Source organism: Homoserinimonas sp. A447 (genome assembly GCF_054489325.1).
On the sequence record NZ_JBTMWW010000001.1, the window covers coordinates 3,154,087 to 3,247,727 of the forward strand.

The 93,641-nt window shown below is 65.0% G+C and carries 85 protein-coding genes, 1 tRNA gene and 1 riboswitch; of the genes, 64 read left to right on the forward strand and 22 right to left on the reverse strand.

Annotated elements, in window-relative coordinates:
* Positions 1-18 precede the first annotated feature (18 nt).
* From ACX3O0_RS15660 to ACX3O0_RS15670, 3 genes are all read left to right on the forward strand, one after another.
* Positions 19-993: a DUF4357 domain-containing protein gene (locus ACX3O0_RS15660; protein ID WP_459108353.1), complete on the forward strand. Its 975-nt coding sequence runs from the start codon at positions 19-21 to the stop codon at positions 991-993.
* A 64-nt stretch (positions 994-1,057) separates the two neighbouring features.
* A complete protein-coding gene (locus ACX3O0_RS15665) occupies positions 1,058-1,438 on the forward strand; it encodes a YchJ family protein (RefSeq protein WP_459108354.1) in 381 nt (126 codons plus the stop codon).
* A gap of 14 nt (positions 1,439-1,452) precedes the next feature.
* On the forward strand, positions 1,453-2,028 hold the full coding sequence (locus ACX3O0_RS15670; RefSeq protein ID WP_459108355.1) for a mismatch-specific DNA-glycosylase: 576 nt from the start codon (positions 1,453-1,455) through the stop codon (positions 2,026-2,028).
* A 7-nt stretch (positions 2,029-2,035) separates the two neighbouring features.
* On the opposite strand, the gene ACX3O0_RS15675 is transcribed toward ACX3O0_RS15670, so the two are convergent.
* Both ACX3O0_RS15675 and ACX3O0_RS15680 read right to left on the reverse strand, forming a co-directional pair.
* Complete coding sequence (locus tag ACX3O0_RS15675) at positions 2,036-2,494, reverse strand: hemerythrin domain-containing protein (protein ID WP_459092798.1); 459 nt, start codon at positions 2,492-2,494, stop codon at positions 2,036-2,038.
* Positions 2,495-2,546: 52 nt separating this feature from the next.
* Positions 2,547-3,707, reverse strand: coding sequence for a DUF1611 domain-containing protein (locus ACX3O0_RS15680; RefSeq protein WP_459092800.1), 1,161 nt, complete (start codon positions 3,705-3,707; stop codon positions 2,547-2,549).
* A 163-nt stretch (positions 3,708-3,870) separates the two neighbouring features.
* Between ACX3O0_RS15680 and ACX3O0_RS15685 the strand changes: the two genes are divergently transcribed.
* The gene (locus tag ACX3O0_RS15685) at positions 3,871-4,323 is read left to right on the forward strand and encodes a hypothetical protein (RefSeq protein ID WP_459092802.1); all 453 of its coding nucleotides are present in this window, start codon (positions 3,871-3,873) and stop codon (positions 4,321-4,323) included.
* Positions 4,324-4,328: 5 nt separating this feature from the next.
* On the opposite strand, the gene ACX3O0_RS15690 is transcribed toward ACX3O0_RS15685, so the two are convergent.
* Entirely contained in the window at positions 4,329-5,138 is an 810-nt protein-coding gene (locus tag ACX3O0_RS15690) for a DUF1206 domain-containing protein (RefSeq protein ID WP_459108356.1), read from the reverse strand.
* A gap of 99 nt (positions 5,139-5,237) precedes the next feature.
* Between ACX3O0_RS15690 and ACX3O0_RS15695 the strand changes: the two genes are divergently transcribed.
* Both ACX3O0_RS15695 and ACX3O0_RS15700 read left to right on the forward strand, forming a co-directional pair.
* Positions 5,238-5,951: a VIT1/CCC1 transporter family protein gene (locus ACX3O0_RS15695; RefSeq protein ID WP_459108357.1), complete on the forward strand. Its 714-nt coding sequence runs from the start codon at positions 5,238-5,240 to the stop codon at positions 5,949-5,951.
* Positions 5,952-6,077: 126 nt separating this feature from the next.
* Complete coding sequence (locus ACX3O0_RS15700) at positions 6,078-6,356, forward strand: hypothetical protein (RefSeq protein ID WP_459108358.1); 279 nt, start codon at positions 6,078-6,080, stop codon at positions 6,354-6,356.
* 7 nt (positions 6,357-6,363) lie between these two features.
* Here ACX3O0_RS15700 and ACX3O0_RS15705 read toward each other — a convergent pair whose 3' ends face one another.
* A complete protein-coding gene (locus tag ACX3O0_RS15705; protein ID WP_459108359.1) occupies positions 6,364-7,251 on the reverse strand; it encodes a DUF4349 domain-containing protein in 888 nt (295 codons plus the stop codon).
* Between the two features lie 97 nt (positions 7,252-7,348).
* Between ACX3O0_RS15705 and ACX3O0_RS15710 the strand changes: the two genes are divergently transcribed.
* The 3 genes from ACX3O0_RS15710 (at position 7,349) to ACX3O0_RS15720 (ending at position 10,137) form a co-directional block, all read left to right on the forward strand.
* Positions 7,349-8,161 (forward strand): alpha/beta fold hydrolase, encoded by an 813-nt coding sequence (locus ACX3O0_RS15710; RefSeq protein WP_459108360.1) that lies wholly within the window; start codon positions 7,349-7,351, stop codon positions 8,159-8,161.
* 9 nt (positions 8,162-8,170) lie between these two features.
* Positions 8,171-9,169, forward strand: coding sequence for an aldo/keto reductase (locus ACX3O0_RS15715; RefSeq protein WP_459108361.1), 999 nt, complete (start codon positions 8,171-8,173; stop codon positions 9,167-9,169).
* A 131-nt stretch (positions 9,170-9,300) separates the two neighbouring features.
* A complete protein-coding gene (locus ACX3O0_RS15720; protein ID WP_459108362.1) occupies positions 9,301-10,137 on the forward strand; it encodes a DNA-3-methyladenine glycosylase family protein in 837 nt (278 codons plus the stop codon).
* Between the two features lie 191 nt (positions 10,138-10,328).
* On the opposite strand, the gene ACX3O0_RS15725 is transcribed toward ACX3O0_RS15720, so the two are convergent.
* Complete coding sequence (locus ACX3O0_RS15725) at positions 10,329-11,534, reverse strand: MFS transporter (RefSeq protein WP_459092818.1); 1,206 nt, start codon at positions 11,532-11,534, stop codon at positions 10,329-10,331.
* A 364-nt stretch (positions 11,535-11,898) separates the two neighbouring features.
* Here ACX3O0_RS15725 and ACX3O0_RS15730 point away from each other — a divergent pair, with 364 nt between their 5' ends.
* From ACX3O0_RS15730 to ACX3O0_RS15755, 6 genes are all read left to right on the forward strand, one after another.
* Complete coding sequence (locus tag ACX3O0_RS15730) at positions 11,899-14,406, forward strand: ribonucleoside-diphosphate reductase subunit alpha (RefSeq protein ID WP_459108363.1); 2,508 nt, start codon at positions 11,899-11,901, stop codon at positions 14,404-14,406.
* A 208-nt stretch (positions 14,407-14,614) separates the two neighbouring features.
* Positions 14,615-15,610: a ribonucleotide-diphosphate reductase subunit beta gene (locus ACX3O0_RS15735; RefSeq protein ID WP_459092822.1), complete on the forward strand. Its 996-nt coding sequence runs from the start codon at positions 14,615-14,617 to the stop codon at positions 15,608-15,610.
* Between the two features lie 128 nt (positions 15,611-15,738).
* Positions 15,739-16,608 carry an ABC transporter substrate-binding protein gene (locus ACX3O0_RS15740; protein ID WP_459092824.1) on the forward strand — a complete coding sequence of 290 codons (870 nt, stop codon included), beginning with the start codon at positions 15,739-15,741 and terminating at the stop codon, positions 16,606-16,608.
* A 204-nt stretch (positions 16,609-16,812) separates the two neighbouring features.
* Entirely contained in the window at positions 16,813-17,697 is an 885-nt protein-coding gene (locus tag ACX3O0_RS15745; RefSeq protein WP_459108364.1) for an ABC transporter substrate-binding protein, read from the forward strand.
* An 11-nt stretch (positions 17,698-17,708) separates the two neighbouring features.
* A complete protein-coding gene (locus ACX3O0_RS15750; protein ID WP_459092828.1) occupies positions 17,709-18,758 on the forward strand; it encodes an amino acid ABC transporter permease in 1,050 nt (349 codons plus the stop codon).
* A complete protein-coding gene (locus tag ACX3O0_RS15755; protein ID WP_459092830.1) occupies positions 18,755-19,537 on the forward strand; it encodes an amino acid ABC transporter ATP-binding protein in 783 nt (260 codons plus the stop codon). Before ACX3O0_RS15750 ends, ACX3O0_RS15755 begins: the two co-directional genes overlap by 4 nt.
* Positions 19,538-19,544: 7 nt before the next feature.
* On the opposite strand, the gene ACX3O0_RS15760 is transcribed toward ACX3O0_RS15755, so the two are convergent.
* A complete protein-coding gene (locus ACX3O0_RS15760) occupies positions 19,545-20,825 on the reverse strand; it encodes an ArgE/DapE family deacylase (protein WP_459092832.1) in 1,281 nt (426 codons plus the stop codon).
* A 161-nt stretch (positions 20,826-20,986) separates the two neighbouring features.
* On the opposite strand from ACX3O0_RS15760, the gene ACX3O0_RS15765 reads away from it, so the two are divergent.
* From ACX3O0_RS15765 to ACX3O0_RS15775, 3 genes are read left to right on the forward strand one after another with little or no spacing between them, the layout of a single operon-like run.
* Positions 20,987-21,598 (forward strand): hypothetical protein, encoded by a 612-nt coding sequence (locus ACX3O0_RS15765; protein ID WP_459108365.1) that lies wholly within the window; start codon positions 20,987-20,989, stop codon positions 21,596-21,598.
* Between the two features lie 13 nt (positions 21,599-21,611).
* Positions 21,612-23,627, forward strand: a complete 2,016-nt coding sequence (locus tag ACX3O0_RS15770) for a sensor histidine kinase (protein ID WP_459108366.1) — start codon at positions 21,612-21,614, stop codon at positions 23,625-23,627.
* Positions 23,624-24,268: a response regulator transcription factor gene (locus ACX3O0_RS15775; protein WP_459108367.1), complete on the forward strand. Its 645-nt coding sequence runs from the start codon at positions 23,624-23,626 to the stop codon at positions 24,266-24,268. Before ACX3O0_RS15770 ends, ACX3O0_RS15775 begins: the two co-directional genes overlap by 4 nt.
* Here ACX3O0_RS15775 and hrpA read toward each other — a convergent pair.
* Positions 24,254-28,210, reverse strand: a complete 3,957-nt coding sequence (gene hrpA / locus ACX3O0_RS15780; RefSeq protein ID WP_459108368.1) for an ATP-dependent RNA helicase HrpA — start codon at positions 28,208-28,210, stop codon at positions 24,254-24,256. The genes ACX3O0_RS15775 and hrpA overlap by 15 nt on opposite strands.
* An 82-nt stretch (positions 28,211-28,292) precedes the next feature.
* On the opposite strand from hrpA, the gene ACX3O0_RS15785 reads away from it, so the two are divergent.
* The 4 genes from ACX3O0_RS15785 to ACX3O0_RS15800 all read left to right on the forward strand — a co-directional run bounded on the left by ACX3O0_RS15785 (position 28,293) and on the right by ACX3O0_RS15800 (position 30,950).
* A complete protein-coding gene (locus ACX3O0_RS15785) occupies positions 28,293-29,108 on the forward strand; it encodes a CPBP family intramembrane glutamic endopeptidase (RefSeq protein ID WP_459108369.1) in 816 nt (271 codons plus the stop codon).
* Between the two features lie 20 nt (positions 29,109-29,128).
* The gene (locus ACX3O0_RS15790; RefSeq protein ID WP_459108370.1) at positions 29,129-29,755 is read left to right on the forward strand and encodes a hypothetical protein; all 627 of its coding nucleotides are present in this window, start codon (positions 29,129-29,131) and stop codon (positions 29,753-29,755) included.
* A gap of 5 nt (positions 29,756-29,760) precedes the next feature.
* Positions 29,761-30,057, forward strand: a complete 297-nt coding sequence (locus ACX3O0_RS15795) for a transcriptional regulator (RefSeq protein ID WP_459108371.1) — start codon at positions 29,761-29,763, stop codon at positions 30,055-30,057.
* 119 nt (positions 30,058-30,176) lie between these two features.
* Positions 30,177-30,950, forward strand: a complete 774-nt coding sequence (locus tag ACX3O0_RS15800; protein ID WP_459108372.1) for a YggS family pyridoxal phosphate-dependent enzyme — start codon at positions 30,177-30,179, stop codon at positions 30,948-30,950.
* Positions 30,951-31,015: 65 nt separating this feature from the next.
* Here the strand turns inward: ACX3O0_RS15800 and ACX3O0_RS15805 are convergent, their stop codons facing one another.
* Positions 31,016-31,705: a winged helix-turn-helix transcriptional regulator gene (locus tag ACX3O0_RS15805; RefSeq protein ID WP_459108373.1), complete on the reverse strand. Its 690-nt coding sequence runs from the start codon at positions 31,703-31,705 to the stop codon at positions 31,016-31,018.
* Between the two features lie 5 nt (positions 31,706-31,710).
* On the reverse strand, positions 31,711-32,154 hold the full coding sequence (locus ACX3O0_RS15810) for a VOC family protein (protein WP_459108374.1): 444 nt from the start codon (positions 32,152-32,154) through the stop codon (positions 31,711-31,713).
* A 194-nt stretch (positions 32,155-32,348) separates the two neighbouring features.
* Between ACX3O0_RS15810 and ACX3O0_RS15815 the strand changes: the two genes are divergently transcribed.
* From ACX3O0_RS15815 to ACX3O0_RS15845, 7 genes are read left to right on the forward strand one after another with little or no spacing between them, the layout of a single operon-like run.
* Positions 32,349-33,005, forward strand: coding sequence for a GntR family transcriptional regulator (locus tag ACX3O0_RS15815; protein WP_459108493.1), 657 nt, complete (start codon positions 32,349-32,351; stop codon positions 33,003-33,005).
* A gap of 18 nt (positions 33,006-33,023) precedes the next feature.
* Complete coding sequence (locus ACX3O0_RS15820; RefSeq protein ID WP_459108375.1) at positions 33,024-34,559, forward strand: MmgE/PrpD family protein; 1,536 nt, start codon at positions 33,024-33,026, stop codon at positions 34,557-34,559.
* Entirely contained in the window at positions 34,559-35,458 is a 900-nt protein-coding gene (gene prpB, locus ACX3O0_RS15825; protein ID WP_459108376.1) for a methylisocitrate lyase, read from the forward strand. Before ACX3O0_RS15820 ends, prpB begins: the two co-directional genes overlap by 1 nt.
* A gap of 52 nt (positions 35,459-35,510) precedes the next feature.
* Positions 35,511-36,629 (forward strand): bifunctional 2-methylcitrate synthase/citrate synthase, encoded by a 1,119-nt coding sequence (locus ACX3O0_RS15830; RefSeq protein ID WP_459108377.1) that lies wholly within the window; start codon positions 35,511-35,513, stop codon positions 36,627-36,629.
* Between the two features lie 20 nt (positions 36,630-36,649).
* Complete coding sequence (locus ACX3O0_RS15835) at positions 36,650-37,477, forward strand: aldo/keto reductase (protein ID WP_459108378.1); 828 nt, start codon at positions 36,650-36,652, stop codon at positions 37,475-37,477.
* Entirely contained in the window at positions 37,477-38,256 is a 780-nt protein-coding gene (locus ACX3O0_RS15840; protein WP_459108379.1) for a sulfite exporter TauE/SafE family protein, read from the forward strand. Before ACX3O0_RS15835 ends, ACX3O0_RS15840 begins: the two co-directional genes overlap by 1 nt.
* A 24-nt stretch (positions 38,257-38,280) precedes the next feature.
* Positions 38,281-40,125: a thioredoxin domain-containing protein gene (locus tag ACX3O0_RS15845; protein ID WP_459108380.1), complete on the forward strand. Its 1,845-nt coding sequence runs from the start codon at positions 38,281-38,283 to the stop codon at positions 40,123-40,125.
* A 14-nt stretch (positions 40,126-40,139) separates the two neighbouring features.
* Here the strand turns inward: ACX3O0_RS15845 and ACX3O0_RS15850 are convergent, their stop codons facing one another.
* A complete protein-coding gene (locus ACX3O0_RS15850) occupies positions 40,140-41,657 on the reverse strand; it encodes a chitinase (RefSeq protein ID WP_459108381.1) in 1,518 nt (505 codons plus the stop codon).
* Positions 41,658-41,707: 50 nt separating this feature from the next.
* Positions 41,708-44,020: a glycosyltransferase family 2 protein gene (locus ACX3O0_RS15855; protein WP_459108382.1), complete on the reverse strand. Its 2,313-nt coding sequence runs from the start codon at positions 44,018-44,020 to the stop codon at positions 41,708-41,710.
* Between the two features lie 280 nt (positions 44,021-44,300).
* A riboswitch (guanidine-III (ykkC-III) riboswitch) is annotated at positions 44,301-44,368 on the forward strand.
* Positions 44,369-44,381: 13 nt separating this feature from the next.
* Here ACX3O0_RS15855 and ACX3O0_RS15860 point away from each other — a divergent pair.
* Positions 44,382-44,702 (forward strand): DMT family transporter, encoded by a 321-nt coding sequence (locus tag ACX3O0_RS15860; RefSeq protein ID WP_459092870.1) that lies wholly within the window; start codon positions 44,382-44,384, stop codon positions 44,700-44,702.
* Here ACX3O0_RS15860 and ACX3O0_RS15865 read toward each other — a convergent pair.
* Positions 44,699-46,276 (reverse strand): dolichyl-phosphate-mannose--protein mannosyltransferase, encoded by a 1,578-nt coding sequence (locus ACX3O0_RS15865; protein ID WP_459108383.1) that lies wholly within the window; start codon positions 46,274-46,276, stop codon positions 44,699-44,701. The genes ACX3O0_RS15860 and ACX3O0_RS15865 overlap by 4 nt on opposite strands.
* A gap of 140 nt (positions 46,277-46,416) precedes the next feature.
* Here ACX3O0_RS15865 and rsmI point away from each other — a divergent pair, with 140 nt between their 5' ends.
* From rsmI to ACX3O0_RS15945, 16 genes are all read left to right on the forward strand, one after another.
* The gene (gene rsmI, locus ACX3O0_RS15870) at positions 46,417-47,232 is read left to right on the forward strand and encodes a 16S rRNA (cytidine(1402)-2'-O)-methyltransferase (RefSeq protein WP_459108384.1); all 816 of its coding nucleotides are present in this window, start codon (positions 46,417-46,419) and stop codon (positions 47,230-47,232) included.
* Between the two features lie 122 nt (positions 47,233-47,354).
* The gene (gene metG, locus ACX3O0_RS15875; RefSeq protein WP_459108385.1) at positions 47,355-48,932 is read left to right on the forward strand and encodes a methionine--tRNA ligase; all 1,578 of its coding nucleotides are present in this window, start codon (positions 47,355-47,357) and stop codon (positions 48,930-48,932) included.
* Positions 48,929-49,816, forward strand: coding sequence for a TatD family hydrolase (locus ACX3O0_RS15880; RefSeq protein WP_459108386.1), 888 nt, complete (start codon positions 48,929-48,931; stop codon positions 49,814-49,816). Before metG ends, ACX3O0_RS15880 begins: the two co-directional genes overlap by 4 nt.
* Complete coding sequence (gene rsmA / locus ACX3O0_RS15885) at positions 49,813-50,649, forward strand: 16S rRNA (adenine(1518)-N(6)/adenine(1519)-N(6))-dimethyltransferase RsmA (protein WP_459108387.1); 837 nt, start codon at positions 49,813-49,815, stop codon at positions 50,647-50,649. Before ACX3O0_RS15880 ends, rsmA begins: the two co-directional genes overlap by 4 nt.
* A 20-nt stretch (positions 50,650-50,669) precedes the next feature.
* Positions 50,670-51,224: a hypothetical protein gene (locus ACX3O0_RS15890; RefSeq protein ID WP_459108388.1), complete on the forward strand. Its 555-nt coding sequence runs from the start codon at positions 50,670-50,672 to the stop codon at positions 51,222-51,224.
* 9 nt (positions 51,225-51,233) lie between these two features.
* Positions 51,234-52,169, forward strand: coding sequence for a 4-(cytidine 5'-diphospho)-2-C-methyl-D-erythritol kinase (locus ACX3O0_RS15895; RefSeq protein ID WP_459108389.1), 936 nt, complete (start codon positions 51,234-51,236; stop codon positions 52,167-52,169).
* A gap of 220 nt (positions 52,170-52,389) precedes the next feature.
* Positions 52,390-53,430, forward strand: a complete 1,041-nt coding sequence (locus tag ACX3O0_RS15900; RefSeq protein WP_459108390.1) for a hypothetical protein — start codon at positions 52,390-52,392, stop codon at positions 53,428-53,430.
* Positions 53,431-53,526: 96 nt separating this feature from the next.
* Entirely contained in the window at positions 53,527-54,177 is a 651-nt protein-coding gene (locus ACX3O0_RS15905) for a hypothetical protein (protein WP_459108391.1), read from the forward strand.
* A 38-nt stretch (positions 54,178-54,215) separates the two neighbouring features.
* The gene (locus ACX3O0_RS15910) at positions 54,216-56,006 is read left to right on the forward strand and encodes an ABC-F family ATP-binding cassette domain-containing protein (protein WP_459093621.1); all 1,791 of its coding nucleotides are present in this window, start codon (positions 54,216-54,218) and stop codon (positions 56,004-56,006) included.
* Positions 56,003-56,347, forward strand: coding sequence for a TraR/DksA family transcriptional regulator (locus ACX3O0_RS15915; protein ID WP_459093622.1), 345 nt, complete (start codon positions 56,003-56,005; stop codon positions 56,345-56,347). The genes ACX3O0_RS15910 and ACX3O0_RS15915 overlap by 4 nt, the downstream gene beginning before the upstream one ends.
* A 70-nt stretch (positions 56,348-56,417) precedes the next feature.
* Positions 56,418-57,542 carry a DUF4192 domain-containing protein gene (locus ACX3O0_RS15920; RefSeq protein WP_459093623.1) on the forward strand — a complete coding sequence of 375 codons (1,125 nt, stop codon included), beginning with the start codon at positions 56,418-56,420 and terminating at the stop codon, positions 57,540-57,542.
* Between the two features lie 36 nt (positions 57,543-57,578).
* On the forward strand, positions 57,579-57,788 hold the full coding sequence (locus ACX3O0_RS15925; protein ID WP_459093624.1) for a type II toxin-antitoxin system VapB family antitoxin: 210 nt from the start codon (positions 57,579-57,581) through the stop codon (positions 57,786-57,788).
* Positions 57,785-58,219 carry a PIN domain-containing protein gene (locus ACX3O0_RS15930; RefSeq protein WP_459093625.1) on the forward strand — a complete coding sequence of 145 codons (435 nt, stop codon included), beginning with the start codon at positions 57,785-57,787 and terminating at the stop codon, positions 58,217-58,219. Before ACX3O0_RS15925 ends, ACX3O0_RS15930 begins: the two co-directional genes overlap by 4 nt.
* A 163-nt stretch (positions 58,220-58,382) precedes the next feature.
* Positions 58,383-59,357: a MetQ/NlpA family ABC transporter substrate-binding protein gene (locus tag ACX3O0_RS15935; RefSeq protein ID WP_459108392.1), complete on the forward strand. Its 975-nt coding sequence runs from the start codon at positions 58,383-58,385 to the stop codon at positions 59,355-59,357.
* A 62-nt stretch (positions 59,358-59,419) separates the two neighbouring features.
* Positions 59,420-60,448, forward strand: coding sequence for a methionine ABC transporter ATP-binding protein (locus ACX3O0_RS15940; protein WP_459108393.1), 1,029 nt, complete (start codon positions 59,420-59,422; stop codon positions 60,446-60,448).
* Positions 60,448-61,107 carry a methionine ABC transporter permease gene (locus tag ACX3O0_RS15945; protein WP_459108394.1) on the forward strand — a complete coding sequence of 220 codons (660 nt, stop codon included), beginning with the start codon at positions 60,448-60,450 and terminating at the stop codon, positions 61,105-61,107. Before ACX3O0_RS15940 ends, ACX3O0_RS15945 begins: the two co-directional genes overlap by 1 nt.
* A gap of 91 nt (positions 61,108-61,198) precedes the next feature.
* Here the strand turns inward: ACX3O0_RS15945 and ACX3O0_RS15950 are convergent, their stop codons facing one another.
* A complete protein-coding gene (locus tag ACX3O0_RS15950; RefSeq protein WP_459093629.1) occupies positions 61,199-61,690 on the reverse strand; it encodes a MarR family winged helix-turn-helix transcriptional regulator in 492 nt (163 codons plus the stop codon).
* 166 nt (positions 61,691-61,856) lie between these two features.
* Here ACX3O0_RS15950 and ACX3O0_RS15955 point away from each other — a divergent pair.
* From ACX3O0_RS15955 to ACX3O0_RS15965, 3 genes are all read left to right on the forward strand, one after another.
* Positions 61,857-61,928, forward strand: a tRNA-Gln gene (locus ACX3O0_RS15955).
* Positions 61,929-62,042: 114 nt separating this feature from the next.
* Positions 62,043-63,482 carry a bifunctional UDP-N-acetylglucosamine diphosphorylase/glucosamine-1-phosphate N-acetyltransferase GlmU gene (gene glmU / locus ACX3O0_RS15960; RefSeq protein ID WP_459108395.1) on the forward strand — a complete coding sequence of 480 codons (1,440 nt, stop codon included), beginning with the start codon at positions 62,043-62,045 and terminating at the stop codon, positions 63,480-63,482.
* Positions 63,483-63,529: 47 nt separating this feature from the next.
* Positions 63,530-64,507: a ribose-phosphate diphosphokinase gene (locus tag ACX3O0_RS15965; protein ID WP_459093631.1), complete on the forward strand. Its 978-nt coding sequence runs from the start codon at positions 63,530-63,532 to the stop codon at positions 64,505-64,507.
* Here ACX3O0_RS15965 and ACX3O0_RS15970 read toward each other — a convergent pair.
* Complete coding sequence (locus ACX3O0_RS15970; protein WP_459108396.1) at positions 64,504-64,866, reverse strand: hypothetical protein; 363 nt, start codon at positions 64,864-64,866, stop codon at positions 64,504-64,506. The two genes, ACX3O0_RS15965 and ACX3O0_RS15970, sit on opposite strands and share 4 nt — an antisense overlap.
* Positions 64,867-65,090: 224 nt before the next feature.
* Here ACX3O0_RS15970 and ACX3O0_RS15975 point away from each other — a divergent pair, with 224 nt between their 5' ends.
* Positions 65,091-65,363, forward strand: a complete 273-nt coding sequence (locus ACX3O0_RS15975; RefSeq protein ID WP_459108397.1) for an AMP-binding enzyme — start codon at positions 65,091-65,093, stop codon at positions 65,361-65,363.
* A gap of 28 nt (positions 65,364-65,391) precedes the next feature.
* Here the strand turns inward: ACX3O0_RS15975 and ACX3O0_RS15980 are convergent, their stop codons facing one another.
* Both ACX3O0_RS15980 and ACX3O0_RS15985 read right to left on the reverse strand, forming a co-directional pair.
* On the reverse strand, positions 65,392-66,585 hold the full coding sequence (locus ACX3O0_RS15980; RefSeq protein WP_459108398.1) for an MFS transporter: 1,194 nt from the start codon (positions 66,583-66,585) through the stop codon (positions 65,392-65,394).
* 322 nt (positions 66,586-66,907) lie between these two features.
* Positions 66,908-69,085: a malate synthase G gene (locus tag ACX3O0_RS15985; protein WP_459108399.1), complete on the reverse strand. Its 2,178-nt coding sequence runs from the start codon at positions 69,083-69,085 to the stop codon at positions 66,908-66,910.
* 71 nt (positions 69,086-69,156) lie between these two features.
* On the opposite strand from ACX3O0_RS15985, the gene ACX3O0_RS15990 reads away from it, so the two are divergent.
* The 10 genes from ACX3O0_RS15990 to ACX3O0_RS16035 all read left to right on the forward strand — a co-directional run bounded on the left by ACX3O0_RS15990 (position 69,157) and on the right by ACX3O0_RS16035 (position 82,607).
* On the forward strand, positions 69,157-69,957 hold the full coding sequence (locus tag ACX3O0_RS15990; protein WP_459108400.1) for an IclR family transcriptional regulator: 801 nt from the start codon (positions 69,157-69,159) through the stop codon (positions 69,955-69,957).
* Positions 69,958-70,153: 196 nt separating this feature from the next.
* The gene (locus ACX3O0_RS15995) at positions 70,154-71,755 is read left to right on the forward strand and encodes an ABC transporter substrate-binding protein (RefSeq protein WP_459108401.1); all 1,602 of its coding nucleotides are present in this window, start codon (positions 70,154-70,156) and stop codon (positions 71,753-71,755) included.
* A gap of 196 nt (positions 71,756-71,951) precedes the next feature.
* Positions 71,952-72,857 (forward strand): ABC transporter permease, encoded by a 906-nt coding sequence (locus ACX3O0_RS16000; protein WP_459108494.1) that lies wholly within the window; start codon positions 71,952-71,954, stop codon positions 72,855-72,857.
* Between the two features lie 58 nt (positions 72,858-72,915).
* The gene (locus tag ACX3O0_RS16005) at positions 72,916-73,830 is read left to right on the forward strand and encodes an ABC transporter permease (RefSeq protein WP_459108402.1); all 915 of its coding nucleotides are present in this window, start codon (positions 72,916-72,918) and stop codon (positions 73,828-73,830) included.
* A complete protein-coding gene (locus tag ACX3O0_RS16010; RefSeq protein WP_459108403.1) occupies positions 73,827-74,903 on the forward strand; it encodes an ABC transporter ATP-binding protein in 1,077 nt (358 codons plus the stop codon). The genes ACX3O0_RS16005 and ACX3O0_RS16010 overlap by 4 nt, the downstream gene beginning before the upstream one ends.
* Entirely contained in the window at positions 74,896-75,999 is a 1,104-nt protein-coding gene (locus ACX3O0_RS16015; protein ID WP_459108404.1) for an ABC transporter ATP-binding protein, read from the forward strand. The genes ACX3O0_RS16010 and ACX3O0_RS16015 overlap by 8 nt, the downstream gene beginning before the upstream one ends.
* Entirely contained in the window at positions 75,996-77,096 is a 1,101-nt protein-coding gene (locus tag ACX3O0_RS16020) for a mandelate racemase/muconate lactonizing enzyme family protein (protein ID WP_459108405.1), read from the forward strand. Before ACX3O0_RS16015 ends, ACX3O0_RS16020 begins: the two co-directional genes overlap by 4 nt.
* Before the next feature lie 98 nt (positions 77,097-77,194).
* Positions 77,195-77,728 (forward strand): hypothetical protein, encoded by a 534-nt coding sequence (locus tag ACX3O0_RS16025; RefSeq protein ID WP_459108406.1) that lies wholly within the window; start codon positions 77,195-77,197, stop codon positions 77,726-77,728.
* Positions 77,729-78,104: 376 nt separating this feature from the next.
* Entirely contained in the window at positions 78,105-80,327 is a 2,223-nt protein-coding gene (locus ACX3O0_RS16030) for a beta-glucosidase family protein (RefSeq protein ID WP_459108407.1), read from the forward strand.
* 204 nt (positions 80,328-80,531) lie between these two features.
* Positions 80,532-82,607 carry a glycoside hydrolase family 3 protein gene (locus ACX3O0_RS16035; protein ID WP_459108408.1) on the forward strand — a complete coding sequence of 692 codons (2,076 nt, stop codon included), beginning with the start codon at positions 80,532-80,534 and terminating at the stop codon, positions 82,605-82,607.
* A gap of 73 nt (positions 82,608-82,680) precedes the next feature.
* Here the strand turns inward: ACX3O0_RS16035 and ACX3O0_RS16040 are convergent, their stop codons facing one another.
* The 6 genes from ACX3O0_RS16040 to ACX3O0_RS16065 all read right to left on the reverse strand — a co-directional run bounded on the left by ACX3O0_RS16040 (position 82,681) and on the right by ACX3O0_RS16065 (position 89,608).
* The gene (locus ACX3O0_RS16040) at positions 82,681-83,712 is read right to left on the reverse strand and encodes a Gfo/Idh/MocA family protein (protein ID WP_459108409.1); all 1,032 of its coding nucleotides are present in this window, start codon (positions 83,710-83,712) and stop codon (positions 82,681-82,683) included.
* 16 nt (positions 83,713-83,728) lie between these two features.
* On the reverse strand, positions 83,729-85,195 hold the full coding sequence (gndA, locus tag ACX3O0_RS16045; protein WP_459108410.1) for an NADP-dependent phosphogluconate dehydrogenase: 1,467 nt from the start codon (positions 85,193-85,195) through the stop codon (positions 83,729-83,731).
* Positions 85,196-85,273: 78 nt separating this feature from the next.
* Positions 85,274-86,584: a TRAP transporter large permease gene (locus tag ACX3O0_RS16050; RefSeq protein WP_459108411.1), complete on the reverse strand. Its 1,311-nt coding sequence runs from the start codon at positions 86,582-86,584 to the stop codon at positions 85,274-85,276.
* A gap of 1 nt (position 86,585) precedes the next feature.
* The gene (locus ACX3O0_RS16055) at positions 86,586-87,188 is read right to left on the reverse strand and encodes a TRAP transporter small permease (RefSeq protein ID WP_459108412.1); all 603 of its coding nucleotides are present in this window, start codon (positions 87,186-87,188) and stop codon (positions 86,586-86,588) included.
* A gap of 152 nt (positions 87,189-87,340) precedes the next feature.
* Positions 87,341-88,360, reverse strand: coding sequence for a TRAP transporter substrate-binding protein (locus ACX3O0_RS16060; RefSeq protein WP_459108413.1), 1,020 nt, complete (start codon positions 88,358-88,360; stop codon positions 87,341-87,343).
* A gap of 180 nt (positions 88,361-88,540) precedes the next feature.
* Positions 88,541-89,608 (reverse strand): LacI family DNA-binding transcriptional regulator, encoded by a 1,068-nt coding sequence (locus tag ACX3O0_RS16065; protein ID WP_459108414.1) that lies wholly within the window; start codon positions 89,606-89,608, stop codon positions 88,541-88,543.
* A gap of 182 nt (positions 89,609-89,790) precedes the next feature.
* Here ACX3O0_RS16065 and ACX3O0_RS16070 point away from each other — a divergent pair, with 182 nt between their 5' ends.
* The 4 genes from ACX3O0_RS16070 to ACX3O0_RS16085 form a co-directional block, all read left to right on the forward strand.
* The gene (locus ACX3O0_RS16070; protein ID WP_459108415.1) at positions 89,791-90,000 is read left to right on the forward strand and encodes a hypothetical protein; all 210 of its coding nucleotides are present in this window, start codon (positions 89,791-89,793) and stop codon (positions 89,998-90,000) included.
* Between the two features lie 76 nt (positions 90,001-90,076).
* Positions 90,077-91,483, forward strand: coding sequence for a glucuronate isomerase (uxaC, locus tag ACX3O0_RS16075; protein ID WP_459108416.1), 1,407 nt, complete (start codon positions 90,077-90,079; stop codon positions 91,481-91,483).
* A complete protein-coding gene (locus ACX3O0_RS16080) occupies positions 91,480-92,907 on the forward strand; it encodes a mannitol dehydrogenase family protein (protein ID WP_459108417.1) in 1,428 nt (475 codons plus the stop codon). Before uxaC ends, ACX3O0_RS16080 begins: the two co-directional genes overlap by 4 nt.
* 110 nt (positions 92,908-93,017) lie before the next feature.
* Positions 93,018-93,641, forward strand: a 624-nt coding sequence (locus ACX3O0_RS16085) for an enolase-like domain-containing protein (RefSeq protein WP_459108418.1), incomplete at its 3' end; no start/stop codon positions are given.

Here is a 93,641-nt window from a genome sequence, read left to right on the forward strand (position 1 = left end):
AAGCTGAGGGGGCTGGGCATGAGCATTGGCAAGCAGGTGCGGCTTTATCTGGTTGACGGTACGCCGGGTGGGCTGGTGACGGCGGAGATCATGAATTGGACGGGCCATGCCATCTCGTCGCCACGCTCGGAGATCGGCGAACTGCTCAGACGGCCTGAAGCACATCGAACTGGAATCTACATCCTGCTCGGTGACGCTCCCGACGCCAGAGGTGGCTTGGCCGTCTACCTCGGGGAAGGTGACGAGATTGCAACGCGTTTGCGCCAGCATGCTCGTGCCGAGGACCAGGGCGGCAAAGACTTTTGGGATCGCGTGGTGATTTTCACGTCCAAGGATGCCAACCTCACGAAAGCCCACGCTCGTTATCTAGAGTCGCGTTTCATCGCACTTGCGGCAGCAGCCGGGCGATCGCATCTCATCAACGGCACTGCACCAAGCGCTATTCAATTGCCTGAAGCAGATATCTCGGACATGGAATATTTCATCAGTCAAGCCGAGATCGTATTGCCAGTGCTCGGTGTGACGGTGCTCCGGTCTGCTCGCAAACCACTCCAGCAACCCATGGGTGAGGACGCACGGGACGTGCACCAGTCTCCCCTTTTTAAGCTCGAGGTGCCAAGGCACGGGGTAGTTGCAACGGCAAGGGAGGTTGACGGTGAATTCACTGTCATGCAGGGGTCGGGTGCGCGCGAGGCGTGGATTGGCACCCACCGGCATCCCGGGTACGAACAACTCCACCGCACGTTTGTTGCGGATGGGACATTGGAGTTGGTGTCCGACGGGCTTGCCCAATTCACGCGGGATGTGCCGTTCGCCTCGCCGTCAGCCGCTGGAGCGGTAGTCACCGGCCGCGCTTGCAACGGACGGACAGCCTGGATGGGTGTGGAGACGGGTCAGACTTTTGGTGAATGGCAGAGTCGTGGTGTGGCTGACTTGCAGCCCGTTCCCGGCGAAGGTGCCACTGCGGAGAAAGCGACTGCTGCGGCTCCTTGATGGATTCCGCGGTTCGAGGCAAGAACCCGAGCAGGCGGGTTTATGTCTCGTCAATAATGGAGCCATGACCACCAGCCGTTGCCCCTGCCTGAGCGGTTCGCCCTACGACGAATGCTGTGGTCCATTCCACGCCGGAGTCGCCGCCGCTCCCACTGCTGAACGCCTGATGCGGTCCCGCTACTCAGCGTATGCGGTCGGTGACGTGGCCTATTTGCTGCGAACCTGGCATCCGGCTACCCGTCCCAGCGAACTCACGCTGCTGGACCCGGAGCTGCGCTGGTACCGGCTGGACATCCTGTCCACGTCCGGCGGTGGGATGCTCGACACGGATGGCACGGTCGAGTTCCGCGCGCATTTCAAGGCAGCGGATGGCGCCGGCAGCCAGCACGAGACGAGCCGGTTCGCGCGACACGATGGCGGCTGGGTCTACGTCGACGCGGTCTGACCGGGGGAGGGCACATGAGGTTCACGAGGGCAGAGCTGGAGTCGTACCGCGACGCCAGCATCACGCCCCTGGTCGGGCCAGGGCTGAAGCTGCTGTTCGTCGGCATCAACCCCGGACTCTGGACCGCGGCCACCCAAACGCCGTTCGCCCACCCCGGCAACCGCTTCTACCCGGCGCTCGCCGCGGCGGGGATCATTCCGCGGATTCCGTCGTTCGCTGACGGGCTCAGCGACGACGAGAGGCACAACCTGATGGCTGCGGGCATCGGCATCAGCAACCTGGTGAACCGGGCGACGGTGCGGGCCGACGAGCTGACCAAAGAGGAACTGCGTGCCGGGGCGATGCACCTGACCGAGAACGTCGCGGCCTGGTCTCCGGCCGTGGTTGCGATCGTCGGGATCACCGCATACCGGCAAGCGTTCGTGAGGCCGCGCGCCACCGTCGGCCGCCAGCCGGAACGAATAGCGGATGCCGAACTCTGGGTCGTCCCGAACCCGAGCGGCCTCAACGCCCACGACACCATCGCCAGCCTCGCCGTCGCGTACGCTGCGCCGGCGCGCGCCGCCGGCCTACTGTCGAAGGTCGAGTGAGTCAGGCTCAGGCGCCCTCGCACACCCAGCCTCCGGGCAGGCGCCCCTCGTCGATGAATGCGCTGAGTTCAGCGGTCGCGGCAGGGGAGAGCACGGCATCCGCTCGGGCATAGAGGATCGGTTCCTCCTTCGTGTTGTGCTTGTCCAGCTGGGCCAGCAGTTCGCGGCAGGCGGTGAGCACGGTGGCGTGGGCGGCGTCATCCGCCAGGAGGCGGTCCAGGGCATCCATCGACCGCCACAACTCACCGTGCTCGCGCAGCATCACCATCACCGGCATCATCATGCCGGCATCGCGGAGCGGCGGGAACAGGAACCGCTCCTCAAGATAGATGTGCCTGCGCAGGCCGAACATCGACCACAGCAACGGTTCGTCGCTCGCCCCGTCGCCGGAGCTGTACTCCTCGATGCCGCCGTCGATCGCGCGGTGCTCGCGCTCCAACGCCGATTCCAGCGTGCCCTCTACCATGGCGTTCTCCTCGCTTTGAGGCTCACGCTACTCCTCGGCGGCCGGGCCTCGGCTAGCGAACGCCCGCGGTGAGGGATGCCGCGAGCTGGGGAAACGCGAACAACACCATGTCGACCAGGTCGTCCAGCGGCCGGGTGAGAGGGTCGGTAGCGGGAAGGCCGTTCTCCAGCTCAATCTCGAGGATCGCCGCAGTGACCTCGACATCGTCCAGGTGCTCGTGGTTGATGGCGACGCCGATCACCTTGGTGTCCGCGAACGCCTCGATCAGGGCGACCTCGCTGGCGACGGTCGGCATGGCGATCATCGGGTAGTCGCCGAGCGTGCCGCGCCCCGGGGCGTGCTGCACGATCACCCCTGCCGGTCGGCTGCCGCGCAGAATATACGCGGAGGTCAGGTAGGCAGGATGGCTGAGCGCACCCTGGCCTTCGACGATGATGACATCCGGATCCTCGTTCTCGAACGCGGCGACGACCTGCGCCTCCAGCTCTCCGGAGCAGAACTGCGGGGCGATCGCATCCATGGCAACGCCATACTTCCCGCCCTGGATCAACGATGTCTGGCCGGTGCCAACCATCACCGCGCGGATGCCCCTGGCGACCAGCGCCTGCACGAGCAGGGTCGAGGTGGTGCGCTTGCCGATCGCACCATCCGTGCCGAGCACGGCGATCCGTGGGCAGGTCACGTCGAAGATCCGGCCGGTGAAGACCTGCAGGTCCTTCTTGTCCTTGGGGCGGCGGATGTCGGTGATCGTCACGCCGGCGAGGATGCTCGCCGCCACGAACTCGGCATCCTCGTTCAGGAACTCGTGAAGGCCGTTGATCAGGTTCATGCCTCGGGCGATGCCGTCGAGCAGCACGATGCGTTGAGCTTCAGAAAGCATCCCGTCCGCCGGCGCGAGCCCGCAGATCAGGTAGGCGGGAACGAATCCGGCATGCGCGATCGCCTCGCCCAGGCTCGCCAGCACCGGGATTCCGTTGGGGACCCCGTCAAGGTGCATTCCGGCATCCGCCCCCGCCTGCCGGCTGTCGATCACGCTGAGGATGTCGAATTTCTCCGAATGGCGCACCAAACCGTTGGCGGTCTTGCCGTCCTGCTCGCCGAATTGGCCGTCGCAGTAGACGATCGCCGAATACTCGGAGAAGCCCGGCAGGATGTCGCGACCGGCGGCATCCGCGTCGGTATCGGCTTCGTGGCTGAAAATGGGCGTCGACATGCTGGCTCCTCGGAATACCCAGAGGAGGCGACCTGACCGTTGGCACAGGCTGTGGGCCCGAACGTGCAATGAAGCGGTCTTCCCTGACATCGGCAATGTACCGATGAGTGCAGGCTACCGCAGGCACCTGAACGTCGGCCTGCGCTTGGCTACGGTAGAGGGCATGCAACCTCGCTCGATCATCCCCGCCCTGCTCGTCGTCTTCGTGGGGCTGGTGATCGCAGCCTGGGTGTCCGTCGGCCGGCTGTTCTTCGGCATCGCCGGTGAGCTCACGCAGCTCTACACCTTCACGCTGGGCCTGATCATCGTCGTACTGCACGCCTTCATCACCGAAGCGCTGGCGCGCACCGCCCAGCTCGGGCACCGCACACGGCCGGCGACTGTCGCGATGCTGGTCGCCTCCTGGGCCTGCGGAATCCTCCTCGGGTTGATGATTCCGGATGTCACGGCGCTGGGTCTCCAAACGATTCTCACCGGCCCGGATGAGCCGGGTCTCAGCATCGCCATCGGTGTAGCCAACCCGCTGGGCATCATCATGCTGCTGACCGGGATCATCGCGCTGGTGCTCGCCCGCGGCGACGCCAAGGGAAAGGCTGTCATCGCCCGGGAGGACTGACCGGCTCAGCGCCGCATGAAGCGGGCGCGGGTCACCAGGTACAACCCGTGCACGATCAGGCCGCCGGCGATGAGGAACAGCGGCCACACGCCGGTCGGCAGGCTGGCCAGGAATCTCACAGCGCCGTCCAGTCCGGATGCCCAACTGGTGTCGGTGAACAGTGCGCTGCCGACGAACAATGCGCCGACGAGAATGAGCGCCAGCCCCTTGGTGGTGTGGCCGACGACACCGAGGGTGATGACAGCCAGCCCGGCCGCGCCGTCCGGGGGCGAGATGTCTTCCCGGAAGTTGCGGGACACACCGCGGAAGACGAACGCACCGCCGACGGCCCCGACGCCGATCCCAAGCGCGATGAGGATGAAAACGCCACCGGGGATGTCGAGGAGAATCGAACTGAGGGTCCTCGTGGCTTTTGCGGTGTCGGCGCGGCCGCCCACCGCGAAGACGACCGCAGCGAGCCCGACCACCAGGAAGCCGACCGCCTTGAACCGGTCACGGATGCGATTGGGCGCGACTCCTTCTGGCCGCCAGGCCATCGGCCCGGTCCACTGCCAGATCGCGAGGCCGATCAGGGCGATTGCGGCGATCCACAGCAGCACCACTCCGCCCGGCGTCTCGGCGACCGCCTTCAGTGCGCCGGACTGGTCCGCCCGCTGGTTCAGCCCATAAGTCACGCTGACGGCGATGGCACCGATCATCACGTGGATGAGCCCGCTGGCCACCAGGCCGCCGCGTGCCAGCACGCGCAACGGCCGGCTGTTGCTGGCCTGGCGCGCAGCAGCCTTGGCTCGACGGCGGCGTGATCCAAAGGGCATCCTCCGTTGATACCACGACTGCGTTCCGATCGCGCATCACACCGTGCATTGCCGTGGTGGGTTAACGTGGTGCGCACGGACCACAAGGAGCTTCCCCCCATGATCGACACCGCCCAGCACCCGGATGAACTTCACGGCCGGAGCGTCGGCACCCTGCTGAACATCCTGCGCGCCAGCGTCCTCGGCGGTCAGGACGGCATCATCTCCACGGCAGGAATCGTCGTGGGTGTTGCCGGTGCGAGCCTCGACAACACCGCGCTGCTGATCGCCGGGCTCGCCGGCCTGGTCAGCGGCGCACTGTCTATGGCCGGTGGGGAATATGTCTCGGTCAGCTCGCAACGTGACACCGAGAAGGCGCTGCTCGACAAGGAACGCTGGGAACTCGCGACCATGCCGGACGAGGAACTCGCCGAATTGGCCGGCCTCTACGAGGAGAAGGGACTGTCAGCCGAACTCGCCAGACAGGTGGCGGTGCAATTGCACGAGAAGGATGCCCTCGCCGCCCACGCGGAGATCGAACTGGGCATCGACCCCGACCAGTTCACCAACCCCTGGCACGCCGCCGTCAGCTCTGCGGCCTCGTTCGCGGTCGGCGCTGCACTACCGCTCCTGGCAATCACGCTTTCTCCGCCCGCTGTGCGCGTCTACCTCACCTTCACGGTGGTCATCCTCGCCCTCGTCGGCACCGGCCTGATCAGCGCTCAGGTGGGGGGCGCGCCGAAGGGCAGGGCGGTGCTGCGCAACGTGGTCGTCGGCGTCGTGACCATGGGAGTCACCTTCGGCATCGGGTCGATCGTGGGTGTCTGGATCTAGCGCTAATGGCACCGGCGCATCCGTCGTCCCCGTATTGGGGGGAACGCCGATATATCAATACGTTCGCATTATGTCGATACTGGGAACTGTTCACGGATGAACGGTTGAGATCGACAGGGATGACACATGGAGCACGACGGCTGGGCTGGTTCACACCGCCGAAATCTGGGCTTACTACTCGCGCTGGTGGCGTTGACGGCGGGGCCGCTCGCACTGCCGGCCACCGCGACCGCCACGCCGTCGTCGGCTGCAACGGGCATCACGGCGGACACTGCTGCGCCGGCCGCCGAATCGCCATCGGACACCGCGCTCCGCACCTCCAGCACACTGGCAGCCACGGTCATCGGCACGGTCGTGCTGGTCGGACTGTTCTGGTATCTGGTCGTACGGTCCCGCCGCAAATAACGGTTGCCTAGAGGCCCTCGACGGCGTCAGCCGGTGTGGTCTTCACCCTCCGCCTGGCCACCACGACGATCACGATCGTCGCCAGCCCGACCAGTGCAAGCCACGGCAACAACACACCGAACGCGACCAGCAGGAAGCCGAAGAACCCGACGAAGGCCTCCCAGCCGGCGGCCAGCCCGGACAGGAAGGTGTCCGGCTCGTCGACGGGCGCATCCTCTTCGGTGCCCAACTGGATCGTGTAGGTCGACAGCTCAACCAGGTCGTCCAGCGACCGCTTCTGCGATTCGAGCGACTCCAGGTTCGCCTGCCGCTCCGACAGGGCGGACTCGATGCTGATCAGGTCGGCGGTGGTATCGGCATCCGCCATCAACGCGATCAGGCGATCGACGGATGCGTGCAGCGCCTTGATCCGTGAGTCCAGATCGCGCACCTGGGCGGTGACGTTCTGTTTCTCCTGCTCCACCCGCTCGACAGTGCCGAGCTCCTTGAGGGAGGCGAGTGTCTGGGTGAGCCGGTCGGACGGGATTCGCACCGTCAACTCGGCCCGACCCTTGTCCTCGCCATCCGGAGCCGTCTCGCTGCGTGCGTCGACGCGGCCGCCGGCCCGCTCGACGATGGTGGCAACCTCGGCAGCCGCCTCCGCCGGACGCTCCACCGTCATCACGAGGTAGCCGGTGACGATCATCTTCTGATCGCCGTCGACCAGCCTGGCTGCCGAGTCCGCGCCCACCGCGCCGAGATCCTCGAACCCGACGACGGAGTCGGCGAACTCCGGACCGGACTGCGGTGCGACATCCGTCGATGACGCCCCGACCAGTGACGCACCGGATGCCGAGCATCCGGTCAGCACTAGTGCCGTCACAAGTACCGTGCCCCGCAGCAGTCTGAGTCTCATGCAAGAACGGTAGCCTTGCGCCGATCATGAGCGCTACCCAACGTTTTGCGCCTATCGTGCGTCAGCCCAGTCGGCGGCTCCTGCGATAATCGCGGGTATGGGTGTCGTCGAGCGGGTGCGATCCTGGTTCGGCGAATGGTGGGAGGCCGTGCTTCGCCGGCCGACGCTGCACATCGCCGAGGACCAGGGAAGCGGCCCGGTCGTCATCCTGGTGCACGGCATCGCGTCATCATCGGTGACCTTCCAGAACCTGGTGCCGCTGCTGGCCGAGCAGCATCGCGTGATCGCGATCGACATCCTCGGGCACGGCGGATCTCCCGTCCCACCGAAGGCCGAGTACACCATCGAGGAGCACGTGGCCTGGCTGGAGCGCACCATCCGGGGGCTCGGCCTCAGGGAACCGTTCGTCATCGTCGGCCACTCGCTGGGAGCCATGCTGGTCAGCCGGTATGCCAGGACGAACCCGGCGCGGGTGTGCAGGACAGTGCTGGTCAGCCCGCCGATCTATATCTCACCGGAACAGGTCGGCGACCGTTTCGAGCGAGCCGCTCTCGGCGCATACCTGAAGGGGTATGAGTACCTGCGGGTGAACAAGCAGTTCACGCTGCGCAACGCCGCCATCATTTCAAGGCTCATGCCGATCAAGAATGTCTTTGAGGTGACCGAAAGCAATTGGGAAGCCTTCGTGAAGTCCCTGCAGAACTGCATCGAGTCGCAGACCACCATCAGCGACATCGCCGGCATCGAGTCCCCGGTCGACGTGGTCTACGGAACGCTCGACCAGTTCATCGTGCCGGGCGGGCTGCGCATCGTCGAGAAACTGCGCCACGTCACCATGCACCAGGTGGAGGCGAACGACCACCTGATACGCAGGCGAATGGCCAAGGTGGTTGCGCAGGTCATCGGGTAGCGTCGACGCATGCACACTCGACTCCTCGGACGCACCGGCAGGGAAGTCTCGGCCATCGGCCTCGGGACCTGGCAGCTCGGCGCAGACTGGGGGGACGTCAGCGAGGCGGATGCCCACGCGGTGCTGGACGGATCCGTTCAGGGTGGGGTCACCTTCTTCGACACGGCGGATGTCTACGGCGACGGCCGCAGCGAACGCCTGATCGGCGACTACCTCGCGGCCAGCCCCGGTGTCGACGTGACAGTGGCAACCAAGATGGGCCGTCGTGAAGCCCAGGATCCGGCCAACTTCACCCTGGAGAAGTTCCGCGAGTGGACCGACCGCTCGCGCCGGAACCTGCGGATGGACACACTCCACCTGGTACAACTGCACTGCCCGCCCGCGCCGGTGTTCACCTCCGATGCCGTGTACGACGCGCTCGACACCCTGGTCGCCGATGGCGCCATCGCGAACTACGGGGTGAGCGTTGAGACGGCGGATGAGGCACTCGCCGCGATCGCGCGACCCGGCGTGGCAACCGTGCAGGTCATCCTGAACGCGTTCCGCCTGAAGCCGCTCGACGCCGTCCTGCCGGCCGCACGTCAGGCGGGGGTGGGGATCATCGCCAGGGTGCCACTGGCATCCGGCCTGCTCAGCGGCAAGTACACGGCGACCACCACGTTTGCGGAGAACGACCACCGCACCTTCAACCGGAACGGCGAGGCGTTCGACGTCGGCGAGACGTTCTCCGGGGTCGACTTCGAGTCCGGCGTCGCCGCAGCGCAGGAGTTCGCCGCGCTCATCGCCGCCGAGCCGGGAGCATCCGACTACTCGACCGCGCAGGTCGCCCTCGCCTGGGTGGCGCAGCTCGACGGCGTCAGCTCGGTCATCCCGGGCGCTCGCAACGTGCGCCAGGCCGCCTCGAACACGGCCGCCGGGGAGGTGCCGCAGCTCAGCGACGGCTTCACCGACGGCGTGCTCGAGCTGTACGACCGCTACTTCCGCGCTGCCGTGCACCCCCGCTGGTAATCGTGGAACACCCCGCGATAGTGCCCGTTCCGGATGAATGCACCCGTTCCGCGGGGCACATCTCTCCGGAACGGGCACTAGTGGGAGCTGTCGCCTCGCGAACGGCTCGTGCTCCGAGCAGGCGATCGCGGGTGGAGCTCGGGTTCATCCCGCCGTTCGACGCCGGTGCCGTGCTCGGCAACCTGCGGGCGCACCTCATCGCCGGCGCCGAGACGCTGGACGGCGACACCATCACCCGCATCGTGACCGCACCGTCCGGCCCGGTTGCCGTCGCGGTCACGGTGGCGACGGATGCCATCAGCGCCACCATCGGCAGCACCGACCTGGCGGATGTTGCGGCGGTCATCACGATCATCCGGCGCTGGTTCGACCTGGAGCTCGACCCGTCGCGTGTCGAAGCCGTGCTCGGCGGAGACCCCGTGATCGGGCCGCTGCTGCGTGCCAGACCGGGGCTCAGGGTGATCGGGTCTCCGAACGGGTTCGAGACGGCCGTGATGACGGTGCTCGGCCAGCAGGTGTCGCTGGCGCGGGCTCGCGCGCTCGGCGGGAAACTGGTCGAGGCCTTTGGCGAGCCGGGGCCGGCAGGGCTGCGTCTCTTCCCCTCGGCAGGAAGCATCGCGGGCCTCCCGCTGACCGAACTGCGGGCCGCTCTCGGCCTGACCGGGATGCGCGCGCTCGCCGTGCACAGCCTGGCAGCGGCCTGCGACGACGGACTGATCCTCAGCCCGGACGCTGACCCGATCGCGGTGCGCGCCGCGCTCCTCGCGCTCCCGGGAATCGGGCCGTGGACCGCCGACTACCTGGCCGTGCGAGCCCTCGGCGACCGAGATGCGTTCACGGCCGGCGACCTCGTGCTGCGACGGTCCCTGGGCGGCATCAGCGTCGCGGCGGCCGAAGCCGCGTCGCAGGCGTGGCGCCCCTACCGCGCCTACGCGCTGTTCCACCTCTGGACCGCCACCTCCTACTGAGCCGCGCCCGCACTGTTACCCTCACCCGCCACCCTCACCCGCTACCCGTCGCATTTGAGAGACCTTTTACGGCTTCAGCACCGAATGAGGGAAGTTTTTCGGCAGGATTCGCGAATACTCCTTCTTTCGTGCCGACGAGTCAGGCTCGGCTGGGACGCGACGGCGGATGACTGTCGCAAGCTGAGGGACACTCAGCGGATGGTGCTGATCGGCTCCGTGTCGGGAATGGGGCTCGAGTCGCGTCCGCGCAGGTCGGGGTGCGCCCGGCGGAAGATCACCGGAACCAGGAACCCGACGAACGCGAACACCCCAGCCACCCAGAAAGCGCCGACCGCGCCGTTGGCGTCGATGAGGAACCCGGCTGCCGCCGAACCGAGCGCGGCACCGATGAGCTGTCCGGTGCCGACCCACCCGTAGGCTTCGGCCGTGTCGCTGAACTTGACGCTCGATGAGACGATCGAGAACATCACGGCCAGCGCCGGGGCAATGCCGACACCCGCGATGAACAGCGTGATGGACAACCACCAGAAGTCGAGGAACAGCGCGGCGAGGGCCAGGCCGACGAAGACCAGGAACATCCGCCGTGCCAGCGCCCACGGCCCGATCTGCAGGTGGCCGAGCGCGAGTCCGCCGGCGAGGGAACCGACAGCGAAGATGGCCAGCACGATTCCGGCGTCGGCTGAGCCGTGGTCGAAGGTCGCGACAACACCCGCCTCAACGCTGGCGGCAGCCCCCACCAGCAGGAATCCGACGACCGTCGCGAGCATGACGGGCGGCCGGCCGAGCACGACACCGAGCTTGCGGCGACTGCGTGGGATGCGCACCTGGCCGAGCTCCGGCGACAGCACGAACCACACCCCTCCTCCGACGAAGAATGCCAACGCCAGCACGATGGCCTGCATCGTCCCGATCTGCGTAGCGACGAGCGTGGTGACGACCGGGCCGACGACCCAGATGATCTCCTGAGCGGATGCGTCGAGCGAGAAGAGCGGGGTGAGCTGCTTCGAGTTCACCATCTTCGGGTAAATGGTTCGGACGGCAGGCTGGATCGGCGGCCAGCTGAGGCCGGCAACGAAACCGATGACCATGTAGAGCGGAACCGGCAGCACCGTGAACGCGATGGTCCCGATAGCGGTGGCGCTGACGACCATCGTGATGATGATCACCTTGCGCATTCCCCAGACGCCCATCCACCGGCTGGTGAGCGGGCCGGCGATGGCCTGGCCGACGCTGGTGGCGGCCAGCACCAGGCCGGCGGCGCCGTAGGAGTCGTGCACCCGTTCGACGTGGAGCAGGAAGGCCAGCGACAGCATCCCCGACGGGAACCTGGCGACCAGTTGAGCACCCATGATCCGGCCGACGCCGCGCGTCTTCAAGAGTTCCAGGTAGCTGCTCACAAGGGCTCAAGTCTAGTGGGGGCGTCAGTCGGGGCCAGGGGCGCCACCAGGTTGAATGGATGTCGGTGGCGGCACCCAGAATTAGTGCACAGGGTGTGTAGAACTCGCACAAGTTATGCACATCTGTGGATGACACGCCCACTAGATATGGGATGTGGCAGGCCACAGACACCCGCTATATAGTGATGTGACGACCGGGAGGCATCTTTTGCGAGATGGTCTCGGTTCACAGAATTCGTGGAACGCTCGACGTGCTGTCAACGGCGAGAGCAGCGGTGTTTTGGGGTAATGAAGCGCTGGTCGGAGCGTTCTTTTCGGGAAATGAACAGACGGACGAAACGTCCGGGAATGGGTGGGTCAACCAGTGTCAATCACGGTAGTCAAGCGCAACGGCGAGCGGGAGCCTTACGACGCGAACAAGATCAACCTGGCGATCGAGGATGCCAGTGCGGGGCTCGATGAGAACATCACCTGGGTTACGCAGATCGCCAGCGAGCTGGAGCTCACCCTCTTCGACGGCATCACCACGCAGCAGCTGGACGAGGCTGTCATCCAGGTCGCCCTGCAGAACGTGAAGGACGACCCCGCATTCGACGTCGTCGCCGCGCGACTCCTGCTCAAGACGATCTACAAGCGGGTTCTCGGCGACTATGAGAGTGCTCACGAGCTCAAGCAGCTGCACGTCGAGCACTTCGGTATGAACATCCGCCGCGGTGTCGAGGAGGGCCTGCTCGACCCGCGGTTGACCGAACTCTTCGACCTCGACGTGCTGGCGGGCGCCCTGAAGCCGGCCCACGACGAACTGCTCAAGTACATCGGCGTCGTGACACTCAACAACCGGTACGGCATCAAGGGTCGCAACGGCGACGCCCTCGAGGTTCCGCAGTACTTCTGGATGCGCATCGCGATGGGCCTGTCGCTTAACGAGGCGAACCCGACCGAGCAGGCAATGAAGTTCTACGAGAAGATGTCGAAGCTCGAGTACCTCGCGGCCGGCTCGACACTGGTCAACGCCGGCACCATCTACCCGCAGCTGGCGAACTGCTTCGTCATGGAGATGCAGGACGACATGGAGCACATCGCGAAGACCACGCGCGACGTGATGTGGCTCACCAAGGGCACCGGCGGCATCGGCCTCTCGGTGACCAAGCTGCGCTCGCAGGGTTCCCCCATCCGCTCCAACAACACCACCTCGACCGGGCCGATCCCGTTCATGCACACGATCGACTCGATTCTTCGCGCGGTCAGCCGCGGCGGTAAGAAGTTCGGCGCGCTGTGCTTCTACATGGAGAACTGGCACCTCGACTTCCCCGAGTTCCTCGACCTCCGCCAGAACTCCGGCGACCCGTACCGCCGCACTCGCACCGCGAACACCGCCGTGTGGATCAGCGACGAGTTCATGAAGCGCGTGCAGAACGACGACGACTGGTACTTATTCGACCCGCTCGAGGTCGCCGACCTGAACGAGCTGTACGGCAAGGAATTCTCGGCCCGCTACACCGAGTACGCCGCCATGGCTGATGCCGGCCAGATGCGGATGCACAAGAAGATCAAGGCCCGCGAGCAGTTCAAGTCGATCTTGATCTCCCTCCAGACCAGCAGCCACCCGTGGCTGACCTGGAAGGACACGATCAACAACCGTGCACTGAACAACAACACCGGAACGATCCACCTGTCCAACCTGTGCACCGAGATCACGCTGCCGCAGGATGTCGACAACGTCTCGGTCTGCAACCTGGCCTCGATCAACCTGTCCCAGCACCTCCTCGGCTCGGCCGAGGCGGGGCTCAGCATCGACTTCGCCAAGGTGGAGGAGAGCGCCCGCATCGCGGTGCGCCAGCTCGACAACCTGATCGACATCACGCGGTCTTCGGTGAAGGAAGCCGACTTCTCGAACGAGCAGAACCGTGCGGTCGGCCTCGGCGTTATGGGCTTCACCGATATCGTCGAGAAGCTCGGCATCAGCTACGAGAGCGAGGAAGCGTACGACCTGATCGACGAGATCATGGAGCACGTCTCCTACGCGGCCATCGACGAGAGCGCCAACCTGGCGAAGGAGCGTGGCGCCTATGCGAACTTCGAAGGCTCCGGATGGTCGAAGGGCATGGTTCCCCTCGACAGCATCGCGACCACGGAGGCCGACCGCGGCATCCCGATCAAGGTCAACCGCAAGACCCGCCTCGACTGGGACGCCATGCGTGAAAAGGTCAAGGGCGGAATGCGCAACGCGACGCTGATGGCCATCGCGCCGACAGCATCCATCGGGCTGGTCGCCGGAACCACCCCGGGCCTGGACCCGCAGTTCTCGCAGATCTTCAGCCGCTCCACCTCGAACGGCAAGTTCCTGGAGGTCAACCGCAACCTCGTCGCCGACCTGCAGCGGCTCGGTATCTGGGGCACGACCCGTGAGTCGATCCTGCGCAGCCAGGGCGACATTCAGGGCATTGACGCGATTCCGGATGATGTGAAGGCCGTCTACAAGACCAGCTTCCAGCTGTCGCCGTACGCGTTCCTCGAGGTCGCGGCTCGCGCCCAGAAGTGGATCGACCAGGCCATCAGCCGCAACATGTACCTCGAGACGCGCGACCTCGGCGACATGATGGACATCTACTATGCGGCGTGGGAGCGCGGGGTCAAGACCACGTACTACCTGCACATGAAACCGCGCCACCAGGCCGAACAGTCCACCGTCAAGGTGAACAAGGCGGAGGAGATCAACGCCGGGGCCAAGCGCGGCTTCGGTGCGGCGTCCCCGGTGAGTCCGGCAGACGCATCCGCCGTCTCAGCGGTCCCGGCAGCCGAGCCCGCCGTCTCGGCGTCCGCCCGCAAGGGCTTCGGCTTCGGCGGACTGACCCAGAAGGCGGGTGAATGATGGACGACGAGTACTACGTACCGCTCGACCCGATGGACGAGCTGCAGTGCGATAGCTGCCAGTAGGTTTCGATGCGCGGCCTCGCTGCGCTTGGGCGCTACCCGACCACCATTGCTCTGACACGATCAGCGGTTCGAGCTCGTCGAGACCAGTCGAGCTTGTCGAGACACTCACGATCAACGAATACAGAAAGAAGATGACGTAACTGATGGGAATTCTCGGCACCGGTATCCAGGAGGGCCTGCTCCTCAAGCCGATCAGGTACCAATGGGCCATGGACCTCTACGACCAGGCGGTGGCAAACACCTGGTTCCCTAACGAGATCCAGCTCGGTGAGGACATCGCGGACTTCAAGCGGATGACCGACGAGGAACGCCACGCCGTCACCTTCCTGATGAGCTACTTCAACCCGAACGAGCTGCTGGTCAACAAGGCGCTCGCGTTCGGCGTGTACCCGTACCTGAACGCCGCAGAGGCGCACATGTACCTGGCGAAGCAGATGTGGGAGGAAGCCAACCACTCGATGTCATTCGAGTACGTGCTGGAGACCTTCCCCATCGATCGAGTGGCTGCCTACGCCGCGCACGTCGACATCCCGTCGATGGCGAAGAAGGAAGACTTCCAGGTCAAGTTCATCAAGCGGATGACCGAGGAGACCCTCGACATCACCACCACCGCCGGCAAGCAGGACTTCGTGCGCAACCTGGTCGCCTACAACGTGGTGCTGGAGGGAATCTGGTTCTACTCCGGGTTCATGGTTGCGCTGTCGTTCCGCCAGCGGAACCTGCTGCGCAACTTCGGCTCCCTCATGGACTGGGTGGTGCGCGACGAGAGCCTGCACCTCAAGTTCGGCATCAACCTGATCCTGACGGTGCTCGACGAGAACCCGGACCTGCAGACCCCGGAGTTCGCCGAGGAGATCCGCCAGATGATCCTCGACGCCGTGGAGATGGAGGAGGAGTACAACAGGGATCTCCTTCCTGGCGGCATTCTGGGTCTCAACGCCAACTACATCAACCAATACGTCAAGTACCTGGCTGACCGGCGCCTCGAGGAGCTGGGCTTCGAACCGCACTACAAGGTGTCGAACCCGGCCAAGTGGATGGCCACCGCCAACGACACCCTCGAGTTGGTGAACTTCTTCGAATCGACCAACACGTCCTATGAGGCGAACGCGAAGGCGACGGTTCGAGCGAAGGACTAGGCGAAAGTCGGGGTTCATCCAACTTGTACCCCGAACGGTCCCCCCAAAAGGCGTCACAACGGCCATTCCCGGGCATCCGCTGCCCTAGAATCCTGATAACCAGAGGGTAAGTGGTCGGGGGAAACCAAATGCACGTCAAACACGCAGCAGCTGCCATCGTCGTGGCTGCGGCCCTGCTTGTGACCGGATGCTCGGATCCGGAAACGCCTCACCTTGAGGAGAAGATCGTCGTCGAGCCGGACGCCGCTGCCGTCGCCCTCCTGCCGGATGGTGTCAGCGGAACGCTGGTCGTCGCGATCAACCCTGAATACCAGCCCAACGAGTACAAGGACGAGGCGGGTGAGCTGGTCGGCTGGACTGTCGACCTGGCCGACGCCGTCGCGCAAAAGCTCGACCTGACGTTCGAGTACAAAGAGGTCGGATTCGATTCGATCATTCCGGGCGTTGCCGACGGCACGTTCGACGTCGGCTTCTCCTCGTTCACCGTCAATGCGGAACGCCAGGAGCTGGTCAACTTCGTCAGCTACTACGACGCCGGCATTCAGTGGGCACAGGTGGTCGGTGGCAACGTGAACCCGGACGATGCTTGCGGACTGATCGTCGCGGTACAGGCGGGCACCTACCAGGAGACTGACGAGCTCCCGGCGAAGTCTGAAGCGTGCCTCGCCGCAGGCAAGGATGCCATCTCCATACTGCCGGTTGCCACCCAGACGGAGGCGACCACATCGCTCGTGCTGGGGAAGGCGGATGCCATGAGCGCCGACTCCCCGATCACCCTCAACGCGGTCTCGCTGATCAAGGACCAGATCGAGGTAGCCGGTGAAGCGTTCGACGTGGCACCGTACGGAATCGCGTTCGGTAAGGACTCCGGACTCGAGCAGGCATTCCAGGCGGCCATCAAGTCGTTGATCGCCGACGGCAACTACCTCACAGTGCTGGAAGGCTGGGGTGTTGAAGCGGGCAGCCGCGAAGACATCGCCATCAACGCCGGTACCTGACCAGCGGGCCGAATATCGGCCTGTACCCCGGTCGCGTCGTGTTGCGGATTACCGGCAATCGGATGCAGGCTGAGTGTTGCGGGAAACCCGCGATCGGAGAGCCCACGTGAACCTTTTCCGCTGTGCGGTGGTGAAACGTTGCGTGGAGGCTGCAGTAGGCTCCCAGTGCTGAAGCGACTGAGGTCGCATTTTTGAGGAGAAGTAATGCGTACGAAGTATGGAATTTCTGCGATCGCCCTGGTCGCAGCGCTTGCGCTCACCGGCTGCGTTGACAACACTGTCGAGCCGGAGGCCCCGGAGAGCAACACGGAAGTCGGAGTCGACGAAGCCGCAGTTGCGCTTCTCCCTGACGACATCAAGGAGGCCGGCGTGCTGATCGCCGGAATCGACCTCGCCTACGCCCCCAACGAGTTCAAGGCGGCCGACGGAAGCCCCGACGGCTGGTCCATCGACCTCGCTGATGCAATGGCCGCGAAGCTCGGACTCACGGTGGACTACCGCGCGTCGAGCTTCGACAAGATCATCCCCAGCGTCACCGGCGGCACCTTCGACATCGGCTACTCGTCGTTCACCGACAACGCAGAACGCCAGAAGTCGGTCGACTTCGTCAACTACTACAACGCGGGCATCCAGTGGGCGCAGCCCATCGGCTCGGATGTAGACCCGGACCACGCCTGTGGCCTCACCGTCTCGGTGCAGGCGACCACCTACGAAGAGACCGACGAGCTTCCCGCCAAGTCGGAGGAGTGCGTCGCCGACGGTGAAGAGCCCATCAACATCCTCAAGTTCGACTCGCAGGACGAAGCGACCAACGCTCTCGCACTCGGTCGTGCGGACGCTATGAGCGCCGACTCCCCGATCACGCTCTATGCGATCTCCCAGGTGAGCGACAAGATCGAGGCCGCCGGTGAGTCGTTCGACGTCGCGCCGTACGGAATCGCGATTGCCAAGGACGCCACCGACCTCGGCAAGGCCCTCCAGGCCGCACTGCAGTCGCTGATCGATGACGGCACCTACGGTGACATCCTCGACGAGTGGGGCGTGTCATCCGGTGGGATCGACAAGGTCACCATCAACGCCGGTTCCTAGGTAGCCAGCGCATGAGTTCAGCAGACGGCGGCCGCCCGGCGAAGCGTGATGCTTCGCCGGGCGGTGTCGCCCGCTCCCGGAACCGTTCCCACCTTCCGGCGACAAGCACCAACCCCGACGACCAGGCCGAGGCCATCCAGGCGATCAGGTTGCGGCACCCATGGCGCAACATCTTCGCGGGCATCCTTGTCGTCGCCCTCGCACTGTTCATCATCGACGCAGCGCAGCGTCCGGCCTACGGCTGGGAGAACTTCGCGAAGTACATCTTCGACCAGCGCATTTCCCAGGCAGCACTCAACACGGTGCTCCTCACCATCTACTCGATGGCCATCGCCATCGCGCTGGGCATCACGCTCGCTGTCATGCGGCTGTCGAACAATCCGGTCGTCCGAGGCGTCGCCTGGCTCTATTTGTGGATCTTCCGCGGAACTCCGGTGTACGTGCAACTGGTGTTCTGGGGCCTCGTCGCCACCATCTACTCGACGATCGACATCGGCATTCCTTTCATGGAGCCGTGGGTCAGCTGGCAGACGGATGACGTCATCGACGTGTTCTGGCTCGCCGTCATCGGGCTGGCACTGAACGAGTCGGCCTACATGGCCGAAATCGTCAGAGCGGGCATCCTTTCAGTCGACAAGGGCCAGGATGAAGCCGCCACGGCACTCGGCATGTCGTGGCTTCAGACCATGCGGCGCGTCGTGATCCCGCAGGCAATGCGCATCATCATCCCGCCGACCGGCAACGAGGTCATCTCGATGCTGAAGACCACCTCGCTGGTGACGGCCGTGCCGTACAGTTTCGACCTCTACGGCCGCTCCCGGGACATTTCTGCGGTCATCTTCGACCCGATCCCGTTGCTGCTGGTGGCATCCGCCTGGTACCTGCTGTTCACCTCGATCCTGATGGTGGGGCAGTACTTCCTGGAGAAGCGGTTCTCACGGGGGATCGGGCGCGCCGTCGAGAAGAAAGGCACCGAGACCGGTTCAACAGCGACCGTGACCGGAGCCGTCCAGACCCACACGGGGCCCATCGACTCCAAGGGTTCGGAGCACAACAAATGACCGACATCCCCATGGCCAATGTCCCAATGGTGCGTGCCGAGAAGGTCTCCAAGAGCTTCGGTTCCAACCAGGTTCTCAAGAGCATCACCCTTGAGGTGAAGCGCGGTGAAGTACTCTGCCTCGTCGGCCCCAGCGGCTCAGGCAAGTCGACCTTCCTGCGCTGCATCAACCACCTGGAGCGCGTCAACGCCGGCCGTCTCACCGTTGACGGCGTGCTCGTCGGGTACGAGGAGCGCGACGGGTTGCTCTACGAGCTGAAGCCGCACGTTGCTGCCAAACAGCGCCAGGACATCGGCATGGTGTTCCAGCGCTTCAACCTGTTCCCGCACATGACCGCGCTCGAGAACATCATGGAAGCACCCATGCTGGTGAAGAAGGTCTCCAAGACGAAAGCAACGGCTCGGGCGCGCGAACTGCTCGAGAGAGTCGGTCTTGGTGAGAAAGCGGATGCCTACCCCGCCCACCTGAGTGGCGGCCAGCAGCAGCGGGTTGCGATCGCGCGCGCGCTGGCGATGGACCCGAAGCTGATGCTGTTCGACGAGCCGACCTCCGCGCTCGACCCCGAACTGGTCGGTGAAGTGCTCGAGGTGATGAAGGACCTGGCCAAGTCGGGCATGACCATGATCGTGGTCACGCACGAGATGGGGTTCGCGCGGGAAGTCGCCGATTCGCTGGTGTTCATGGATGGCGGCGTGGTGGTGGAGTCCGGTGACCCGACCGAGGTGCTCAGCAACCCGCAGCACAAGCGGACTCAGGCGTTCCTCTCCAAAGTCCTGTAACGGATTCCTAGAGGTGTGCGCCGCAGCGGCGCACGGCGAGCAGTGCGAGCGAGCGGGTCACCGCGATGAGTTCGTCGAGGTTGACCTGCTCGCGCACGGCGTGCGCGAACTTCACATCGCCCGGGCCGAAGTGCAGTGTGGGGATCCCACCGATGCCGGCGTACAACCGCAGGTCGCTCCCGTAGGGGGCTGCGGCGCGCTCCGGGGCTGCGCCGGTGAGGTCGGAGATCGACGCTGACACCTCGTCGATGAATTCGTGCTGCGCGTCGATGCTGCCGCTGGCGAACTGGCCGCCCGGCCAGGTGACGATTGCCGGGTTGTCCGTCAACCAAGCGCTCTTCGCACACGCTACGGCGACGCGTTCTTCGAAGGCCGCGCGGGCATCCGCCGGGTCTTCACCGAGCAGAACGCCCATCCGCCCTTCGGCGACGAGACTCTCCGGCACGCTGGACGACCAGTTGCCTGCCTGCAGTTTGCCGATCGAGATGCCGAACGGCAGCTCGTAGTTGCGGAACAGCGGATCGGGGTTGGCGTTTCGCTCCGCCTCCAGCTGCTTGATCGCTGCGTCGATGCCGAGGAAGGAATCGAAGGCGCTCACACCGCTCATCCGGGTGCTGCCGTGAGCAGCCTTGCCGGCGACCTCGATGCGGAATGTCAGCGCGCCGGCGCAGGCCGTGACGATGCGCCCGGTCGTCGGCTCGGTCAGCACGGCGGCATCACCGCGGTGACCGCGGAGCATAGTGGCGAAGGCGCCGAGTCCGCCATCCTCTTCGCTCATCACCGAGTGCACGGCGAGCGGGCGCTCGAGGGTGACGCCGGCCGCTCGGAGCGCGCGGACGACCCCGAGGTTCGCCGCGACGCCGGCCTTCATATCGCAGGCGCCGCGTCCGTGCAGCACCCGTCCGACGATGTCGCCGGCAAACGGATCGCGGCCGTCCCACTTCTCCAGCTCGCCCTCCGGCACGACGTCGATGTGGCCCTGAAGCACGAGGGCCGGCGTGCCTTCACCGGTCACCCCGACGACCCCGTAGCCCTCGGTGCGATCGGTCTCCTCGCCCGGGTACTGAGGGTGGGAGCGCAGTGCGTCGAGGTCGAACTTCCAGCTGTCGACCGCCAGGCCGAGCTGGTCGAGTTCCCTGGCCTGGGAGTTCTGCAGGTCGGACTCGGCGTCGGTGCCCGTGGTGCTGGGAACACGAATGAGGTCGACCAGGGAGGTGACGAGGGTGTCTTCATCGATCGCGTCCAGGACGCGGAGTTCGACATCGGTGAGCCCGGCAGTGGCATGCATGACGACACTCTATTGCTGCGGGCGTGACCCGAGGGAACGCGCCGACAGACGCGCGCGGGCGTTCCCGGCGGAATCGGGATCACAGCCCCTGATGCTCGGGAATGCCCGCTGCCTAGCGTTAGGGCAGGCGGCCGACCTCCGGCCGGGATAAGAGGAACTTCATGAAATCACGCACTGCTGCCATGACAGCTGTCGGAGTGGTGATGCTCGCAAACGGACTGTTGATCGGAGCCCCTTGGCTCATCTCCGAATGGACCTCGCCCACCGAGGTCACCTTCCTGGACAGTGTCGCTGACTGGCGATACGTCGCGTTCAACTATCTCTACCTCGCCGCGTTGATCGTCTTCATCGCCGCAGCGCCCACGATGACCGGCTGGGTGGGGCGCGAAGGTCGTCGCCTTCCTCACTGGTTGGTGCCGGTGATGGCGGCTGCGGCAGCGCTCCAGGCCTGCACGCTGTTCTCCCAGGCCGTTGTCACGCCATTCCTGCTCGAGGTCGCGCCCGTCGCGCTAACCACCGAGGACGGCGGCGCTTTCGCCATCATCATGTCCGCCATCTGGGTCATCTGGATCGCGGCGCTCACCACATTCGCCATCATCGGCTGGCGTCGCAAGGTTATGCCTGTGCCGGCCGCCCTGCTCATGATCGTCGGGTCACTGGTCATTCCGATCTTCGGGGCGATCGGGAGCATCCTGGTCGGCGGTGCACTCGCCTGGACCGCATGGTCACGCCGGGTGAGCGTGGCGCGTGAGCCCGTCAGCGCACTCGCGTAGATAGGATGCCGGAATGAGCGGTGCTGCAGCCCACCCGATCGAGGCCATGCGCCGGGGTGGGCTCGCGGCACGGCTGCCGCTGTGGAGCCTGGTAGCCGGTCTCGTCATCTCCGTTCTCGCCGTCGGGCTGGCGATCGGCATCCCGCTCGGTGGTGACACGGTGCTCAGCCGCATCGCCGTTGTCTCGTTCGTGGTGGGAGCCACGGCGCTCGCCACCAGCGGGGTGGCACTCCTGCAGCAGGACGCCGCCCACCCGATGGGCTGGTGGCTGATCGCAGCCGGGCTCGCCAACCTGGTATCCAACCTGGTTCTCGGGGGCATCGTCGCGCTGGTGCAGCGTGGTGCCGAGCCCCCGATCGAGATGATCTGGGTGAGCAATTGGGTGTGGATTCCCGCACAGTTCGCGGTGCTGGAACTACTGTTGCGCTTCCCGACCGGTCGACTGCCGAACCGGTGGTGGCGTGCCGTCGAGGTGTTGCTCATCGGCTGGAGTGGGTGGGCGATGATCGTCACTGCGCTGCTCCCCGGTCCGCTGGGATCTGACCGTCTCGCGCACCTGGACAACCCGTTCGGCTGGGACGCGGCATCCGAGTTCCTGAACCTGGCACTGACGCCCACCTTCCTGGCCATTCCGGTGCTCACGGTGCTGTGTGCCAGCGCCATGCTCTGGCGGTGGTTTCGGAGCAGCGCGGTGGAGCGTCAGCAATTGAAGTGGATCCTGGCCGCAGCGCTGTTCCTCGCGATTGTGACCCCTTTCGCCAGTCTCGGCGAGGTGCCGCAGCTGGCGGAGGCCGCCGGATACCTGCTGCTGCCGGCGGCACTGGCCGTCGCCGTTCTGCAGGACAACCTGTGGGATCTCGGTCGCGTGGTTCGTCGATCCCTGGTGTACGCAGGCGCCACGGCAGTGCTTGCGGGCTGCTACCTCATCATCGTCCTGGTCATCGACGGTGCCACGACCCCGATCGTCGCCGCCGTCATCGTCGCAGCCCTGGCACTCCCGGTGAAGAACTTCTTTCAGTGGATGCTCGAACGCATCCTGTTCGGCCAGCGCGGCGACCCTGCACGAACTGTCACCCGGTTGTCGGAGTCGCTCCATCGCCAGTCGTCGTCGCTATCCCAGACAGTCGTCACCGAACTCGCCGATTCGCTCCGCCTTCCCTTCGTCGCTCTCGAGGATGCCGCCGGTGCACAGCGGGCGTTCGCCGGTACGCCTGGCGCGGAGGCGGCCAGGCTCCCGCTGATGGTGAACGGTGTCGAGACCGGCTGGCTGGTCGCGCACGAGCGGGCTTCGGGGGAGGGGCTTGATGCGAAGGACCATCGGCTGCTGGCGATGGTGGCGACGCAGGCCGGCCTGGCCGTTCGCACCGAGAGCCTGGCAACCGACCTCCGAAGCGCCTTCGCCCGTCTGGCGACGGTGCGAGAAGAGGAGCGGGCTCGGCTCCAGCGGGACCTGCATGACGAGTTGGGACCGAGCCTGGCCGGAATCGTCATGCAGTCGGAGGCGGCGCGCAACCTGGCATCGGCCGCCCCGGGCGCACGCAGCGCGCAGTTGGATGCGGTGCTGGAGAGTATCGGATCGAATGCGGAAACCCTTGTTCAGGATGTCCGGCACATCATCGAGGGGTTGCGCCCCGCCTCCATGGGGTCAGCGGGTCTGGGAGCGTCCGTCAAGGAGGCCGCCGGCCGAATCGCATCCGGGGTCCGTCTCGACCTGAACGTGCCCGATCAGCTGACTGGCCTGGCACCGGATGCCGAGGTGGCGATCTTCCGGGTCACCGTGGAAGCTGTATTGAACGCAACCAGGCATGCGGTGCCCACAGTCATCGCCGTGCGGATTGCTTACGAGGGGGATTCGGTCGTGGTTCGAGTGGATGATGACGGGCGCGGGATGGGCGGTGGCCGCCCAGGAGTCGGCATGCGGGCGATGCGGGAGCGGGTGGAACAATCGGGGGGCCGGCTTTCGGTGACTGGCGGGCCGGGCGGTCGTGGCACCACGGTGACGGCATGGATTCCGGTGGTGGACGCATGACGACCAGGGTGATCATGGCGGATGACCACCCGGTGTTCCTCGACGGGCTGAAGCTGCTGCTGGAGACCACCGACGGCATCGAGGCCGTCGGCACCGCAACGAACGGGCTTGCCCTTCTGGAGCTCGCCGAGAACACCCCATTCGACGTCGCCGTCGTCGACCTGGAAATGCCGGTACTCGACGGGATCGCCGCGACCGGGCGCCTGCTCGCCCGGTGGCCGGACGCGGCCATTCTCATCCTCACCATGCACGACGATGACGCGACACTGCTGCGTGCCCTCCGTTCCGGCGCCGCCGGGTACCTGCTCAAGGGTTCAGGGCATGGTGCGATCGTCCGGGCGATCCGGGGCGTGGCCGACGGCGACGCGGTATTCGCCGGACGCGCGGGCCGCGTAGTCCGTGAGGCGATCCGAAATCCGGAACGGTCGCCGATACACGGGCTCACGTCTCGCGAACTGGAGCTGCTGGCCGGCATCGCCTCCGGCGCAGACAACGCAGCCATCGCGTCGTCGTTGTTCCTCTCCACCAAGACCGTGCAGAACAACGTGAGCCTGCTGATGGGCAAGCTGGGGGCCGCGTCCCGCGCCCACCTCGTCGCCCTGGCCCGGGACCTCGGCGTTGACGGCTCAACTGCCGGCTGAGAGCACCTTCTGGATGCGCTGCAGGCTGACCGGCTCGGCCGTGCCGAGGTGCTGGGCGAAGAGGCTGAGGCGCAACTCCTCGATCAGCCAGCGGGCGCGCACCAGGTGCGGTGCGGCATCCGTTGGCAGCGGGATCGTGCCACCGGCAGAAACGAACTTCTCGGTGGCGGAGGCGACCTCGCCCATCCAGACTCGGTCGCGGCCGAGGTTCTCGGCCAGCTTGCCCACCCGGTGGCTGATACCGGCCAGGTACACCGGCAGTCTTCGCACGTGCGCCAGGCCGGTGGCCGAGACGAAGCCCGGGAAGACCAGGCCGTCATGCTGTTCGCGGGCATCCGCCAAAGGAGCCAGCAAAGCCAGACTGCTCGCTGAACTGATCGCCTTCTGGGCGTCCCGACTGGCCGCGAGGGCCTTCGCCACGAGCGAGACCGTCGAGAACAAGTCGTCCATGATGGTGGCGGACACCCGATCGCGAACCCGCTCGAACTCGGCACGCGTCCACACCTCCGTGTCGGTCAATGCTGCGTCGATGCATGCCATCAGGCAGTCCTCGAACAGCGCCTGGGTGCTCGGGTAGGGGCTCGCCCCGAGGCTCAATTTCTCGGCGGCGGTGAGGTGGTTCTGCACATAAGAGGTGGGGGAGGGGATGGCGAGCAGCAGCATCCGCCTGAGTCCCGACTTCATGGCACGGGCCTGATCAGCGGGTGTGCTCATCAATTGCAGAGAGACGGATGCGCCGCGATCGACGAGCGCCGGGTAGGCGCGAACCGTGTTGCCACCCTGCCTCGTGTCGATGAGCTTCGGCAGCGTATCGAAATCCCAGGTCGTCAAGCCATCGCGCTCGAGCGCGTTCGGAGTCTTGACGACGACCTTCGCGACGGACTCGCGCGCGCGAGCCTTCAGCTTGGACTGCAGGGCGGTGAGGTCTTTGGCCCGGGCGACAGTCGTGCCGTTCTCGTTGACCACCCCGAACGTGACCTTCAGGTGCGGCGGCACCCGGTCGAAGTCGAAATCGTCGGCGGCAACGGGGGTGTAGGTCTGCCGTTGGATCTGCGCCGCGAGGTATTCCGTCAGCGACAACTCCTCCATGGCGTCGACCGGCAGGTCCTGCAGCAGCCGTTTCGCCCAGTCCGCCGCCGGCACCACGTTGCGACGGATGGCCTTCGGCAGCGACTTGATCAGCGCGATCACCAGGTCGAGGCGCAAGCCGGGCACCTGCCAGTCGAACCCTTGCGGCGACAGGCGGGCAAGCAGCGCGATGGGCACGTGAACCGTGACACCGTCGTCCTCAGCGCCCGGCTCGAAGCGGTAAGTCAGCTTCAGCCGCTGGTCGCCCTGCTCCCAGTGCTTCGGATAGGACGACTCGACCAGCTCGACGACCGGGGCGGACGACTCGTCGTCCAGCAGGTCATCGGCGGTCATCGTCAGCAGGCCCGGCTGCTCTTTGCTGGTGGTCTTCCACCATTTCTCGAAGTCGCGCTGGGTGCATACCTCGGCGGGAATACGTCGGTCATAGAACTCGAAGACCGCTTCGTCGTCGAGCAGGATGTCCCGCCGCCTGGTGCGTTCCTCGACCTGGGCGAGCTCCTTGCGGAGCTTGCGGTTCGCCCGGTCGAAGGATGTCATTCGCTGATCAAGGGCGGCGTGGTCCCAATCGCCTTCCACCAGCGCATGGCGGATGAACAGCTCGCGCGCGTGCTCCGGGTCGATGCGGGAGAACTGCACCCTGCGGCGATCCACAATCGGAACGCCGTAGAGCGTCACTCGCTCGTAGGCGACGGCGGCCCCCTGCTTCTTCTCCCAATGCGGTTCACCGTAACTGCGCTTGACCAGGTCGCCGGCGATCGGCTCAGCCCAGGAGAGGTCGATGGACGCATTCATGCGGGCGAACAGACGACTGGTCTCAACCAGCTCGGCGCTCATCACCTCGGCGGGCTGCTTCCTGGCGAGGGCGGACCCGGGGAAAATGCTGAACCGGATCTGACGGGCGCCGATGTAGTCGCCCTGCTTGGTTTTCTGTTTCTTATCTGAGGCGGTGTCCTTGATGCCGAGCTGGCTCAGCAGGCCGGCAAGCAGGGAGCGGTGGATGCCGACCGGGTTCACGCTCGGCTGCCCGATGGTAAGGCCGAGTGGTTTGGCCGTCCGCTCCAGCTGCCGGTAGACATCCGCCCACTCCCGCACCCGGAGGAAGTTCAGGTACTCCGCTTTGCACAGCCGCCGGAATTGGTTGCCCGACAGCTCCTTCTCTTTCTCTTTCAGGTAGTTCCAGAGATTCAGCAGGGTGAGGAAGTCGCTGGTGGGATCAGTGAAGCGCGCGTGGGCTGTGTCGGCCTGCGGTCGCTTCTCGAGGGGGCGTTCGCGCGGGTCCTGGATGCTGAGGCCGGCCACGATTGCCATGACTTCGCGGGTCGTTTGGTACTTGGCCGATTCGACCACCATGCGGGCGAGGCGTGGATCGAGCGGCAGCTGTGACAGCTGCTTGCCGACCCTGGTGATGGTGGGCTCCCCGGCAGGGCCGGAGATCGCGCCGAGCTCTCTCAATAGGTCGAGGCCGTCCTTGATGCCCCGGGAGTCCGGCGGCTGCAGGAAAGGGAACTTGGCGATATCGCCCAGGCCGAGGGAAATCATCTGCAGGATGACGGCGGCGAGGTTGGTGCGCAGGATCTCCGGTTCGGTGTACTCCGGGCGGCGCAGGAAGTCGTCCTCGGAGTACAGGCGGATGGCGATGCCGTCGCTGGTGCGCCCGCTCCGCCCTGAGCGCTGGTTGGCGGATGCTTGCGAGATCGCCTCGATCGGCAGCCGCTGGATCTTCGCCCGAGCGCTGTAGCGGCTGATGCGGGCGGTGCCGGCATCGATCACATACTTGATGCCGGGCACGGTGAGGCTGGTCTCAGCCACGTTGGTGGCGAGCACGATGCGGCGTCGGACACCGGCCTGGGCGGAGGTGCGGAAAACCTTGTGCTGGTCGGCCGCACTGAGGCGACCGTACAGGGGGAGCACCTCGGTGCTAACCCCGCTGGTCGAGCTTGTCGAGACCCGAGCCCGGATCGCATCCTCCGCGTCACGGATCTCAGCCTCGCCGCTGAGGAACACGAGCACGTCGCCGTTGTCCTCCCGGGCGAGCTCGTCGAGGGCGGCGTTGATGCCGTCGAACAGGTCGATGGACTCGGCTCCGTCGGCCGCGGCCGCATCCTTCAACAGGTTGTTCTTGCCGCCGCGCCGCCCCCGGGCATCCGCCGCGCCGTGCCCACCGAATCCATCCTGTTGACGGGGCGGGGTGGAGGCTTCGGAGAACTCGTCATCGTCGTCGGGGTCGTCGGAGGCGGCATCCGGCGCCAGCGGCCGGTATCGGATCTCGACCGGGTAGGTGCGTCCGCTGACCTCGACGATCGGGGCAGGCGTGCCTGCGGCATCCGCGAAATGCTTCGCGAAGCTCTCCGGGTCGATGGTCGCCGAGGTGATGATCACCTTCAGCTCCGGCCGCTTCGGCAGCAGCTGCCCCAGATACCCGAGCAGGAAGTCGATGGTGAGGCTGCGTTCGTGCGCCTCGTCGATGATGATCGCGTCGTACTTGCGGAGCATCCGGTCGCGGTGGATCTCATTCAGCAGGATGCCGTCGGTCATCAGCTTGATGCGGGTCCCCTTGCCGACGCGGTCGGTGAAGCGCACCTGGTAGCCGACGAGCCCGCCGACCTCCTCGCCCAACTCTTCGGCAATGCGCTCGGCGATGGTCCGGGCGGCGATGCGGCGCGGCTGCGTGTGCCCAATGCTCTGGTACCCGAGCTCGAGCAGGATCTTGGGGAGTTGGGTGGTCTTCCCCGAGCCGGTTTCGCCGGCCACGATGATCACCTGATGGTCGCGGATGCTCGCCGCGATGTCTTCCCGCCGCTGGCTGACGGGCAGCTCCGGCGGGTAGTTGATGGTGGTGGTGGCGGGAATCATGAGCCTTCCATCCTACGTTCACCGCGCTATCAGCCTCACAGAAGAGTTGCGGCCACAGAGTAGTTTGTGATACAAAGTTCACATGCGTTCACCAGCAGCCGAAGCGGATGTCGGCACGCGCGCCGGGCATGCGACCACTGGCTGGCCGCCGGTCGGCTCCGTGCTCCCGCTCGCGTTCGCATTTCTGCGCGTCCCGCTGGTCGCCGCCGCCGCGTTGGTCACGATCGGGCTGCTGGCGGCATCCGGGATCGCTGCGGAGTTCCCGGTGAGTACCCTCTCCGCTCTCTACCTTGCCCCGGTGAACCTCGTCAGCCTGCTGCTGCTCCGCTGGGCGCTGCACCGCGAGGGCCGTCGTGTTCGCGACCTGATCGGCTTCGACCGCGCCCGCTTGGGCCGCGACACCCTCTGGGGACTGCTCTGGCTGATGGTGCTGTACCTGCCGTTCGCGGGCGCGATCATCGGCACCATGTTCCTTCTCTACGGAGGTGACGCGTTCACCAGTTTCGAGCCGGTGTTCGTGCCGGCGGATGGCTATCTCGTCATGCCGCAGGCGCTGGCCATTGTCTTCGCCGTGGTGGTCGTAGTGACCTTCGCGCCGCTGAATGCCCCTACCGAAGAGCTGGTCTATCGCGGTTACGCGCAGGGCGGCCTGCAGGCAACTCTGAAGTCCACGTGGCTCGCCGTGGTCATCCCCGCCTTCGGCTTCGGACTGCAGCACGTGTTCTTCGCGGCCACCGCGCCGGGGATGTTGGTGTTCGCCGTCGCCTTCTTCGTCTGGGGTCTCGGCGCAGGCGTCATCTACCTGAAGCAGGGCAGGCTCATGCCGCTCATCATCTGCCACCTGATCGTCAACCTGTTCACCAGCCTGCCGGCACTCATCGTGCCGTTCGTCGTCTGATGCTCGCTAGAGGAGAAGCCATGACCAATCCCGCCGATGAGAGCCTGCCGCCCGAAGAGATGCTGCGGCTACTCCGGCAGCAGCAAGACCGGGTGAGAAACGAGCTGTCCGCTCCGATCCCATGGCTGCTCGGCATCTGGGGTGTTGCCTGGCTGGTCGGGTTCCTGCTGCTGTGGAGCGCCTGGCCGGGCGGCAACCCCTGGTTCCAGGTGCCGATGACAATCGCCGGCACGACGTTCGCGGTGCTGATGATCGGCTCGATCGTGGCATCCGCCGTGCTGGGCGTCCGCATGGGGAGGGGCGTGCGCGGCGAGTCCGACTTCGCCGGCGCGGTCTACGGGCTGTCATGGTCGCTGTGTGGCGTGGCATTCGCGGCCGTCGGCGTGGGACTGATCTCCAACGGCTTGTCCACCGAACTGGCATCGATCTACTTCCCATCCGCCTACGCGCTGATGGTCGGAACCCTGTATCTCGGCGGCGCGGCACTGTGGCGCGACAAGGGCCAGCTGGTGCTCGGGATCGTGCTGCTGGTCATCGGATCCGTAGCGCCATTCTTCGGCGCCCCGACCAACAACCTCGTGATGGCGCTCGCCGGCGGTGGCGCTTTCCTGATCAGTGCGCTTCTCGCTGCCCGAGACCGGGGGTGACGGCAATGGATGAGCTCGATCCGGTCATCCACGCGGCCGCCCGGCTGCGCATCACGGCAACATTGGGCGCGTTGCCAGCAGGCGACCGGATGTCATTCCCTCGTCTGCAGGAGCTGCTCGACATGACCGCCGGCAACCTGTCGACCCATCTGCGCAAACTGGAAGATGCCAGCTACGTCGAAGTTGCGAAAACCCATCAGGGCCGCACGCCGATCACCTACCTGGCCTTGACCACGCGCGGCCGCCGCGCATTCGAGGACTACACCGAAGCGCTGAGAACACTTCTGGGAGAACCAACCTGACAACCTCGTCCACCTCGACGGCGTGAGTCGCCGGTACGGTGACGTCGTCGCCCTCGCCGGCAAGGTGGGGTCCGGCCCGGTGGCAGACTCGTAGGCAGACCAAGCCGAAGGAGGTTGCCGTGCCGGAGTTCGCAAGAGCCGAGCTGGTTCCGGAGCCGCACGCCGAAACCGTCGAACATTTCTCGCGAAACCTCGAGGCGGTGCGCAGGCGGATCGACGCGGCCCGCGAGCGTGCAGGGCGAGCGGATGCCGTGCGCCTGCTGCCGGTCAGTAAGTCGGTGCCGGCAGAACGCATCCGTTCAGCCATCGCAGCCGGATGCTCCCGACTGGGTGAGAACAAAGTGCAGGAGGCGCACCGCAAGTGGGGTGAGCTTCGCGACACCGGTGTCGAGTGGTCCGTGATCGGGCATCTGCAGACCAACAAGGCGAAGCTGGTCGCGGAGTTCGCAACTGAGTTCCAGGCGCTCGCCAGCACGCGCGTCGCTGAGGCTCTCGACCGCCGACTGCAGGCAGCAGCACGCAGTCTCGACGTTTTCGTTCAGGTCAACACCTCCGGCGAGGAGAGCAAGTTCGGTCTTCAGCCCGCCGACGTGCCGGCCTTCGTTCGCGAGTTGCCCGCCTACCAGTCGTTGCGGGTGCGCGGCCTGATGACTCTCGCCGTGTTCAGCGCGGACACGGAACGCGTGCGTGCATGTTTCCGGGTGCTGCGAGAGCTGCAGCAGCGGCTGCGAGACGAGGCCATTGATGGTGTCTCGTTCGACGAATTGTCGATGGGGATGTCGGGTGACTTCGAGGTCGCCATCGAGGAAGGTGCCACCGTGGTGCGCGTCGGCCAGGCGATCTTCGGTGCGCGCGCTCAGCCCGACTCCTACTACTGGCCGGCGAGCGGCTAGCCCGAAGCGGGTGTCGCGCAAGAAGTCCGTCGGTGGCGACAGGGAGTGGCGAGTTTGGGGCCGGGTCAGCGCGCGGGGAGGTGGAACGTTTCGGCGAACCGCTCGAGCAGGGCCGGCTCACCGGCGAGAACCTTCACCGTGCCGTCGTCGATCGCAGCGGCAGGCGTCAACTGGCCGGAGATCAGCAAGCGGATGCCCGGACCGGTCTCGAACGCGAGGTCCACGCCGCCCGCCAGCGGGTCGACCCCGGCGGGCGCAAGCGTGCCGGAGCTCCCGCGCAGCGGGGCGACGCTCAGCCCGCCGGGAGCGACGCGGAGGCCGAGGGCGATGTCGGCCAGGTGGATTTCGTAGGCCGTTGTCGGGAGGCTGGCGGCGACATCCGCCCGGAATGCCGTGCGTAACGCCATCGTCAGCGAGTCGGAGGTGACCACGTCGCCCTCAGCCGGTTCGCCCATTGAGGCGAACCCCCAGCGGCCGAGCGCGAGCACCACGTCTTCCAGGCCCCGCCCGTAGTCCGTCAGGTCGTAGGCGAGCCCGTGCGCCATCGGCAACCGCCGCACGACGCCGGCATCCTGCAGCTCTTTGAGCCGGGTGCTCAGGATGTTGGTGGGAATGCGGGGGAGGCCCTGCTTGAGGTCGGTATAGCGGCGCGGGCCGACGAGCAGGTCGCGAACGATGAGCAGGGCCCATCGTTCGCCGACCAGCTCGAGGGCCGTGGTGACGCCACAATATTGGCCGTAGTTGCGGGCGGCCATTCAGATCAGGCTGTCCCTCCCTGGGCAGCCATGAACGCCTCGGGTCCTTCCTCGGCGGCCTTCGGGTCCATCCACAGCACGCTGAACTCGTTGCCGTCCGGGTCCTCGAAATCACGCGAGTACATGAAGCCGTAGTCCTGCGCCTCCTTCGGTTCGGAGCCGCCGGCGGCCAGCGCCTTCTCCAGCATGACGTCCACGGCCTCCCGGCTCTCCGCGCTGAGCGCGGTCTGCACCATGGCGTTGGTGTGCGGGTCGGGGATCTGCTTCTGGGTGAAGGTGGCGAAGAAATCGCGGGTGAGCACCATCAGGTAGATGTGCTCGTCGATGACGACGCAGGCTGCGTTCTCATCGCTGAACAGCGGGTTGATGCTCCAGCCGAGGCCCTGGTAGAACTCCTTGGCGCGGGGCAGGTCGGTGGTCGTCAGGTTGACGAAGATCTCGGTCGACATGGTGGCTCCTCGTGGTGTTTTCAGGTGACGGGATCGGGGCCCGATTGTTGGTGAAAGACATACTTGCAAAAAACAAGTAAGCCGTCAATGGGTCTGACCTATGTATACAGAGTGGCGCCAGCAGTCGCATTTGTTGGCAAGTTTCGCTCGTTGAACTAGGCTGTGTATACACAACTCGGCAGGGAGGGCGGATGATGCGCGCCAGCGACCGTGCCTATCGAGCCCTGCGAAACGAGATCGTCAGCTGGGAGTTGCTCCCGGGCAGCGTACTCGGCGAGGTCGAGCAGTCCACGCGGCTCGGCGTGAGCCGCACGCCCATCCGCGAGGCGCTCTCCCGCCTCGCCGCGGACGGACTGGTCGAGCCGCAGGCCGGCCGCGGCCTGGTGGTCACCGCCATCTCGATCGAGAACATCACCGAGCTGTTCGAGGCGCGTCAGGCACTGGAGCAGCGCGCGGCGGCGCTGGCGGCAGAGCGTCGCGACCCGGCGGTCTTCACCCAGCTGCAGCAGGAGTTACGCGAAGCCGCCACGCTCGTCGACGACCCGCACGCCTACTACGACCTGGTCGCCCGCATCGATGCGGCAACGGATGACGCGAGCCGCAGCCCCTACCTGGTGGCCGCCCTTCGTGGCCTGCGCACCCACCTGGTGCGCATCCGCCGCCTCGCCCAGGACGACCGCGAGCGCCTGATCGCCGCAGCGGCCGAGCACCTGCTCATCGTCGACGCCATCGTCGCTGGGGACGCCGAGCTTGCCGCCCATGCCACCCACATCCACCTCTACCAAAGCCTGCAGAACACCCTGAAAGCCGCGAAAGCCGGCCGGTTCGCCGACCAGCTCGCCGCATCCTGACCCCTCGAAAGGACCACCATGAAGCTCCACCCCGTGCGCGTGCACCCCAGTTCGGACAACCTGGCGAAGCAGGACCAGCTCGCCTGGAAGATCGCCGAGGTCGCGTCAGAACCGGTAGCGGTGACGGATGATGTGGCCGACATGGTCATCAACCGCGTCATCGACAACGCTGCGGTCGCAACCGCGTCGCTCAGCCGCGAGCCGGTGGTGGCAGCACGGGCGCAGGCGTTGGCACATCCGGTCACTTCGACAAGCTCAGTTCAACGCTCGACAAGCTCGACCAGCAGAAATGGCTCAACCGTCTTCGGCGTCGCTGACCTGGTCAGCCCGGAGTGGTCCGCCTGGGCGAACGGTGTCGCCGTGCGTGAGCTCGACTTCCACGACACCTTCCTCGCCGCCGACTACTCGCACCCGGGGGACAACATCCCGGCGATCCTGGCCGTCGCCCAGCATGTCGGCCGAAATGGCTCAGACCTCTTGCGCGGCATCGTCACCGGCTACGAGATCCAGGTGAACCTGGTGAAGGCGATCAGCCTGCACAAGCACAAGATCGACCACGTCGCCCACCTCGGTCCGAGTGCGGCGGCCGGCATCGGCACGCTGCTGGGGCTCCCCTCCGAGACGATCTTCCAGGCGGTGGGGCAGGCGCTGCACACCACCACCGCCACGCGCCAGTCGCGCAAGGGCGAGATCTCCACCTGGAAGGCGCACGCCCCCGCGTTTGCCGGGAAGATGGCGGTCGAAGCCGTCGATCGGGCGATGCGCGGCCAGACCAGCCCGACCCCGATCTATGAGGGCGAGGACGGCGTCATCGCCTGGCTGCTCGATGGGCCGGACGCGCACTACGAGGTTCCGCTGCCCGAGCGCGGCGAGGCCCGTCGCGCCATCCTCGACACCTACACGAAGGAGCATTCGGCGGAGTACCAGGCGCAGGCACTCATCGACCTGGCCCGCAAGCTGCACCGCGAGCACCCGGGCCTGACCCCGGAAACGGTCAAGAGCATCGTCATCCACACCAGCCACCACACCCACTATGTGATCGGCTCCGGCGCGAACGACCCGCAGAAGTATGACCCGACGGCGAGCCGGGAGACCCTGGACCACTCGATCCCGTACATCTTCACCGTCGCCCTGCAGGACGGCAGCTGGCACCACGTCGACTCCTACGCGCCCGAGCGTGCCGGCCGGCCCGACACGGTTGCCCTCTGGAACAAGGTCACCACGCAGGAGGATGCGGAGTGGACCCGCCGCTACCACTCGATCGACTCCGCCGAGAAGGCGTTCGGCGGCCGGGTCGAGATCGAACTGGCCGACGGAACCCGCATTGTCGACGAGATCGCGGTGGCGGATGCGCATCCGCTCGGCGCCCGGCCGTTTGCACGGGCGCAGTACGTTGCCAAGTTCCGCACCCTCGCTGACGGTGTGCTGGAGCAGCGCGAGATCGATCGTTTCCTGGAGGTGGCCCAGCGCCTGCCCGAGTTGACCGCTGCCGAGCTGTCCGGGCTCAACGTCACCGCCGCCATCGAGACGAACACCGCGAAGGGGATCTTCTAATGCTCTACGCGAAGACCTCCCCAGCCGACAAGCGCGCCAAGCTGCGCGCGGCCCTGAAGACCGGCGAGCTGCTGCGTTTCCCGGGGGCCTTCAACCCGCTGAGCGCGAAACTCATCCAGGAGAAGGGCTTCGAGGGCGTCTACATCTCCGGAGCAGTGCTGAGCGCCGAGCTGGGCCTGCCCGACATCGGACTCACCACCCTCACCGAGGTTGCCCAGCGCGCCGGCCAGATCGCCCGGATGAGCGACCTGCCCGCCATCGTCGACGCCGACACCGGCTTCGGCGAGCCGATGAACGTCGCCCGCACGGTGCAGACCCTCGAGGATGCCGGAGTCGCCGGACTGCACATCGAAGACCAGGTCAACCCGAAGCGCTGCGGTCACCTCGACGGCAAGGCGGTCGTCGACTCTGACACCGCGATCAAGCGCATCCGGGCGGCAGCGGATGCGCGGCGCGACCAGAACCTCCTGATCATGGCGCGCACCGACATCCGCGCCGTGGATGGGTTACACGTGGCCATCGACCGTGCGAAGGAGCTGGTGGATGCCGGCGCTGACGCCATCTTCCCGGAGGCCATGCGCGACCTCGGCGAGTTCGAGGCGGTGCGGAAGGCGGTCGACGTGCCGATCCTCGCCAATATGACCGAGTTCGGCAAGAGCGAGTTGTTCACCACGGCCCAGCTCGCGGACATCGGAATCAACATCGTCATCTACCCGGTCACCCTGCTGCGCAGTGCGATGGGCGCCGCCGAGCGCACGCTGGACACGCTGCTGGCTGACGGAACGCAACAGGCGGCGGTCGGCGAGATGCAGACCAGGGCCCGCCTGTACGAGTTGCTCGACTATGAGGCGTACAACTCGTTCGACTCCTCCGTCTTCAACTTCACCCTCGGGCAGTGATTGAATCACTACTGTTCGAAGTACCGACGCACGAACGCAGCAAGGGAGCACAATGAGCGACGAAATCCGCAAGGGGCTCGACGGTGTCGTGGCAGACACGACCGCGATCTCGAAGGTCAATCCCGAAACGAACTCGTTGCTGTACCGGGGCTACCCGGTTCAGGAGCTGGCCGAGAAATGCACCTTCGAAGAGGTCGCCTACCTGCTCTGGCACGGTGAGCTTCCCACCGGGGTTCAGCTGGAGGAGTTCCAGCAGCTGGAGCGTTCCCTGCGCCCGCTCGATGCGCGCACCAAACGGGTTATCGACGAGCTGCCGCTCACCGCGCATCCGATGGACGTCGTCCGTACGGCGGTCAGCGTGATCGGCGCCACCGATCCGACGCTCACCGCAACGGATGGCCTCACCGACCGCAACCTCAACGAGGGCCGCGCGGTGTACCTGTTCGCACAGCTGCCGGCCATCGTCGCCTACGACCAGCGCCGCCGCCGCGACCTGGAGCTGGTCGAGCCACGCGACGACCTGTCGTACAGCGCCAACTTCCTGCACATGACCTTCGGCGAGGTTCCCGACCTCACCGTCGTGAGCGCATTCGACGTGTCGATGATCCTGTACGCCGAGCACTCGTTCAACGCCTCAACCTTCACCGCCCGCGTCATCACCAGCACCCTGAGCGATTTGTACAGTGCTGTCACCGGCGCGATCGGGGCGCTCAAGGGCGCGCTGCACGGTGGCGCGAATGAGGCGGTCATGCACGTGTTCGAGGAGATCGGTACGGCGGACATGGCGGAGGAGTGGCTGAACACCGCGCTCACCGAGAAGCGCAAGATCATGGGTTTCGGCCACCGGGTCTACAAGAAGGGCGACTCACGCGTGCCCACCATGAAGGCGGCGCTCGACACACTCATCGCCGAGTACGACCGGCCGGACCTCGCCGAACTGTACGCCAACCTGGAGGCGGCGATGGATGCTCGTAAGGGCATCAAACCGAACCTCGACTACCCGAGCGGGCCGGCCTACCACCTGATGGGTTTCGACACCGAGATGTTCACGCCGCTCTTCGTGGCCGCCCGCATCACCGGCTGGACGGCCCACGTGATGGAGCAGCTCGAGGCCAACTCGCTCATCCGCCCGCTGAGCGCCTACAACGGTCCGGACGAGCGCCACCTGTAGCCGCGCATACGATTGACGGCATGACTGTCCCCACCATTACGCTCAATTCCGGCCACAACATTCCCCAACTCGGCTTTGGTGTTTTCAAGGTCGACCCGGTCGAGACCGAGCGCATCGTCAGCGACGCCCTTGAGGTCGGCTTCCGGCACATCGACACCGCTGCCATCTACGGGAATGAGGAGGGTGTCGGCAGGGCGATCGCCGCATCCGGCATCCCGCGGGACGAGCTGTTCATCACCACCAAGCAGTGGCACACCAACCAGGCGACGGATGCCGCGAACGCCGCGATCGAGGAAAGCCTCACCAAGCTGGGCCTCGACTACGTCGACCTGTACCTGATCCACTGGCCGGCTGCGGCTCATGACCGCTACGTGGAGAGCTGGCTCGCGCTGGAGCGTTTCCAGGCGGAGGGCAAGACTCGCTCGATCGGCGTCTCGAACTTCCTCGTCCCGCACCTGGAGCGGCTGCTCGCCGAGGGCACGATCGTTCCGGCGGTTGACCAACTCGAACTGCACCCGGCGTATCAACAGGGTGAGACGACATCGTTCGCACGCTCGAAGGGCATCCAGATCGAGTCCTGGGGCCCGCTCGGCCAGGGCAAGTACGACCTGTTCGGCGAGCGCGCGGTGGCGGATGCTGCCGAGGCTCACGGCAAGTCGCCCGCCCAGGTGGTCATCCGCTGGCACCTGCAGACCGGCAACATCGTCTTCCCCAAGTCGAATCGTCGCGAGCGGATGGTGGAGAACTTCGAGGTGTTCGACTTCGAACTCACCGAGGCGCAGGTCGCCGCGATCACCGCGCTGGAGCGGGGCGGTCGCGTGAGCAGCCACCCCGACGACGTCAGCTAGTGGGGCTGCCTCGCCGGCGGCTGCTGGGCCTCGGAGCCATCGGCCTGCTTGTCGGGTTCTTCTCCGGACTGTTCGGCGTCGGCGGCGGAATCATCCTGGTGCCGCTCCTGGTGCTGGCCCTCGGATTCTCGCAACGGCTTGCCTCCGGCACCTCCCTCGCCGCCGTGCTGCCGACGGCGATCGCCGGCCTGGTGGGCTACGCAGCAATCGGCAACGTCGACTGGGTGGCCGGTGGCGTGCTCGCGGTTGGCGCCATCGGCGGTTCCCTGCTCGGCACCTGGCTGATGCACCGGATGCCCCAGCGCCTGTTGCGCTGGATTTTCGTCGCTTTCCTCGCCCTGGTCGCGGCGCGGATGTTCTTCCTCGTTCCGGATCGTTCGGCCGACCTCGAATTCGGGGTGGCCACTATCGCCGGGTTGCTCGCCCTGGGCCTGGTCGTCGGCATCGTCTCCGGGTTGCTGGGCATCGGCGGCGGCGTCATCATCGTTCCTGCGCTGATGCTGCTTTTCGGCGTGGGCGACCTGGTGGCGAAGGGCACGTCCCTGCTCATGATGATCCCCACAGCTGTGACCGGAACGCTCGCCAACTCGAGGCGCCGGAACGTCGACCTGCGAGCATCCGCCGTTATCGGCCTGCTCGCGATTCCCGCATCGTTCGGCGGCGTCGCCGTGTCGGTGCTGATGCCGCCGGCGCTGGGCAGCATGCTGTTCGCGCTGCTGCTGGTCTTCTGCGCCCTGCAGCTCGCCTGGAACGCGTGGCGCCTCCGCCGAGCATCCTGAACTCCCAGGGCGTAGCGTGGTGGCATGGCCACTCGCTTGGCGGATGCCGTCAGCCCCTACCTGAGAAGCCACGCCGACAACCCGGTCGAGTGGTGGCAGTGGGGAGCCGAGCCGTTCGCCGAAGCCGAGCGCCGCGGCGTGCCTGTGCTGGTGTCGATCGGCTACGCCACCTGCCATTGGTGCCACGTCATGGCGCGGGAATCGTTCAGTGACGCTGCCCTCGCCGAGTACCTGAACGAGCACTACGTTGCCATCAAGGTGGATCGCGAAGAGCATCCGGATGTCGACGCCAGCTACCTGGCCGCGGCCAGCGCTTTCACCGAGAACCTGGGCTGGCCGCTGAACGTGTTCCTGACACCGGAGGGCAAGGCGTTCTATGCCGGAACGTACTTTCCGCCGGTCGCGTTGGCCGGGCATCCGTCGTTACGCCAAGTGCTGGAAGCCATCAACGGTGCCTGGACCGACCATCGGGATGAGGTGGAGAACACGGCGTCGGCCGTCGTCGCTGCCCTCGCTGAGCAGTCGTTGCCTGCCGCCGGCGAACTGCCGGCCGAGTTCGCAGGTGCGGTGCAGCAGCTGGAGGCATACGAGGATGCCGAGTACGGCGGCTTCGGTGGCGCACCGAAGTTCCCGGTCGCACCGGTGCTGCTCTTCCTGCTGTCCGAACCTGCCGGGGACAGCGGAAACGCGCTCGCGCTGCGTACGCTTGAGCGGCTGGCTGCGTCTGGGCTGCGCGACCCGATCGAGGGCGGATTCTTCCGTTATGCAACCATGCGGGACTGGACCGAGCCCCACTACGAGCGGATGCTGTACGACAACGCGCTCCTCCTCGACGCGTACACGCAGGCATGGAAGCTGACCGGTGCCGACTGGGCGGCGATCTCCGCGGATGGCGCTGCCGACTTTCTGGAGGATGTCTTGCAGCTGCCGGCCGGCGGCTTCGCTTCCGCCCAGGACAGCGAGAGCATCGTCGATGGGGAGCTGACCGAGGGGGACTACTACGCTCTGTCGCCGGCCGGGCGTTCCAGGCAAACACCTCCGAAGCGCGACGAGAAGGTGCTCGCCGGCTGGAACGGGTTGGCGATCGGCGCCCTCGCTCGCGCCGGCTTCGCGTTCGACCGGCCAGACTGGCTGGACTCGGCCCGGCGGGCAGCCGACTACCTGCTGGCTCACCACCTTCTGGCCGATGGTCGGCTGGTTCGAGCGTCCATTGCCGGGCGCACCTCGACGGCCACGGCGACGCTGGAGGACTACGGGATGCTCGCCCAGGGTCTGCTCGAACTGGCGCTGGCGACCGGGCAAGCCGACTACGCCGTGGCCGGCCGGAAGCTCGTCGACTCCACGCTCCCGGCGGTTCCGAGCGCCGGGAATCCCTTCACGGTTCCGGGCGGGGCCGACCCGGTGCTGGTCGCGCACGGGACCGCGCTGGCCGCCGACCCGTCAGAAGGGGCCTACCCGTCCGGTTTGACGGCCACGGCTTCGGCCGTCCACACGCTGTACCTGCTCACCGCGGATCGTCGCTACCTGGATGCCGCCCGCCACGCCATGGCCATGGTTGCGGCACCCGCCGTCGCCCGCCCGATCGGCTTCGGGGCGGCGCTCCGGCTGATGGCGGAGCTTGCCTCCGAGCCGGTGCAACTCGTCATCGTCTCGCCCACGGATGCTGCGTCACCAGGAGTGGCCACCGCGGCCCGCACCCACCCGGCGACCCTCGTCGCCTCGGTGACCGAGCCGCAGGCATCCGCCCTCGCCGAAGCAGGCTTCGAGCTGTTCGAGGGCCGCACGGCGCCGAGCGGCGAGCCCACCGCCTACCTGTGCCGCAAGTTCGTCTGCCGGCTGCCGACAACGGATGCCCGCGAGCTGGGCTGAGCCGTGGCGCGGGCTCAGTCGTCGAGACTCTCCTCCACCTCGCGGATCTCATCGACCGTCAGAGGGGCCCACGGCGAGCTGTCGGGGTTGGACGAGTACGCCTCCGGGCTCTCACCCTGATTCCACCACTTCGCTTCGTACGGAACATCGTCGAACAGCACGCGGTCACCCTTGTCGTAGATGGCTGTGCCCGCCCAATCGGGGTAAGTGCCGGAGGGGAGCGACGGCATCTTGATCGGCTTCTCCCCGGGCAGCACGGGGCCGATCAGGGTCCACGGAGTTTCCCAGCTGTTCAGCACGGGGTTGTCTGGCAGGTCGCCCTTCGTCCACCACTTGGCCAGGTAGACGTTTCGGTGCCACACCACTTTGGTGCCCTCGAGATACGAGGAGGTCTCCGCCCAGATCGGGTAAGGGCTGCTCTTCGGGTCGTCGACCAGGTCGGCCGCGTCGAGCGGTTCTGGCGTGGTGACATGGTCGGCGGCGTGCACCGCGCGGCCCTCGAAGCCTTGCGCCAGCAGGTCCGAGAAACGCAGGTCACCCTGTGAGACGCCGCTGCAGGCATCCGAAACCCTGGTGACGTCTGCGTAGTTGGGGCCGCAGGTGGTGTCGCGGTTCAGTGACCACATGGACATGCGCCCCAGCCCCTGCGCCTGGCCGAACGTGTTGAGCGCCCGAGCGTCATCCAGCGTGAAGACCTCATTGACCAGGTCGTTCTGGCCGATCATCGGCGTCGCCCCCAGCTTGGTCCAGAGGGTGCCAGGGGTGAGCTCGATGCCTGCGTTGCTGTAGATGAAGTCGAGTTGCCGATGAGTCTCGGTCAGGGCGCGGATGCTGGCTTCGGCCGAATTCTCGTCGGAGGCGAGGCTCTGGCCGAAGTTCATCGTCATGGCGTTGACCCCGGCGAGGTCCACGCCCGCCTCAAGAAACTGCTCTACCGCGGTTGCACCTTCCTCGGTGAGGCCGTAGGTGGCTGCCGGCAGCGTGAGCCAGATGGCGAGATCGTCCCCCGCGGCGCGCTCCCCGGCCTGCACCTCGGCGAGCACCTCAGCCCGGCGTTCCCCGGCTTCAGCGTCGGAGAGGTCGTCGCCCTCGATATCGAGGTCGATGGTCGATACGTTGTAGCGGTCGATGACGCTGCGGTACGCCTCGGCAAGCTTGGCCCGATCGTCGCAACTGGTGCTCAGCTCGTCATTGTTGAGCCCGCCGAACGATACGGCGATTCCACCGCCTTGCTGCTCGAGCCTGGCCAACCGCCGGTCGAGGTCGAGCTTCTCCGCCGCCTCGTCCAGCGTGTACGCGGTTCCCCAGGTCGGCTCACAGCCGTCGGTGGCCGACGCCACGATGAATGAGAGCATGACGTCCCTCGCGGAGTCGGTTGCCGGGGACTCGAACTCGAAGGTCGGCGTGGCAGTCACGTCCACGTAGGCGGCGAACCACGGTTCGACCGGTGCCTGCACCTGTGCGGATGCCCACCACTGGTAGGCGAAGAAGCCTCCGCTCGCCAGCACGGCAGTCAGGATGAGTGCGAGCACGACCCGCAGAGGAGCCAGCCGCCGCCCTTCAGAACGCCCCCCGGTCGACCTCATGAGGAACGCAGCTCCGTGATTCCGTGATCCTGCAGCTCGGTGACCAGGATCGACTCGCGGTCGGGTGGCGCCGATTGCACCGTGTCGCCGTAGTACAGGATCGCCCTCCAATCGATGGGTTGGTCGGCGGTGACCGGCTGTGGGCGGCTGCGGTTGTCCCGGGGTTTTCTCTCGACGTAGAGCCATTTGGTCAGGCCGATCCAGATGTCGACGAGTGAGTGTCCGATGCCGATGTAGGCGACGATCGCCATACTGGCGAGCACGGCGTTGAATGCCGCGAACGCAGCGTTGCCCCAGTTCTGCGCCTGAAAGTCCCGCAGGAAGGTGAGCACGGAGAACGCCACGATCAGGTAGGGCACCACCACGTAGATGAGAGGAGCGGCCGTTCGGTTGCGCACCTTGGGGGTGCGGGCGAAGGGGATCTTCTTGCTGGTGATGGCCTGCTGGATGGACTTGCAGACGCCGGCGAGGTTCACCGGCAGCAGGATCAGGTTGAAGCCGTAGATGCGGAAGACGTCGCTCGCCTTGTACCCGCAGTACCGCAGGTCAACCGCCATGGCGATGAAGTACGGGAGGGCTGCGAGAAGTACGACCGGGCTGAGCAGGCGACCGTCGTATGGGTAGGCGAGCAGGAAGATGAGCCCGAAACTGGCCCAGGCGATGGATGACATGTAGTTCACGCGCAACGCCAGTTCCGACCAGCTCACGCGTTCTCCGTGCGATCTGCGTTCCCGTACCTGTCTCACCAGTTTCGGCATGATGAGCAGTCCGCCGTTGGCCCAGCGGCGACGTTGAACCACCAGGGACCCGAAGTCGGGCGGGGTCGCGCTGTAGCTCAGCCGCTCCGGATAGTTCACCAACGACCATCCGTGGGTCCCTAGGTCGATGCTCGACTCGGTGTCTTCGATGACCGTGCGATCCTGCACATAGCGACGCACGGTGAACCCACCGACGGTCTCCGTCTCGACGATGTCCTCCAGCGCCTTCTTGCGGATGACCGCGTTCGCCCCCACCCAGAACGTCGCGTTGTGGAAGGTCTTGCCCTGGTGCAGGATGTGCTGGAGGTCCGTGGTGGCACCGGCCAGCCGCTCGATCCTGGTGCGAGCACCGCGGAACGACGAATACGGCGTCTGCGTCACGGCAACTCGCTGGTTGTCCGGCTGCTCGAGGAAGTAGACCAGGCGCAGGCAGTAGTCCCGAAGCAGCAGTGAGTCGGCGTCGAGGGTAAGCAGGTACTCCGAATCCGGAACGGCGAGATCGCCCGGTTCCGCGCTCTCCACCGCACGCAGCACGGTTCCGTACGGGGTCTCCTCCGGCCGGTAGATGCCGCCCATGAGCCCGATGTAGGCGTTCAGGTTCATCGCCTTGTTGGCTTCGTGGGACACGGATGCGTACAGCTTGCGCTCGAACGTGGCCAGTTCGGCGGAGAAGATCCACGCCAGGCGGCGGTACAGTTCGAGCATCCGTGAGGCGGATGGCGCCATGTGCTCTCGCTGGGCCGCCTCGAGCGCGGCCACCGTGATTCGCAGTTCCCCGGCCAGGCCGCGCAACACCTGGTCGACGAAGAACACGTCGACGTGGTCTTCGACCTTCCCACTGCGCGCGCGACGCTCCAGCCAGTCGGCAGCCCAGCGGTAGTGCTCGGCCAGCGTCGTCAACGATGTCTCGTCTATGGCGTCGACCTGGCTGTCGAACTCGAACTGGAACAATGCCGCGTTCATGCGGGCAGCCGGCGCGGCCAGGGCTTCCTGGATCTCCGTGGTGATGCTTCTCGTCTGTTCCAGGCGGCCGATCTCGGCAGGATGGGTCGGGAACGGCGGGTCGTCCAGCAGCAGCACGACACGCATCGATGGGTATTCCTGCAGGCAGGCCGACCAGAGCGTCGCGCGCACGACATCCGGTTCCTCGCTGTAGGAGGGAACCAGCACCGTCATGGCGCCGTGCCCCTGCCCGAAGTGGTGATCGAGCTCAGCCCGCGGCACCCGAACGTGGTGGCGGAAGCGCTGGAGCGCACCGTGCCTGGCCATCAGGTACATGAGGGCCGAGAACGTCAGGAAGGTGACGACAACCAGGTAGGAGATCGCTTCGGTGGTGAACCGGAAGCTCTCGGTGCCGTTGTTCAGGAATTGGGCCATGATCGTGTAGATCAGATAGCCGAGCCAGAACAGCACGGTGGCGACGATGGCCAGGCGGCTGTAGGTGATCGCCCGATCGCTGGGCCGCGGGTGTACTGAAGGCAGGGGTTCGGTGCTCTTCTCGGCTCCCCATTGGTGGCGCTGGGAACGCGAGGTCGGGTTGGGGGCGCTCATGCTGATCCTCAAGAGGAAGGCCCAATGCTGTTCGGGTAAGCAAAGCCGGGGGCCTTGGGTCAGCTACGCTACCCTGAGATATATTGGACTGCTACCGCGAACTGGGGGACGTTTGTCCGCCATTTGGGGGACAATTCGTCGATCAAACGGCGTGTCGATTCACATCTTGGGCGATTCATTCGGTATATGCGAACCCTGCTCGCGTTTGTGCGGGTCGCTACTCAGCCAGCACCCTTCCGCGCACTGCACAGCGGATGATCACGCTGCGGTGGTTGAATGGAGGCAGGCCGCAGCGTGTCGGTCTCCGGACGAGGGAGCAGTACCCGGCGAGCGACAAGACTGACCAGGAAAGGTCGTTGTCATGTTCGCGTGGATCATTCTGGTCGTGTCCGGAGTTCTTGAGGCCGTCTGGGCGACTGCCCTCGGCAGATCCGAGGGCTTCACCAAGCTGTGGCCATCCGTCACCTTCTTCATCGCCCTCGCCTTCAGCATGGCCGGCCTCGCCTGGGCGATGCGAGACATCCCGACCGGCACCGCCTACGCCGTCTGGGTCGGCATCGGTGCGGCCCTGACCGTCGCCTACGCGATGATCTTCGGTGGCGAGACCGCGTCCATCCTCAAGGTACTGCTGGTCCTGGGCATCGTCGGATGCGTGATCGGGCTGAAAGTCCTCGACGGCTAGCGCCAGCCCGGCAGCCAGAAGTGTGAGCGCACGAACAGTTCAGGCATCGGAATCCCCGCCCACACCGGGTAGAAGAATGCGCTCACCAGCGCCGCCGCAATGAGGAAGACGGCGACCAGGCGGATGCCGCTGGGCCTTCGCCAGGTCGGGTCGGTGCGGCGGCCGAGGATGATCCCGAGCACCATCGTCAGCCCGAGGATCAGGAACGGCTCGAACGAGATCGCATAGAACTGGAACATGGTGCGGCTCGGATAGAGCAGCCAGGGCAGGTAGCCGGCGGCCGCCCCGGTGAGGATCAGGCCGACACGCCACTCCCGGTAGCGGATGAGCCGGTAGACGAGGTAGACCAGGGCGGCTCCGGCTGCCCACCAGATAAGCGGGTTCGCCAGTGAGGTGATCAGTGACGCGGTGCCGTCGACTTCCGAATAGTGGAAACTGGTCGGCCGGGTCAGGAACAGCCAGGTCCAGGCATCCGCCGAATAACTGTGCGGGGTGCTCAGGCCGACATGGAAGTTGTAGGCCGACACCTGGTAGTGCCAGAAGCTCTGCACATCGGCGGGAACCCAGGCGAGCGGCCCCTGCCAGGCGTTGCCGGCCTCCTGGGCCCACTGGCGGTAGTAGCCGCCGCTGGTCACGAACCAGCCGGTCCAGCTCGCCAGGTGTGCGGCCGCCGCGATCGGCACCGTCAGCACGAAGCTCACCGGTGCCTGCTTCAGGATGGTGCCGGAAACCCAGAACATGATGCCGGCACGGCGGCGGGCGACGGCATCCACTACCAGCGTGTAGATGGCGAAGACGGCGAGGAAGTACAGGCCGCTCCACTTGACGGCGGATGCCAGCCCGAACAGCAGCCCGGCGGTGATCAGCCAGGGCCGCCACCACAGGGCCGGGCCGAGGTCTTTCGAACGCCCACGGCGGGCGGCCAGCCACGCCTCAAGGCGGCCACGGCTGTGCCAGCGGTCGAGCAGCACCGCGATGAAACCGAGGAGGGCGAACAGCATCAGGAAGTTGTCGAGAAGCGCCACCCGGGACAGCACAATCGCGTGCCCGTCGATCGCCATGAGACCCCCGGCGATCGTGGCCAGGGCGGTCGAACGGAGCAGCAGCCACGCGGCCAGGCACACCAGCGCAACGGCCAGAATGCCGGCTACAGCCGTGCTGATGCGCCAGCCCACGCTGTCCTCGGCCCGGAAGACGGCCAGGCCGAGGGCGATCAGCCACTTTCCGAGCGGCGGATGCACGACGAAGGCCGGGTCGGTGAGAAAGCCGTCGACGTGGCCTGCCTCGAAGTCAGGGTTCGGCTCCTGGGGCCAGGCGGACTCGTAGCCGAGGTGCAGCAGCGTCCACGAGTCCTTCACGTAGTAGGTCTCATCGAAGACCAGCGAGTGCGGGTTGCCGAGGTTCCAGAGGCGCAGCACGGCCGCCAGCAGGGTGACGGCGATCGGGCCGCCCCACTGCCAGAGCCGCTGCCGGAAAGGCGACCGCAGCATCCGCCCCCACCACTCGTCCGTGCGCGTGGAGTACGTGCGGCTGGCGACCGGTGCGTCGCCGGTGCGCACGGGTCCGCTGCTCATCCCGCCATGCTAGCGAACCGACACTCAGGGTTGAGGCGGAAGATTCCGGGGGTGAGTGTGCCCGCCGACCCTCGGAATCTTCCGACTGGGCGGCGGGGGGAGGGCTTCGGGGCGCAGCGGTCCAATGGGAAGATGGGGCGATGATCATCCTCGCCGCCACCCCGATCGGCAACCTCGGCGACGCCTCGCCGCGACTGGTCGAGGCGCTCAGCACAGCGACCGTCATCGCGGCGGAGGACACCCGCGTCACGGTGCACCTGATGCGGGCGCTCGGCATCGAGAATCGTCCGCGGCTGATCCCGTTGCACGAGCACAACGAACTCGACAAGGCTGCCGAGATCATCGAGCTGGCGCGGGAGGCGGATGTCCTGGTGCTCTCCGACGCCGGAATGCCCGCCATCAGCGACCCCGGCTTCGCGCTCGTGTCGGCGGCGGCCGCGGCTGGTGTGACCGTGACCGCGATCCCCGGGCCATCCGCTGTGCTGACGGCGCTGGCCCTCAGCGGACTTCCGACCGACCGGTTCTGCTTCGAGGGGTTCCTGCCGCGCAAGGGCGGCGACCGGCGCCGAGTGCTCACGGCCCTCGCTCGCGAGCCGCGCACCATGGTTTTCTTCGAGTCGCCGAACCGGCTGGCGGAGTCGCTGGCGGATGTCGCATCCGTTCTCGGAGCCGAACGCCGGGTCGCCGTTGTGCGTGAACTGACGAAGATGTTCGAAGAAGTGAAGCGGGGTGCCGCCGCAGAACTGGCCGAGTGGGCATCCGACGGGGTGAAGGGCGAAATCTGCATCGTCATCGAGGGTGCCGCTGCCCTCACCATCGACCTGCCGACCGGTATCGCGCAGGTGCAGGCTCTCGTGGCATCCGGGTCGCGGCTGAAGGATGCTGCCTCCGAGGTGGCCGAGGCAACCGGCCTCAGCAAGCGCGAGCTGTACGAGGGCGCCCTCGCCGCCCGCTGAGTCTGCCCCAACCGCCAGACGGTTTGTTGACCACACGCGGCCTCGGGGGTCGTCACTGTCAACAAACCGGCTCGCGGTTGGAGGCGCGTAACCGCATCCGCGCCCCGTTTAGGATGGAACGCATGGCCGCCGGTGACTCCTTCTACATTGCGACGCCCATCTTCTATGTCAACGACGTGCCCCACATCGGCCACGCGTACACCGAGGTTGCGGCCGACGTGCTCGCGCGCTGGCACCGTCAGAGCGGCGACGACACCTGGCTGTTGACCGGAACGGATGAACACGGCCAGAAGATCCTGCGCACCGCCGTCGCGAACGGGGTGAACCCGAAGGAGTGGGCCGACCGCCTCGTCGACACCGCGTGGAAGCCGCTGCTCGAGACGATCAACATCGCCAACGACGACTTCATCCGCACGACCGATGAGCGGCACGAGACCGGCGTGAAGCTGTTCCTGCAGAAGCTCTACGACGACGGGTTCATCTACCAGGGCGAGTTCGAGGGCCACTACTGTGTCGGCTGCGAGGAGTACAAGCAGCCGGGCGACCTGATCCCGGGAACCGGCGAGTTCGAGGGCCAGCAGGTGTGCGCCATCCACTCCAAGCCGGTTGAAGTGCTCAAGGAGACCAACTACTTCTTCCGGATGAGCGACTTCGAGCAGCCGCTGCTCGACCTCTACGAGTCGAACCCCGACTTCGTGCAACCGGACAGCGTGCGCCACGAGGTCATCCAGTTCGTCAAGCAGGGGCTGCGCGACCTCTCGATCAGCCGCTCTAGCTTCGACTGGGGCATCCAGATCCCCTGGGACGACAAGCATGTCGTCTACGTCTGGTTCGAGGCGCTGCTCAACTACGTGACCGCGATCGGCTACGGCGTCGACCAGGAGCAGTTCGACCGCCGCTGGCCGGCCACCCAGCTGGTCGGCAAGGACATCGCCCGTTTCCACGCCGTGATCTGGCCGGCCATGCTGATGGCGGCAGGGCTGCCCATTCCGACCAAGGTCTTCGGTCACGGCTGGCTGCTGGTCGGCGGCGAGAAGATGTCCAAGTCGAAGCTGACCGGTATCGCCCCATCCGACATCACCGACACGTTCGGCGTGGATGCGTTCCGCTACTACTTCATGAGCGCCATCCACTTCGGCCAGGACGGTTCGTTCAGCTGGGAAGACCTGGCTGCCCGCTACCAGGCGGAGTTGGCGAACGGTTTCGGCAACCTGGCCTCCCGCGTCATCGCCATGGTGAACCGCTACTACGACGGCGTGCTGCCAGCGCCCGGCGACTACACCGAGGCCGACTTCGGCATCCAGAGGACGGTGGCGGATGCTGTCACGGGCGCAGACGCTGCGATGCAGAAGCTGGCGATTCACGACGCTCATGCCGCCATCTGGGCCATCGTCGATGAGCTGAACGGCTACATCACCATCCAGGAACCGTGGGTGCTGGCCAAGAACGATGACACTCGCGAGCGCCTCGGAACGGTTCTCTATACAGCGGCTGACGGGTTGCGCGCCCTCGCCGTGTTGTTGTCACCGTTCATTCCCGATGCGACCGCGAAGCTGTGGGAAGCGCTTGGGCAGGAGTCAGAGGTGCAGGCCCAACTCATCCCGGATGCCGGCACCTGGGGCCAACTGGACCCCGGCACCAAGGTGGGCACCCTCACAGCGTTGTTCCCCCGCATCGAGCAGGTGGAGGCAGCGGTTTGAGTTACCCCCCGCTGCCAGAACCGCTGGTGGTGCCGGTCTACGACAACCACACCCACCTCGAGATGGGGCTCGGCGACGACGCCCCTGACTACCGCGACCAACTGGACAGCGCGAGCAGCGTGGGCGTGCGCGGTGTCGTGCAGGTGGGAACGGACCTCGAATCCTCCCGCTGGTCGGCGGAGATTGCCGCCAGGGAGCCGCGGATCCTCGCCGCGGTCGCCATCCACCCGAACGAGGCGCCGAGGCTAGGGGACGAGCTTGATGCGGCCCTGGCGGAGATCGACGTGCTGGCTGGACTTCCCCGCGTGCGCGCCGTCGGTGAGACCGGCCTCGACTTCTTCCGAACCGGGGGGGATGGCCGCGCCGCGCAGTTCCGCTCGTTCGAAGCGCACATCGAGATTGCCAGGAAGCATGACCTCGCCCTGCAGATCCACGACCGGGACGCCCACGCCGAGGTGATCGCCACCCTGCGCCGGGTGGGTGCACCCGAGCGCACCGTTTTCCACTGCTTCTCCGGCGACGCCGAGATGGCGAGGCTCTGCGCGGACAACGGCTGGTACCTGTCCTTCGCCGGGACGGTGACCTTCAAGAACGCCACTAATCTCCGTAGTGCGCTTGAGGTAGTCCCGCGCAGCCAGATCCTGATCGAGACGGATGCGCCCTACCTAACGCCCATGCCGTTCCGTGGGCGACCGAACTCCTCCTACCTGATCCCGCACACCCTCCGCTTCATGGCCGACCACCTGGGCACCGAAGCGTCCATGCTGGCCGCCCAGATCTCGTCGAACACCGAACTGGTCTACGGCAGCTGGGACGCCGAGCCGGTGACCCAGGACGGCGCTTCGCCGTTCGACCCGGCCATCGAACCGCACGAGCTCGCGTGACGCAGACACTGTTGGGACCGGCCGAGATCAGGGACCTCGCCGACCTGCTCGGCATCCAGCCGACCAAGAAGCTGGGCCAGAACTTCCTTCTCGACGCGAACACCGTGCGCCGCATCGTCAAGGTAGCCGGAGTGCAGCCCGGGGAGACCGTTGTCGAGGTCGGGCCTGGACTCGGGTCGCTCACCCTGGGGCTGACCGAGGTGGGCGCATCCGTCATCGCCGTCGAAATTGACGTGCGGTTGGCGGCCCAGCTTCCGCTCACCGTCGCCCAGTTGCAACCGGATGCTGACCTCACCGTGATCACGCACGACGCCATGACCATCACCGAGTTGCCAGGCAACCCGACCACCCTGGTCGCCAACCTGCCGTACAACGTTTCGGTGCCGGTACTGCTGCATTTCCTCGAGCATTTTCGCGGAATCAGCTCCGGCCTGGTGATGGTGCAGGCCGAGGTCGGGCAGCGCATCGCCGCCGACCCGGGGTCGAAGGTGTACGGCAGCCCGAGCGTCAAGGCGGCCTGGTACGGGCACTGGAAGACATCGGGCATGGTCAGTCGGCAGGTTTTCTGGCCGGTGCCGAACGTCGACTCGATCCTGGTCGGGTTCCGCGTGCGCGATGAGCCGATCGGCACCGAAGAGGAGCGACTGGCGACGTTCCGGCTGGTGGATGCCGCCTTCGGCCAGCGGCGCAAGATGCTGCGACAGGCACTGGCCGAATCCTTCGGGAGTTCGGCCCAGGCATCCGCCACCCTCGAAAAGGCGGGCATCCCGCCGACCCAACGCGGTGAGCAGCTCACGGTGCACGACTTCTTGAGTATCGCCCGGGCGATCTAGTGCCGGGTAGCCTGTCAGGCATGGCAGGCGTATCCGAGCAGAACATCTCAGCCGAAAAGCTGCTGGCGGCGACCGGTCGGTCGCGGGACCAGTGGCACGAACTCCTCGACGAGCACAACGCGAGCACCTGGACGCACACGCAGATCGCCACCTGGCTGCGCGAGACCCACGGCGTTGATGGCTGGTGGGCGCAAGGCGTGACCGTCGGCTACGAGCAGGCGAAAGGGATGCGGGTCCCCGGGCAGCAGCCAGACGGCACCTTTTCGACGAGCGCCAGCAAGACGGTGGAGCGGCCCCAGTCCGACGCGCTGGAGCTGGCAATCGACGCCTACGGTGCCGCGGCCGGCAGCGAGCCGGTCAGTGTGAGCCCTAACGCGAAGCATCCGACCGCCCGCTGGAAACTCGCCGACGGCACGACGGCCCTGGCGACGGTCAGCCCTGGCGGCGGAGGCAAGTCCCGCATCGTGCTCACCCACTCGAAGCTTGCGCACGCGGAGCGCCTGGGCGAGGCGAAAGCGGAGCTGGCCGCGGTTCTCGACGCACTCGCGTCCAGAGTGGACAGATCAGTCGACTAGGTTTAACGCATGACCACCGGGGCTGCATCGAAGGTGGTGCACGCACGGGCACCGGGCAAAATCAACGTGTACCTGAAGGTCGGCGCCCTGCTCGAAGACGGCTACCACGATGTCGCCACCGCGTACCAGGCTGTCTCGCTCTACGAAGATGTCTGGGCCAGCCACGCCGACGATTTTTCGGTCAGCTTCAGTGGTCCGATCGACTGCTCCGAGTTGGTGACGGATGGCTCCAACCTGGCGCTGAAGGCGGCCGGCCTGCTCGCACGCAAGACCGGATACCGGCGCGGCGTGCGGCTCGAGATCGAGAAACACGTCCCGATTGCGGGCGGCATGGGTGGGGGGTCAGCGGATGCCGCGGCCACCCTTCTCGCCTGCGACGCGTTGTGGGGAACCGGGCTGACCCGGGAAGAACTGCTCGACCTCGCCTCCCAGCTCGGTGCGGACGTTCCGTTCGCGTTCACCGGTGGCACGGCGATCGGTACCGGGAACGGCGACCAGTTGAGCCCCGCGTTGGCCAAGGGGACGTTCCAGTGGGTTTTGGCGCTCGCCGACTACGGCCTCAGCACCCCCGAGGTCTACGACGAACTCGATCGTCACCGCGACCGCCACGCCCAGGACATCTTCCCGGTGCAGGCGCAACCGCACGTCGACGCCAACGTGCTTCAGGCGTTGCGGGCCGGCGATCCGCTGATGCTGGCCGAAGTGCTGCACAACGACCTGCAGGCCCCGGCGCTGCACCTCGAGCAGGGCCTGTCCCGCATCATCGAGTTGGGCGAGGCGAACGGGGCGCTCGCCGGCATCATCTCGGGATCGGGCCCCACTGTCGCGTTCCTTGCCGCAGACCTCGACAATGCGCTGGAACTGCAGATCGCATTGAGCGCCGCGCGGCTGACCGTGGTGCGCGCGACCGGCCCCGTGCACGGCGCGCGGCTGGTCGCCGAGTAGCCCGCCTTATGACCCACGCTATTAGCGTGTCTCCTCGTCACGTGCTTCCATTCTCCGGTTCTCCGGGTCCCTTCCCTCGCCCACTTCAGGTGAAAAGGCAAAAAGTCGCCGAAAACTCGCTCGTTGGGTGACTTTTCGTCTTCTCGTGAATCATTGAGTATTCGCCGCTCTCAACCCATTCCGCGAAAAGGCGAAAAGTCACCGAAAAACCGATTCTTAGGTGACGTTTTACCTTCTCATGCATTGGGGAGCATGGCACGGTGGACAACTTCGGCGACGAATGCTCGCCATCGGGCACCATGGGCGGATGCCGCGCAAGGTTCCCCTTCACCCCGCCTTGAACGCCTCGGGCTTCACGGTTGCCCGAGCCAGGGAGCTCGGGCTCGGCAAGCACCGCCTTTTCGGCTCCGACCTCGCGCGGCCGTTTCATGGCATCCGCTCGAAACGCCTGGACGAAACCAGAGTTCTCGGCTTGTGTCTGGCGTACCGTCCACGGCTGCGGCCAGACCACTTCTTCAGCCATGCGACGGCGGCGCTCATTCACGGGATGCCCGTGCCGCTCTCCGTCGAGGCAGACCTTCGTCTCCACGTCACCGCGATCGCGCCGAGCAGCGTTCCTCGGACGGTGGGTGTTGTCGGGCACTCGGTCCAGCGGGGCCGGGAGCGCGTCATGAGTCGGAACGGCTATCCGGTCGGGTCCGCCCTGCAGACCTGGTGCGAACTGGCTGGAGTTCTGGATCGGGACGACCTCGTGGCAGTGGCCGACTATATGGTCGGCGGGGACCGGCCGCTCACCTCACTCGGGGAGCTCGCGCACGCGGCGAAAATGTGGGGGCGACAGCGCGGCGGAAGGCGTCTGCGCGAGGCGGCAGGCCGCGCCAGCATTGGAGCGCAGTCCCGGATGGAGTCCCTCGCACGCATGCTGGTGATCGACGCAGGTTTCCCTGAGCCGGTTGTCAATGGAATCGTGCGCGACGATGCCGGGCGCTGGGTGGCTGAGTCCGATCTGGTCTTCGCCGAGTTCAAGCTCGTGCTGGAGTACGACGGGGACGGGCATCGCACCGACCGCGTCCGTTTTCTCAACGACATCGACCGCAGGCAGCGCATCGAGGAGGCCGGCTGGACGGTCATCCAACTCACGCCGCGACACATCTTCGAACGGCGGGAGCACACGATCGCCCTCATCGCTTCCCACTTGAGTGCCCACGGATGGGCGGGAAACGTCGTCTCGTCGCCACCCGTGCGTGCGAGAAGGCGATAAGTCGCCCAACGCCGCGATTTTCGGTGACTTTTCGCATTCTCGTCGGAAGCATGGAGCGCTTCCCGGCACGGGCAGTGACTCCTTAGGCTAGGTGGCATGAGTGAGTCGAACCCGTACGCTCCACCGCCCGTCCCTCAACAGTCGTACCAGGCGGTCGCAAAGAAGCCGCCGCTGTCCCCGGAACTGAAGAAATCGGCATCCGTCGCCGGTGCGGTCAGTTTCACCGTGATGTCGATCGGCTGGGGGCTGTTCTCCACGGCCGCCGGCATCGGACTCTTTGCCGGTTTCTTCGCCTGGATGCTCGGAGTGGTCGGGGCATCAGGTAACGGTGCCGACGCCGACTACTTCCGCTTACAGGAGTTCATCGAGAGCATCAACCCGGGTGCCTGGATCATCCCACTGGTCATCGCCGGCCTCGTCGGCATCGGCGTGTGGGTATGGTCCCTGTTCATCAGCCGGGGCATGCTGGCGAGGGCACATCACCCGTCGCCGTGGGGTGTCACGTGGGCCGGTGCGGGCGTCGCGATTGCCGCGAGCTGGTTCGTGTCGTGGATTGCCTGGCTTCCGCTGCAATTTGTGGGAGTCATCGCACCGGATGCATACAACTCGTTCGAGAGCGGCGTCACGATCACCATCATCCTCGCCATCGTGTCGTTCATGCTGAACCTCGCGATCTCTGCGGTGATCGGCTGGCTCTCCTGGTGGTGGATGGCCCACGCGATGCGGCCCGGGCCCCAGCACGCGTGAGGATTCAAGTCACAGGCTGACCGGCTACAGTCAGTCCAGTGGCACATCTTCTCGGGGCCGAGTCCCTGCACCTCGAATACCCGACCCGCGTCATCTTCGACAAAGTCACCATCGGCATCAACGAGGGTGAACGGATCGGCGTCGTCGGCCGCAACGGCGACGGCAAGTCGACTTTGCTGCGCCTGCTCGCCGGGCGCATAGAACCGGATTCCGGACGCGTCACGCGGCGCGGCGGGGTCACTATTGGCATGCTCGACCAGGGCGACGAGCTCGACGACACCCTGGTCGTCAGTCACTGCATCGTGGGCGACCGCGAAGAGTACGAGTGGGCTTCGGATGCCCGCATCCGCGACGTCATCGACGGACTCCTGGTCGACATTCCGTGGGATGCCACCCTCGGCCAGCTCTCCGGTGGTCAACGCCGTCGCGTCGGCCTGGCCAAATTGCTGGTCGGCGACTGGGACGTCATCTTCCTCGATGAGCCGACCAACCACCTCGACGTCGAGGGCATTGCCTGGCTCGCCGGGCACCTGAAGAAGCGCTGGCCGGCCACCCAGGGTGGACTCGTGGTCGTCACCCACGACCGGTGGTTCCTCGACGAGGTCTGCACCGACACCTGGGAGGTGCACGATCAGCTCATCGAGCCGTTCGAGGGGGGCTATGCCGCGTACATCCTGCAGCGGGTGGAACGCGACCGGATGTCATCCGTCACCGAGGCGAAGCGCCAGAACCTGATGAAGAAGGAGCTGGCCTGGCTGCGCCGGGGAGCACCCGCACGTACCGCGAAGCCGAAGTTCCGGATGGATGCCGCGTACGAGCTGATCGCGAACGAGCCGCCGCCGCGCGACACTGTTGCGCTGAGCCAGCTGGCCACCTCACGGCTGGGTAAGGATGTCGTCGACCTGCTCGATGTCGGCGTCAGCTTTGGCGACCGCGAAGTGTTGAAGGACATCGAGTGGCGCATCGCACCGGGCGAGCGCACCGGAATTCTCGGCGTCAACGGAGCGGGAAAGTCGACACTGCTGTCGCTGATCGCGGGCACGCTGCAACCGACCACGGGCCGGGTGAAGCGCGGCAAGACCGTGAAGGTCGCCATCCTGAGCCAGCAGCTGGACGAGCTCGCCGACATCCAGGAGGACAGGGTGATGGATGTCATCGCCCGCCAGAAGAGCTCCTACGTCACCGGCGGCAAGGAGCTGACCCCCGGCCAGCTGCTCGAGCGCATGGGCTTCATGAGTGCCCAGCTGAGCACCCGCGTCAAAGAGCTGAGTGGCGGCCAGCGTCGCCGGCTGCAGCTGCTCCTCATCCTGCTCGGCGAACCGAACGTGCTCATCCTGGACGAGCCCACCAACGACCTGGACACCGACATCCTGGCCGCCATCGAAGACCTGCTCGACTCCTGGCCGGGCACCCTCATCGTCGTCAGTCACGACAGGTACCTACTCGAGCGAGTGACCGACAACCAGTACGGCATCCTGGACGGGCGGATGCGGCACCTCCCCGGCGGGGTCGACCAGTACCTGAAGATCCGCTCCGGTGCGACGACGACCGGCGGGGTTCCGGCGGGCAGCAACACGGCGAAGACGCCTGGCACCTCCAGGCTGGCCGGCGCTGAGCTGCGCAACGCCGAGAAGGAGCTGGCCTCGGTCAGCCGCAAGCTGGAGAAGGTCACCGGAAAAATCTCGGAGATCCACGACCGGATGGCTGCGCACGACCAGAACGACTACACCGGCCTGGGCGCCCTCTCTACCGAGATTTCGTCGCTGGAGACCTCGATGGAAGAACTCGAACTGCGGTGGCTGGAGCTGACCGAGGCGCTCGGCAAATGAACACCGACAAGTTCCGCGCACTGCTGATCGCCGAGCAGAACGAGACCGTGCAGCTCATGTCGACCCTCGGCGCGGACATCAGCGCCCTGGTTGCCGCCCGCCAGGATTCCAACAACGACGATGAGCACGACCCGGAGGGCTCGACGCTGGCGTTCGAGCGGTCACAGACGGATGCCCTGCTCGCCCAGTCCACGCAGCGCCTCCGCGACATCGGCGCGGCTCTGGAGCGACTGGATGCCGGAACTTACGGCGTCTGCGAGACCTGCGGCAAGCCGATCGCGTCTGCTCGCCTTGAGGCGAGACCCTATGCGAGAACGTGCATATCCTGCGCAACACGGTAACCGGGGCAGTTCTCCACAGCTTTGCGACTTCCTGGATCTGACAGGTCAAGAGCCCTCAATACTGATGTGCATGTCGGTGATAGTTAAAGCACAGGGCCCCGCTGATCTGCTCGCGATGATGCCATCGCTCATAGGGTTCACTCCTCAGCGAAGCTTCGTGTTGCTAGCCTTCCGGGGCAAACGCACCTGTGGCGCAATCCGCTTCAACTTGCCGAGTTCGACAACTGAAGCCGTACTCAAACGCATCGCGACTAATGCGGTGGGCACCCTGTGCAAGATCTCGGGCGTCGACAGCGTAGTCGTGGCAATCTTCACGGACGAGGCCATTGGAACGGGCGGGATGCCCCACAGCGATTTTGCGGATGTTCTGGGTCGTCGACTTCGGTTCTCCGGGTTCGGACTGCGCGAGTCGTTGTGCCAGGCGAGCGATGGGTGGGGGTCCTACTGTGACGCTGACACCCCCGACGGCGGGCATCCGCTCAGCGACATTGCCAACTCTCCCGTCGTCGCGAACCTCCCGCCGGAGGCGCTGCCCGACGATGCCGATACCCCGGCGCGTGTCCCCGACGCCCCGGCGGCCGACAAGAAGCGGGTGAGCAACGCGCTCGCGCGTTATCGGCGACTCGCCGTGATCGAGAGGAAGGGCGACCTCGATAGCCTTCCAGCCGAATTGGACGCGCTGGGGGATCTGACAGGGTTCGTAGAGAAAGCCCTCGATTGGGATGAGTCGGCCATCAGAGACAACGATGCGCTCCTCCTCTTCGTGCTCCAGGGCCCTCCGATGCGAGACACGACCATGCTCCAGTGGGCATCGAGCCTGGCCATTGGTGACGTCATGATGGACGAAGCGGAGCGCTGGAACCGTGGTGGGCGCGACCTCAGCATGGCCGACGTGGTGACATCCCCGAACCTTATGTTCGGAAGAGGGCCGAGACCTGATCCTGAACGAATTGAACGCGGAATTCAGCTGCTCCTGACGGTTGTGTCACGGGCTGAGGACGCGGAGCGGCTCTCTCCGCTCTGCATGCTCGCCTGGCTGAATTGGGCTCTCGGTCGCGGAAGTCGGGCCGGTCGCTACATCGACGAGGCGCGGGCGATTGATCCGAACTACGGGATGGCGGAGTTGCTCGACACCATGCTGAGCAACGGCATGCTGCCGGAGTGGGCGTTCGCCGTACCCACGGATTCGATCTGATCCCAAAAGTGTTGCTGCAGGCATATAATTGGATATATGAAGACCATGATCGACGTTGACGATGAAGCCCTGATGGCGGCCGCCCGAGAACTGGGAACGGCAACCAAGAAGGACACCGTGAACGCCGCGCTCACGTTTGCCGCGACACGTCATGCTCGGGTGTCGGCGCTGCTCGACGACCCGCACAGTTACGGCATTGGAGCTGACATCGGTGATGCCGAAGTGATGTCCGCAGCGCGTCGATGAGTCCTGCTGCAGCCACAGGAGCGCTGTATCTCATCGACACGTCGGCATTCGCCAGAGTTGGCGTGCCCTCAGTGAGGACTGTCATCGCCGGTCTCATTGCGGAAGGAGTCGCCGCAACCTGCGTCACAGTCGACTTGGAAGCGGGATACTCCGGTCGAACCGCAGACGATGTTCGAACCATCGCAGAGAACCGCCGGACCCTGTATCGGAACCTGCCGATCACCGAGCCGATTGCCGAGTATGCGAGACAGGTCCAACTCAGGATGGCGGTCCGTGGGCAACATCGTGCCGCCGGAATTGTGGACGTGCTGACCGCCGCAGTCGCCGAACACTATGGAGCGATCATCCTGCACTACGACTCTGATTTTGAACACATCGCTGCGGTGACGGGTCAACAGCAGCTATGGGTAGCACCCAGGGGAACCCTCTAGCAACGTTGCTAGAAAGGCGGCGCCGGCAAGACCGTGCGGGGTGGCGCGGACCGCAGGTTACGCCGCGTGACGTCACACAATGTCACGCAATTTCGAACTGGCGGCGTGCTCGCTGAAGCTGGATAGACAACTTCCCCCAGCATCCGTTTCGAAAGGCTCCACCATGTCTGACCAGCCAGAACTCATCGCCGCGCCGAAGTCCCGCGGCAGGCTTTACGCCATCATCGCCGCGGCGCTCGTCATTGTGATCGCCATCGTCGTCGGCATCGTCATCGCCACCAACAGCTCGAACGCTGCGCCGACGGATGCCGTCGGCAACGCGATCACCGAGGGCAAGGGTTCTGCGTCCGATCCGGTGAAGATTGGTGTCGTCGGGGCGTCCGACCCGTACTGGGCAGACTACGTCGATGCTGCCGCAGCCGAGGGCATCAGCGTCGAGCTGGTCGACTTCGGCAGCTACGAACTGCCCAACCCGGCGCTCACCGAGGGGGAGCTCGACCTGAACCAGTTCCAGCACATCGTCTACCTGGCGCAGTACAACGAGGCGTCCGGCGAGGATCTCACCCCGGTCGGTGCGACCGCTATCTACCCGCTTGCGCTCTACTCCACCCAGTACGACTCGGTGAAGGACATCCCCGCAGGCTCCACCGTTGCCGTTCCCAACGACGCCAGCAACCTGGCGCGCTCGCTCCTCGTTCTTCAGTCCGCGGGACTCATCGAGCTCAAGGGTGGCGGGTCGATCTTCGCAACGCTTGACGACATCGACACTGCCAAGTCGAAGGTCACCGTCACCGCGCTCGAGGCCGCCCTGGCACCGACTTCGCTGCCCGACGTTGCCGCTGCCATCATCAACAACGACTTCGTTGCGGATGCCGGACTCAGCTTCTCCGACGCCATCGCCACCGACGACCCCGCCGACCCGAACGCCCTGCCGTACGTCAACATCTTCGCGGCGCAGGCCGGTGACGCGGACAACGCGCTGTTCCAGAAGCTGGTCGAGATCTACCAGACCACCAAGGTGGTTCAGGATGGTGTGCTCGAGGTCTCCGGTGGAACGGGAGTGCTGCTGCAGACGCCGGTCGCTGACCTGGTCGGATCCCTCGAGAAGGTTCAGGCGGACATCCGCGCTCAGGGCTGAGAAAGACACCGGGAGGGCGCGGAGGAACTCCGCGCCCTTCTCCCATGGAGAAAGCACCACGAATGCCAGTCATCCAATTGAGCAAGGTCTCCAAGACCTTCCCGCCCCGCGCGCGCGGTGAGGCGCCGCTCGTCGCCCTCGACAACGTCAGCCTCGAGATCGGGAAGGGCGACATCTACGGGATCATCGGCTACTCCGGCGCCGGGAAGTCGACGCTGGTGAGGCTGATCAACGCCCTCGAGCGCACCAGCAGCGGCAGCATCGTCGTCGACGGCGAGGAGCTCAGCACCCTCAAGGAGCGGGAACTCCGCCGCATCCGCCTGGGCATCGGGATGGTGTTCCAGCAGTTCAACCTATTCACCTCCCGCACGGTGTGGGGCAATGTGGCGTACCCGCTGACCGTCGCCGGCGTGCCCAAGGACCAGCACCAGAAGCGCATCTCCGAGCTGCTGCACTTCGTCGGGCTGGCCGATAAGGCGCACAGCTACCCTGACCAGCTGTCCGGCGGGCAGAAGCAACGGGTCGGCATCGCGCGGGCGCTGGCCACCAGCCCGAGCATCCTGCTGGCGGATGAGGCGACCAGCGCACTCGACCCGGAGACCACTCGCGAAGTGCTCGAACTACTGAAGCGGGTCAACGAGGAGTTCGGCGTGACCATCGTCGTCATCACGCACGAGATGGAGGTCATCCGCTCGATCGCGCACAAGGTCGCCGTGATGGACTCCGGTCGCATCATCGAGCGCGGCGAGGTGTTCGACGTGTTCTCCAACCCCCAGGCGGATGCTACGAAGAAGTTCGTCTCCACCGTGGTGCAGGCGGTGCCGGAGCCTGCCGAACTGGCCGCCCTGCGACTGCGGCATCCGGGGCGCATCGTCACCCTCTCGTTCAGCGACAGGGACGTGTCCCAATCGTCGGTGTTCCTCGAATTGGCGTCGGGCGGCGTTGGGTTCGAGCTGATCTACGGCGGCATCAATGACATCCAGGGGCGGACGTTCGGTCACCTAACCCTGAGTCTTACCGGGGACCCGAGCTCAATAGAGGCCGCCCTGGTTCGCGTACGCGACCTCGTCACCGTGGTGGAGGTGGCCTGATGGACGACCTCATCGACTTGCTTCCACTGCTCTGGCAGTCGACCTACGAGACGCTGTGGATCGTCGGCGTCTCCCTCTTCTTCGGCGGCGTCGGCGGACTCATCCTCGGGCTCGGCCTGTACACGACCCGGCGGGGCAGCTTCCTCGCCAACACGGCGGTCTTCACCGTGCTGAACGTGTTGGTGAACATCTTCCGGCCGATCCCGTTCATCATCTTCCTCGCCGCCGCGCAGCCGCTGGCTCGTGCTGTGGTGGGAACGGGAATCGGCAACACCGCCATCATCTTCACCCTGTCGCTGGCCGCGGCGTTCGGCATCAGCCGCATCGTCGAGCAGAACCTGCTCACGGTGCAGCCTGGCGTGATCGAGGCGGCGCGGTCGGTGGGCGCTGGGCCGTTGAGGATCATCTTCACGCTGCTCATCCCGGAGGCGCTCGGCCCGCTCATCCTCGGCTACACCTTCATCTTCGTTGCGCTCGTCGACATGTCGGCGGTGGCCGGCTATGTCGGCGGCGGTGGCCTCGGCAACTTCGCGATCCAGTACGGCTATCGCCTGTTCAACCCGACCGTCACCTGGGCTGCGGTGCTGATCATCATCGTGCTGGTGCAGCTCGTGCAGTGGCTGGGCAACACGCTTTCGCGGAAGGCCCTGCGCCGCTGAAGCAGGTGCGGGCGGTTGCCCCTTCGGCAAGCTCAGGGGATTTCGACGAGCTCAATCCGCTTAAGCGGGTCGAGCTTGTCGAGACTCGGAGTCAGTCGAAGTCGAGGCTGAGCTTGCGCAGCAGCCCGGCCAGCCGGGTGCGGTCGGCGGGGGAGAGCCGTTCCAGCAGCTCCGCCTCGGCGGTGAGCAGCTGGCTGATCGACCCGTCGACCCGCTCCTGTCCTTCCGTGGTCATCATCACCAGCACCCCGCGGCCGTCGCGCGGGTCGGTTCGCCGCTCGACGAGGCGGCGGGTCACCAGTCGGTCGATCCGGTTCGTCATGGTGCCGGATGACACCAGCGTCTGTTGCAGCAGGGACTTCGGGCTCAGCTGGTAGGGCGCTCCGGCGCGGCGCAGCGCCGATAGCACGTCGAACTCCCACGATTCGAGGTCGGATGCCGCGAACGCGCTGCGTCGGGCGCGGTCCAGGTGGCGGGCGAGCCGGCCGACGCGGCTCAGCACCTGCAGCGGCTCGAAGTCGAGGTCCGGTCGCTCCCGCTCCCACGCCTCGACGATGCGGTCGACTTCGTCGTGTGCGGGCATCCCCCCATTATCGTGCCTAACCGAAAATGAAGGAGTTGCGGGCCCGAAGACGCGAATCAGCGTCATCGAGCGCGCGGTGCCCCGATCTCCTTCGTTCTTGACGCTGTGCGCGGGCAACCCGGCGCGTCTGGCAGAATTGGACGGCGCCGTTTTCATGATGGTGCATTCCGCCTTGGTGTAATGGCAGCACTGCAGTCTTTGGAACTGTCAGGTCCAGGTTCGAGTCCTGGGGGCGGAGCAATGAAAAACGCGGCAGCGTTTTTCATTGCTCCGTGCGCGGAGCGCGTTCTTGGCCCTGACACGAGGCCAGGTAGTCCCCGGCGCACACCCAAAGATCCCACAAGGAGTCCCCATGTCAGCGTCAGGTCTCGCCGTCATCATCCTGGCCGCTGGGCAGGGCACCCGCATGAAGTCGGCGAAGGCGAAGGTGCTCCATTCGATTGCCGGCGTTCCCCTGGTCGGTCACGTGCTGGCCACGGCGGAAGAGCTGGGGGCGGCGCACATTCTGGTGGTCGTCCGCCATGAGCGGGATGCGGTCGCTGCGGCCGTTGCCGAGCAGTCGCCACACGCGATCATCATCGACCAGGACGAGATTCCCGGCACCGGCCGTGCGGTCGAGGTCGCGTTGAGTGGCCTCCCGGACGACTTCGACGGACCGGTCGTGGTGCTCAGCGCGGATGTCCCGCTGCTGGATGCGGCCACCCTCCGGGCGCTGGTCTCAGCCCACCGGCACGAGAACAATTCGCTGACCATTCTCAGCGCCAAACTGGACAATCCGTCTGGTTTTGGCCGCATCATCCGCTCGGCTGACGGCCACTTCGAGGGCATCGTGGAGCACAAGGACGCCACCAGCGACCAGCTGCGGGTCGTGGAGGTCAACGCCGGCGTCTACGTTTTCGAGCCGAGAAGCCTGCGTTCGGCCCTGTCCGGAATTGGCACCGACAATGCCCAGCGCGAGATGTACTTGACGGATGCTGCAGCCAACATCCGGGCAACCGGTGGCCGTATCGAGGCGGTTCCCGTCTCCGACCACTGGCTGGTCGCCGGCATCAACGACCGGGTGCAGCTGGGTGCTGCCGCCCGCGAGCTGAACGCCCGCATCGTGCGTGGCTGGCAACTTGCCGGGGTGACCATCCACGACCCGGCCAGCACCTGGATCGACCTGAAGGCGCAGCTCGCCGAAGACGTCGAACTGCTTCCGGGCACCCAGATCAAGGGGGCAACCGTGATCGCCCGCGGGGCGACCATCGGCCCGGACACCACCCTCGTCGATTGCGAGATCGGTGAGGATGCCACCGTCAAGCGCACCGACGCGACCCTCGCCGTGATCGGTGCCGGCGCATCCGTCGGCCCGTTCGCCTATCTCCGCCCCGGAACCTACCTCGGGGCCGACGGGAAGATCGGCACCTTCGTCGAGACCAAGAACGCGCGTATCGGTGTCGGCAGCAAAGTTCCGCACCTCAGCTACATCGGCGACACCGAGGTTGGCGAGCACTCGAACGTCGGCGCCGGCACGATCACCGCGAACTACGACGGCGTGAACAAGCACAAGACCATGGTCGGGTCGCACGCCAGGACGGGCGCGCACAACGTCTTCGTCGCGCCGGTTAGAATTGGGGACGGAGCCTATACGGGCGCCGGTACGGTCGTCCGCAAGGACGTGCCAGCCGGGTCGCTCGCAATCAACGTGGCTCCGCAACGCAATATGGCAGGGTGGGTCGAGGCCAACCGTGCGGGCACTGAGGCGGCGAAAGCTGCTGCGGCATCCGACGGCGATTCGAGCGCGTCCTAGCCCCCGCAAGTCCCAGCCACTGGGCGCCGGCAGAGAGCGAGCACTTCTTGTCCGAAATCACCGTCAACGGACAGAAGCGCCTTGTGCTGGTCACCGGCCGTGCGCACCCCCAACTTGCCGCAGACGTTGCGGCGGCGCTGGAGACCGAGATCGTGACGACGGATGCGCGCACTTTCGCAAATGGCGAGATCTATGCGCGTTACGACGAGAGCGTGCGCGGCTGTGACGCATTCGTGCTGCAGTCGCACACCACGCCGATCAACGAGTGGCTCATGGAGCAGCTCATCATGGTGGACGCGCTGAAGCGCGCATCCGCCAAGCGCATCACCGTTGTCGCCCCGTTCTACCCGTACGCCAGGCAGGACAAGAAGGGTCGCGGCCGGGAGCCGATCTCGGCCAGACTGGTCGCCGACCTGTTCAAGGCTGCGGGTGCCGACCGCATCATGAGCGTCGACCTGCATGCTGCCCAGATCCAGGGTTTCTTCGACGGCCCGGTCGACCACCTGTTCGCCATGCCGGTGCTGCTGAAGTACTTCCAGGAGAAGCTCGACTCCAACACGCTGACCATCGTCTCGCCCGACATGGGCCGGGTGCGGGTGGCTGACATGTGGAGCGACCGGATGGGGGCGCCGTTGGCGATCATCCACAAGCGTCGCGACCCGAAGGTGGCCAACCAGGTCTCGGTGCACGAGATCGTCGGTGAGGTGAAGGGGCGCACCTGCCTGCTGGTGGACGACATGATCGACACCGGCCGTACCATCGCGAAGGCCGCTGAGGCGCTCAAGAAGGCCGGCGCGACGAACGTGGTGGTTGCCGCGACGCACGCGGTGTTCTCCGACCCGGCGTCCACGGTGCTGAACAGCGACTTCATCGACGAGGTCGTGGTCACCGATACTCTGCCGATCCCCGAGGAGAAGCGTTTCCCGACGCTGACGATCCTGCCGATCGCCCCGCTGATCGCCGGAGCCATCCACCAGGTCTTCACCGACGGTTCAGTCACGAGCATGTTCGACGGTGCCGCTTAGACCTGCTTCGGCTCTATCCCCATTACCCGGGGCGCAACCGGGATGAGCCCCATCGAGTCGATGTGGTGTTCTGTCCCAGTCCGGTCGAGCGCGTAGCACTCCCAGCCGAGCCCACCAGGACCGAGTAGCTCGAAACGTGGTGTCGCCCTCAGCGAGGCGTCCACCATCGTCGAGCGGTAGGTGCAGGCCTGCCAGGCGTTGCTGGTGCCGACCGAGACTGTAGTGAAGACGCCCGGCAGCACGAGGGCCAGCACCGCGAGCAGAACCACCAGTCGCAGCATCCAGGTCTTGCGTGCGCTGCGGATCGGTCTCTCTTCGTACGGTTCGTAGCCGCTCAGTTCGGGGTGCTCGTCGCTCACCGCTCAAGTCTGACACGACGCTCAGGCGAGGTTGCCGTGAGTCCCTGCAAACGCGGCGTTTCGCAGTAGGGCGCGCATCTGGTCCCGCTCGTCGAGGGACAGCTGCGGTGTGCTTTCGGCCTCGGCGGCGCGGGTAGCTTTCGAGGCTTCTGCGAAGAGCGCTTCGCCGTCAATGGCTGCAGCCCGCTGCAGGCCAGCGCAAGTACTTCCGTGGCTGCTGGCAAGTGGCATCCTCGGTGCGGTTTTCGTGCCGCTCAACACTCGTCTGGCCGCCCCGGAGGTGTAGGGCTGTCCTCACCCTCGGCGATGGCGGCACCTTCGATGAACAAGCCCTGCGTGCCCATCTCAAGGACAACATCGCGCACTATAAGATCCCGAAGCGTTTCATCGTCGTCGACGGGCTGCCAAGCACGGAGTCAGGCAAGATTCGTAAGGCGGAGCTTCGCCTGAAGTACCACGCCGAGGCGGAGGCAGCTGGGCGTCCGGCCGACACCTGAGCTGCTTTCGTGGTTCTGCGGAGGTTGCTCAAGCCGGCCGGTAGCGGCGGAATCCGTGGGCAAAGTGGTAAAGCACAGCGGTGGCCACGACGAGTCCGGCGAGCGTGGCGTACATCCCCTGGAACCCGACAAGGGCGGCGATCGTGCCCGTGGCCATGGGTCCGATCCCTGTTCCCGCATCGAGCGCGATGAAAAATGTCGACACAGCAACGCCAATGCGGTCATTCGGCACGACTGTCACTGCGATCGCCTGTGCGCACGGCATCAGTGCCCCGAACCCCAGCGCCAGGAAGACGGCCGCCACAAGAAGGAAGAGCCCATTCGACGCGAAAGCCAGCAGGGCAAGGCCGATCGCAAAGGATGCGAACGTTGGATAGATCACCGCGTTGTCGCCATGCCGGTCCTGCATCCGGCCGATAAAGAGTCGACCAATTAGCCCGACGCTCGCATAGACGATAAAGAAGAGCGCCGCGGCTTCCCCCACGCCCAACGACTCGGCGTAGGAACTCAGAAAAACCATGACGCCGGAAAACGCGACTCCGGCGAGAAACATAGTTGCTGAAATACCGATCGCCGCCGGGTCGATGATGTCGGGGAGGCGATAACGCCACTTGGCCTGCTTCGCCTCAACAGAAACCACCACTTCAGGTGGCCGAAGGAAAAGTGCCACGATCAGGGCGCCGATGGCGCACGCGCTCGCGAAAAAGAACAGTGCGTTGTATGAGACGTAGCCCACAAAGTACACGCCCAGGAGCGGGCCCAGCGCTGTGCTCAACGAGTTGGCGACACCGTAATAACCCGTACCCTCGCCACGACGGCGTACCGGGATCAGTGCCATAACAGACGCGGTAATGGCTGTATGCGCGATACCGAATGCGGCTCCATGAGCGAGCCGAATGAGGATGAGAAGAGCGAGACTGTCAGCGGCAAGATACAAGACCGTCGTGACTACGAAAATGGCCAGTCCGATCAGGAACATCCGCCGACGTCCGATGTGATCAAGGAATTTGCCGACCAGGACCCGCGAAGCAAGTGCTCCGAGCACAAAGGCGCCCGCGGCAAACCCGGCTATTCCCTCTGAGACCTGAAACCGCTCGATGGCATACAGTGCAATGGTCGTGACGAACGCGAAGAAGATCAGCCCAACGAGGAAGTTGATCAGAATTGCGAGGACGAACCCGTGAGACCACAAAGCCTCGATGCTTACCCGATTAGCAGGCACGGGGATGTCCTCTCCAGCGGTAATGCTCGGCGTCTAATGAAAGTGGGCTCGTCAGTCGCAAGGACTGACAGGTCCAGTTGCTCCACCAGACACTGGCTCGCGCCTGCGTCGGTGTCAGAGGAACCGGGATTCGTGTTCGTCGATGAGCGCAACAATCTGACTCGTCGAAGAGCTACCGCGAACGCCTCAGGCATGATGGCAAGCGGAACGTTCTGCAGTGCAAGGTTGAGCAGGCTCGTCCAGGTGTAGGTGAAAACTTTGGCACCACCCCCACTCCCACGACACCGTGGCCAGAGGCCAATCCGAGTCAAAGCCTACGTATCTACACGTCTTGACGCTGCAATGCTTTCTTGGCCCGACGCGCCCGATGCAGGATCGGTTCGGTGTAGCCGTTCGGTTGGCTCGCTCCGAGAAGAACCAGGTCCCGGGCGGCGTTGAACGCCAGCCCTGGACCATCATCGCCGACCAGTCGTTCATAGAGCGGGTCGCCAGCGTTCTGCTTGTCGACGACGGAAGCGATGCGATGCAAACTCTCCATCACATCAACTTCAGTGATGACCCCGTGTTCGAGCCAGTTCGCCAGCAGCTGGCTGGAGATCCTTAGCGTTGCGCGGTCCTCCATCAGCCCTACGTCATTGATGTCTGGCACAGTCGAGCAGCCAATGCCTTGGTCTACCCAGCGCACGACGTAACCGAGGATGGACTGCACGTTGTTGTCTGTCTCCGCCAGCCGGTCTTCACGCGACCAGGTTGCATCGACGGCGAGAGGGATCTCCAGAATGGGATCGATTCCAGCGGTCGGCCTGCGCTTGAGCTTCTCCTGCACGGCGACGACGTTCACCTCGTGGTAGTGCAATGCATGCAGGGCGGCTGCCGTCGGGGAAGGAACCCAGGCGGTGGTTGCGCCTGCCCTCGGGTGGACTGATTTCTGCTCGAGCATCGCGGCCATGAGGTTGGGCATGGCCCACATCCCCTTGCCAATCTGAGCCCTGCCCTGGAAGCCGGCAGCTAAACCGGTGTCCACGTTGAAGTCCTCATAGGCATGGATGAAGCGCTGCGCCTTGAGGTCCGCTTTACGCACCACCGGCCCAGCCAGCATTGACGTGTGGATCTCGTCACCCGTGCGGTCCAGGAAGCCGGTGTTAATGAACACGACGCGGTCCTTAGCGGCCTGGAGGCACGCCTTCAGGTTCACGGTGGTGCGGCGCTCTTCGTCCATGATGCCCAGCTTGAGGGTCAGCGGCGCGAGGCCGAGCAACTCTTCCACCCGACGGAACAGCTCGACTGTCAGGGCCACCTCGTCTGGGCCATGCATCTTCGGCTTGACGATATACATCGATCCGCTACGAGAGTTGCTGAGGCGACTATGCCCGTTGACATCATGGACGGAACCGAGCGCGGTCATGATCGCATCCAGAATGCCTTCGGGAGTCTCGTTTCCTTCACTGTCAAGCACGGCATCCGTTGTCATGAGGTGGCCGACATGACGGATGAACATCAGGGCACGTCCGCGCAGCGTCACCGTGCCGCCATCCAGAGCTGAGAATGTCTTGTCGCTGTTCATGCTGCGGGTGAAACTCTCACCTGGTTTCGTCACCATGGCCGTCAGGGTCCCTTGGTTCAGGTGCAGCCAATTGCGGTAACCCAAGGCCTTGTCGTCGGCGTCTACTGCTGCAACAGAGTCCTCCAGATCCATGATGGAGGTCAACGCGGACTCGATCACGATGTCTTTCACTCCGGCGCTGTCGAGGCGCCCGATGGGGTCGGCGCGATCGATTTGTACTTCGATGTGTAGCCCGTTATTGACCACCACCACGCTGGATGGCGCGTCCGCAGGCCCGGAATAGCCGACGAATTGCGCGGGATCGGCGAGGGTCGTGGTCTGCCCGTCGCCCTGGCCAACGGCCAGTCCCTCCGCGGTCACGGTGTACGAGCGGGCATCCGTGTGCGAACCGGATGCAAGGGGAGCCGCATTGTCCAGGAGCGCCCGACTCCGGCGAACAACCTCGGCACCGCGCGCGGGGTTGTACTTGGCGCCACGCGCCAGGGGGCCTTCGTCAGCAATCGCGTCCGTGCCGTAGAACGCGTCGTAGAGCGACGCCCAGCGGGCGTTGGCCGCGTTGGTTGAGAACCTGGCATTCAACAACGGCACCACCAGCTGTGGCCCGGCCTGGGAGACGACCTCAGAGTCCACTCCGGAGGTGGTGATGGTGAAATCTGCCGGCTCGTCGACGATGTAACCGATCTCGGTGAGAAATCTGCGGTAGGCGGCAGGTTCTGGCTGGCCCGGGTTTGCGCGGTGGTAGTCATCGATCTTCAATTGGATCTCATCGCGCACGGCAAGCAACTGGCGATTACGGGGGGCCAGGTCCCGAATGATTGCCGCGGCGCCTTCCCAGAAGCTGTCCGCGTCGATGCCGGTGCCCAGGAGAGCCTCCGCCACAAACTGAACGACGGGCGTGGCTACACTGAGCTGACCTATTTGGACACGGTCCGACATCGACATACCTTTCGTTTTTCGTATTGTGGATATAAAAGTCCACGGAGTGAAGTTATCACAAGAGGAGCCTTATGCAGAAGAAGAGTGACAGCACATCGAGTCCCACTCCCTCCGGGGTGCAATCCGTGCATCGCGTCCTCGACCTCTTCGAGGTGGTCGCCGCAGGCGGCGGACACATGGCGATTGGTGAGATCGCTTCCCAGACGAGCCTGCCGCTGCCAACCATTCATCGCCTGCTGAAGACGCTCGTGGAGCGCGGATACATGCGGCAACTTCCGAACCGCCGCTACGCGCTCGGGTTTCGATTGGTGCCACTGGGAGTCTCCGCCAACGCATTGCTCGGTGGTGATGCGACGGGGGCGCTAGCGCGAATCGTGTCCGAGCTTGGGGAGACCGCGAATATTGCGATCCTTGCCCAGGACCACGCTGAGTACGTCGCCCAGGTGCCGTCTCCCCACCAGATGCGGATGTTCACCGAGGTAGGGCGGCGCGTTGAGTTGCACTGTACCGGTGTGGGCAAGGCCCTCATGGCTGAACTCGACCCGGGTGAGGTGAGCGTTATCGTGCGCCGCATGGGGCTGTCGCCGCAAACGAAATACACCTTGACTACGGAGAACGCTCTGCAAAGGGAGCTGGAATTGATCCGGGAGAGGGGCTACGCCCTCGACGAGGAGGAGCAGGAACTGGGCGTACGCTGCGTTGCTGTGTCAGTACCGGGACGACTGCTCACGCCCATGGCCCTGTCGGTTTCCGGTCCGCTCACGCGGGTCAATGACGACTTCATCGAGCGTGCGGTCCCGCTGCTGAAGAGCGTGGCGGAGCAGATCGGTGAGCAGATCAATGCCACGACCTCCCTGGCCGCGCCAGCTTGACACGCGCTCTCGGCATCGACTAGTTTTTCGGATATTGTTTTCCTCATGGCGAAAACATAGATTGCCCCGGCTCCCTGATCGCTGGGGCAAGGCGGCAAGCCGGGCCACTCTGGACGGCATCCTCTTGCAGGTCACACAGTCGCACCACTTTTCAACGTCGAGAAAACCAACACTAAGCACGAGGAGGTGTGTAGTCGTGGTCAATAGTTCAGACCTGTCTTCACATAAGAAAAAATCGCATTTCTCCCGCTCGACCTGGCTTCGGGGGGTACGGGCGGTAGGAGCCATTTCACTCAGCACCGCTTTCCTGGTGGGATGCGTTTCCGCGCCCGGTGGAGGCGAAGCCGCCGGTGATGCGGATGCCACGCTAACCCTCGCCGTGCCCAGCGAGCCGGGGGCGATGGATACCTGCGACATGGTCGCGGGAAGAACGTCGCGAATAATCACCCACAATGTTGGGGAGGGTCTCACTATTGCGGATCCCACCACGCGCGAGCTGTCTCCGCTGCTGGCCACGGAATGGGAGCAGATCGAACCTAATATCTGGGAATTCACGCTACGTGAAGACGTCACCTTTCATGATGGATCCCCGTTCAACGCCGCGGCCGTTGTGAAGAGCTTTACCCGTTCGTTGGACCCGGACCTGGCCTGCTTTACCTACACGCAGACGTTCGCCGGGATGGAGATTGCGGCAGAGGAGGTGGATGAGTTCACCGTCCGCTTTGTGACTGGGGAGCCGGACCCAATTCTTCCTTTGCGCCTGACCATGGTTAGTTTCTCGGGACCAGAAACGGATACCGAAAAGAAGGTAACCACTCCTGTCAGCACCGGTCCCTATCAGGTGATCTCGTGGGACGGGCCGACTATTGAACTCGAACGGTACGACGACTACTGGGGAGAGTCCGCACGATATTCTGAGGTGACTTACTTGGCACGCACCGAACCGAGTGTTCGTGCTGGGATGCTGACGACCGGGGAGGCGGACATCGCCTTCGATATCGGATACGAGTACCTGGACCAGGAGATCGCTCGGCACGTCAAGTACTGGCAGGCGTGGAATGTCGCCCTGGACGCTCAAAGTGAGCCGTTCACAGACGTAAGGGTTCGCGAAGCGGTTGCCCACGCAATTGATCGCGAGGGTCTGCTTCAAGCGATTTGGCGAGGCGCAGGCGAGGCGGCCAATGTGCCGACGGCCACTCCTGTGATCAATGGATATGACGACGGCATCAAGGCTCGGAAATTTGACATGGATCGCGCGAAGGAGCTGGTCAGCCAGGCCAAAGCCGACGGTGTGGCAACCGATCGGGAGATTACGTTCTTCACCCGGCCGGCCGGCACCATTGCCGCAGAAGTGCCACTAGCAGAGGCGATCAGCGCCGCCCTGAACGAAATCGGACTCAACGCACACATTGAGTCGATGGATTCGACACCCTATACAGAGCTACTGGTCACCGCCAGCACTGACCGGGCTGGCATGTTTGCCTCTACTGGCGACAACCGGATGGGAGATGCCTCACTCTCCGTGAACACCCGGTACCCCTCGTGGGTGGCGCGGTCAAGGGTTCCCGTGGCCGCGCAGAGCGAGGTCGATGACCTGATCATGCGTGCTGGCGTTGCGACGGATAACGAGCGTACCGAGCTCTACCAGGAGCTCTACGCTTTGCTGCACGACCTCGCGATCGAGATTCCGATCGTGTACTCGGACATCATCATGGGCGTTGCTCCAGGCGTTGAATACACGCCTACTCCACATTCAGCGGAGATCATCGACCTCAATGACGTCGTAAAGACGTCATAGAGGATTGAGAGCTGTGCGTGGGCTGTCGCAGGTCTTGGACAGCCCACGCAAACGCGTCCAGGCAACGAGTCATGATTTCGACGTCGTGGTATTCAGCAGAGAAACAAATGGAGTAGAACCGCGTGATTCTGAGAGACATGGCTGAGCTGATGGGTACGACAGTCAGCCCGAATGAAGGGACTGATCCGTGTTGATCATGCTGCGGAAGCGGGTTATCCAAAGCCTGTTCTCGCTCGTCTGCCTGGTGGTGATGGTGTTCCTCGTCTCCCGCATGACGGGCGATCCCACAGACCTGTATCTGCCGCTCGAGGCCACCGACGAGCAGCGGGCCGAGTTTCGACGAATTCAAGGCTTTGACCAGCCCGTGCTTGTGCAGTTCGTGAGCTATGTAGCCGGAATGCTTCGACTCGATTTCGGAACGTCACTCTATAACGCGAAGCCTGCTCTGGAAATGGTGATGGCTGCCTACCCATGGACCCTTCAGTTGGCGGCCCTGACAATTGGAATCGCCGTAGCGGTTGGCGTCCCCCTGGGATCGTTGGCGGCAAGCAAACCTGGTTCTCTGGCCGACCGATTGGTCACGATGATCAGCGTGGGCGGCGCGAGCATCCCCGACTTCTGGTTGGCGCTGATGGGGATCCTGGTACTGGCAATTACGTTCGGATGGCTCCCAACGTCCGGGAACACAACAGCAGCACACTGGGTGATGCCGGTAGCCGTACTTGCTCTCGGTCCGGCCGGGGGACTTGCCCAGGTCGTGCGTGGCTCAATGATCGCCACCCTATCGGCTCCGTATATCAAAGCGGCTCGAGGGCGAGGTGTGCCCTCCGAGCGCATCGTATTCCAGCACGCGCTCCGAAACGGAGCGCTGCCGGTGATCACAGTGCTCGGCATCCAGCTGACCGGAGTCCTGAATGGCGCCGTCGTGATCGAGACCATTTTTGGATTTCCCGGAATTGGACGCCTCATGATCACATCAATTCTTTCGCGTGACTTCTCAGTGCTCTTGGCTGCGGTTGTGATCACTGCGGTAGCAATCCTCATCCTCAATATCGTCATAGATATTGTCTATGGCTTGGTCGACCCCAGGGTTCGAGCATGAAGCGGTCCGGGCGAGGTTGCAAACAAGCGGTATCTACACAGGCAAGAGCAGGGGTGTCATGCGTTATCTGAAGCTTCTGACCCGGGACAAGCCGGCGCTCCTCGGCGCCCTATTCCTGCTGGTTGCGATCTCTGGCTGTGTCCTCGGCGCTGCTCTACTGGGAGAAGAAGCGCGAGCCCAGAGGCTGACCGAGGGCTTCCACCCACCCTTCGATGTCACCCGTGGACTTGCCGACATGCTCGGTACAGATCAGTTGGGCAGAAGCACGCTGTACCGCATTCTGATGGCCGGCGCCACTAGCTTTGGGATAGCAGTACCAGCGGCACTGCTCGCGGCAACCATCGGGACCGTCATTGGTGTGATCGCGGGTTATCGTGGCGGTTTCCTGGGATCCCTCATCATGAGGCTGACAGATGTGATCATCAGCTTTCCCGGATTGCTCCTGGCGATCCTGTTCCTCTATATTCTGGAGCCCGGAGCCGGCACCATTATCTTGTTGTTGGTCGTAGCCCGGGTGCCGCTGTACATTCGTGTTGCCCGCGCCGAAACGCTGGAGATCAGGCAACGGCTGTTCGTCGATGCATCCAGGAGCCTCGGCGCATCCCCATGGCGGATCGGACGGCAAGACATCGTCCCCATCATGCTGCCGACGATCGTGACCCTGGTGGCCCTGGACGTTGGAATTCTCATGCTGATGGAATCAGCGTTGAGCTTCTTGGGGGTAGGGCTGCAGTCCCCATCCATCTCCTGGGGAACTTTGGTTGCCGAGGGGCGTCAATTCATGATGTCCGCGTGGTGGCTCACCTTCTTCCCCGGACTGCTGATCACCCTCACCGCCGTCAGTTGCAACTTCCTCTCCAACTGGTTGCGAATTGCTGGAGACCCTGCCGAGCGCTGGCGGTTGGAATTGCCACGTCGTCAACGGCAGGACAAGGCTTCTGTCGACATCCCGAAGACTGTGAGGGGCATATGAACGACATCCCGGCGACCCTGGACAGCATCCAAGGCGTATCCGCTTCCAGTACGAGAGGGGCCAGCGAAGCTGGGGTCAGTTCGGTCAGGTCAGATATTCCTGTACTTGAAGTAGACGATCTCCACGTTGAATTTCATACCCTGAAGGGCACAGCACGTGCTGTCCGCGGTATGACATTGTCGCTGGCGCCGGGTGAAACGTTGGCGGTAATAGGCGAGAGTGGCTCGGGCAAGTCGGTTACCGCGGAAGTCATCTTGGGTATCCTCCAAAGCCCACCAGGGCGGGTCACACAAGGCACGGTGCGCTACGCCGGGCGAGACTTGCTTGCCATGAACCCGGGTGAGCGAAAAACCATCCAGGGCAAGCGGATCTCGATGATCTACCAGAATGCCTTGGCCGCGCTGAACCCGGTCTTCACGGTGGGCTGGCAGATCGCTGAGATTTTCAAGGTGCATGAGGGCCTGCCGATGCGCCAGGGTAAAGCCCGTGCGGTGGACCTACTGAGACGCGTGGGTATTGCCGATCCAGAAGCCCGGGTGAATGAGTATCCTCATCAGTTCTCCGGAGGAATGCGACAGCGGGTGATGATCGCCATGGCGATCGCGCTCAACCCCGACCTTCTCATCGCAGACGAGGCGACTACGGCCTTGGATGTGACTGTTCAAGCTCAGATCATGAACCTCTTGGGTGACCTCCAGAGGGACAGCGGAATGTCGCTCGTATTCATTACGCACGACATAGCGATCGCATCCGAGATCGCAGACAAAGTTGCCGTGATGTATGGCGGACGGGTCGTTGAGATTGGTCCGATTGGAGCCGTTCTCGCCAAGCCGAGCCATCCGTACACCAAAGCCCTGGTCGCGTTGGCTCAACACGATGCGAAGAGAAGTGGCGCCTCGAGTTCCATCAAGGGAACGCCGCCCGACCTCACCGCACTTCCGGTCGGATGCGCCTTTGCCCCGCGATGCAAATTCGCTCAGGCAATCTGCAGCGAAACCGATCCCGAACTAAGAGCAGTATCCAGCGACCAAGACGCTGCTTGCCATTTTGCAGAAGAGGTCCGGCATGGATGAATCAATCACTCAGACAGTAACCAGGCCGCTGTTGGATGCGGTGGATATCGTCAAGCACTACCCGATCACCAAGGGCGCGGTCCGCAAACGTGTCGTTGGCGCGGTCAAGGCGGTCGATGGCGTGAGCCTGACGGTAGAACGCGGTGAGACTCTCGGTCTTGTGGGGGAGTCCGGCAGCGGCAAGTCTTCGCTTGCACGCCTACTGGTCCGGTTGGAAGAGATTCAGTCTGGTCACGTCCTGTTCGGCGATGTCGATATCGCCTCGCTGAACGCGAAGGAGATGCACAAGTACAGGCGGCGTATCCAAATGGTCTTCCAGGACCCCTACTCGTCGCTGAACCCCCGGATCACCGTCGGGCAATCAATCATGCGCGCTTGGCAGATTCATAAGGACGTCGTGCCGCAATCTGAATGGCGGAATCGATGTGTCGAGCTGCTGTCATTGGTGGGGTTAGGCGCCGATCGGATCGATGCGTATCCCCATCAGCTTTCGGGTGGTCAGCGTCAACGCGTGGCCGTTGCCCGTGCTGTTGCTCTTGAGCCAGACCTCATCGTCTGTGATGAGGCAGTCTCAGCGCTCGACGTTTCGGTGCAGGCGCAAGTACTCGAAATGCTCGCCGAGCTACAAACACGGCTTGGCGTGTCGTACGTGTTCATCTCCCATGATCTCGGAGTCGTCCGGGACATAGCCCACCGGGTCGCAGTCATGTACCTGGGTCGGATAGTAGAGGTTGGAACGGTGGAGTCCGTTTACGAGAGGCCGGCGCATCCATACACGCAAGCTCTCTTGGCGGCCATGCCCCAAATCAGCCTCGGGACTCGCAAAACTGCGAACAGACCCTTGCTCATGGGAGAACCTCCGAGTCCTGCCAATATCCCTTCAGGCTGCCGGTTTCGTACCCGCTGCCCGATAGCCCAACCGATCTGTGCCGAAGTCGACCCCATGCTCGCGCCGGTTGAGGCTGCGGGAGGCCACAACGCTGCATGCCACTTTCCCAGCGTGGACGGCATCGCATCAGCACGACAACCGATCGAGATAGCAGCTCATCCGCACACTGCTGGTCGACCAAGCCGGCCGAGAAAGGCAACACCATGACTGACATCACCATCCTGTCCGCAACGGCCTCCGACTACGAATGGGTTCTTGAGAAACCCATCTCTAATGGACTCCATACATACTCGAAATCCGATATCTCCATCGTCAAGATCGAGACGGACGCTGGAATCACCGGCTACGGCATCGGACGACCCCGTCCGGGGGAGCGCGAGTTGCGCGCAAGCTTCCTCGAAACCCTCGTCGGCAAGGATCCGACGCGGACAGAGGCGATCTGGTCGAACCTGTGGAGCCCGAAGATGTCGGGGCGACGTGGCTACGAGACCCGGGCGCTGTCGTCGATCGACATCGCCCTGTGGGACATCAAGGCGAAGATGGCGGGCCTTCCATTGCACAGGCTGCTCGGCGGCTATCGGGATTCAGTGCCGGTCTACATCGCTGGTGGTTATTACACGGAGGGCAAAGGCTTCGGCCAGCTACAGGATGAGCTGAGATCATACGTTGAGCTCGGCGCGCGGGCAGTCAAGATCAAGGTGGGCGCCGTGTCGATTGCGGAGGACGTCGTCCGGGTCAGGGCCGCCCGGGAGGCCATCGGCGACGACATCGCGTTGATGCTCGATGCGAACTGCGCCTACCGCTACTACGAGGCTATTCAGTTCGCGAAGCGCGTCGAAGAGTTCGACCCTGCCTGGTTCGAGGAACCGGTGCAGCCCGACGACTATGAGGGTTTCGCGAAGATCGCCGCAGCGACCACCATACCGATCGCGACTGGCGAGAACGAATACACCAAGCACGGGTTCAGGGACTTGATCGCCACTCAAGCGGTCCCGATCCTCAACCCCGACGCCCGCTACATGGGTGGGGTCACCGAGTTCATGAAAGTCGCGGCGATGGCGCAAGCCCACGGAATCGATATCGCGCCCCACGGTCTCCAGCAGCTGCATCTCCCGTTGCTTGCCGCGATCCCGAACGGCCGCATCCTTGAGTTCTATCCTGGCAAGGGCAATGGAATGTCGGGTCGCATCTACCGCGGTGAGGTGCCCTCGATCAATGCCGACGGCACAGTGACCGCGCCCAACGTGCCGGGTGCCGGTCTTGAGCCGGACGAGGAAGCCATGGCTCCTTACCGCATCGGATGATGGCGTAACGACCCTCTCTGTGCCGGATATCGCCCGTGTCAACCTCCGGCTGCACTCGGGGCGTCGAAGGAGAAACGGATGCAACGGAAGGCGCGATCATGGGTTTCTTTGACGGTTTGAAGAAGGCGTTCGACACCGGTGGCATCGGGCTGAGGCTGGAGTTGCCGAAGGCGTTCCGCTGGTCTGATGGAACCCTGCCGATCACGGTGACCCTGACCGGTCACAAGGAGGAGCCGCGTACCGTGACGGAGTTCGAAGTGTGGTTGCGTGAGGACGATGACGACTCGCAATCGCGCATGCGCGGCAAACGGGAAGGGGTGCGGATGACCGTGCACGGGCCGTTCGAGCTGGCGCCGCTCGAGGAGCGGTCCGTCGAGGTGCCTTTCGCCCTGACGGCGGCGGCCGGGGTGGCGAATGTCTCCGGAGGGGAGGCGCCCGCCTGGCTGAAGGCGGTCAGCGGTGCAGCCACGGCGCTCACGGAGGCGACGCGGGATACTCCGTGGTACCGGTTATCCGTGGAGGCCAGCGTCGAGGGCGCCAGGGCGAAGAAGATGGTCTCGCGCCGGATCAAGAACAATCGCCTCGGCGAGTGGGGCAATGGCCAGTTCGGCGGCAGCGTCAGCATCGGCTGAGCGCCGACTCCGAACGACTGGAGCGGGAGTCGAGCGGATGACTCCCCTCGTCGATGGGATCATCCTCGCCACATCACGCATGTCGGAAACAGCGATTCGGATGGTCGCGAAGCAGCGCTCCACTGTGGTGCTCAGTCGCGTCGTTTCTCGAACATCGCACTACTGCGGCAGTCGCCTCCCTCGCAACCACCTCACCAGCAGCACCGCCGCCCGTCATGTACTGAGCACGGTCATCGCCCCCATCCGAGGGCCACAGCAACAAGCGGCAACCGCTTGATCGGTCGGCCCCGTGACGGCTCAATGGAACCCACGGCTGGGCACGAATCGTGTACCGCCGTCGCATTGAGCCGGAAATCCAGTCAAAGGAGAATGGATAGTGACCACACATAGGTTGAACCCTCACCGGGCGCTGACGCTCGGGGTGGCTGCGATTCTCGCGGCCAGCCTCGCCGTCCCGGCCGCTGCGAACGCCGAAGACCTGCCATGGATGAACTCGGCGCTCCCCGCGGCGGAACGCTCCGATCTGCTCATAGCGGCCATGACGCTGGACGAGAAGATTCAGCAAATCGCGATGAACCCCGTCGAGAATACGAACATTCCCGGTTGCGAGTTTTCGCGTCAGGGGCGCCACGTCGAAGGAATTCCGCACCTGGCCATCCCCACCCTCAGAATGACCAACGGTCCATTCGGCAACGGTGACTGCCTGGTGGCACCCATCTCCACCGGTTTGACGAGTGCACTGACCGTCGCCTCGTCGTTCGATACCGCAGTGTCGGCCGAATGGGGATCCATTCTCGGGGAAGAAACCAAGGCCAGCGCGCACAACGTCTTGCTGACCCCGGGCATCAACCTTGGCCGGGTCGCAAACGCCGGCCGCAATTTCGAGTACTTCGGCGAGGACCCGTATCTCGCCGGCGCCATGGCGGTCGCTCAGGTGAACGCCGTGCAGGAGTTCGGTGTCCAATCCGTGGCCAAGCATTACGCAGCCAACGAGCAGGAGACCGCGCGCAACTCAATGGACACCCTGGTCAGCGACCAGGTGATGCACGAGCTGTACCTGCTGCCATTCGAGATGGCGATCCAGGAGGCCAACCTCGCGTCGGTCATGTGCTCCTATCCGCGACTGAACGGCACATTCGCCTGCGAAAATGATCAACTCCTGAATGACTGGTTGCGCGATGACCTCGGCTTCGATGGCTATGTGATGTCGGATCGCGGCGCGACGCACAGCACAGCGCCGGCCATCAACGCCGGTCTTGACCTGGAGTTTGCCAGCCCGCGGTGGTTCACACCCACGCTCATCAACGAGGCGCTTGCGGCTGGCACGATCGTGATCGACGACATCGATCAGATGTTGGAACGGCGCTTCACCGTGATGTTCGAACTCGGTCAATTCGATGACCCGATCAACTCACTGACACCCATTGATTTCGATACCAACGGGCAGCGGGTGCAGGACATCGGCGAGCAGGGCAGCGTCCTGCTGAAGAACGATGGTGACGCCCTGCCGCTCAATGCGGCCGAGCTTGAGTCGATTGCATTGATTGGGACGCCGACCTTCGCCGGCCAGGCGAAGTTCAACTCGCAAGGCCCGTCAAACGCCATTGTCGTCACCGCCCCGTACACGGTGACCCCGGAGCAGGGCCTGAACAACGCGCTGGACGCGCTGGACTCCGACGCCACGGTGACCTACAACAATGCGAGTGACATCGCGGAGGCCGCGGCGTTGGCAGCAGCATCGGATGTCGCAGTCGTCATGGTCGGCGACATCTCCCGCGAGGGCATCGACCGCGCGACGCTCGCCCTGCCGGTAACCGACGACGTCGATCAGGACGCCCTGGTCGCTGCCGTGGTTGCCGCCAACCCGAACACCGTTGTGGTGTTGAAGAACGGTGGCCCGGTGCTGCTGCCGTGGCTCAGCCAGGTGCCAGCGGTGCTGGAGGCCTGGTATCCGGCGCAGGAGGACGGCAACATCGTCGCCAACCTGCTGTTCGGCATCAACAACCCGTCAGGCAAGTTGCCGATCACGTTCCCCACCCAGGAGCGCGAGGCGGCGTTCGCGACTCCTGAGCAGTTCCCCGGTGTCGACCCGGATGGTGCCGGGCCGTTGCCGCGCACGGCGACGTATAGCGAGGGCCTGGAAATGGGCTACCGCTGGTACGACGCCAATGAGGTGCAACCAACGTTCGCGTTCGGGCACGGCCTGTCGTACACCGACTTCGAGCTCTCCAAGCTCGTCGTCACACCGGAGACGACGGACGGCACGAAGGCAATCAAGGTGTCGTTCTTCGTCGAGAACACCGGGGATGTCGCGGGCGCCGAAGTTGGCCAGGTCTACCTGGGGCTCCCGGCCGAAGCCGGCCAGCCGCCGAAGCGCCTCGTCGGATTCGACAAGGTGATGCTGAACCCGGGCGAGAAGCAGCGGGTCACCGTCACCATCGATCCGGCCGCGTCGAACCATCCGCTGTCCTACTGGAACACCGAGGCAGACGGCTGGAGCACAGCGTCCGGGGAGTACACCGTGTACGTCGGCAACTCATCCGACAACGTTCCGCTGAGCGCGACGATCAGCATTCGCACGCCGGAAGGACAACGCTGACGTCGATTGGGGCAGGGGTGGCGTCCGTCGGGGCGCCATCCCTGCTTGTTTTTGGCGGGCGCTCAGACACCCCCGTCCGGGGGGCGCGGCAACAGGCGGCAACCGGTTGACGGCGGGAAGCGTTCCGGGCTCAATTGACCCATGGCGGAGCGCGACGACGCGCTATTCCCGGTCGCCGCATGTTCGATTCGAAGGAGAATAGAAATGCGAAAAGCGCTGAACCATTCGCAGAGACGCCGGGTCGGTGTTCTCGGCGCCGCCGTAGTTGCCGTTCCGCTCTCGATCATCGTCGCGGCGACCACTGCCGTCGCCGCTCCTCCTCGGGTTGACGCCGGCGACCGGGCAAACGCGTCGTCCCGCTCCAGCGGCTCGAACAATGCCTCGACGATCGAGTCCCGGGTGAAGCCGATCATCACGGTGAACGGCAAAAAGTTCCGCGACCTCAACGCCAGCGGCGCACTCGACCCTTACGAAGACTGGCGTCTCTCCGGCGCTGATCGCGCTGCCGACCTTGTCTCCAGGATGACCATGGAAGAGAAGGCGGGGATCATGCAGATCACCTCGCTCCGGGCGGACGCGACCGACCTCATCCAGGACCGCAATATCCACCACCTGATCCTCCGCGACAATCTCACCGCCTTTGAAATCGCGGACCGGGCGAATGGGTTGCAGGAAGTGTCGGAGGGCACACGCCTCGGGATCCCGCTCGTTTTCACGTCGAACCCGCGCAACCATGTCAACCCTGATCTCGAGTTCGGGATCAGTGAGGCGGCCGGGCAATTCTCGACCTGGCCGGGCACCTTGGGCCTGGCGGCAACCGACGATGTGGAATTGATCGAAGAATTCGCGGAAATCGCCGCCGCAGAGTGGCGGGCTGCCGGAATCCACAAGCTCTACGGGTACCAGATCGAGACCGCCACCGAACCACGCTGGCGCCGTATCAACGGCACCTTTGGTGAGAGCCCAGACCTCAACGCCGCCATCGCGACGGCACTGGTGCGTGGGTTCCAGGGTGAAGAACTGAGCAACGAGTCCGTTGCCCAGACCGTCAAGCATTTCCCGGGTGATGGTGCAGTGCTGCGTGGACTCGACCCGCACAACGAGGCTGGTCAGTGGGCGGTGTATCCGACTCCGGGCAGCCTTGAGTCGTACCAGTTGCCACCGTTCCAGGCGGCCATCGACGCGGGCGCCAGTTCGGTCATGTCTTATTACAACGTTCCGAGCAACGCGTTGAGCGCCGACCAACTCTCGGCCGACGATTGGTACACGCCCGACCAGCAGTTCGAAGAGGTCGCCGCAGCCTACAACGAAGCGATCATCACCGATCTGCTTCGCGAAGAGATGGGGTTCACCGGCTATGTCAACAGTGACAGCGGCATCCTCACCAACCGCGCCTGGGGTGTCGCCGACCTGACCACTCCTGAACGGTTCGCCAAAGCAATCGAGGCAGGCACCAGCCTCTTCTCCGACAACAACGACCCGAGTGGCCTCATTGAAGCCGTCAACACCGGTCTTCTTCAGGAAGAGCAACTCGATCCGTCGGTGACAATGCTGGTCACGGAGATGTTCGCTCTCGGACTGTTCGAAGACCCGTACGTTGATCCGGCTGCCGCACAGCGGGTCGCCGACTCCGTAAAGTCGCAGCTGGCCGCAGACAAGGCCCATCGCGAGTCGATCGTGCTGATGCGCAACGATCAGGAGTTGTTGCCACTCACGAACTCCGAACTGAAGGAAACGAAACTGTTCGTCGAGGTGATCACCGGAGAGGATGCCGCCGAACAGACGACAGCGTTGAAGGCGATGATCTCCGAGGAAGACCCAGCCGTCACAGTCGTGAACACCCCTGAAGAGGCCACCGCGGCCTTTGTCTGGGTACGGCCGAGCGTCTATGAGTACCCCGACGATTCCACCGTCGAAATCCAGCTTGGTGAACTCACCGAGGTCGACGTTGAGAGGGTGAAACTGATCGAGGCAACGGTGCCGACCGTGTTGGCCGTCAATTTCGGCAACCCGTGGGTGATCAACGAAATCGAACCGGGCGCGGCCGCGGTGGTCGGAACCTTCAATGTGAAGGCCGAGGCTCTGCTGGATGTCATCCGAGGTCGGTTCAATCCAACCGGCAAGCTGCCGATGAGCATCCCGGCCAGTCAGGCCGCCGTCGAGCAGAATGCGTCGGATGTGCCCGGATATGCGGAGTCGTTCGACTACACCTACACCAACGCGGTGGGCGACGACTACGGCTTCGGCTTCGGCCTGTCGTACAAGAAGAGCAGCCGCTAAGCCGGAGTGCCAAGAACTCGGGTGTGCCGCCACTGGCGGAACACCCGAGTTCAGGCGATGACGGAGGCGATCGCTACTGCAGGCGGTGTGCTTCCTCAATAATCCGCACGACATCGATCGCGTCGTGCGGGTCAACGGGGGCGGGGCCATCGCCGCGCACGGCGGCCGCCACGCCTTCGTAAAACGTCGGGTAGGCGCCGCGCTCCGTGGCAACCGTTACCAGCGGCTGCCCGGCCAGCTGGAGTGTGCCCCACGCTTCGGGCGGCGTTACCCCGTATCCGGGATCGGTGGGCAGGATGCCGCTGTCCAGCGCCGATTCCTGGCCATCGAGCCCGTAGGCCGCGTAGGCGCCCTCAGTTCCCAGCGCTCGGAAGCGTGGGCCGCTGAGCGCGGCCACCCGACTCATCGTCAGGTGGGAACGCACGCCGGTGTCATGCAGCAGGGAGATGAAGGCGTCGTCTTCATTCAGGGCTCCGTCTCGCACCCGGGAGAACTCGGCCGAGGCCATGGTGGCAGGGCCGAACAGCTGCAGGGCCTGGTCGACCAGGTGGCTGCCCAGGTCGAACGCGATCCCGCCGCCCTGCTCCGGCGTGAGGGCTTCCTGCCAGCGGCCGTGTCGCTGTGGGCTGAACCTCTCGAAGGTCGACTCGAACCGGTGGATGCGACCCAGCGTCCCATCGGCGATGAGCTTCTTCACGGTGAGGAAGTCGCCATCCCAGCGGCGGTTCTGGAAGACGATCAGCGGGCGGCGCGCGCGCTCCGCTGCGTCACGGAGCTGTTGCCCCGCCGCGACGGTCGGCACGAACGGTTTGTCGACAACAATGGCAGCACCCGCGGCGAACGCCGCGAGCCCCTGCGCGAGGTGGGCGTGTGCGGGCGACGCCAGCACCACGAGGTCCAGTTGCGCTGCGCGCTCCAGCAGTTGATCCGGAGTGTCGACAACCGTGGCCCCGGAATACAGCGATTCAGCGTGCGCCCGTCGCTCGGGGTCGGACGTCGCGATCAGGTCGAGCGAGAACTTCGGGTTGGACGCGATGAACGGAGAATGGAACACGCGGCCGGAGAGCCCGAATCCGATCACTCCGGTTCTGATAACTCCCGACACGGATGCCTCGCCTCAGCTAGTGGGTGTCGACCGCTTCGATCTCACTGCGGTCACCCGACCACAGCGTGTGGAAGGTGCCGTCGGCATCCACCCGCTTGTAGGTGTGTGCTCCGAAGAAGTCGCGTTGGCCCTGCACCAGCGCGGCGGGCAGGCGGTCGGCCCGCAACCCGTCGTAGTACGCCAGCGATGACGAGAATGCGGGGGAGGGGATGCCGGCCTGGGCCGCCGCGACCACCACTCGTCGCCAGGAGGCCTGCGCCCCGGCGACGACCTCGGTGAAGAACGGCGCCGTCACCAGCGCGACCAGCGCCGGGTCTTCGGCGTACGCCTCGGTGATCCGGTTCAGGAAGCGCGCGCGGATGATGCAGCCGGCGCGCCAGATCTTGGCGATCTCGCCCTTCTTGATGTCCCAGTCATACTCTTCGGCACCGGCGACGATCTCGTCGAAGCCCTGCGAGTAGGCGATGATCTTGGAGGCGTAGAGGGCCTGGCGCACGTCCTCGACGAACGCTTCCGGGTCGGCAACAGTCCACGCCTCCGCAGGCCCCGGCAAGTCGGCCGCGGCTGCCCGCTGGGCGGGCTTGGACGACAGTGAGCGGGCGAACACTGCTTCCGCGATGCCCGACACCGGAACGCCCAGGTCGAGGGCGCTCTTCACGGTCCACGCTCCGGTACCCTTGGCCCCGGCCTGGTCGAGGATGACATCGACGAGCGGTTTGCCGGTCTTGGCGTCGACCTGGCGAAGGACCTCTGCGGTGATCTCGATCAGGTAGCTCTCGAGTTCGCCCTTGTTCCACTCGGCGAACACGTCAGCTATTTCCGCCGGCGACTTGCCGGTACCGCGGCGGATCAGGTCGTAGGCCTCGGCGATGAGCTGCATGTCGGCGTACTCGATGCCGTTGTGGATCATCTTCACGAAGTGGCCGGCACCATCGGTGCCGACATGCGTCACGCAGGGCTCGCCCTCGGCGACCGCGGCGATCGAGCGAAGGATGGGCCCGAGCGTCTTCCACGCCTCAGCAGAGCCGCCCGGCATGATCGACGGGCCGAGCAGTGCGCCCTCTTCGCCGCCGGAGATGCCCGCCCCGACGAAGTTGATGCCGGTCTCGCGCACCGCCTTCTCGCGGCGGATGGTGTCAGTGAACAGGGCGTTTCCGCCGTCGACGATGATGTCGCCCGGCTCGAACACGGCGGTCAGGGCGTCGATGACGGCATCCGTCGGCTTCCCGGCCTTCACCATGATGATGGCCGTCCGGGGCGTCGACAGGGATGCCGCGAACTCCTCGTACGAGGGTGCAGGCACGAATCCGGCTTCCGGATGCTCGGAGATCAGCACCTCGGTCTTCTCGTAGCTGCGGTTGTACACCGCGACCGTGTTGCCTTCACGGCTGGCCAGGTTGCGCGCGAGGTTCGAGCCCATCACCGCCAGGCCGATGACTCCGATGTTTGCGTTTGCCTTCGCCTGGTTGTCGTTCGCGGACACATTGCTCCTTACGGATCGAGTTCAGGATGCTGCGGTGATGGCGCTGAGGAAGCCGAACCGCCCCTCCAGCTTAGGCACTCAGTAACCGAACACGCTCGGCAGCCAGAGCGACAGTGGCGACCAGAAGGTGACAATGAGCAGGCCGCCACACAGCGCCCAGAAGTATGGCCAGATGCGCCCCATCACTGCTTCGATTCTCACGTTGGCCACTCGCGCTGCGACGAAGAGGTTATTGCCGATCGGCGGGGATATGTTGCCGAGACACATGTTGAAGACCATCATCGCGCCGAAATGGATGGGGTCGACACCGAGCGAGGTGACAACCGGCAGGAAGATCGGGGTGAAGATGAGGATGGCCGGGGTCGGGTCCATTACGGTGCCGGCGAGCAACAGCACGATCATGATGATGAACAGGATGATCACGACGTTGTCGGTGAGCCCGAGCAGGCTGGTCGCGACCAGTTGCGGGATCTGGGCGAACGCGAGCACATAGCCGAGGATGCCGGACACCCCGATGAGCAGCATGATGATGCCGGTGACCTTGGCCGCCTCGAGCACGATACCGGGGAGTGCTTTGAGGGGCAGCGTGCGCTGCGCAAACCCCAGGACGAGCGAGTAGAGCACCGCGATGACGGCGGACTCGGTCGCCGTGAAGATGCCGCTGAGAATGCCGCCGATCACGATGACGATCATGAGCAACGCCGGGATCGCCCGCAGCAGCACGACGAGTGCTTGCCTGATGGTCGGACGCTCCTGAGTGAGCACGCGCAGCTCTGGGCGCTTCCGTGCGTAGATTGCGACGACGACGACGCACACAAGCGCCCACAACAGCCCCGGGCCGACCCCGGCGATGAACAGGGCGCCGATTGAGGTCTGTGACACGAGTGAGTAGACGATGAACGTGTTGCTCGGCGGCAGCAGCATCCCAGTGGGCGACGAGGCTGCGTTTACTGTCGCCGCGAACGCGGGGTCGTAGCCCTCCTTCTTCATGCGTGGGGCCAGCACCGAGCCGACGGCGGCGGCGGAGGCGACCGAGGCGCCTGAAACGGTGCCGAACATGGCATTCGCGACCACCGTGGTCTGAGCGAGAGAGGCGGGAAGTCGGCCCGCGACCACGAGCGCGAGGTCGATGAGCCGGGTTGCAATGCCCCCGGTGTTCATGAGACCGCCCGCGAGGATGAAGAACGGTATGGCAAGGAGCGCGAAATTGTTGCTCCCACCGAAGATCTTCTGTGCCGAGGTGAGCGCTGCACCGCTCCAGTCGAGCAGGATGACGATCGCGAGGAGCGAGGGCAGGCCCATCGAGACCGCAACAGGCAGGCCCATGGCGATTCCGAGGGCGATGCCGCCGATGAGCACGATGCTGGCGAGCAGGATGTCCGTATCCATGTCAGACCTCCGCGTTCTCGTCGAGTACCGGCACGGGCTTCTCTGCTCTGGCGAGGATGCCGATGATGTGGGTGATGCTGTAAAAGACGGTGAGGATGCCGGCGATCGGCAGGATCAGATAAACCTGCCCGATCGTGAGTGGCGGCAGCGTCGAGATGCTCTGGCCCCAGGCGTTCTCGGAGACTCGGAAGCCACCCCAGATGAACGCGAGTGACATGAAGAGGATCACGATGAGCTCGAGCCCGACCGCCCAGTAGCGCTGCAGGTGATCGGGAAACTTCTCGACGAGGATCGACACCGCGATGTGCCCGCGCTCGGAAAAGACGTAGGCGGTGGCCACGGCGGTGAGTATGACGAAGGTGTACTGCGCGGCCTCCTGGGTCCACGGTGCTGAATTGAGGATGACCTCACGCGTGAAGACCTGCCACGAAACGACTGCGACCAGGAGTACGAAAGCGGCGATGCACAAGCCGGCGAGGGTGCGGTCGATTACCTTGCGGACGGCTGCCAACACCCTGAGGAGTGGGCGCCAGCGCACCTCGGCAACCGGCACGGAGATGTCGGCCTCGTCGGGGAGTTCGGGCTCCGTTGGATTCGAATTCACGTCGTCCTCCGTTGGGTTCCCCGTGACTGGGGACGCGGCCCCGTGGGCGGCCGCTCGCGTTGAGTCGATGGACACTGGTGTTGGTAGAACACAGTGCAAGGGCGCCGGTGGTCAACCGACCGCCGGCGCCCTTGCCGGTGATGCGTCAGAGCCTACTGCGCCGCGCGAATCGCGTCGAAGAGGGATTTCTGGGTATCCGTGATGATGAATTCATCGAGCAGCGGCAGGAGCGCGTCGACAAACGCCTCGCTGTCGACCTCGGTGAAGGTCGCGCCGGCGGCCTCGGCGTCAGCGATCGCCGTCTCCGTGTCTGCGAGCCACAGCTCGGTGTGCTGCTTCCACGCCTGCTCCCAGCCCTCGTCGAACGCGGCACGGTCTTCATCTGACATCTCGTTCAAGGTGTTGGTGTTGCTGATGAGGAAGTCGGCACCGATGAGGTGACGCGTGTAGGAGAAGTAGGGCGCAACCTCGTGGTGCTTGTTGGCGAAGTACGAGATCTCGTTGTTCTCGGCACCGTCCACGACACCCGACTGGATTCCGGTGTAGACGTCACCGAACGGCATCGGTGTCGGCGAACCGCCGAATGCCTTGATCATGCCGAGGAACACCGGGCTCTCCTGCACGCGGAGCTTCTTGCCCTCGAGGTCGTCCGGGGTCTCTGCCGGAGCATCCTTCAGGTAGACGCTGCGTGCACCCTGGGTGAAGCCGCCGACGACCGAGATGTTGTTGCTCTCCTCGAGCGACGTATAGATGTCGCCGACGACTGAGTCATCCGCCAGTACTTCCATCTGGCTTTCGATCGAGTCGAATACCGTCGGGAGGCTGAACAGCACGAAGTCGTCGTTCAGGTTCTCAAGCTGCGGCGCCGAGACGATGGCGAGGTCGATGACGCCGTCGCTCACCTGCTGCAGGTACTCCTGCTGGTCGCCGAGCGTGGAGTTCGGGTAGACCTCGATGTCCCAGCGTCCTTCTGTCGCTTCGCTGAGGCTCTCGCCGAACGCCTGAAGGGCGATGAACGACGGGTGAGTCTCGGGCTGGTTGAGGCCGAGTTTCATCGTGCGAGGCTCGACGCTGTCCCCGGTGGTCTCGGAGCCGGTGCCGGAGCAGCCGGCGAGCGTGAGGGCCGCTATCGCGGCGGTTGAAATGAGTGCGAGTCGGGATCTGGTCCGCATGGTGTTCTCTCCTTCGAGCGCAGTTTGGTGGCGGTGTCGCCGTCTTGGTGTCGGTGTGGGTGTTCGGTCGAGAAGGGGCGATTCATTCCTTCGCGACCTTTATTGACTCACCGGGTGGGGGGAATGGCAACCAGTTGCCATAGGTTGTCGCGCACCCGTCGTGATCGCCCGAGGTGCCGGCTAACCGCGCTCCGTCCAGTGGGAAAGCGGGCTCGCCGGGCCTGTGGACATACGCTCGACGAGCTGCGCGGGGAGCAGTGCTGTCTTCAACGGGGCGCCTGGCGCGCCCCTTTTGCCGCCAGCCTGGCCGCGTAACTCGTTCAGGAGCGTCTGCACGGCGACGGCTCCGAGCTGGCGTAGTGGAGCGGCGACGGTGGTCAGCTGCGGCGTGCAGAAATCCGCGCCGAAAATGTTGTCGAATCCGACCACTGACACGTCGTCTGGTACCCGGATGCCCAGGTTGACGAGACCGCGCATGAGGCCGATTGCGATCAGGTCGTTGTAGGCGATGGCAGCGGTACCGGGCGAATCTGCGAGGGCACGCGCGGCAGAGAGGCCGCCCGCCTGAGTGGGAGGGAATGGGCCGAACTGCCTGGATCGGAGGCCGAGTTCATGGGTCGCTTCGCGGACTGCCTGCCAGCGCACACCGTTCGCCCACGAGGCATCCGGCCCTGCGAGGTAGGTGATTGTGGTGTGCCCGAGATTTGCGAGGTGCTCCACCGCGCGCTTCATGCCGCGGGAGTTGTCGGTCACGACGCTCGCGACGTCGCTCATCGAGCGGTTGAGCACCACGGTCGGCCGCTGTTTCGCCGCCGCCCTGATGGATGAGTCCGACATTCGTGAGGTGGCGAGAACGAGGCCTTCCACCATCGGCAGCGTACGATCCAGCGCCTGTCGCTCAGTCTCCACTGACTCTTGCACGTCCGCGACGAGCAGGGTGTAACCAGCTTTGGTCGCAGTCTCCTCGGCGCCGCGGAGAATCTCGAAGAAGAACGGATTGGTCACGTCGGCGACGATGACGGCCAGCAACGACGTGCGCCCCGTGGGGAGCGCGCGGGCGATCGGATTGGTGCGGTAGCCGATGTCGGCTGCAACCTGGCGGATCCTCGCCGCAGTCTCGGCGTTGACGCGGCCGGGCCTGGAGAACGCACGGGAGACCGTCGAGGGTGCGACGCCGCACGCTGCGGCCACATCGTAGATGGTCGGCCGGGCGTTGCCTTGTCTCGTGCCCTCAAGCGGGTCTGCCATGTCACGAATGCTAGGCGAGGCAACCTGCCGCTACAACTCAGGAATATGCCTCGGAAGGCATTGGCAGGCAATTGGTGGCAACCGCTTGCGATCGTGGGTGCGCCCGGCGTGCAATGAGGCGAACCATGCCGCACGCTCGACTCGTCCGGCGCTCGAGCGAGGACCAGCGTGAGGATGCCGAGATGCTCATCGAAACTGAGATGGCAGAGGCCGAACTGCGCCGCCTCGGGCTGGGACACGTGCGCGTGCGTGCCGCCGACGGTGTTGCGTGCCTCGACCTGCCGTTCGACGACGTCGCCGTAATCGTCTGCGATCCGCTGCGCAGCGAGGTGCTCCGAGCCGTGCGCGCTGCCGGCTTCGCCCGCGTTGCCGTGCACATCGACGGTACCTGAGGGCAGCCCGCCTCCGGCCATGGCCACAATTGGCAACCGGTTGACACTGTTCGGGCGCGATCCGCATCATGGGACGATGCCTGCGACTCTTGAACTCGATGACGACCGATTGCTCCCGATCGATCCCCGTACCCGTGCGATCGCCCGGGAGTTGTACCAGGCAGTTGCAACCCTGCCGATCATCTCTCCCCACGGTCACGTCGATCCAGGGCTGCTCCTCGACAATGCACCGTTTTCGGACCCTGCGGAGTTATTCATCACCCGCGACCACTACGTCACGCGTCTCCTTCACGCTGCCGGCGTCAATCTCGCCGATCTCGGCGCGGGCACCTCGGAGGCGCCCGATCCGCGTGCGGTCTGGCGCTTATTGGCCGAGAACTGGCACCTGTTCGCCGGCACCTCCTCGGGCTACTGGCTCACTCATGAACTCGTCACGCTCTTCGGCATCGATGTCGAGCCATCCTCCGAGACTGCCGACGCAACTTATGACGCCATCGCGTTGCGCTTGAACGATGCCGCGTACCGTCCTCGCGCCCTGTTCGAGCAGTTCCGCATCGAAGTGCTGGCGACGACGGATGACCCGTTGGATGACCTTGCCGCGCATGCTGCGCTGGCCCGCGATGCATCCTTCACCGGACGCGTGCTGCCGACCTTCAGGCCGGATGCCTACCTCGACCCCAGGTCGCCCGGATTCGTGCAGCGGATCGAGCGTCTCACGGCCTCCAACGGGACCTCTCCAGATGACTTCCCGGGATACCTGGCGGCGCTCGAAGCCCGTCGCGCCCACTTCATCGCACACGGCGCGGTCTCTGCCGACCATGGGGTGCGCGAGCCGTTCACCGTCGACCTGACCGACGACGAGGCCTCCGCGCTGTTTGTGCGTGCGGTCTCGGGTGAACTGGACGCCGCGGGCTCCCGTGCGTTCACCGGCAACATGCTTCTGCGGATGGCGGGGATGAGCGCGAGGGACGGGCTCGTCATGACGATCCATCCGGGCGTGCATCGCAACCACTCGAGCGCGACGCTCGATCGCTTCGGCGCCGACACCGGCCACGACATCCCGGTGACGACCACGTACACCGAGAACCTCCGCCCGCTGCTGGAGCGCCACGGACTGGCGCCCGGCCTGCACCTCGTGTTGTTCACCGTGGACGAGACCGTGTACTCGCGTGAGATCGCTCCCCTCGCCGGCTTCTATCCGAGCGTGTTCATCGGCGCACCCTGGTGGTTCCTGGATGCACCGGATGCTGTGCTGCGGTATCGCGCTTCCGTCACCGAGACGGCCGGCTTCTACCGAGGTTCCGGCTTCATCGACGACACCCGGGCGTTCCTGTCCATCCCGGCCCGCCACGACATGGCGCGGCGCCTGGACTCCGCGTTCCTTGCACGGCTCGTGGGCGAGGGACGCGTGTCGCTGCCACAGGCCGAACGCATCGCGGTGGACCTCGTCGACAGCATCCCTCGCCGGGCATTCAAGCTGTGAGTCCGGAGACCGCGGCAGTCGCCCTGAACCGCCTGACCGCCGCCGGTCGCACCGGCGGGTCGTTCGACCCCGCCCCCGCGCGCATCGCCCACCTCGGCCTCGGAGCATTCCATCGTGCACACCAGGCCTGGTACACCGATGTCTCGGATGACGACAACGAATGGGGCATCCGGGCGTTCACCGGCCGCAGGCCTCAGGCATCCGACGAGCTCGCTGCGCAGGATGGCCTCTACTCCCTGATCGAGAGGTCTGCGGACGGTGACACCGTCACCCTGGTCGACTCAATCGTCGATGCAGTCGACGGCGCTCGCGTCGACCGACTCGCGGAAACCCTTGCGGATCCTGCCACGTCGCTCGTCACGATGACCATCACCGAAGCCGGCTACGCGCTGGACGCCCGAAACCAACCCGACCTGACGCAGGCCGCCGTCGCCAGCGATGTGGCATGGCTGCGTTCCCACCTCGAATCCGCAGAGTTCGACCTCTCCGCGGCGCCGCGCACGGCGCTGGCTCGGCTGCTGGTGGGCCTGGAAGTTCGCCGCCGCGCCGATGCCGGAGCGCTGTCAATCGTCTCCTGCGACAACCTCCCATTCAATGGGGAACTGACGCGGACAGCGTTGCGCTCGCTTGCCGAGATGGCATCCGCCCCCAAGATGCTCGCCTTCCTCGACGAGCACGTTTCGTTCGTCACGACCTCTGTGGATCGGATCACGCCCAGGACCACGCCTGACGATGTCGCCGTTGTCTACGCGGCGACCGGGTGGCACGACCGCGCTCCGGTGGTCACCGAGCCGTTTCACGACTGGGTGCTGAGCGGCGACTTCCCCGCCGGCAGGCCGGCCTGGGAGCGCGCCGGTGCGAGGTTCGTTGACGACATCGAGCCGTTCGAGCGCCGCAAGCTCTGGCTGCTCAACGGAGCCCACTCGCTCCTCGCCTACGCCGGGCTCGCTCGCGGCCATGCGACAGTCGCCGCGGCGATGGCCGACACCGCCATCCACTCGCGGGTGGAGCAGTTCTGGACCGAGGCGGCGCGTCACCTTCCCGGGGAAGGCCTCGACCTCGACCGCTATCGCGCCGCATTGCTTGAGCGCTTCGGCAACGGCCGGATCCAGCACCTGCTGGCACAGGTCGGTCAGGACGGCACGGCAAAGCTGCGGGTGAGGGTGGCGCCGGTGCTGCTGGCCGAGCGCGCTGCGGGCCGCAGTGCCGGCGCAGCTGTATTCGCGCTGGGCGCCTGGGTGGCGCTCGCGCGCGCCAGTCGCCTTCCTGCCGATCGGGCGGGCGCGGCATTGCAGGAGGCCGCGTCGCTGTCCGGCGAGGCGGCGGTCGTCGCGCTGTTGCGTCTCGTTGATCCCCTCCTGGTGGAGGATCCGGCTGTCGTCGCGGCTGTCGCGCGGGCCGTTCCTGACGTCACGATCGACTGACTTCACGGCCGGCCCTGCACCGGAAGCGACGGCAGGAAAGCAACATTTGGCAATCGGTTGCCACCCCGTCTGTGACTTGGTTGGCTAGAGCTGGCAAATGGAGGAACCCCATGATCATTACCAAGGCTGAAGTTATTGTCACCAGTCCGGATCGCAACTTCGTGACGTTGAAGTTGACGACGGATGACGGCATCACTGGGCTGGGGGATGGCACCCTGAATGGCCGGGAGCTGGCGGTGGTGTCGTATTTGAAGGATCACGTCGCTCCGCTGCTGGTGGGGCGTGACGCGCACAACATTGAGGACATCTGGCAGTTCCTGTATCGCAGCGCGTATTGGCGTCGGGGCCCGGTGACGATGGCGGCGATCGCCGCGGTGGATGTCGCCCTGTGGGACATCAAGGCGAAGGCGGCCGGGATGCCGTTGTACCAGTTGCTGGGTGGGGCCAGCCGTACCGGTTTGCTGGCGTACGGCCACGCATCCGGGAAGTCGCTCGATGAGCTGTTCGACAGTGTGCGCTCCCACCAAGAGCAGGGCTACAAGGCGATCCGGATCCAGACCGGGGTGCCGGGGTTGAAGTCGATCTACGGGATCGCCTCCAACGCCACGTTCGAGGCCAATGAGGGTGTCCGGTATGACCATGAGCCGGCGCAGCGGGGTGCGTTCCCGGCCGAGGAGGACTGGGACACCCGGTCCTACCTGCGGCATGTGCCGACGGTGTTCGAGGCGGTCCGG

What these genes read in the sequence shown, in the direction of transcription:
- ACX3O0_RS15700 (WP_459108358.1), top strand. Translation starts at nt 6,078, where the DNA reads ATGGAGCACGACGGCTGGGCTGGTTCACACCGCCGAAATCTGGGCTTA.
- metG (WP_459108385.1), top strand. Translation starts at nt 47,355, where the DNA reads ATGGCCGCCGGTGACTCCTTCTACATTGCGACGCCCATCTTCTATGTC.
- ACX3O0_RS15810 (WP_459108374.1), bottom strand. Translation starts at nt 32,154, where the DNA reads ATGTCGACCGAGATCTTCGTCAACCTGACGACCACCGACCTGCCCCGC.
- ACX3O0_RS15855 (WP_459108382.1), bottom strand. Translation starts at nt 44,020, where the DNA reads ATGAGCGCCCCCAACCCGACCTCGCGTTCCCAGCGCCACCAATGGGGA.
- glmU (WP_459108395.1), top strand. Translation starts at nt 62,043, where the DNA reads ATGTCAGCGTCAGGTCTCGCCGTCATCATCCTGGCCGCTGGGCAGGGC.
- ACX3O0_RS15865 (WP_459108383.1), bottom strand. Translation starts at nt 46,276, where the DNA reads ATGAGCAGCGGACCCGTGCGCACCGGCGACGCACCGGTCGCCAGCCGC.
- ACX3O0_RS15765 (WP_459108365.1), top strand. Translation starts at nt 20,987, where the DNA reads ATGAAATCACGCACTGCTGCCATGACAGCTGTCGGAGTGGTGATGCTC.
- ACX3O0_RS15915 (WP_459093622.1), top strand. Translation starts at nt 56,003, where the DNA reads ATGAACACCGACAAGTTCCGCGCACTGCTGATCGCCGAGCAGAACGAG.
- ACX3O0_RS15745 (WP_459108364.1), top strand. Translation starts at nt 16,813, where the DNA reads ATGCGTACGAAGTATGGAATTTCTGCGATCGCCCTGGTCGCAGCGCTT.
- ACX3O0_RS15690 (WP_459108356.1), bottom strand. Translation starts at nt 5,138, where the DNA reads ATGCCCTTTGGATCACGCCGCCGTCGAGCCAAGGCTGCTGCGCGCCAG.
- ACX3O0_RS15940 (WP_459108393.1), top strand. Translation starts at nt 59,420, where the DNA reads ATGCCAGTCATCCAATTGAGCAAGGTCTCCAAGACCTTCCCGCCCCGC.
- ACX3O0_RS15685 (WP_459092802.1), top strand. Translation starts at nt 3,871, where the DNA reads ATGCAACCTCGCTCGATCATCCCCGCCCTGCTCGTCGTCTTCGTGGGG.
- ACX3O0_RS15710 (WP_459108360.1), top strand. Translation starts at nt 7,349, where the DNA reads ATGGGTGTCGTCGAGCGGGTGCGATCCTGGTTCGGCGAATGGTGGGAG.
- ACX3O0_RS15920 (WP_459093623.1), top strand. Translation starts at nt 56,418, where the DNA reads ATGTCGGTGATAGTTAAAGCACAGGGCCCCGCTGATCTGCTCGCGATG.
- ACX3O0_RS15795 (WP_459108371.1), top strand. Translation starts at nt 29,761, where the DNA reads ATGGATGAGCTCGATCCGGTCATCCACGCGGCCGCCCGGCTGCGCATC.
- ACX3O0_RS15665 (WP_459108354.1), top strand. Translation starts at nt 1,058, where the DNA reads ATGACCACCAGCCGTTGCCCCTGCCTGAGCGGTTCGCCCTACGACGAA.
- ACX3O0_RS16050 (WP_459108411.1), bottom strand. Translation starts at nt 86,584, where the DNA reads ATGGATACGGACATCCTGCTCGCCAGCATCGTGCTCATCGGCGGCATC.
- ACX3O0_RS16005 (WP_459108402.1), top strand. Translation starts at nt 72,916, where the DNA reads ATGCGTTATCTGAAGCTTCTGACCCGGGACAAGCCGGCGCTCCTCGGC.
- ACX3O0_RS15835 (WP_459108378.1), top strand. Translation starts at nt 36,650, where the DNA reads ATGACTGTCCCCACCATTACGCTCAATTCCGGCCACAACATTCCCCAA.
- ACX3O0_RS15815 (WP_459108493.1), top strand. Translation starts at nt 32,349, where the DNA reads ATGCGCGCCAGCGACCGTGCCTATCGAGCCCTGCGAAACGAGATCGTC.
- ACX3O0_RS16065 (WP_459108414.1), bottom strand. Translation starts at nt 89,608, where the DNA reads ATGGCAGACCCGCTTGAGGGCACGAGACAAGGCAACGCCCGGCCGACC.
- hrpA (WP_459108368.1), bottom strand. Translation starts at nt 28,210, where the DNA reads ATGATTCCCGCCACCACCACCATCAACTACCCGCCGGAGCTGCCCGTC.
- ACX3O0_RS15790 (WP_459108370.1), top strand. Translation starts at nt 29,129, where the DNA reads ATGACCAATCCCGCCGATGAGAGCCTGCCGCCCGAAGAGATGCTGCGG.
- ACX3O0_RS15805 (WP_459108373.1), bottom strand. Translation starts at nt 31,705, where the DNA reads ATGGCCGCCCGCAACTACGGCCAATATTGTGGCGTCACCACGGCCCTC.
- ACX3O0_RS16035 (WP_459108408.1), top strand. Translation starts at nt 80,532, where the DNA reads ATGCGAAAAGCGCTGAACCATTCGCAGAGACGCCGGGTCGGTGTTCTC.
- rsmI (WP_459108384.1), top strand. Translation starts at nt 46,417, where the DNA reads ATGATCATCCTCGCCGCCACCCCGATCGGCAACCTCGGCGACGCCTCG.
- ACX3O0_RS15735 (WP_459092822.1), top strand. Translation starts at nt 14,615, where the DNA reads ATGGGAATTCTCGGCACCGGTATCCAGGAGGGCCTGCTCCTCAAGCCG.
- ACX3O0_RS16025 (WP_459108406.1), top strand. Translation starts at nt 77,195, where the DNA reads ATGGGTTTCTTTGACGGTTTGAAGAAGGCGTTCGACACCGGTGGCATC.
- ACX3O0_RS15750 (WP_459092828.1), top strand. Translation starts at nt 17,709, where the DNA reads ATGAGTTCAGCAGACGGCGGCCGCCCGGCGAAGCGTGATGCTTCGCCG.
- ACX3O0_RS15660 (WP_459108353.1), top strand. Translation starts at nt 19, where the DNA reads ATGAGCATTGGCAAGCAGGTGCGGCTTTATCTGGTTGACGGTACGCCG.
- ACX3O0_RS15705 (WP_459108359.1), bottom strand. Translation starts at nt 7,251, where the DNA reads ATGAGACTCAGACTGCTGCGGGGCACGGTACTTGTGACGGCACTAGTG.
- ACX3O0_RS15895 (WP_459108389.1), top strand. Translation starts at nt 51,234, where the DNA reads ATGACCACCGGGGCTGCATCGAAGGTGGTGCACGCACGGGCACCGGGC.
- ACX3O0_RS15740 (WP_459092824.1), top strand. Translation starts at nt 15,739, where the DNA reads ATGCACGTCAAACACGCAGCAGCTGCCATCGTCGTGGCTGCGGCCCTG.
- ACX3O0_RS16015 (WP_459108404.1), top strand. Translation starts at nt 74,896, where the DNA reads ATGGATGAATCAATCACTCAGACAGTAACCAGGCCGCTGTTGGATGCG.
- ACX3O0_RS15950 (WP_459093629.1), bottom strand. Translation starts at nt 61,690, where the DNA reads ATGCCCGCACACGACGAAGTCGACCGCATCGTCGAGGCGTGGGAGCGG.
- ACX3O0_RS15675 (WP_459092798.1), bottom strand. Translation starts at nt 2,494, where the DNA reads ATGGTAGAGGGCACGCTGGAATCGGCGTTGGAGCGCGAGCACCGCGCG.
- ACX3O0_RS15670 (WP_459108355.1), top strand. Translation starts at nt 1,453, where the DNA reads ATGAGGTTCACGAGGGCAGAGCTGGAGTCGTACCGCGACGCCAGCATC.
- ACX3O0_RS15845 (WP_459108380.1), top strand. Translation starts at nt 38,281, where the DNA reads ATGGCCACTCGCTTGGCGGATGCCGTCAGCCCCTACCTGAGAAGCCAC.
- ACX3O0_RS15930 (WP_459093625.1), top strand. Translation starts at nt 57,785, where the DNA reads ATGAGTCCTGCTGCAGCCACAGGAGCGCTGTATCTCATCGACACGTCG.
- ACX3O0_RS16070 (WP_459108415.1), top strand. Translation starts at nt 89,791, where the DNA reads ATGCTCATCGAAACTGAGATGGCAGAGGCCGAACTGCGCCGCCTCGGG.
- ACX3O0_RS15985 (WP_459108399.1), bottom strand. Translation starts at nt 69,085, where the DNA reads ATGTCGGACCGTGTCCAAATAGGTCAGCTCAGTGTAGCCACGCCCGTC.
- ACX3O0_RS15680 (WP_459092800.1), bottom strand. Translation starts at nt 3,707, where the DNA reads ATGTCGACGCCCATTTTCAGCCACGAAGCCGATACCGACGCGGATGCC.
- ACX3O0_RS15935 (WP_459108392.1), top strand. Translation starts at nt 58,383, where the DNA reads ATGTCTGACCAGCCAGAACTCATCGCCGCGCCGAAGTCCCGCGGCAGG.
- ACX3O0_RS16000 (WP_459108494.1), top strand. Translation starts at nt 71,952, where the DNA reads ATGCTGCGGAAGCGGGTTATCCAAAGCCTGTTCTCGCTCGTCTGCCTG.
- ACX3O0_RS15925 (WP_459093624.1), top strand. Translation starts at nt 57,579, where the DNA reads ATGAAGACCATGATCGACGTTGACGATGAAGCCCTGATGGCGGCCGCC.
- ACX3O0_RS15890 (WP_459108388.1), top strand. Translation starts at nt 50,670, where the DNA reads ATGGCAGGCGTATCCGAGCAGAACATCTCAGCCGAAAAGCTGCTGGCG.
- ACX3O0_RS15860 (WP_459092870.1), top strand. Translation starts at nt 44,382, where the DNA reads ATGTTCGCGTGGATCATTCTGGTCGTGTCCGGAGTTCTTGAGGCCGTC.
- prpB (WP_459108376.1), top strand. Translation starts at nt 34,559, where the DNA reads ATGCTCTACGCGAAGACCTCCCCAGCCGACAAGCGCGCCAAGCTGCGC.
- ACX3O0_RS15760 (WP_459092832.1), bottom strand. Translation starts at nt 20,825, where the DNA reads ATGCATGCCACTGCCGGGCTCACCGATGTCGAACTCCGCGTCCTGGAC.
- ACX3O0_RS15755 (WP_459092830.1), top strand. Translation starts at nt 18,755, where the DNA reads ATGACCGACATCCCCATGGCCAATGTCCCAATGGTGCGTGCCGAGAAG.
- ACX3O0_RS15945 (WP_459108394.1), top strand. Translation starts at nt 60,448, where the DNA reads ATGGACGACCTCATCGACTTGCTTCCACTGCTCTGGCAGTCGACCTAC.
- ACX3O0_RS15905 (WP_459108391.1), top strand. Translation starts at nt 53,527, where the DNA reads ATGAGTGAGTCGAACCCGTACGCTCCACCGCCCGTCCCTCAACAGTCG.
- ACX3O0_RS15695 (WP_459108357.1), top strand. Translation starts at nt 5,238, where the DNA reads ATGATCGACACCGCCCAGCACCCGGATGAACTTCACGGCCGGAGCGTC.
- ACX3O0_RS15990 (WP_459108400.1), top strand. Translation starts at nt 69,157, where the DNA reads ATGCAGAAGAAGAGTGACAGCACATCGAGTCCCACTCCCTCCGGGGTG.
- ACX3O0_RS15770 (WP_459108366.1), top strand. Translation starts at nt 21,612, where the DNA reads ATGAGCGGTGCTGCAGCCCACCCGATCGAGGCCATGCGCCGGGGTGGG.
- ACX3O0_RS16010 (WP_459108403.1), top strand. Translation starts at nt 73,827, where the DNA reads ATGAACGACATCCCGGCGACCCTGGACAGCATCCAAGGCGTATCCGCT.
- ACX3O0_RS16020 (WP_459108405.1), top strand. Translation starts at nt 75,996, where the DNA reads ATGACTGACATCACCATCCTGTCCGCAACGGCCTCCGACTACGAATGG.
- ACX3O0_RS15775 (WP_459108367.1), top strand. Translation starts at nt 23,624, where the DNA reads ATGACGACCAGGGTGATCATGGCGGATGACCACCCGGTGTTCCTCGAC.
- ACX3O0_RS15830 (WP_459108377.1), top strand. Translation starts at nt 35,511, where the DNA reads ATGAGCGACGAAATCCGCAAGGGGCTCGACGGTGTCGTGGCAGACACG.
- ACX3O0_RS15715 (WP_459108361.1), top strand. Translation starts at nt 8,171, where the DNA reads ATGCACACTCGACTCCTCGGACGCACCGGCAGGGAAGTCTCGGCCATC.
- uxaC (WP_459108416.1), top strand. Translation starts at nt 90,077, where the DNA reads ATGCCTGCGACTCTTGAACTCGATGACGACCGATTGCTCCCGATCGAT.
- ACX3O0_RS15820 (WP_459108375.1), top strand. Translation starts at nt 33,024, where the DNA reads ATGAAGCTCCACCCCGTGCGCGTGCACCCCAGTTCGGACAACCTGGCG.
- ACX3O0_RS15785 (WP_459108369.1), top strand. Translation starts at nt 28,293, where the DNA reads ATGCGTTCACCAGCAGCCGAAGCGGATGTCGGCACGCGCGCCGGGCAT.
- ACX3O0_RS16060 (WP_459108413.1), bottom strand. Translation starts at nt 88,360, where the DNA reads ATGCGGACCAGATCCCGACTCGCACTCATTTCAACCGCCGCGATAGCG.